Annotated in this window: 74 protein-coding genes, 2 tRNA genes, 1 rRNA gene and 1 pseudogene (1 of these 78 running past the window's edge); 31 read left to right on the top strand and 47 right to left on the bottom strand. The window is 73.5% G+C overall.

What is annotated here, in order from left to right; translation table 11 throughout:
* A 5S ribosomal RNA gene (gene rrf, locus ACYVAP_RS12900) occupies window positions 1-92 on the top strand; the annotation flags it as partial.
* A 741-nt stretch (window positions 93-833) separates the two neighbouring features.
* Here the strand turns inward: rrf and ACYVAP_RS12895 are convergent.
* A complete protein-coding gene (locus ACYVAP_RS12895; protein ID WP_498860932.1) occupies window positions 834-2,978 on the bottom strand; it encodes a hypothetical protein in 2,145 nt (714 codons plus the stop codon).
* Between the two features lie 159 nt (window positions 2,979-3,137).
* Between ACYVAP_RS12895 and pheA the strand changes: the two genes are divergently transcribed.
* Window positions 3,138-4,103, top strand: a complete 966-nt coding sequence (gene pheA, locus ACYVAP_RS12890; RefSeq protein ID WP_137771576.1) for a prephenate dehydratase — start codon at window positions 3,138-3,140, stop codon at window positions 4,101-4,103.
* A 52-nt stretch (window positions 4,104-4,155) separates the two neighbouring features.
* Here the strand turns inward: pheA and ACYVAP_RS12885 are convergent, their stop codons facing one another.
* Window positions 4,156-5,334, bottom strand: coding sequence for a diacylglycerol/lipid kinase family protein (locus ACYVAP_RS12885; RefSeq protein WP_498860931.1), 1,179 nt, complete (start codon window positions 5,332-5,334; stop codon window positions 4,156-4,158).
* A gap of 168 nt (window positions 5,335-5,502) precedes the next feature.
* On the opposite strand from ACYVAP_RS12885, the gene ACYVAP_RS12880 reads away from it, so the two are divergent.
* From ACYVAP_RS12880 to ACYVAP_RS12860, 5 genes are all read left to right on the top strand, one after another.
* On the top strand, window positions 5,503-6,456 hold the full coding sequence (locus tag ACYVAP_RS12880) for a hypothetical protein (RefSeq protein ID WP_498860930.1): 954 nt from the start codon (window positions 5,503-5,505) through the stop codon (window positions 6,454-6,456).
* Window positions 6,453-6,884 (top strand): GntR family transcriptional regulator, encoded by a 432-nt coding sequence (locus ACYVAP_RS12875; RefSeq protein ID WP_498860929.1) that lies wholly within the window; start codon window positions 6,453-6,455, stop codon window positions 6,882-6,884. Before ACYVAP_RS12880 ends, ACYVAP_RS12875 begins: the two co-directional genes overlap by 4 nt.
* Window positions 6,881-8,143, top strand: a complete 1,263-nt coding sequence (gene serS, locus ACYVAP_RS12870; RefSeq protein WP_498860928.1) for a serine--tRNA ligase — start codon at window positions 6,881-6,883, stop codon at window positions 8,141-8,143. The genes ACYVAP_RS12875 and serS overlap by 4 nt, the downstream gene beginning before the upstream one ends.
* 103 nt (window positions 8,144-8,246) lie before the next feature.
* Window positions 8,247-9,113, top strand: coding sequence for an HAD family hydrolase (locus ACYVAP_RS12865; protein WP_498860927.1), 867 nt, complete (start codon window positions 8,247-8,249; stop codon window positions 9,111-9,113).
* 170 nt (window positions 9,114-9,283) lie between these two features.
* The gene (locus ACYVAP_RS12860) at window positions 9,284-9,724 is read left to right on the top strand and encodes a YcxB family protein (RefSeq protein WP_498860926.1); all 441 of its coding nucleotides are present in this window, start codon (window positions 9,284-9,286) and stop codon (window positions 9,722-9,724) included.
* A gap of 46 nt (window positions 9,725-9,770) precedes the next feature.
* Here the strand turns inward: ACYVAP_RS12860 and ACYVAP_RS12855 are convergent, their stop codons facing one another.
* The 6 genes from ACYVAP_RS12855 to ACYVAP_RS12830 form a co-directional block, all read right to left on the bottom strand.
* Window positions 9,771-11,816, bottom strand: a complete 2,046-nt coding sequence (locus tag ACYVAP_RS12855; RefSeq protein ID WP_498860925.1) for a glycosyl hydrolase — start codon at window positions 11,814-11,816, stop codon at window positions 9,771-9,773.
* Window positions 11,813-12,550 carry an efflux RND transporter periplasmic adaptor subunit gene (locus tag ACYVAP_RS12850; protein WP_498860924.1) on the bottom strand — a complete coding sequence of 246 codons (738 nt, stop codon included), beginning with the start codon at window positions 12,548-12,550 and terminating at the stop codon, window positions 11,813-11,815. Before ACYVAP_RS12850 ends, ACYVAP_RS12855 begins: the two co-directional genes overlap by 4 nt.
* A 30-nt stretch (window positions 12,551-12,580) precedes the next feature.
* Window positions 12,581-14,338, bottom strand: a complete 1,758-nt coding sequence (locus tag ACYVAP_RS12845) for a glycosyltransferase family 2 protein (RefSeq protein WP_498860923.1) — start codon at window positions 14,336-14,338, stop codon at window positions 12,581-12,583.
* Window positions 14,339-14,640: 302 nt separating this feature from the next.
* Window positions 14,641-15,585 (bottom strand): NAD(P)H-quinone oxidoreductase, encoded by a 945-nt coding sequence (locus ACYVAP_RS12840; protein WP_498860922.1) that lies wholly within the window; start codon window positions 15,583-15,585, stop codon window positions 14,641-14,643.
* Between the two features lie 44 nt (window positions 15,586-15,629).
* On the bottom strand, window positions 15,630-16,700 hold the full coding sequence (locus tag ACYVAP_RS12835; protein ID WP_498860921.1) for an NAD(P)-dependent alcohol dehydrogenase: 1,071 nt from the start codon (window positions 16,698-16,700) through the stop codon (window positions 15,630-15,632).
* A 90-nt stretch (window positions 16,701-16,790) separates the two neighbouring features.
* On the bottom strand, window positions 16,791-17,222 hold the full coding sequence (locus ACYVAP_RS12830) for an acyltransferase (protein ID WP_498860920.1): 432 nt from the start codon (window positions 17,220-17,222) through the stop codon (window positions 16,791-16,793).
* A gap of 154 nt (window positions 17,223-17,376) precedes the next feature.
* On the opposite strand from ACYVAP_RS12830, the gene ACYVAP_RS12825 reads away from it, so the two are divergent.
* A tRNA-Ser gene (locus ACYVAP_RS12825) sits at window positions 17,377-17,464 on the top strand.
* Window positions 17,465-17,490: 26 nt separating this feature from the next.
* Here ACYVAP_RS12825 and ACYVAP_RS12820 read toward each other — a convergent pair.
* On the bottom strand, window positions 17,491-18,057 hold the full coding sequence (locus tag ACYVAP_RS12820; protein WP_498860919.1) for a TetR/AcrR family transcriptional regulator: 567 nt from the start codon (window positions 18,055-18,057) through the stop codon (window positions 17,491-17,493).
* 134 nt (window positions 18,058-18,191) lie between these two features.
* On the opposite strand from ACYVAP_RS12820, the gene ACYVAP_RS12815 reads away from it, so the two are divergent.
* Window positions 18,192-19,259, top strand: a complete 1,068-nt coding sequence (locus tag ACYVAP_RS12815) for an ABC transporter permease (RefSeq protein ID WP_498860918.1) — start codon at window positions 18,192-18,194, stop codon at window positions 19,257-19,259.
* 167 nt (window positions 19,260-19,426) lie between these two features.
* Window positions 19,427-21,145, top strand: a complete 1,719-nt coding sequence (gene ptsP / locus ACYVAP_RS12810) for a phosphoenolpyruvate--protein phosphotransferase (RefSeq protein WP_498860917.1) — start codon at window positions 19,427-19,429, stop codon at window positions 21,143-21,145.
* A 92-nt stretch (window positions 21,146-21,237) separates the two neighbouring features.
* Here ptsP and ACYVAP_RS12805 read toward each other — a convergent pair whose 3' ends face one another.
* Both ACYVAP_RS12805 and ACYVAP_RS12800 read right to left on the bottom strand, forming a co-directional pair.
* The gene (locus ACYVAP_RS12805; RefSeq protein WP_103384792.1) at window positions 21,238-21,897 is read right to left on the bottom strand and encodes a flavin reductase family protein; all 660 of its coding nucleotides are present in this window, start codon (window positions 21,895-21,897) and stop codon (window positions 21,238-21,240) included.
* Between the two features lie 68 nt (window positions 21,898-21,965).
* Window positions 21,966-23,384 (bottom strand): purine-cytosine permease family protein, encoded by a 1,419-nt coding sequence (locus tag ACYVAP_RS12800; protein ID WP_498860916.1) that lies wholly within the window; start codon window positions 23,382-23,384, stop codon window positions 21,966-21,968.
* 176 nt (window positions 23,385-23,560) lie between these two features.
* On the opposite strand from ACYVAP_RS12800, the gene ACYVAP_RS12795 reads away from it, so the two are divergent.
* On the top strand, window positions 23,561-24,244 hold the full coding sequence (locus ACYVAP_RS12795; protein ID WP_498860915.1) for a GntR family transcriptional regulator: 684 nt from the start codon (window positions 23,561-23,563) through the stop codon (window positions 24,242-24,244).
* A gap of 9 nt (window positions 24,245-24,253) precedes the next feature.
* Here ACYVAP_RS12795 and ACYVAP_RS12790 read toward each other — a convergent pair whose 3' ends face one another.
* The 6 genes from ACYVAP_RS12790 to ACYVAP_RS12765 all read right to left on the bottom strand — a co-directional run bounded on the left by ACYVAP_RS12790 (window position 24,254) and on the right by ACYVAP_RS12765 (window position 29,998).
* Window positions 24,254-24,526, bottom strand: coding sequence for an HPr family phosphocarrier protein (locus tag ACYVAP_RS12790; RefSeq protein WP_498860914.1), 273 nt, complete (start codon window positions 24,524-24,526; stop codon window positions 24,254-24,256).
* A 133-nt stretch (window positions 24,527-24,659) separates the two neighbouring features.
* Window positions 24,660-25,802, bottom strand: a complete 1,143-nt coding sequence (locus tag ACYVAP_RS12785; protein WP_137771560.1) for a mannitol-1-phosphate 5-dehydrogenase — start codon at window positions 25,800-25,802, stop codon at window positions 24,660-24,662.
* 7 nt (window positions 25,803-25,809) lie between these two features.
* Window positions 25,810-27,978, bottom strand: coding sequence for a PTS sugar transporter subunit IIA (locus tag ACYVAP_RS12780; protein WP_498860913.1), 2,169 nt, complete (start codon window positions 27,976-27,978; stop codon window positions 25,810-25,812).
* A gap of 154 nt (window positions 27,979-28,132) precedes the next feature.
* Window positions 28,133-28,888 carry a TVP38/TMEM64 family protein gene (locus tag ACYVAP_RS12775; protein WP_498860912.1) on the bottom strand — a complete coding sequence of 252 codons (756 nt, stop codon included), beginning with the start codon at window positions 28,886-28,888 and terminating at the stop codon, window positions 28,133-28,135.
* A gap of 7 nt (window positions 28,889-28,895) precedes the next feature.
* Entirely contained in the window at window positions 28,896-29,690 is a 795-nt protein-coding gene (locus ACYVAP_RS12770) for a DUF1684 domain-containing protein (protein WP_498860911.1), read from the bottom strand.
* On the bottom strand, window positions 29,687-29,998 hold the full coding sequence (locus tag ACYVAP_RS12765) for a putative quinol monooxygenase (RefSeq protein ID WP_264451388.1): 312 nt from the start codon (window positions 29,996-29,998) through the stop codon (window positions 29,687-29,689). The genes ACYVAP_RS12770 and ACYVAP_RS12765 overlap by 4 nt, the downstream gene beginning before the upstream one ends.
* Before the next feature lie 191 nt (window positions 29,999-30,189).
* On the opposite strand from ACYVAP_RS12765, the gene ACYVAP_RS12760 reads away from it, so the two are divergent.
* Window positions 30,190-31,122: a phosphotransferase gene (locus tag ACYVAP_RS12760; protein ID WP_240811165.1), complete on the top strand. Its 933-nt coding sequence runs from the start codon at window positions 30,190-30,192 to the stop codon at window positions 31,120-31,122.
* Window positions 31,123-31,166: 44 nt separating this feature from the next.
* Here ACYVAP_RS12760 and ACYVAP_RS12755 read toward each other — a convergent pair whose 3' ends face one another.
* Both ACYVAP_RS12755 and ACYVAP_RS12750 read right to left on the bottom strand, forming a co-directional pair.
* A complete protein-coding gene (locus ACYVAP_RS12755) occupies window positions 31,167-33,683 on the bottom strand; it encodes an excinuclease ABC subunit UvrA (RefSeq protein WP_498860910.1) in 2,517 nt (838 codons plus the stop codon).
* A 49-nt stretch (window positions 33,684-33,732) separates the two neighbouring features.
* Window positions 33,733-35,307: a SulP family inorganic anion transporter gene (locus tag ACYVAP_RS12750; protein ID WP_498860909.1), complete on the bottom strand. Its 1,575-nt coding sequence runs from the start codon at window positions 35,305-35,307 to the stop codon at window positions 33,733-33,735.
* Between the two features lie 148 nt (window positions 35,308-35,455).
* Between ACYVAP_RS12750 and ACYVAP_RS12745 the strand changes: the two genes are divergently transcribed.
* The 8 genes from ACYVAP_RS12745 (at window position 35,456) to ppc (ending at window position 44,277) form a co-directional block, all read left to right on the top strand.
* Window positions 35,456-36,175, top strand: a complete 720-nt coding sequence (locus ACYVAP_RS12745; RefSeq protein ID WP_343906527.1) for a M50 family metallopeptidase — start codon at window positions 35,456-35,458, stop codon at window positions 36,173-36,175.
* An 85-nt stretch (window positions 36,176-36,260) separates the two neighbouring features.
* Entirely contained in the window at window positions 36,261-36,887 is a 627-nt protein-coding gene (locus tag ACYVAP_RS12740; RefSeq protein WP_137771554.1) for a biotin transporter BioY, read from the top strand.
* The gene (locus ACYVAP_RS12735) at window positions 36,884-37,372 is read left to right on the top strand and encodes a DUF6328 family protein (protein WP_343906523.1); all 489 of its coding nucleotides are present in this window, start codon (window positions 36,884-36,886) and stop codon (window positions 37,370-37,372) included. The genes ACYVAP_RS12740 and ACYVAP_RS12735 overlap by 4 nt, the downstream gene beginning before the upstream one ends.
* Window positions 37,373-37,482: 110 nt before the next feature.
* A complete protein-coding gene (locus ACYVAP_RS12730) occupies window positions 37,483-39,213 on the top strand; it encodes a potassium channel family protein (protein WP_498860908.1) in 1,731 nt (576 codons plus the stop codon).
* A 64-nt stretch (window positions 39,214-39,277) separates the two neighbouring features.
* Window positions 39,278-40,222, top strand: coding sequence for an HAD-IIB family hydrolase (locus ACYVAP_RS12725; protein WP_498860907.1), 945 nt, complete (start codon window positions 39,278-39,280; stop codon window positions 40,220-40,222).
* Between the two features lie 60 nt (window positions 40,223-40,282).
* Window positions 40,283-40,759: a peroxiredoxin gene (locus ACYVAP_RS12720; RefSeq protein ID WP_498860906.1), complete on the top strand. Its 477-nt coding sequence runs from the start codon at window positions 40,283-40,285 to the stop codon at window positions 40,757-40,759.
* Between the two features lie 205 nt (window positions 40,760-40,964).
* Window positions 40,965-41,054 (top strand) — tRNA-Ser (locus ACYVAP_RS12715).
* 385 nt (window positions 41,055-41,439) lie between these two features.
* A complete protein-coding gene (gene ppc / locus ACYVAP_RS12710) occupies window positions 41,440-44,277 on the top strand; it encodes a phosphoenolpyruvate carboxylase family protein (RefSeq protein ID WP_498860905.1) in 2,838 nt (945 codons plus the stop codon).
* On the opposite strand, the pseudogene ACYVAP_RS12705 reads toward ppc, so the two are convergent.
* Window positions 44,240-44,443: pseudogene (locus ACYVAP_RS12705) on the bottom strand (hypothetical protein); the annotation flags it as partial. The gene ppc and the pseudogene ACYVAP_RS12705 overlap by 38 nt on opposite strands.
* A gap of 14 nt (window positions 44,444-44,457) precedes the next feature.
* Between ACYVAP_RS12705 and ACYVAP_RS12700 the strand changes: the two are divergent.
* From ACYVAP_RS12700 to ACYVAP_RS12690, 3 genes are all read left to right on the top strand, one after another.
* Window positions 44,458-44,691, top strand: a complete 234-nt coding sequence (locus ACYVAP_RS12700; protein ID WP_498860904.1) for a hypothetical protein — start codon at window positions 44,458-44,460, stop codon at window positions 44,689-44,691.
* A 70-nt stretch (window positions 44,692-44,761) separates the two neighbouring features.
* The gene (locus tag ACYVAP_RS12695; protein WP_498860903.1) at window positions 44,762-44,929 is read left to right on the top strand and encodes a hypothetical protein; all 168 of its coding nucleotides are present in this window, start codon (window positions 44,762-44,764) and stop codon (window positions 44,927-44,929) included.
* A gap of 9 nt (window positions 44,930-44,938) precedes the next feature.
* Window positions 44,939-46,114 carry an XdhC family protein gene (locus ACYVAP_RS12690; RefSeq protein ID WP_498860902.1) on the top strand — a complete coding sequence of 392 codons (1,176 nt, stop codon included), beginning with the start codon at window positions 44,939-44,941 and terminating at the stop codon, window positions 46,112-46,114.
* Window positions 46,115-46,118: 4 nt separating this feature from the next.
* Here ACYVAP_RS12690 and ACYVAP_RS12685 read toward each other — a convergent pair whose 3' ends face one another.
* The 8 genes from ACYVAP_RS12685 to ACYVAP_RS12650 all read right to left on the bottom strand — a co-directional run bounded on the left by ACYVAP_RS12685 (window position 46,119) and on the right by ACYVAP_RS12650 (window position 54,614).
* Complete coding sequence (locus tag ACYVAP_RS12685; RefSeq protein WP_498860901.1) at window positions 46,119-46,760, bottom strand: nucleotidyltransferase family protein; 642 nt, start codon at window positions 46,758-46,760, stop codon at window positions 46,119-46,121.
* Complete coding sequence (locus ACYVAP_RS12680; RefSeq protein ID WP_498860900.1) at window positions 46,757-48,829, bottom strand: xanthine dehydrogenase family protein molybdopterin-binding subunit; 2,073 nt, start codon at window positions 48,827-48,829, stop codon at window positions 46,757-46,759. The genes ACYVAP_RS12685 and ACYVAP_RS12680 overlap by 4 nt, the downstream gene beginning before the upstream one ends.
* Window positions 48,822-49,853: an FAD binding domain-containing protein gene (locus ACYVAP_RS12675; protein WP_498860899.1), complete on the bottom strand. Its 1,032-nt coding sequence runs from the start codon at window positions 49,851-49,853 to the stop codon at window positions 48,822-48,824. The genes ACYVAP_RS12680 and ACYVAP_RS12675 overlap by 8 nt, the downstream gene beginning before the upstream one ends.
* Complete coding sequence (locus tag ACYVAP_RS12670) at window positions 49,850-50,389, bottom strand: (2Fe-2S)-binding protein (protein WP_498860898.1); 540 nt, start codon at window positions 50,387-50,389, stop codon at window positions 49,850-49,852. Before ACYVAP_RS12670 ends, ACYVAP_RS12675 begins: the two co-directional genes overlap by 4 nt.
* Window positions 50,390-51,248: 859 nt before the next feature.
* Window positions 51,249-52,262, bottom strand: coding sequence for an aldo-keto reductase family protein (locus ACYVAP_RS12665; protein ID WP_498860897.1), 1,014 nt, complete (start codon window positions 52,260-52,262; stop codon window positions 51,249-51,251).
* A 117-nt stretch (window positions 52,263-52,379) separates the two neighbouring features.
* Entirely contained in the window at window positions 52,380-52,916 is a 537-nt protein-coding gene (locus ACYVAP_RS12660; RefSeq protein WP_498860896.1) for a GNAT family N-acetyltransferase, read from the bottom strand.
* Window positions 52,913-54,109 carry an App1 family protein phosphatidate phosphatase gene (locus ACYVAP_RS12655; RefSeq protein WP_498860895.1) on the bottom strand — a complete coding sequence of 399 codons (1,197 nt, stop codon included), beginning with the start codon at window positions 54,107-54,109 and terminating at the stop codon, window positions 52,913-52,915. The genes ACYVAP_RS12660 and ACYVAP_RS12655 overlap by 4 nt, the downstream gene beginning before the upstream one ends.
* A gap of 19 nt (window positions 54,110-54,128) precedes the next feature.
* Window positions 54,129-54,614 (bottom strand): GNAT family N-acetyltransferase, encoded by a 486-nt coding sequence (locus ACYVAP_RS12650; protein WP_462589877.1) that lies wholly within the window; start codon window positions 54,612-54,614, stop codon window positions 54,129-54,131.
* A 159-nt stretch (window positions 54,615-54,773) separates the two neighbouring features.
* Between ACYVAP_RS12650 and ACYVAP_RS12645 the strand changes: the two genes are divergently transcribed.
* On the top strand, window positions 54,774-55,295 hold the full coding sequence (locus tag ACYVAP_RS12645) for an arsenate reductase/protein-tyrosine-phosphatase family protein (RefSeq protein WP_264450449.1): 522 nt from the start codon (window positions 54,774-54,776) through the stop codon (window positions 55,293-55,295).
* A gap of 50 nt (window positions 55,296-55,345) precedes the next feature.
* On the opposite strand, the gene ACYVAP_RS12640 is transcribed toward ACYVAP_RS12645, so the two are convergent.
* From ACYVAP_RS12640 to ACYVAP_RS12615, 6 genes are all read right to left on the bottom strand, one after another.
* The gene (locus ACYVAP_RS12640; protein ID WP_498860894.1) at window positions 55,346-56,902 is read right to left on the bottom strand and encodes a hypothetical protein; all 1,557 of its coding nucleotides are present in this window, start codon (window positions 56,900-56,902) and stop codon (window positions 55,346-55,348) included.
* 274 nt (window positions 56,903-57,176) lie between these two features.
* A complete protein-coding gene (gene pgm, locus ACYVAP_RS12635; protein WP_498860893.1) occupies window positions 57,177-58,814 on the bottom strand; it encodes a phosphoglucomutase (alpha-D-glucose-1,6-bisphosphate-dependent) in 1,638 nt (545 codons plus the stop codon).
* A 123-nt stretch (window positions 58,815-58,937) separates the two neighbouring features.
* Entirely contained in the window at window positions 58,938-59,729 is a 792-nt protein-coding gene (locus ACYVAP_RS12630) for a hypothetical protein (protein WP_498860892.1), read from the bottom strand.
* A 57-nt stretch (window positions 59,730-59,786) separates the two neighbouring features.
* Complete coding sequence (locus tag ACYVAP_RS12625) at window positions 59,787-60,800, bottom strand: inorganic phosphate transporter (RefSeq protein ID WP_498860891.1); 1,014 nt, start codon at window positions 60,798-60,800, stop codon at window positions 59,787-59,789.
* Window position 60,801: 1 nt separating this feature from the next.
* A complete protein-coding gene (locus ACYVAP_RS12620) occupies window positions 60,802-61,425 on the bottom strand; it encodes a DUF47 domain-containing protein (RefSeq protein WP_498860890.1) in 624 nt (207 codons plus the stop codon).
* Window positions 61,426-61,721: 296 nt separating this feature from the next.
* The gene (locus ACYVAP_RS12615; protein WP_137771533.1) at window positions 61,722-62,339 is read right to left on the bottom strand and encodes a hypothetical protein; all 618 of its coding nucleotides are present in this window, start codon (window positions 62,337-62,339) and stop codon (window positions 61,722-61,724) included.
* An 89-nt stretch (window positions 62,340-62,428) separates the two neighbouring features.
* Between ACYVAP_RS12615 and ACYVAP_RS12610 the strand changes: the two genes are divergently transcribed.
* Complete coding sequence (locus tag ACYVAP_RS12610; protein ID WP_498860889.1) at window positions 62,429-63,130, top strand: PH domain-containing protein; 702 nt, start codon at window positions 62,429-62,431, stop codon at window positions 63,128-63,130.
* A 102-nt stretch (window positions 63,131-63,232) separates the two neighbouring features.
* Window positions 63,233-63,841, top strand: coding sequence for a DUF4126 domain-containing protein (locus ACYVAP_RS12605; RefSeq protein WP_498860888.1), 609 nt, complete (start codon window positions 63,233-63,235; stop codon window positions 63,839-63,841).
* 30 nt (window positions 63,842-63,871) lie between these two features.
* On the opposite strand, the gene ACYVAP_RS12600 is transcribed toward ACYVAP_RS12605, so the two are convergent.
* Both ACYVAP_RS12600 and ACYVAP_RS12595 read right to left on the bottom strand, forming a co-directional pair.
* On the bottom strand, window positions 63,872-64,555 hold the full coding sequence (locus ACYVAP_RS12600) for a hypothetical protein (protein WP_498860887.1): 684 nt from the start codon (window positions 64,553-64,555) through the stop codon (window positions 63,872-63,874).
* Window positions 64,556-64,649: 94 nt separating this feature from the next.
* The gene (locus tag ACYVAP_RS12595) at window positions 64,650-66,749 is read right to left on the bottom strand and encodes a M3 family metallopeptidase (RefSeq protein WP_498860886.1); all 2,100 of its coding nucleotides are present in this window, start codon (window positions 66,747-66,749) and stop codon (window positions 64,650-64,652) included.
* A gap of 58 nt (window positions 66,750-66,807) precedes the next feature.
* Here ACYVAP_RS12595 and ACYVAP_RS12590 point away from each other — a divergent pair, with 58 nt between their 5' ends.
* Complete coding sequence (locus ACYVAP_RS12590; protein ID WP_498860885.1) at window positions 66,808-67,968, top strand: ROK family protein; 1,161 nt, start codon at window positions 66,808-66,810, stop codon at window positions 67,966-67,968.
* Between the two features lie 58 nt (window positions 67,969-68,026).
* On the opposite strand, the gene ACYVAP_RS12585 is transcribed toward ACYVAP_RS12590, so the two are convergent.
* Genes ACYVAP_RS12585 through ACYVAP_RS12570 form a run of 4 tightly spaced genes read right to left on the bottom strand, consistent with a single transcriptional unit; the run spans window position 68,027 to window position 73,625 of the window.
* A complete protein-coding gene (locus ACYVAP_RS12585) occupies window positions 68,027-69,412 on the bottom strand; it encodes an ABC transporter substrate-binding protein (protein WP_498860884.1) in 1,386 nt (461 codons plus the stop codon).
* Between the two features lie 10 nt (window positions 69,413-69,422).
* Entirely contained in the window at window positions 69,423-70,370 is a 948-nt protein-coding gene (locus tag ACYVAP_RS12580; protein WP_498860883.1) for a carbohydrate ABC transporter permease, read from the bottom strand.
* A 12-nt stretch (window positions 70,371-70,382) separates the two neighbouring features.
* Window positions 70,383-71,315, bottom strand: a complete 933-nt coding sequence (locus ACYVAP_RS12575) for a carbohydrate ABC transporter permease (protein WP_498860882.1) — start codon at window positions 71,313-71,315, stop codon at window positions 70,383-70,385.
* 27 nt (window positions 71,316-71,342) lie between these two features.
* On the bottom strand, window positions 71,343-73,625 hold the full coding sequence (locus ACYVAP_RS12570; RefSeq protein WP_498860881.1) for an alpha-galactosidase: 2,283 nt from the start codon (window positions 73,623-73,625) through the stop codon (window positions 71,343-71,345).
* A 168-nt stretch (window positions 73,626-73,793) separates the two neighbouring features.
* On the opposite strand from ACYVAP_RS12570, the gene ACYVAP_RS12565 reads away from it, so the two are divergent.
* A complete protein-coding gene (locus ACYVAP_RS12565; RefSeq protein ID WP_498860880.1) occupies window positions 73,794-75,005 on the top strand; it encodes a pyridoxal phosphate-dependent aminotransferase in 1,212 nt (403 codons plus the stop codon).
* 85 nt (window positions 75,006-75,090) lie between these two features.
* On the opposite strand, the gene ACYVAP_RS12560 is transcribed toward ACYVAP_RS12565, so the two are convergent.
* Window positions 75,091-75,480 carry a DUF1304 family protein gene (locus tag ACYVAP_RS12560; protein WP_259360754.1) on the bottom strand — a complete coding sequence of 130 codons (390 nt, stop codon included), beginning with the start codon at window positions 75,478-75,480 and terminating at the stop codon, window positions 75,091-75,093.
* Between the two features lie 112 nt (window positions 75,481-75,592).
* Here ACYVAP_RS12560 and ACYVAP_RS12555 point away from each other — a divergent pair, with 112 nt between their 5' ends.
* Complete coding sequence (locus ACYVAP_RS12555) at window positions 75,593-76,183, top strand: TetR/AcrR family transcriptional regulator (protein ID WP_462589894.1); 591 nt, start codon at window positions 75,593-75,595, stop codon at window positions 76,181-76,183.
* Window positions 76,180-76,602: an organic hydroperoxide resistance protein gene (locus ACYVAP_RS12550; RefSeq protein ID WP_137771520.1), complete on the top strand. Its 423-nt coding sequence runs from the start codon at window positions 76,180-76,182 to the stop codon at window positions 76,600-76,602. Before ACYVAP_RS12555 ends, ACYVAP_RS12550 begins: the two co-directional genes overlap by 4 nt.
* 81 nt (window positions 76,603-76,683) lie before the next feature.
* On the opposite strand, the gene ACYVAP_RS12545 is transcribed toward ACYVAP_RS12550, so the two are convergent.
* The 6 genes from ACYVAP_RS12545 to ACYVAP_RS12520 form a co-directional block, all read right to left on the bottom strand.
* Entirely contained in the window at window positions 76,684-77,661 is a 978-nt protein-coding gene (locus ACYVAP_RS12545; RefSeq protein WP_498860879.1) for a zinc-binding dehydrogenase, read from the bottom strand.
* A gap of 168 nt (window positions 77,662-77,829) precedes the next feature.
* On the bottom strand, window positions 77,830-79,305 hold the full coding sequence (locus ACYVAP_RS12540; protein ID WP_498860878.1) for a ferredoxin--NADP reductase domain-containing protein: 1,476 nt from the start codon (window positions 79,303-79,305) through the stop codon (window positions 77,830-77,832).
* Between the two features lie 142 nt (window positions 79,306-79,447).
* Entirely contained in the window at window positions 79,448-80,398 is a 951-nt protein-coding gene (locus tag ACYVAP_RS12535; protein ID WP_498860877.1) for a formate transporter FocA, read from the bottom strand.
* Between the two features lie 48 nt (window positions 80,399-80,446).
* The gene (locus ACYVAP_RS12530) at window positions 80,447-81,463 is read right to left on the bottom strand and encodes a transglutaminase family protein (protein ID WP_498860876.1); all 1,017 of its coding nucleotides are present in this window, start codon (window positions 81,461-81,463) and stop codon (window positions 80,447-80,449) included.
* Window positions 81,456-83,738 carry a circularly permuted type 2 ATP-grasp protein gene (locus tag ACYVAP_RS12525; protein ID WP_498860875.1) on the bottom strand — a complete coding sequence of 761 codons (2,283 nt, stop codon included), beginning with the start codon at window positions 83,736-83,738 and terminating at the stop codon, window positions 81,456-81,458. Before ACYVAP_RS12525 ends, ACYVAP_RS12530 begins: the two co-directional genes overlap by 8 nt.
* Before the next feature lie 75 nt (window positions 83,739-83,813).
* On the bottom strand, window positions 83,814-84,491 hold the full coding sequence (locus ACYVAP_RS12520; protein ID WP_498860874.1) for an AIM24 family protein: 678 nt from the start codon (window positions 84,489-84,491) through the stop codon (window positions 83,814-83,816).
* Window positions 84,492-84,668: 177 nt separating this feature from the next.
* Between ACYVAP_RS12520 and ACYVAP_RS12515 the strand changes: the two genes are divergently transcribed.
* Window positions 84,669-85,646, top strand: the beginning of a protein-coding gene (locus tag ACYVAP_RS12515; protein ID WP_498860873.1) for a serine/threonine-protein kinase. 1,188 nt of this gene lie beyond the right edge of the window; the window shows 978 of its 2,166 coding nt (coding positions 1-978); its start codon is at window positions 84,669-84,671; its stop codon lies beyond the right edge, outside the window.

Below are 85,646 nucleotides of genomic sequence, written 5' to 3'. Positions count from 1 at the left end.
CGCCCGGTTCCATTCCGAACCCGGAAGCTAAGCTCGATTGCGCCGATGGTACTGCACTCGGGAGGGTGTGGGAGAGTAGGTCGCCGCCGGACATCTTCATCGGGAAGGGTGGAGGACGTCGCTGGGGCGCTCGTGAGAGTGTCTCGCCGTTCTCTGCCCTTCCCTTTTTTCATGTCCATTTTCCGGGCCGGCTCGGACGCCCGCGCGTGGTGATCCCACCGGACGTCCACGAGCACGGCGACAGTCACCATCGCCATCAGCTGCACGTCGCCGTTCGCTGCCCCATCGACAGCGCGCTGAGGCGCGCGAGCCCATCGCATCGGAGCACGCGGGTCCCATCCCCGTCCCGGGGCCCGTACAGGGCCCGGAGGCCAGGGCGCTGAGAGGTGCGGCTCGACGGGGAGAGAGCGGGCCGAGGCCATCGCTCCCTGAGGATCCCCGGAGACGGCGGCCCGCTGACGCACCGGCTCAACTGCTCTCTCGTCCTCCGGCACATGGCCTCGCCGCGTCATGGGCCTGAGGACGTGTCTGCTCCCTGGCACGTGGATTCCGTGGCTGTTCGGCTCGCTGCTGTCTCGTGCCCTTCCCACGTCGTCCCCCGGCGGGAGAAGGGGACGAGAGCGTGAGAGGCAGCGGGGCGGGGGACTGGGGCGGGCGCAGCGTCTGATGACGCATCAGGTGCGACAGCGGTCTCGGATTCGTGTTGGAGCGTTGTCCAGAGCTGGTCAGCGCTGGGGGTGAGGCGTTCCTGATGGGAGGCTCAGGCGGCCCGCCGCACGCGGTGCGGCCCCACGCATCGCCACCGGCATAGGATCCGCCGAGTGTGGCTCTTCTCAGCGTCCCTCGGTGCTCAGGCGGGCGTTCGTGCTGTCATCGGCTCCCGTGCCGGTGGCATGGGCCGTCGGCTCGTCGCCGGGTGAGGGGAGCGCCGGAGGGAGCAGCACGAGTGCGATCCCGAACATCGCCGCGACGAGCACCGGACCGGTGTCGTTCACCGCATAGCCCAGCCACCCGCCCGCGACCACCGCGATCATCGTGTGCAGGGCGTAGGGGTGCTCCTCGTACAGCGCTGCGAGTCTGGTGAGCCGAGCACGGCGGGGCATGAGCGCGGCCACCGAGCAGGCGAGCGCGAGGATCAGGAGCACCGTGAGCGCGGGATAGCCGAGCGTCATCCCCACGTTCTGCGCGAGCTTGCGGACCACGACCGCCACGAGCTCGCCCGAGAGCAGCTCGTCGATGAAGCGCCCCAGATGCGTGCGGTCCTCGGGCGGCCGCAGCCAGTCCAGGAAGGAGACCCCGAGCACGAGCACCGCGCCGCCGGCGAGCAGCGAGACCACGTGCCAGGGGCGGAGCCGGATCCCCGAGACGAGCAGCGCGAGCAGGCCGAACGTCGGAACCGTCGCGAGCATCGACCCGAAGTCCGCACCCATCGACGGCGTCACGCACACCACCGCGACCGCGACACCCACGCCGAGCGTCCACAGCACCCGTGCTCGCGCCGTGCGGAGCAGCGTGAACAGGCACAGCAGGGCGATCAGCGACGCCGCGAGGACGATCCCGAACAGGTGGTTGGACAGCCCGTAGAAGCGGCCGCCGGAGATGGGCTGCGCGCCCAGCGGGGAGCCCAGCTGCAGCCGGGAGCCCGTCGCGGACTCCAGCAGGACGATGCCGCCCACGAGCGCCGCGCTCACCGCGACCGAGCCGCGGGGGACCCGCCGCCAGGGACCCGCGAGCACCACGAGCGCGAGCAGCGCGGAGCCCGCCCAGACGACGCCCGTGAGCGCGAGCGCCGGATGCTCTGCGCGCCACCAGGGCACGAGCGAGGCCATGAGGCCCACCGGCAGGGCGAGCGGGGCGATCGTCGTCAGAGCCCGGCCGAGGGCTTGCAGCCGCGGGCGACGGCCGAGGGCCGGGACGAGCAACAGGACCAGCCCCATGACCCCGAGGGCGAGCCAGGAGCCCAGCGCCGGGATCGTCGCGTCGTCCACCTCGAGGGCGGCGAGCGAGCGGTCCTTGACGAGCTGCTGCGGGTCTGCGCTCTCCGTCCCCCGCAGGGGCTGGCCGTTGAGGAGACCCTCGGAGCTCGCCCCGTAGGACGCGAGGATCGTGGGCGCGACGTCCGTCAGCATGACCACGCCCGGCTGCTTCGTCGCCCCCGAGGTGAGGGCGCGGCCCGGGAGCGCGGAGTCCATCGCGACCTGCAGCCCCGCCGAGCGGGAGGCCATCGCCCCGGTGCGCTCCGAGGCGTCCGGATCCGCCGGGTCGATCGCCGCGACGGAGAGGGTGAGCGTGCGCGGCAGCGAGTCCGCGTCGCAGCCCCCGGCGGCGTCGATCACCTCGCCCGCCCGCGCGTCCAGGGCGGTGAGGGCGTCGGCACGCTCCGGGTCGGCGCGGTCCGGCAGACCGCCGAGGTCCACGAGGACGATCCCGTCCTCCGCGCCGAGGCCCTCGGAGATCTCGTCGGCGGCGCCGTCGGGCAGGGTCGCCGCGGTGGAGACCGCCGGGTCCGCGGGCTCGTCGTACCCGGCGGCGTCGTCGGAGCCGACGTCGTCCGGCCCGCCGCCTCCGTCGACCTCCGTCACGGGCACCCCGAGCTGCTCCCACTGGTCGACGGCCGGGTCCGGGATGCCGGCGGTGCGGGGGGCGTCCGCCGCGAGGCCGCGGTAGCCCGAGCGGATCGTCTCCATGCCCTGGCGCATCGTGGAGACTACGGAGACCGAGGTCGTGTTCATGGCGCCGAGGCCCGAGCGGTCCGCGAGGCACTGCAGGTGCGGCGTGAACTCGGGGGTGACGTCCCGCCAGTCCAGGCCCGCCGTCGCGATCACGAGGCGGACGGGCTCGTCCGCCGTGATCGCGCCCTCCCCGTCCGCGCCCGCGGCCCGCGCCGACGGGGCGCCCGCGAGGACCAGCGTCGCCGCACAGAACAGGGCGAGGAGCAGGGCCGGGAGCGCGGTGACGGGGCGGGGGAGGGACGGCATGGATCGATCGTACGGGCGCAGCCGTGCCCGCCCCTGGACCAGCGGTGACGACGCCGAGGAGGAGTGGGGGAGATCCCGGGACCGGACGACGCCCGCCGGCCGCGACCGGCCTGCGGTCGGGCACCGGCCCGGCCGCGGCGGACCGATACGCTCCAGGTCATGCGCTACGGATTCCTGGGCCCCGAGACCACCTTCACCCACCAGGCGCTGCTGCAGGCCTTCGAGGGCCCCACCCCGGTCGCTGACCCGGCCGAGGTGACGATGGTGCCCTTCTCCTCCGTCGCGACGGCGACCACCGACCTGCTCGCCGGGGACATCGACGCGCTCATGGCCCCCATCGAGAACTCCGTCGAGGGCGGGGTCTCCGGCACCCTCGACGTGCTCGCCGCGACGGACTCGATCACGATCGTCGCCGAGCAGGTGGTGCTCATCAGCTTCGTCCTCGCCGCGCGGGAGCCGATCGCGCTGGAGGAGCTCACGACGATCTCCTCCCATCCCCATGCGCAGGCGCAGGTGCAGGGCTGGCTGCGCACGCACGTCCCCGCCGCGCGCGTCGCGACCTCCTCCTCGACGGCCGCCGCCGCGCGCGACCTCGCCGAGGCGGCCCCGGAGCAGGCCCGCGGCCGCGCGGCCGTCTGCTCGCGCCTCGCGGCGGAGCACTTCGGCCTCGAGATCCTCGCCGACGGCATCGAGGACACCGCCGGCGCGCAGACCCGCTTCGTGCTCGTCACCCGTGAGGGCCGGATCCCCGCCCGCACCGGCGCGGACAAGACCACGATCGTCGTCCAGCTGCCCCACAACCGCTCCGGCGCGCTGCTCGAGGCGCTCGAGATGCTCAGCGCGAACGGCGTGAACATGTCCCGCATCGAGTCGCGGCCGATCGGCGACTTCCTGGGCCGGTACTCCTTCTCAATCGACCTCGAGGGCCACCTCGAGGACCGACGGGTCGCGGCCGCGCTGCGCTCGCTGCACCGCATGTGCCCCGTCGTCCACTACCTCGGCTCCTACCCGCGGGTGGACGGGGAGCGCACGGAGGTGCGGGAGGACTTCGCCGACGAGACCTACGACGAGGCCCACGAGTGGCTGGAGCGGCTCAGCGGGATGATCGCGGCGCCGCGCGGCTGAGGCGGGTGCGCCGACGGGCCCCCGCGAGCCTCCGGCCCCGGGGTGACCGGGATCAGCGGGCGCGGGAGCGCGAGCTGACCGGCACCCGCAGGCGCAGCACCCCGGGATCCACGCGCGCGATGAAGTGCGTGGCCTCGTCGTCCGTGTCCCCGTCGAGCTGCACCGGCTGCGGCGCCGCCGTGACGACCTGCACCGCGGGGGAGTGGTAGCGCTCCATCGTGGAGAGCCGGTTCGCGATGCGCGTGCGGCGGCTGGGCACGAGGCGCGGGTTCACGACCTCGGTGACGACCTGGCTGAAGCCGGCCGCGCCGCGCCAGCCGGCGACGACGATCTCGAGCCGGCCGTTGTCCACGGTCGCGCCGGGCATGAGCACGAAGCCGCCGGGGAGGCGACCGACGTTGCCGAGGAGCACGGTGCGGGCGCGGTGCGTGTGGCGGGTGCCGTCGGGCAGGTCGAGGACCACGTCGACGCTGCGGCCCATCACGGTGCGCACCCCGCCGAGCACGTAGGCGATCCAGCCGATCCGCTTCTTCATGCCGTCATCGGTGTGGCCGATCATCTCGGCGTCCGCCCCGAAGCCGGCGATGACGAGGAAGATCTGCGGGGAGGCGGCGGAGGCCTCGGCGATCGAGCCGCCCGTCTGCAGCCAGCCGACGTCGACGTGGCGGTCCTGGCCGGTGAGCGCGGCGGTCATCGCGGCGGCCGGGTCCTCGAGCGGGACGTCGACGTTGCGGGCGAGCAGGTTGCCGGTGCCCGAGGGGATGATGCCCATGCGCACATCCGTGCCGGCGAGCACGGAGGCGACCATGCGGACGGTCCCGTCCCCGCCCGCGGCCATGACGAGGTCCGCCCCCTCGGAGATCGCCTCGCGCGCCTGCCCCTGTCCCGGGTCCTCGACGGTCGTCTCGTAGAAGGCGATCTCCGCCTCCTCGACGCGCTCGACGACCTCGCGCAGGCGCGCGCGGAAGGCGTCGGCGTCCGCGAACTTCGAGGGGTTCAGGACGACGGCGACCTTCTTCAGCCGCGCGGGCGGGTCCTCCTGCGCCGTCGGCTCACCGCCGGCTCCCGCCTCGCCGCCGTCGACGACGGGGATCGCCCCGGTGGTCGCGGCGCGCAGCTCGGCGAGCTCGCGGCGGTGCCGGCCCAGGGAGCGCAGCACCAGGGCGAGCAGGACGATCGCGACGACCCCCACGACGAGGCCGATGATCGAGAGCACTGCACCGAGATCCATGGGCACAGCGTACGGTCCGCGAGGGCCCGCGGTCGGACCGCGCGGACGTCCGGGATCGGATCCCGATGGAGGGCTTGACACCGTGGTGCCGGACCGCGACCCTATGTGCCAATAGGGTGATACAAGATGCGGCCGATCGGTCGCCGGCCCCTGACGAAAGGTGTCGACATGTCCCTCGCCGGTCCCCTCCTGATCATTCTGCTCGGATTGCTCGCCCTCGCGGGTGTCGTCCTCCTCGCCCTCCTGCTCGTGCGCCCGGAGACGACCGGCCTGGACCGTGCCCAGCTGCGCGCCCGCCGCGTGGGCGTGATCGCCGGCGTCCTGATCGCCGCGGCGCTCCTCGCGGCCGTGCCGCTCCCCGGCAGGCTCGGCCTCGGCGCGCTCGCCGGCACCGCCCCGCTGCTCGGCACCGCCGCGCTCGTCCTCGCGGTGCTGATCGGGGAGGGGCGGCTCGCCGCCCCGATCGTCGGGGCGAGCCGCAGCGCCGACCTCGAGCCCCACGGCCTGCGGGAGGTGCTGCCCTGCGCGGCCTCGCTCGCCGCGGCCGCCGCCGTGCTCGGGCTCGGCGCGCTCATGGTGATGACGACGGTGCTGGCCTCCCCGGACGACGTCCTCCGACCCGGCCGGGTCCTCACCGGGAGCGGGACCGACGCGAGCGGGGTGACGATCGAGATCGGGATCGCGCCCTACCCCGGCTCCTGGTACACGATCCCCGCTGCGATCGCCCTGGTCCTGCTGGTCCTCCTCGCCGCCCTCGCCCTGCGCGCGGTCACCGCGCGCCGCCCCGGCGGCGTCGGAGGGGACCTGCTCGCCCGCCGCCGCTCCGCGGCCACCGTGATCGGAGCCGTCATGATCGGCACCGGTCTCCTCGGCGTCGTCCTCGGCGGCCTCGCCGCGACCCGCGCCCTGGGCGTCGCCGGCGGCCTCGGCGACATGGGGGCCGACGTCCCCACCGCCGTCGTCGTGAGCGGGGTGCTCGCCCTCCTCGCCGCGATCGGCGGGGTCGCCGTGACAGGATGGGGCGCCGTGCTCGTCCTCGCCCCCGCCCTCGCCGCCCGTCGCGACACCTCCCGACGCGCGCTGCGCCTGCCCGCCGCGCCGATGACCGGGACCGCCGGATGACCGACGACGCCCTCGTCGTGGACCTCGAGCACCCGCTGCCGCCCTTCGAGCAGATCCGCCGCGGCATCCTCGCCCAGCTCGCCACCGGCATCCTCCGCCCCGGGGACCGGCTCCCCGCGATCCGTGCGCTCGCCACGGACCTCGGTCTCGCCCCCGGCACCGTCGCCCGCGCCTACAAGGAGCTCGAGGCGGCGGAGGTGCTGCACACCGCCCGCGGCGCCGGCACCCGCATCGCGGACCCGCTGCCCGCCGGCGTCGCGGTCGCCCCCGCGGGGGACCTCGACCCCGGGCTCGCCCGGCTCCTCGCCGCCCCGATCGCGGAGGCCCGCGCCGCCGGGCACGGCCCCGAGGCCGTGCTCACCGCCGTGCGGACCCTGCTCACCTCCGCGGGCGGGGGACCCGCCGCCGCGGGTACCCTGGACGAATGATCGATCTGCGGCAGCTGCGCGAGAACCCCGACCTGGTCCGAGACGCACAGAGGGCGCGCCGGCGCGATGCCGGCGTGGTCGACTCCGTGCTCGCCGCGGACTCCTCCTGGCGCGAGGCCACCGCCGCCTTCGAATCCGCCCGCGCGGAGCAGAAGAGCTTCGGCAAGAAGGTCGCCCAGGCGAAGGGGGAGGAGAAGCAGGAGCTGCTCGCCCAGGTCAAGGGCCTCGCCGCGGACGTCAAGCGGCTCGAGGCCGAGGCCGGCGACGCGCTCGCCGAGCGCGACCGCCTGCTGCGCACGATCCCCAACCTCGCCGAGGGCGCCCCCGAGGGGCTCGAGGAGGACTTCGTGCTCCGCGAGACCGTCGGCGAGATCCCCTCCTTCGAGGCGCCCGTCAAGGACCACCTCGAGATCGCCGAGGGCCTGAGGGCGATCGACATGGCGCGCGGCGCGAAGGTCTCCGGCGCCCGCTTCTACTTCCTCACCGGCGTCGGCGCGCAGCTCGAGCTCGCGATCCTCAACGCCGCGATCGACCAGGCCACGCGCGCCGGCTTCACGCCGATGATCACCCCCACGCTCGTGCTGCCCGAGTCGATGGAGGGCACCGGCTTCCTCGGCGAGCACGCCGACGAGGTCTACCACCTCGACAAGGACGACGACCTCTACCTCGTGGGCACGAGCGAGGTGGCCCTCGCGAGCTACCACCGCGACGAGGTCCTCGACCTCTCCGACGGCCCGATCCGCTACGCCGGCTGGAGCGCCTGCTACCGCCGCGAGGCCGGCAGCTACGGCAAGGACACCCGTGGAATCATCCGCGTGCACCAGTTCCACAAGGTCGAGATGTTCTCCTACTGCCGCATCGAGGACTCCTACGCGGAGCACGAGCGGCTCCTGGACTGGGAGCGGGAGATGATGGCGAGGATCGACGTGCCCTACCGCATCATCGACACCGCCGCCGGCGACCTCGGCACCTCCGCCGCCCGCAAGTTCGACTGCGAGGCGTGGATGCCCTCGCAGGAGACCTACCGCGAGCTCACCTCCACCTCGAACACCACCCAGTTCCAGGCCCGGCGGCTGAACATCCGGGAGCGCACCGAGGACGGCCTGCGCCCCGTCGCGACCCTCAACGGCACCCTCGGCACCACCCGCTTCATCGCGGCGATCCTCGAGAACCACCAGCAGCCCGACGGCTCCGTGGTGGTCCCCGAGGGCCTGCGCCCGTTCCTCGGCGGCCGTGAGGTCTTCGAGGTCGTCGCCTGAGATGACGGGAGCGGAGCGGAAGGGCCTCGGCCGGCGGATCCTGGCGGCGCTGCGTCATCGCCGGTTCACCCGTTCGTCAGGCGGGGCTGGAACACTGGAGGGTATGAACCCCGCGCCCACGACGACCGACGTCGAGGCCACCCGCGCCCGCCTCGCCGATCACCTCGACCAGCTCGCCGGGGAGCACCTGCTCATCGGGCTCGACGTCGACGGCACCCTCGTGGACCACGACGGCGCGATGAGCGCCCCCATGCGCGAGGCGCTCCAGCGCGCCGCCCGCGGGTCCACCGTCGTCATCGCGACCGGCCGCTCCCTCGGGGCGACCGTGCCGATCGTCCGCGCCGCCGGCATCGAGCACGGCTACGCCGTCTGCTCCAACGGCGCCGTCACCCTCGAGATGGACCCGTCGGCCCCCGAGGGCTACCGCGTCATCGACACCCGCACCTTCCAGCCCGGTCAGGCCCTCGCCACGCTGCGCGAGGTCGCGCCGGACGCCCACTACGCCGTCGAGATGGCCAGCGGCGCCTTCCGCGCCACCCCCGGCTTCCAGGACGCGAGCTTCGGCGTCGAGGCGATCGAGAGCGACCTCGACCAGCTCATGGACCTCGAGGCCGTGCGCGTCGTCGTCCATGTCCCCGACCTCTCCCCGCAGGAGTTCAGCCGCGTGATCGCCGAGTCCGGCGTCCACGGCGTCGAGTACGCGATCGGCTGGACCGCCTGGCTCGACATGGCCGCCCCCGGCGTCTCCAAGGCGAGCGCCCTCGAGGTGGTGCGCGAGCGGCTCGACATCCCCCGCGAGCGCACCCTCACCGTGGGCGACGGCTTCAACGACGTCGAGATGCTCGACTGGGCGCAGGTGGGCGTCGCCATGGGACAGGCGCCGCAGGGCGTCAAGGACGTCGCGGACACCGTCACCCTCTCCGTCTACGAGGACGGCACCGTGCTGGTTCTGGAGCAGCTGCAGCGCTGAGGACGCGCGGAGCCGGCCGGGTGCCGGTGCTCTCGGGCGTCGGCACCTCGGTGAGCTCCGGATCGCCCTGAAAGGCGGCAGACGCGGAGAGATCGGGGGCGGAGGTGCGCGAGGAGATGAGGTACCGGGCGATCAGGACGGGGTGGGTTCGCGGCGTCCTCGGGTGCCTCATGGGGATTCCCCTGCTGTTCCTGCTCGGCACCGGGGCGATGCTGCTCACCCTGGACTCCGTCGCCGGTGTGCTAGGTGCGCTGCTGTGCCTGGTCACCGTACTGTTCTGCGTCACCCTCCTGGTGGTGGCCACCCGACGCCAGTTCGTCGTCGATGACGACGGCATCACGATCGTCAGGTCCTTCAGCACTCTCCGCATCCGGTGGGAGGAGATCGCGGTGATCGAGCAGGACAGCGGGTACTGGGCTACAGGTGCCGTGGTCGTCGTCCTGCAGCGCCCGCCGGGCACGCGGGTCACGGCGTGGCCCACCTCAGATCGGAGGGCACTGTTCCGAGGTGAGAACCCCGCCGCCCTCGGCGACCCCGCCACGGTTCTCCGCCCGCCCGCCAGGGCTGCGATCGAAGGGCACCGTCGGTGGCTCGCCCGCCGGTCCGGATAGGACCACCTCGGCTGTCGTCGCCGGCTGAGCGCCGTCCCCGCGCCCCTCAGCGGGACAGGATGAACGCCAGCAGGTAGCTGCGGGTGTCGCCGTCGTCGAGGTGCTCGTCCGCCAGCTCCCGCGCCGCCTCGAGCGCCGCCGCCCGGTCGTCCTCGCCGCCGAGCGCCGCGTACATCAGCAGCCAGTCCCCGTACTGCTGCGCGAATCCGCCGGAGGCCGTGGCCTCGGCGATGTTGCGCCGCACCCGCTCGGGGTCGTCGGCCAGGTGGTCGGAGCTCGGGGACATGGGCAGCGCGAGGATCGCGAGCGCCGCCGCGGGCTCGGGGGAGAACCAGGTGGCGTAGTCCCGCTTGCCGCCGAACTGCAGGGGCAGCACCGAGTGCTCGAATCCCTCGTACACCGGGTCCGCGAGGTCGAAGTCCGTCCAGTAGGCGCGGGCGGCGGCGGCCTCGTGCGCGAGCAGCCAGGCGGCACCCGCGGCGAGCTCCTCGTCCCCGCGCGCCCGGGCCCACAGCTCCAGCCCCGCCCACGCGGTCGTCGCCTCGGAGCTGGACTCCTGGTTGTTGCCGTCGGCGAAGGGGGAGGTGCCCGAGGCCCAGGAGTGCGAGGCGTAGGCGTCGAACACGCGCCGCACCGGCACCGCGTCGGTGGACGCGTCGCAGGCGATGTCCGCGGCGAGGGCGTCCATCACCGGGGCGAGCTCCGCGGCGAGGTCGCCGTCGTCCGCGGCGAGCGTGCCGGCGGCGTGGAGGAAGTAGCCGTAGTGGAAGTGGTGGTCGTTGAACTGCTCGGAGCCGAAGGACGGCGTGAGGCCGACGACCCCGCGGTTGGTCGCGTCGTAGGTGAAGCAGAAGGCGTCCCGCTCCTCCGCCCCGGCGACCTCCGTCCAGCGGCGGATCTGCGTGAGCACCCGCTCCTCGAGCCCGGCCGCGGCCTCGTCGGCCCCGACCTGCCGGGCGATCGCGAGCAGCTGCGCGTCCCGGTGCAGGGCCTTCCCGCCGAAGTACGTGTCCGCAGGGTAGTCGGGGAGGCCGGCGGCGTCGGCCACCACCTGCGCGGCGAGCTCCTCCCTCGCGTCGTCGTCGAGCCCCGAGAGGTCGAGCGCCGCGCGGACCGTGCGCCGCGGGGCGCTCCAGGTCAGGTCCGGGCCGGGCCGCAGCACGAGGGTGCCGTAGACGCTCGGATAGGTGCCGAGCACCTCCTCGGCCTCCGCGTCCGCCCCGTGGTGGGGCATGGCGGCGACGACCGTGGGGGAGGAGTCCGCGGTCTCGTAGGTGAGGGTCGCGCGGGCGGCGTCGTCGGACACGGAGCGGGTCAGGCTGGTCCCGCGCAGCGGCACGGCGGCGGGCGCGACGTCCGCGGCGGTGCCGCCGACGGGGACCGCGAAGACCGTCGCCCAGCCTTCGGCCTCCAGGGAGCAGCGGGCGCCGTCGAGCTCCCCGCCCTCCAGGCGCAGCCCGTACTCGTGCTCGCCCACCGTGAGCGTCGCCGGCTCCGCAGCGGTCGCTGCGCCGTTGAAGGCGGTGGAGAGGGTGAGGTCGAGGGCGGTGCGGGCCTGCAGGGCGACGCACGGCCAGCCCTCGGCGATCGTCACGGTGGCCAGCGCGGTCCCGTCTCCGCCGAGGAGGTCGAGCCGCACGGACGCCTCGTCGTAGGCGGAGACGATCCCGCTCCCCGCCCCCGCGACGGCGACCTCGACCTCGGGGACGTGAGCACCCATGATCGTGCGCGCCGAGGTGGTGACCGTCGGCAGACCGAGCGCGAACCCGCCGTCGACGAGGGCGAAGGACAGCGGCAGCGGGTGGACCGTCTGCGGCTCGTCGCCGAAGACGAGCCCGGAGAACCAGCGGTTCGTCGGCGGCACCAGGCCGTCGGCGAGCCGCACTGTCCGGAGGTCCGCGGGGGCGGGGAGCTCGGGCAGCGCGGACATCGACCCGCGGACCTCCTCGTCGGTGAACGCGGCCGCGGTGGGGAGGGCCGCGCTCGGCCCGGTGCCGCCGCCCGAGGAGCGATCGCCCGTGCAGGCGGCCGCGCCCAGGGCGATCACGCCCAGCGGCGCGCCGGCGAGGAGGGCGCGGCGCGGGGGCCTCATCGCAGACCCACCGAGCGCAGGGCGTCCATCAGGGCGTCCGTGGGGCCGGCGAGGACGCCGCTGTCGGTCAGCTCGACCGTCACCGACACCGGGGCGCCGTCGGTCGCGATGAGGTCGAGGTCCTGCGCCTCGAGATCAGGGCTCGTGATGAGCGTCCGGGTGATCGCCTGCCCGTTCTCGGTCACCACCGACGCGGAGCCGACGGTGCCCTCGATCGTGCGGTCGTCGGGCAGCAGGATCTGCGCGCGGGCTCCCTCCTCGAGACGGCCGTAGTCGCGGGGCGTGAGACGGAACTGCGCCTGCACGGTGCGCGGGGTGGACCGCACGATCGTCGCGACAGGCGCGCCGGCCCCGAGGTAGTTGCCGGACGTCGCGCTCAGCGCGGTGACGCGGCCGTCCGCGGTGGCGCGGTAGACGATCGTGCCCTGCTCGGGGTCGATCTCCATGGCGTCGTTGGAGCTGGCCTTGAGGCCGTGGACGGCGTCCTGCTGCAGCTCGACGCTGGTCATCGTGAACAGCACGTCCCCGGCGCGGACCTCGTCGCCGAGGGCCACCCCGATGTCGGTGACGACGCCGGGGGCGACGGCGGCGATCGCGTAGCGGGGCTGCTCGATCGCCGCGCTCACCGAGAGGCTCTGGCGCTGACGCTGGTTGAACACCAGGCACAGGGCCGCGGCGAGGGCGAGGACGAGGAGGAGGGAGAGGAGGAGACGGAGACGGCCGATCCAGGTCATGACGGGATCCTCTGGTCGTGGGGGCGGGGGTCAGGAGAGGGCGCGGACGCGGGAGACGCGCCGGCGACGAGGGGCGAGGCGGGCCGCGACCGTGTCCGCCGGGGTCGAGACGGGGACGGGCGCGGCGAGCGCCGCCGTGGTCGCCGCCGCCTTGGCGTGGTCGCCGCGGGCCTCGAGGGCGCCGGAGCGGCCGGCGCGGATCTCGCCGAGCGCGACGAGGACGAGCACGAGCAGCACGGCGGAGTTCACGCCGCACCACACCGTCGCGATCGAGGGGCGCCCGAGCATGAGGTCGCGCCAGACGCCCACCGCGGTGGTGCACAGCAGGAAGGCGAGCACGCACAGCTGCGGCCCCATGACGGTGAAGGGGGAGACCTTCCCGGTCGCGCCCGTCACCGACCATGCCTGGTCACGGCCCATGATCACGTTGGCCAGGGCCTTCGCGTAGATCGGGAACGAGCAGGCGGCCAGGATCAGCACCTCCCAGCGGAAGGAGCCGAGCGTGAAGAAGGCCAGCACGATCTGCAGCAGGTAGAAGCCCGCGTAGAAGAGCATCCACGTCGCCCAGCCCACGTCCATCGACACCGGGCGCAGGTCCAGGAACACCTCGAGCGCCGGCACCAGCAGGAGCAGGCCCGGGACGATCCCGGTGAGGTAGTGGGTGGCGGTGATGAAGTACATGAGGCGCTGGTCCAGGCTCAGCCGCCGCCCCGGGTGCAGCGGGTTGGCCTGGACGAGGATCTCGAAGCCGCCGGTCGCCCAGCGCAGCTGCTGCTTCGAGTAGGCGACGATCGTGTCCGGGGCGTCGCCGATCGCGAGGGTCGTGGGCAGGAAGATCGACCGCCAGCCGCGCTCGTGGAGCTTCAGCGAGGTCCACACGTCCTCGGACTTCGAGTCGGTGACCATGCCGCCCACGTCGTCGATCGCGCGCCGACGGAACACGACGTTCGTGCCCACGCAGAACGCGGCGTTGAACTGGTTCCGGCCCGGCTGCACGAAGCGGTAGAACATCGCCTGCATGTAGCCGGCGCCGCGCGAGATGACGTTGTGGAGGTTGCCGTAGGTCTGCGGGGTCTGCACGAAGGCGACGGTGTCGTTCGTGAAGAACGGCAGGGTCTCCTCGAGCAGGCCCGGCAGCGGCACGAAGTCCGCGTCGAGGATCACGAAGAACTCGGCCTTGGCCAGGGTGAGCGCGTAGTTCACGTTGCCGGCCTTGGCGCCGTTGCCGGTGCGGCGGCGCACGTAGCGGCAGCCGATGCCCGCGGCGAGGTCGCGGACCTCGTCGCTGCGGCCGTCGTCGAGGATCCACACCTCGTGGCGGCCGCGGATCGCGAGCGCCGCCTCCGCGGTCCGTCGGATCACCTCGATCGGCTCGCCGTACACCGTGATCAGCACGTCGACGTCGACCACGCGGCCGTCCAGCTGCACGGGCCAGAGCGTAGGGTCGTCGCGGCGGGGGAGCGCGGAGATGCGGGAGAGCGAGTACAGCTCGTCGCGCGCCCGCCAGTAGTCGTGGTCGCGCACGTCCCTCGTCCCGGCGAGCACGGTCCACATGGCGAAGAGCGCGTGGAACACGAGGATCGACTCGGACGTGATGACCAGGATCCAGGGCAGCAGGTCGCCCCGGTGGGAGGGCTGGAGGAGGAAGACCCCGTACGCCAGGCAGCCGGCCGTGGCGAGGATCGTCAGCACGATCATCACGGGGGAGAAGGGCGAGCTGGCCGCGGCGCGGCGGCTCACCGGGGTGAAGTGGTCGACCGATGCGAGGTCGTGGGGTTCTCGGGACATGAGGAGCTCCCTGGGCCGGCGGGCGATCGGGCCACGTGCCGTCGTGCGGTGCACGACGTCGAGGCCACGATGCCCGATCCGGACCGGGGTCCGTCCCGCGAGGTGGATGGGTACGGCCATCCTGGACGAAGCGGATGAATCCGAGAAGTCCGTTTCGCACTGTTCACCCGTTTGTTACATGGGGTGGTCAGGGGCTGCTCAGCGCCGGCTCACCGCCGTCGCAGCCCCCGCGGATCGCCGACTCCCTCCCGCGGTTCCGCTCCCGCAGGGGACGCGCCCACCGCGAATAGAAGTCGCCGGGCTCAGCCGGCCGCCACCTCGAGGACGACCTTGCCCAGGTGGCCGCCCTCGCGGAGCACGGCCTGCGCCTCCGCCGCGCGCTCGAGCGGGAAGCGGGCGTGCACGGGCACGCGCAGGGAGCCGTCCTCGAGCATCGGCCACACCAGCTCGTAGGTCGCCGCGAGGATCTCGCGCTTGCCCTCGGTGCTGCGCGAGCGCAGCGTCGTGCCGATGACCCGGGCGCGCTTGCCCATGAGCAGGCCTACCGGCAGCTCGCCGCTCGCCCCGCCGAGGGTGCCGATGATGACGAGGCGGCCGTGCTCGCGGAGCATGCCGACGTGGGCGGCGAGGGCCTCCCCGCCGCCCACCACGTCGAGGATCACGTCGGCCCCGCCGGCCTCACGGACGGCGGCAAGGAGGTCCGTGCTGCGGCGGTTCCAGGCCACGTCGGCGCCGAGCTCCCGTGCGCGGGCGACGGCGTCGTCGGAGCCGACGGTCGTGAGGACCCGCGCCCCGAGGCGCCGGGCGAGCTGGATCGCGGTCGTGCCGATGCCGCCCGTGCCACCCTCGATCAGCACCGTCTCGCCCTCCCGCAGCCCGCCCTCGACGACGAGGTTCGAGACCACGGTGGCCGTGACCTCGACGACCCCGGCGGCGTCGCGGAGGTCCATGCCGGCCGGGACCGGGAGCAGCTGACCCTCCGGCACGGCGACGACCTCGGCGTAGCCGCCGCCCGCGAGCAGGGCGACGACCTCCTCACCGGTGTCCCGGCGCCGGCCGGCGACCTCGAGGCCCGGCAGCTCGGAGGCCCCGGGCGGCGGCGGATAGTGCCCCGCGACCTGGGCAAGGTCGGCCCGGTTCACGCCCGCGGCGACGACGTCCACGAGCACCTCCCCGGGGCCGGGCACGGGCTCGGGCAGCTCCGCGAGCTCGAGCTGGTTCTCCGCGGTGATCGTCATGGCGCGCATGGCACCACCGTATGCCCGGACCCGTCCCGGCCCGCGGGGGTCGGTCAGCGGGAGACGACCACGATGGTCTTCAGCGAGCTCTCGCCCGGCACCTGCGTGAGGGCGGCCTCCGCCTCCTCGAGCGGGAACTCGGCGGTGACCAGCGCGTCGAGGTCCACGCCCGGCGCCTGGGCGGCCGCGATGACCTTGGGCCAGGTGTCGACGTAGCGGAAGATGCCCGTCAGCACGATCTCCTTGTTCATGACCTCCTGCACGGGGATCGGCATCTCCTCCGCGCCGAGCCCCACCATGACGGCGGTGCCGCCCGGACGCAGCGCCTTCAGCCCCGCGAGCAGGGCGGGGGTGGCGCCGGAGCACTCGATGAAGGCGTCCACGCCGAGCGCCGCCGGGTCGAAGCCCGGGTCCAGGGGATCCACCGCGGAGGTCGCGCCGAAGCCGAGGATCTGCTCGCGGCGCGAGGCGACCGGGTCCGAGACGATGATCTCGGTGGCGCCGTAGGAGCGGGCGGCGATCGCGGTGAGCGCCCCGATCGGCCCGGCGCCCGCGATGAGCACGCGGCTGCCCGGGGCGAGACCGGCCTTGCCCACGGCCCACATGCCCACGCTGAACGGCTCGAGCAGCGCGCCGGCGTGGTCGCTGATCGTCTCGGGGATCGGGAAGGCGAACTCCGCCGGGGCGGTGACGTAGTCGCAGAAGGTGCCGTCGATCGGCGGGGTCGCGTAGAACTTCATGTCCGGGCAGAGGTTCAGGTGACCCGTGGTGCACTGGCGGCAGGTGCGGCACGGCCGCTGCGGCTCGACGGCGACGCGCTCGCCGATGCGGGAGGGGTCCACGCCCTCGCCCACGCCCGCGATCACGCCGGACATCTCGTGGCCGAGGATCAGCGGCTCCTCGACGACGAAGTCCCCGATCCGCCCCTCCCTGTAGTAGTGGACGTCGGAGCCGCACACGCCCACCGAGCGCACGCGCACGAGCACCTCGCCCGGCGGCGGGGTGGGCACGGGTCGCTCCTGCATCTCGACCTCGCCCTGGCGCAGCAGGACCGAGGCGCGCATGGTCGCGGGGACGTCGTCGGCCAGCACGGGACCGGTGGTGGCAGGGGCGGTGGCGGACATGGATGCTCCTTCGGATCGCGGGTCGAGACCATTGTGCGGGACAGCGTGTTCCCGCGTCCCGGCGGGCCGATGGCCGGTCGCCCCGCCGGATCAGGCGCCCGGCTCCTCCGGGGTGATCTCGCGGACCACGCGGGCGGGGGAGCCCATGGCCAGGGTGCGCGGCGGCACGTCCCGGGTGACGACGGAGGCCGCCGCGACCACGGCCCCGTCGCCGATGCTCACGCCCGGCAGGATCGTCACGTTCGCGCCGATCCAGGCGTCCGCGCCGATGTGCACCGGGGCCGGATCCAGGTCGGCGCGGCGCGCCGGATCCATCGCGTGGTTCAGCGTCGCGATGACGACGTTGTGCCCGAGCAGCGCGCGGACCTGCCCGGGGGAGTGGTAGGCGCCGTTGAGCTCCGCGGTGATCCGCAGGGCCTGCTGCGAGGTCTCGAGCATGACCTCGTGCAGCGGGGAGCCGCCCGGGATCGTGCGGCCGGCGTCGAGCTCGGCGAGGAGGGAGGAGAGGTCGGTGGTGGTCATCGGGATCCTCCGGGGTGTGCTGGGCGGCAGTCACGGCTCGGACCAGCAGACCATCCCCGCGCCGGAGGACGGAGAGCCTGCTGGAGCACCCCGGCGTCGGCCACCACGGCGCGGGCGCCGCGCCGGTATGATCTCCGGGTGCCTCCGGGTACCGGGAGGGATGACAGAGCGGCCGAATGTGGTGGTCTTGAAAACCACTGTGCAGTGATCCTGTACCGCGGGTTCGAATCCCGCTCCCTCCGCCCTGCGGCCGGCCCGTCGGGGGCGTTCAGCCCTCGGCGCGCAGCCCCCGCAGGAGGACCTCGACCATCCAGCGCCGATGGTCCGGCACCAGCTCGGTGACCTGCGGCGGGAGCGGCCGCGAGAGGGTCGCGAGGGTGACCATGAACTGCTCCGGGCGCACGTCATCGCGCAGCAGTCCGGCGGTGCGCGCGGCGTCGAGGGCTCGGCTCAGCCGGGTGATCATCCGGTCCCGCCGCTCTCGGGTATGCGTCCCCAGCGCCGTGGACGCGACGGCGAGCGGGCCGATCTGGAAGGCGATCTCGCCGAATCCCAGGTCCGCGAGCGAGGTCACGAACCCTCGCCACACCTCTGCCGGGTCCTCGTCCCAGCGGGCGAGGTGGTCGTCGATGATCGCGGTCACGCGCTCGCCGAAGTCGTCGAGCAGACCGATCAGCAGGTCGTCGCGGGTGGGGAAGTGGCGGTAGAGGGTGCCGATGCCGACGCCGGCCTGCTCGGCGACGGTGCGCAGCGGCACGTCCGGGCCGCGCTCCGCCATGAGCGTCCACGTGGCCTCCAGCAGGGCCTGTCGCTTCGCCAGCGCGTCGGCTCTCATGTGATGCCTTCCACCTCTCCTCGACCGCCCTCCATCTTGCCGCACTGTAAGCGGAGGGTTACGCTCCACATCGTAACCGGAGCGGAATGCTCCGCCTAGTGCCGGTCAGCACCGGCCGCCCGTCGAGGAGTCCCATGAGCACGTCCACCCGAACCCCTACCGTCCCGACTGACACCACCGGCACCACGGAGCCCGCGGCGTCCGAGGGTCCCGACTCCGCCATCGGGCTGCGCCTGGTCGGGGTCGTCCTCGGCCTCGTCGGGGCGGTCTGCCTCATGGTGCTCGCCTTCCTGGCGCCGGCCATCAACGCGGGACCGCACGACCTCCCGATCGCCGTCTCCGGCCCCGAGCAGGCCGTCACCGCCGTCACCTCCGCTCTCGACGCCGCGGACCCGGACGCCTTCGACGTCACCGTGCACGACTCGACCGCCTCCGTCGAGGACGCGGTCCATGGCCGCGACGCCGTGGGCGGCATCAGCATCGAGGCCGACGGCAGCGTCACCATCACCACGGCCGGCGGCGCCGGCACCCCCTACGCCGCCCTGCTCGGGAGCGTCGGCGAGGGTCTCACCGCGCAGGGCATGACCGTCACGACGCACGACGTCGCCCCGCTCACGGAGGACGATCCCAACGGCACCGGTCTCAGCGCGCTCGCCATGCCCCTCGCCTTCGGCGGCATGATCTCCGCGGTGCTGCTGTCCACCGTGCTGAAGGGCCGCCCCGTCCTGCGGATCGTCGGCGCGGTCCTCGCCTCCCTCGCCGTCGGGTTCGCGGTCGTCGCGATCCTCCAGTTCGGCTTCGGCTCCGTGGACGGCAGCTACGTGAGGACCTCCCTCGCCCTCGCGCTCGGCACCTCCGCGATCTCCCTGTTCGTGCTCGGCATGGAGTCGCTGTTCGGGTTCGCGGGCCTCGGCATCGGCGGCGCGCTGATGATGTTCGTCGGCAACCCGCTGTCCGGCATGGCCACCGGCTGGCAGTGGCTGCCCAGCCCCTGGGGGTTCATCGGCCAGCTGCTCCCCATCGGCGCGTCCGGCACCCTCGTCCGCTCCGCAGCCTTCTTCGACGGCCAGGGCGCGGGCATGGAGATCATCGTGCTCAGCTGCTGGGCGGTCGGCGGTGCCGGCCTGCTCGGACTGTCCGTGCTCCGGTCCCGTCGCCGCGCCCACCGCGCCGCGGTCGCCGCGCACCCGCACGCCGCCTGATCCCCGGGGAGGCGGCCGCCGTGACGGGTCGCCTCCCCGGTCCTGCGGGCGGGACGAACGGCGCCGTCGCTGCGGGTCGCGCCGCGTAGCATGAGACCTGCTCGCGGACCCGGCGACCGGCCGATCTCCTCCGCGATGCCCGCAACGGTAGAGGGAGAGAACGAGCCATGGCCCAGTACACAGGCGTCCCCGTCAGCCCCGGCCGGGTGGTCGGCACCATCCGCACCATGGCCCCGCCGGTCGCCGAGCCCTCGGCCTCCGAGAAGGTCCCCGCCGGTACCTCGCCCGAGGCTGAGGCCGAGCGCATCCCCGCCGCCGCCACGGCCGTGCAGAAGGCGCTCACCCGCCTCGCCGAGCGCGCGAGCGGCGACGGCAAGGCGATCCTCGAGGCGACCGCCCAGATGGCCGCCGACCCGTCCCTCGCCACCACCGCCAAGGGCCTCGTCGTCACCGCCGGCAAGAGCGCCGAGCGGGCCGTCTGGGAGGCGGGCGACCAGGTCGCCGGCATGCTCGAGAACATCGGCGGCTACATGGCCGAGCGCGCCACCGACGTGCGCGACGTGCGCTCCCGCATCGTCGCCGAGCTGCGCGGCGAGCAGGCCCCGGGCATCCCCGACGTCGAGGAGCCCTTCGTGCTCACCGCGATCGACCTCGCCCCCGCGGACACCGCGACCCTCGACCCCTCGCGCGTGCTCGCCCTCGTCACCTCCGACGGCGGCCCCCAGTCGCACACCGCGATCCTCGCCCGGCAGCTGGGCCTGCCCGCGATCGTCGCCGCCCGCGACATCCACGAGTTCGCCGACGGCACCGAGGTCTTCGTCGACGCGGGCTTCGGCACGATCACCGACGAGGTCACCGAGGAGCACCACCGCTTCGCCGAGGCCTGGGCCGAGCTGCAGAAGAACCCGCTGACCTACGAGGGCGGCGGCGGTGTGCTCGCCGACGGCACCCGCGTGCAGCTGCTCGCCAACATCGGCGGCGCGAAGGACGCCGAGAAGGCCGTCGCCGCCCATGCCGACGGCGTGGGCCTGTTCCGCACTGAGTTCCTCTTCCTGGACCGGGAGGACGAGCCCTCCGTCGAGGAGCAGACCGCCGCCTACCGTGAGGTCTTCGCGCACTTCCCCGGCCAGAAGGTCGTGGTGCGCACGATCGACGCCGGCGCGGACAAGCCCCTCCCGTTCCTCACCGACGCCGACGAGCCGAACCCGGCCCTCGGCGTGCGCGCCTACCGCACCTCGTGGGAGAAGCGCTCGGTGCTCACCAACCAGCTCGACGCGATCGCCGCCGCGACCGAGGGGACCGAGGCGACCCCGTGGGTCATGGCGCCGATGATCTCCACCCTCGAGGACACCGAGGACTTCGCGGCCCTCTGCGCCGAGCGCGGCCTCGACCCCGCCGGCATCATGGTGGAGACCCCCTCCGCCGCGATCACCGCGGACCGCCAGCTCACGGCCTGCGACTTCGCCTCGATCGGCACGAACGACCTCACCCAGTACACGATGGCGGCGGACCGCATGCTCGGCTCCCTCGCCCATCTGAACAACCCGTGGCAGCCCGCCGTGCTCGCCCTCGTGAAGGCCACCTGCGACGGCGCCCGCACCGCCGGCGGCGACGCCGGCGCCTACGGCGAGAAGGCTGTGAAGCCCGTGGGCGTGTGCGGTGAGGCCGCGGGCGACCCGGGCCTCGCGGTGGTGCTCGTGGGCCTCGGCGTGAACTCGCTGTCGATGACGCCGCGCTCCCTGCCCGCCGTCGCGAAGGTGCTCTCCACGGTCTCCCTGGACCAGGCGAAGCAGCTCGCGGCCGCGGCCGTCTCGGCGCCCACGGCCGACAAGGCCCGCGACGCGGTGCGCGCCGGCCTCCCGATCCTCGGCGAGATCGGGCTCTGAGTCGGCCCACCCGGTCACCAGCGCGCGGGCCCCGGCGCTCACGATCATCGTGAGCGCCGGGGCCCGATGCGTTCCCGCGCGAGGAGCGCGGCTCAGCCCGCGCGACCCTGGAGCCCGGCCTCGGCCTCCGGGGTCGATCCCGGCACCTTCATCTCGAAGGTTTCGTTGACCACGGCGTAGTCGAAGTAGCCCATCCGGGCGATGGGCTGGATGCTGGGGATGTCCAGGCGCCCGTCGGGGGTGATCACCTCGTCGGCGACATGGATCTTCTCCACCTGGGCGTAGACGATGTCGATCGTGCCCACCGTGCTCGCGCCGGGCAGACGGTGCGTGCTCAGGTAGCGGCACTCGAAGTGCACCGGGCTCTCGGCGACCATCGGCACCGTCGGCGCGAGGTCGGCATAGCTCCTGGTCACTCCGGCGCGGTCGAACTCGCTCTCCTCGGGAGGGAGCACCATCGCGCTGATGTTCACGGCCTCGCGCAACGCGTAGGTCGCCATGTTCCAGACGAACCAGCCGGTTTTCTCGGCGTTGATCACGGTGTCCTTGCGGCGGCCGTCGGGGTACTGGTTCGCCGAGAACATCACCATCGGCGGGTCGAAGGTGAGGTTCTGCCACTGGCTGTAGGGGGCGAGGTTCTCGACGCCGTCCTCGCTGACGCTCGAGAGCCAGCCGATCGGCCGCGGCACCGTGCAGCTCTTGAACGGGGAGTACGGCAGGGGGTTCGCCTCGGTCGTGGGGGAGTACTTCATGGGGTGTCCTCTCGGTGGTGGTCGATCGGTCGGTTCTCGGCCGATGGGTGGTCTCGCGCCGACCCCGCTCAGGCGTCGGCCGGGGTCGGTGCCGCGGATGTGCGGGCCTCGGCACGGATCTCCTCGCCCACGGTGAGGCGGATGCGGCGGGTGAGCACGAAGTACAGCCCGCCGGAGATGATGATGCCGAGCAGCCAGGCGACCTCGGCGCCGCCCATGGCCTTCGCGATGGGCCCGGTGTACAGGTCGCTGCTGATGAAGGGGATCTGGCACAGCACGCCGAGCCCGTAGGCGAGGAAGGCGGGACCCGAGAACCGTCCGTAGGTCCCGGTCGGAGTGAAGAGGGAGTCGATGTCGTAGCGCTCCCGGCGCACCAGGTAGTAGTCGACCAGGTTGATCGCCGACCAGGGCGTCATGAAGTAGAGAAGGAACAGCAGGAAGTTCGTGAAGTTGGCGACGAAGTCCGCGCTGGCCGGCAGGGCGATCGCGAGGGCGGCGAGCGAGATGCAGCAGATCAGCAGGGCTCGCGCTCGAGGGGAGACGCGGTCGCGGCCGGTGAAGCTGGTCAGGATCGTTGCGACCGACATGTAGCCGCCATAGGAGCTGAGGGTGTTGCCCGTCAGCTTCCCGGCGAGCACGGCGATCAGCACGACGGTGGCGAAGGGGCCGCCCAGACCGGCGAGGTAGGCGACCTGGTGCTCGGAGAACGCGGTGCCGCCCATCTCCGCCACCAGGGCTCCCAGCACCATCGCGAGGCTGCCGCCGATGACGCTGCCCAGGAAGGTCCAGCCGAAGGTCTGCAGCTGCGGCGTGGTGGAGGGGAGGTAGCGCGAGTAGTCGGCGATGTAAGGGCCGAAGGTGAGCTGCCAGGACGCGGCGAGCGAGATCCCCAGGATGAAGGCCGGCAGGTCGAAGGAGGAGTCGGAGAACAGGGGGCCGCCGACGGGGCTGATGAGCACCCGCAGCAGCAGGCCGAGGATGGCGACGGCGCTGAGCACGGTCGCCAGGTGCGAGAAGCGGTGGATGTAGCGGTACCCGAAGACCGCCAGCACGGTGGAGAACACCGCGAAGATCACCGCGCCGGCCCCGTCCGACACGTGCAGCAGCGATCCCATCGCCTGGCCGCCCAGCACCAGGCCGGTGGCGTAGAAGCCGAGATAGATCAGGAGCGCCAGGAAGAGCGGCAGGGTCGCCCCGTGGAAGCCGAACTGGGCGCGGCTCTGGATCATCTGCGGGACGCCCAGTCGGGGGCCCTGGACCGAGTGCAGCGAGGTGACGAAGGCTCCCGCGATGTTCCCGAGGATCGCCGCGGGGATCGCCCACATCGCCGTGTTGCCCAGCAGGACGAACAGGGCGCCGGTGACGACCGCGGTGATCGAGGTGTTCGCGGCGAACCAGAGGAAGAACAGACTGCGGGCGGTTCCGTGACGCTCGGACTCGGGGATCCGATCGATGGAGCGTTGCTCCACGACGGGCGTGCGTGCCATGAGGAGGTCCTCCTTCGGAGTGCCGGGGGACGACCGTGCCCCGGAATCCTCATATACAACCAATATATTGGCGGGAGCACCAGAGGGGACCGGGATTTCCTCGCGCGCCGACGGTGGCATCCGTTGTCTGCTCTACTGGGCATCGGACCGCAGAGCGATCACGAGGCAAGGACGAGATGACAGCCAGAAGCATCGATGGTGAGCCGACGGCACGCACCAAGGCCGAGCAGGCCTACCTGCAGATCGAGGCCATGATCGTCGGCGAGCAGCTCCCGCCCTCTTCGATCATCTCGGAGTCACGGCTGATGGAGCTCACGGGCTTCGGTCGAACACCGGTGCGCGAGGCGCTCCAGCGGCTCGCCCGGGCACGGATGGTGGAGGTGCTGCCCCATCGCGGCGTGCTCATCCCCGCCATCTCGGTCGAGGAGCAGCTGCGGATGCTCGAGCTGCGTCGTGTGCTCGAGCCGCTGGCCGCGAGTCTGGCGGCCAGGCGGGCCGACGCGAGCGACCGGGCGCGACTGTCGGCGCTGCTCGAGGAGCTGCGGGGCGACGTCCAGGACGCGACGGCCTATGCGGAGACCCTGCGGCAGGTCCATGAGACGGTCGGGCGTGCGGCCCACAACGCCTATCTGGTCGACGCGATCACGGCCGTACAGGGCCTCTCGCGCCGGTTCTGGTTCGCCCATCTGCGCGATGCGTCGTCGGAGATCGCGCGGGGCTCGGCCCTCTACGGGCAGGGGATCGCCGCCGTCCTCGACGGCGACAGGGAGGGCGCCGAGCGCGCCCTGCTCGCCCTGAACGACTATCTGGTCGAGTTCACGAGAGCGACGTTGGACGAGCAGGGATCTGGGCTCGGCTGAGAGCGAGGATCAGGCGTCGGCGTCGAGGTCCTTCTCGAGCAGCGCGGCGAGGGCCGCGACGGACTCCTCGGCGCCCTCGCCCTCGGCGCGCAGGGTGACCTCGTCGCCGTTGCCGGCGCCGAGGGTCATGAGCATGAGCATGCTCGAGGCCTGGACGGGGCTGCCGCCGACCTTCTCGATGGTGACCTCGGCGGGCTGCTCCGCAGCGGCCTTGGAGAAGATGGTCGCCGGGCGGGCGTGCAGCCCGGAGGCGCTGGCGATCTTGACGGTGCGCTCTGCCATGGGAGTGCCTTTCGTTGGGGGCCGCGGCGCGGCCGGTCGCGGACGGGCCGCGGTGGAGGTGTACGGACAGGGACGATATCGGACGGGCCGGGGTGACGCCGGGGAACGCTCGCTCCCCGGCGCCGCCCCGAGGTCAGAGCTGCGCCTGGCGGGCCGCGACGCGGTCGCGGAGCGCAGGGGTCAGCGGATGCTCGGGGGCGAGCCCCGTGATCTCCGCGGTCGCGGCGTCGGCGTCCTTCGACGCGAGCAGCTCCTGGAGACGCGTGACCTCCTCGTCACCCTCGGGGGTGAAGGCGAGCGCGGCGGCGAAGGCGTCCTGCAGGGCGGAGGAGCCGAGCTCCCGCTCCGCGAGCTCCGCGGCCGGGCCGATGATGCGGTCCTCCCGGGAGAGCTTGCGCAGCGGGGAGCGGCCCACGCGCTCCACAGGATCGGGCAGGGACCGGTTCGCGAAGCGGCCCTGCACCTTGGTGCGGTAGGCCTCCATCTCCTCGGGTGCGAAGCCGTGCTTGGCGACCAGCAGCGCGGAGGTCTCCTCGAGCACGGCGGCGACCTGCGCGGCGACGGCGGGATCCGCGACGGACTCCGCGATCGTCTCGTGGCCGGCCGTGAAGCCGTGCCAGGCGGCCGTCGCGTGGCCCGTGTTGACGGTGAAGAGCTTCCGCTCGATGTACGGGCCGAGCTCCTCCACCCAGGTGATGCCGGGGACGTCGGGGACCGCGCCGCCGAAGGGGCCGCGCTCGACCGCCCACTCGTGGAAGTCCTCCACGGTGACGTCGAGGCCGGCGTCCGCGTCCTGCACGGGGACGATGCGGTCCACGGCGGTGTTCGCGAAGAACGCCTTCTCGTCGAGATCGTCGCCCTCGTAGGCCGCGCGGACCTCCTGCTCGAGGATGTCCGTCGCGTTGATCGCGTTCTCGCAGGCCATGACCGCGACGCGCGGCGCGCCCGCGGGCCTGGCCGCGATGCCGGCGGCGATGTTCGGCGCGACGAAGCGCAGGATGCGCGCGCCCACCGCGGTGGTGACCACGTCCGCGTCGGCGAGCTCCTCGGTGAGGACCTCGGGCTGCTGCTTCGAGTTGACGGCACGGAAGCCGGTCACGACCGTCTCGGTCGGGTGCTGGCCGACGGTCGCGACGGTGTAGCTGTCCGCCTGCTGCAGCTGGGCGATGAGGGCGTCGGCGACGTCGGCGAAGACGAGCTCGTAGCCGGCCTCGTGCAGGAGCAGGCCGACGAATCCGCGGCCGATGTTCCCTGCACCGAAATGGACTGCCTTCATGGGTGGATCACTCCTTGTCGGAACCGAAGATGTCGAGGATCTCGTCCGGGCTGGTCGCCTTCTCGAGGCGCTCGACCTGGGCGGGATCGGAGAAGGTCATGGCGACCTTCTGGAGCAGCTCGAGGTGCTCGTTGCCCTGGCCGGCGATGCCGACGACGAAGGTCACCGGGCTGCCGTTCCAGTCGATGCCGCCCGGGTAGCGGGTGAAGGTCATCGCCGAGCGGCGGATCGAGGACTTCGCCTCGTTCGTGCCGTGGGGGATGGCCAGGCCGTTGCCCATGAACGTCGAGACGGAGGCCTCGCGGTCGTGCATCGCGGAGACGTAGTCCTCGCCCACGGCGCCTGCGGCGACGAGCAGGGAGCCCGCCTCGTCGATCGCGGAGTCGGAGCCGGTCGCGGAGCCCTGCAGGACGATCGAGTCCCGGGAGAGGATCTGCGGCGCGGCGCCGGCCGGAGCGCCCTCTCCCGTCGCAGGGGCATCCGACGGGGCCTCCGCCGCGTGACGACCCCGGGTCGAGGATTCGGCCCCGGCCGCGGTGGCTGCCGCGCCCGCACCGGCATCGGCGGTGCCGGAGGCGTTCCCGCCGTCGGCCGTCGCGGCGGCGTCGGAGGCGTCCTCGCCGTTGTTGCGGCTGCGGACGAGGTCGACGACCTCGTCGTATCGCGGGGAGTTCATGAACTGGTCCACGCTCACGTGGATCGCGGAGCCCGTGCGCTGGCGGGCGCGGTCGGTGAGCTCCTTCTGGGTCACCACCACGTCCCACTCGTCGTTCAGCGAGGAGATCGCCTTGTTGGTGACCTCGACGTCGTCGAAACCGGCGCCGCGCACCTTCTTGCGCAGCACGGTCGCGCCCATGGCGGAGGAGCCCATGCCGGCGTCGCAGGCGAAGACGATCCGCTGGATCGGGCCGGTGTGAGCGGAGTCGTCGGCCGCGGAGGCGGCGCCCGCGCCCGCCGCGCCGGCGCCGGTGAGGGCACCCGCCACGGAGGACTTCTTGCCCTTCATCTGCTCCATCTTCGCGGTCGCGGAGGCGAGGTCGCCGTCGTCCTGCTTGCCGACCTTCAGGAGGAGCATGGCCAGCACGAAGCTGACTGCGGTCGCCCCGAGGACGGCGATGATGATGCCGAGGTACGAGTCAGGCGTCGCGGCGCCCAGGATCGCGATGATCGACCCCGGAGCGGCAGGGGAGCGCAGGCCCGTGTGGAACAGGACGTTGAGGAACACGCCGGTCATGCCGCCGCCGATCGCGGCGAGGATGAGGATCGGCTTCATGAGCACGTACGGGAAGTAGATCTCGTGGATGCCGCCGACGAACTGGATGAGGGCGGCACCGGGGGCGGAGGCGCGTGCGGCGCCGCGGCCGAAGATCGAGTAGGCGAGCAGGATGCCGAGGCCCGGGCCGGGGTTCGCCTCGAGCAGGAAGAGGATCGACTTGCCGTCCTGGGAGGCCTGCGCCAGGCCCAGGGGCGTGAGCACGCCGTGGTTGATGGCGTTGTTGAGGAAGAAGACCTTCGCGGGCTCGATGAGGATCGAGACGAGCGGCAGCAGGCCCAGGCCGATCAGGCCCTCGACGCCGGCGCTCAGCAGGCTCATGAACCCGTTGACGACCGGGGCGAGGCCGAAGAAGCCGACGACCGCCATGAGGAAGGCGAAGATGCCGGCGGAGAACATGTTCACGAGCATCTCGAAGCCCGCCGGGATGTGGTCCTGCCACAGGCGGTCGAGCTTCTTCATGAGCCAGGCGGCGAGCGGCGCCATGATCATGGCGCCGATGAACATGTGCACCTGGCCGATCTGCTCGTCCGCCGGCTGGGTGAGGTTCAGCTGCGCGATGAGCTCGTCGGATCCGGCGATGACGCCCATCGTCGCGACGACGCCGACGACCGCGCCGCGCGCCTCGTAGACCATCCGGCCACCCGTGTTCGCGATGAGCAGCGGCAGCAGGTAGTGGATCATCGGGCCGACGATCCCCGTGTGCGGGGTGCCCGCGGAGTCCGCGAACCCGCCCAGCGCCGGGACCGGCGTGAAGCCCTTCTCGATGAAGAAGGCGGTGAAGATGCCCCACGCGATGAGCGCGGGGATGTTCGGCATCACCATGTTCGACAGCGAGGTGCCGACCTTCTGGAGCGCCACCCGCGGGCTGAACCCGCGCGGCGCCTCGGTTGCTGTGGTCATCACGTGTCCTCGGGGACGGCCGGGGGACCGACGGCGGTGCCCCGGGGGACGGGCTTGGCGCGGCGGGTGCCGTGCTCCGGTCGCCGGGTGCCCTCGGAGGGCAGGGGAAGATCCCGGCGGCTGGACGCAGTCTAGTTCTCCGCGGATCCGCCGGTCAGGCCTCGCCGACCGCGATACCCGGGTCCTGTGACGCGTCGCCCTCCGCGGGTGCCTGGGCACGCGTGCCGCGCCAGCGCCGGAAGGCGAGGACGGTGAGGACGATCACGAGCGCCCACGAGCAGCCGAGCACGACCCCGTGCGGCACGTCCGGCGATCCCATGAAGGCGCCCACCGCGACGAGCGAGAGCTGGCCCGGCAGCGAGGCGAGGAGCGTCGCGACGAGGAAGTCACGGGCCGTCACGCCGAGGGCGCCGCTGCCGTAGTTCACGGGCCAGTAGGGGATGCCCGGCATGAGGCGCAGCGTGCAGACCGCGTAGAAACCGCCGCCGGCCAGCCGGTCCTCGACCACCGCGGCGTGGGAGCCGAGCAGGCGCATCACGGTGCGCTCCCCGAGCAGGCGGGCGATCCCGTAGCCGCCCAGGCAGCCGGTCACGACGCCGATCAGCGACAGCAGGGTCCCGAGCGGGACCCCGAAGATCATCCCGCCGGCCACGGCCATGATCGTCACCGGGATGGGGGTCGTCGCGACCGCCGCGTAGAGCAGCACGAAGACGATCGGGCCCCAGGCGCCGGCGGCGTCGACGTCGGCCCGGATCCCCGCGATCGAGGGCAGGCGGACGTTGAACGCGAGCCAGATCATGACCAGGACGACCGTGACGAGGGCGACGTTGCGCAGCACGGTGCCCCACGGCACGTGGCCGTGCGCGGGGGACGCGGCGTGCGTCTCCTCCGGGCCCTCCGTCGTGGTCACCGGGCCGTCAGCGCTCCGTCGGCTCGATGCGGCGCTCGCCGGCGCGCACCGGGATCGGCAGGTGGTTGCCCTCGGGCGGCCGCGGGCAGGTGCCGAAGGCGCTGAAGGCGGAGGGGAAGTTCAGGGCACGGTTGAGGTCCACGCGGGCGCGCTCGCCGTCGATCTCGACGGGGACCTGACGCCAGTCCGAGGTCTCCGTCCCGGAGGTCTCGTCGGTGAGGATCAGCGTGCCGTCACCCGTGACCCGCAGCTCGACCTGTTCACCGTCGACGTCGAGGACGACGACGCCGGGGGAGGGCAGCTGCTGGGTGAGCCACGGCAGCGCGGAGCCGACGGTCACCGTCGTCGGGTCCGCGCGGAAGCTCCCCTCGAGCACGGCCGACGGGTCGTGGGGGAAGACGGGGACGCCGGTGAAGCCGGCGCGGCGCGGGGTCGCCGGGTCCAGGGGGCGCAGCCCCGTGCGGTCGCCGCGGCGGACGACGTCGATCCGCACGCCCGCGTCGGTCACGCCGAGCTGCACGTCGCCCGGATCGAGCAGGGTGAGGGTGCGCTCTCCGCCCACCTCGATGACCTGCACCTGCGCGGGCTCGGCGAGGACGGTGAAGTCCGAGGGTGCGCCCCGGGAGACGAGCCGGCCGCCCTCGAGCGCCCAGGTGCCCGGCACGCCGGGGAAGCTCAGCTCCCCGGCGCCCTCCTCCACCCAGTGCAGGCCCACCTGGGCGAGCACGGAGTGCGGGGCGGCGAGGCCCGCGTCGCGACGTCGGCGGAACTCCTCCCAGTCCTGGGCGTCGGAGGCGGTCACAGCAGGCCCTGCTCCGGGGTGCCGGCGGCGATCGGGGTCATGCGGGTGACGACCGCGGGCTTCGCGACGAGATCCGCGACGTCGCCGCGGAGGATCTCGACGACGCTGCCGGAGCCGTGCGCGTCGAGGTCCTCGGCGCTCGTCCACTTCTCGATCATCGTGACGGTGCCGTCCTCGGCGGCGTGGATCGCGTACTTCTCGCAGCCCGCCTCCTCGTGCACGGCGGCGATGCCGCGCTGCATGGCCTGGGCGAGCTCCTGCTGCTTCCCCTCGGCGGGGAAGAACACGGCGGTGACGACGACGGTCATCGGGACTCCTTCGGGTCGGTGCCGCGACGGTATCAACGCGCCGTCACCAGGGGCGAGGGCGTTCCAGCGGCCGACCCCGGGCCGGCCCGGACCGCGGCCGGGGAGCGTGAGGGGACTACAGTGCCTGTGCCCGTGCCGCGCAGAGGAGGTCAGGTGGCCCGCACGAACCCCGCACCCCGGCCGGCCCGGCCATGAGCGCCGACGATGCCCTGCACGAGGGGCAGCACTCGCTGACCCGCGCCGTCGCCGAGCGGCTGCTGCGCGAGCAGGCGCCCGCGCACGTCGAGCTGCCCGCCGACGCCGAGATCCACCTGCTCACCGGAGCCGGCACCACGAGCCATGTGGTGCGGGTGGGGGAGGAGCTCGTCGCGCGATTCCCGCTCATCGGGGAGGACCCGCGCGCGGTGCGGGCGGCGCTCGGGCGGGAGCACGCCGCGATGGCCGAGCTCGCCGGAGCGATCCCCGTGCCCGCGCCGCGGCCGCTCATGATCGGCCGCGGCGGCCACGGCTACCCGCTCCCGTGGTCCCTGCAGACCTGGGTCCCCGGCGAGATCGCGACGCCCACCGGCGCGGCGGGATCCGTGCCCCTCGCCCTCGACCTCGCCCAGCTGCTGAAGGCGCTGCGGGCCGTGCCCACCCGCGGGCGGACCTTCTCCGGCACGGGTCGCGGCGGGGACCTGCGCGCGCACGACGCCTGGATCGCCGAGTGCCTCGCCCGCAGCGAGCACCTGCTGCCCGTCCCAGAGCTCAGCCGAGCCTGGGAGCGGTGGCGGGAGCTGCCGCGGGAGGACGTGGACGTCATGAGCCACCAGGACCTCATCCCCGCGAACCTGCTCCTGGACGGCGGGGCCGCGCCCCGGCTCGCAGGAGTGCTGGACAGCGGCGGCTTCGGCCCCGCGGATCCCGCCCTGGACCTCGTCGTCGCCTGGCACCTGCTGGACGCCGGCCCCCGTGCCCTGCTGCGCGAGCACCTCCGCGTGCCCGAGCTGACCTGGCGGCGCGGGGAGGCCTGGGCCTTCGCGCAGGCGATCGGGCTGGTCTGGTACTACGAGAGGACGTCGCCCGCGATGGCGGAGCTGGGACGCAGCACGCTCGTGCGGCTGCTGGCCGACGCGGGGAGTTGAGCGGCGGCGGGGGCCCGTCGGCCTGCTGCGACCAGGAGCGGTGCTCAGCCCTCCCCGGCGAGATGCGCCCTCAGGTGCCGGCCGGTCACGCTCGCCGGATCCGCGGCGACCTCCTCGGGGGTGCCGAGGGCGACCACGCGGCCACCGGCCTCGCCGCCGCCCGGGCCCATGTCGAGGACGTGGTCCGCATTGGCGATCATGTCGAGGTCGTGCTCGATGACGACCACGCTCGCGCCGTGCTCCACGAGCCGGTCGAGCACGGCGAGCAGGGTGCGGACGTCTTCGGGATGCAGGCCCACGCTCGGCTCGTCGAAGACGAACAGGGCGTCGTCCTGGCGGCGGTCGATCTGCCCGGCGAGCTTGAGCCGCTGCGCCTCCCCGCCGGAGAGCGCCGGGGTGTCCTCGCCGAGGGTCAGGTATCCCAGGCCCAGGTCGATGAGGGCCTGCAGCCGGCGGCGCACGGAGTGGAGGTCGTCGACGAGACCGATCGCCTCCCGCACGGAGAGGGACAGCAGGTGGGGAAGGGAGACGTCGCCGGGGCCGTCGGCCCGCGGGCGGAGGATCGCGTCGGCCTGCGGCCCGTAGCGGTGGCCGCCGCACTCGGGGCAGTCGATGTCGACGTCCGGCAGGAACTGCACGTCGAGGGAGACCTGCCCGGTGCCCTCGCAGCGCGGGCAGCGCAGGGAGCCGGTGTTGTAGGAGAAGTCGCTGAGCGTGAGCCCGCGCTCACGGGCGTCCTCGGTGCGGGCGAAGGCGCGGCGCAGCTCGTCCATGACGCCGGAGTAGGTCGCGACGGTGGAGCGGACGTTCACGCCGATCGGGCTCGCGTCGATCCGGTGCACGCGCCGGATGCCGGGCGCCTCGAGGGAGCGCACGTGGCCGGGCAGGGGGCGGTCGTCGATGAGGGCCTGCACCGCGGGGACGAGGGAGTCGAGCACGAGCGTCGTCTTCCCGGAGCCGGAGACCCCGGTGACGGCGGTGAGGCGGCCGCGGGGCAGCTCGACCTCGAGCGGGTGGACGGTGTGGATCGCGTCGGTGACCAGGCGCAGCGACTCCCCGTCGCCCGCGGCGCGCTCCCGCACGATCACCTCCTCGCGGCCGTCGAGGAAGCCGCCGAGGCGGGAGGCGGGCGCCGCGGCGATCTGCTCGACGGTGCCCTGCGCGATGACGGTGCCGCCCTCCGCGCCGGAGCCCGGACCGATCTCGACGAGGTGGTCCACGGCGCGCAGCACCTGCACGTCGTGGTCGACGAGGACCACGGAGTTGCCGTCGGCGAGGAGGTCCTCGACGAGCCCCAGCAGGCCCTCGATGTTCGAGGGGTGCAGGCCGATGCTCGGCTCGTCGAGCACGTAGAGCACCCCGGTGGTGCGGTTGCGGACGGCGCGGGCGAGCTGCACGCGCTGCAGCTCTCCCGTGGACAGGCTCGAGCCGGCCCGGTCCAGGGCGAGGTAGCCGAGGCCCAGCTCGGTGAGCCGCCCCGCCATCGACACGAGCTGCTCGACGAGCACCCGCGCCATGGGGTGCATGCTCTCCGGCAGGGGGTCGATGATCGTGGGCGCCCAGGCCAGGAGCGCGTCGAGGGTGAGGGCGGTGGCGTCGGCGAGGCCCAGGTCGCCGATCCGCGGCCCGCGGGCGCGCTGGGACAGCCGGGTGCCCTCGCAGTCCGGGCAGACGCTCTCGGTGAGGAAGCGGTCCACGCGGGCGAGCCGCTTCTCGGTGTCCGCGCGGCGCAGCTCCTCGGTGACGGTGAGGCGCGCGTTGCGGAAGGTGAAGTCCAGCTCGTGCAGCCCCTTCTTCGAGGTGACGGTGATGTGCTTCTTCTCCTCGGGACCGTCGAGGACGATCTGCCGCTCCCACTCCTCGAGGTCCTGCCAGGGCACGTCGATGCGCACGCCGAACTCGCGGGCGATCGCGGGCTGCACGTTGAAGCCGAACATCTGCCAGGGGACGACGGCGCCGTCCTCGAGGGTCCGCGTGGGATCGGGGACGAGGGACGCGTCGTCGACGGAGCGGATCGTGCCGACCCCGTCGCAGCGCGGGCAGGCGCCCTCGGCGTTGAAGGCGAGCTCCTCGGCGCCCGGGGCGATCACCTGCTCCCCGCACTCGGGGCAGGAGAAGGGGACCTCCGCGGCGACGTCGAGGGTGGGCGGGACCCGGTGGCCGTTCGGGCACAGGTGCGCGGCGAGCCGGGAGAAGATCAGCCGCAGCACGTTCAGCAGCTCGGTGGAGGTGCCGAAGGTGGAACGCACGCCGGGCACGGAGGGCCGCTGGCGCAGGGCGAGCGCGGCGGGCACGTGGGCGACCTCGTCGACGTCCGCCCGCGGCGCCTGCGAGAGCCGGCGGCGCGTGTAGGTGGACAGCGCCTCGATGTAGCGCCGTGAGCCCTCCGCGTAGAGCACGCCCATCGCGAGGGAGGACTTGCCGGAGCCGGAGACGCCGGCGATGCCGACGAGGGACTGCAGCGGGATGTCCACGTCGATCCCTTGCAGGTTGTGCACGCGCGCACCGCGCACGGCGATCGAGGTGGGGATCGGCGGGGGAGTGCTGCGGCGATCGGTCACGGGGCCGAGGCTACCCGCGGGGCCCGACGGACGGGATGGCGACGGGCGCTCAGGCGCCGAGCCGCCCGGAGAGCCGCTCCATGCGCCGTGCGCTCGCCCCGTCGAGACCCACGATCCGTGCCCGCTTGCCGCGCTCGGCGTACTTGGTGACCACCGCGTCCAGCGCGGCGACGGTCGAGGCGTCCCAGACCTCCGCCGCGGAGAGGTCCACGACGACCTCCTCCGGGTCGCCCGCGTAGTCGAACCGGTGGACGAGGTCGTTGCTCGAGGCGAAGAACAGCTGGCCGCGCACCCGGTAGCGGCGCACGGTGAGCGTGCCCCCGTCGGCCCCGTCGGCCCCGTCGGCCCCGTCGGCCGTGTCAGCCATGGTCGGCCCCTCCGGCTCCACGCGCACGAGGTGCGCGACCCGCCTCGCGAACAGCACGATCGCCGTGAGCACGCCGAGCACCACGCCGATCGCGAGGTTGTGCGTCCACACCGTCGCGACGACGGTCACCGCCATCACGACCGTCTCCGAGAGCGGCATCGCGCGCAGGGTCGAGGGGCGCAGGCTGTGCCAGTCCACGGTCGAGGCGCACACGGCGAGCATGACCCCGGCGAGGGCGACCATCGGCACCCGCCCCACGGCCTCGCTCAGCAGCAGCACGAGGATCAGCAGGAACACGCCCGCGCTGAAGGTCGACAGTCGCGTGCGGCCCCCGCCCTGCTTCACGTTGACCATGGTCTGGCCGATCATCGCGCAGCCGCCCATGCCGCCGAACGCGCCGGCCATGAGGTTCGCGACGCCCTGGCCCCAGGACTCGCGGGTCTTGTCGCTGCGGGTGTCCGTGATGTCGTCGACGAGCTTCGCGGTGAGCAGCGACTCCATGAGCCCCACGAGCGCCATCGCGAGCGCGTAGGGGGCGATGATCCGCAGCGTCCCGAGCGTGAGCGGCACGTGCGGCAGGCCCGGGACCGGCAGCGAGGAGGGCAGCTCGCCCTGGTCCGCGACGTCCGGCACCTGCCAGCCGGTGACGGCCACGAGCACCGTCACGACGACGATCGCGACGAGCGGGGCGGGGACGGCCGACGTCAGCCGCGGCACCACCACGAGCAGCACGAGGCAGAGGGCGAGCAGCGGGTACACGAGCCATGGGAGGTCCCGCCCCACGAGGTGCGGCAGCTGGGCGAGCAGGATCAGCACCGCGAGGGCGTTGACGAAGCCCGTCATGACCGAGCGCGGGATGAAGCGCATGAGCCGCGCGACGCCGAGCAGCGCGAGCAGGATCTGCATCAGCCCCGCGAGCAGCACCGCCGCGACGAGATAGTCGGTGCCGTGCGAGGCGACGAGCGGCGCGATCACCAGCGCCGTCGCCCCCGCGGCGGCGGAGACCATCGCCGGCCGCCCGCCCACGACCGCGATCGTGATCGCCATGATCACCGCGGTGAACAGGCCCACCTTCGGGTCCACGCCCGCGAGCACCGAGAAGGAGAGCACCTCGGGGATCATCGCGAGCGCGACGACGAGTCCGGAGAGCAGCTCGATCCGCAGCCGGCGCGGGGAGCGCAGCGCGGAGAGCACGGTGGGCGGCCGCTCCTGGGAATGGGCAGGGGCGTCCGCGGTCACGGCGGGGGAGGGGGTCATGACGTCCTCGGGGATCGGGGCGGGGCCGGAGCCGTCGCCGGGCGTCCCCGGCGCTCACCGCCGCATGCCAGGGTACGGCGGTGAGCCTCTCCGGCACCCGCCCGCCCGCTCCCAGGGCGCGCCGGGCCGGCCCTGGCACCATGGCCGGATGGACCTGCCCACGCTGCTCGGCGAGATCGGGGACCGCGCCGCGCCCGGACCGGCGCCGAGCGGGACCTGGTGGCCCCTCGTCTCCCTGTCCCTTGCCCTGGTCGCCGTGCTCGTCTCCCCGCTGTGGCGGCTGCTGCGCCCCGCCGTGACGATCGTCCACGAGCTCGGACACGCCGTGACGGGCATCCTCGCGGGCCGCCGCTTCACCGGCTTCGTCGTCTCCGCGGACATGTCCGGCCACGCGATCACCGTGGGCCGTCCGCGGGGGCCGGGCCGCGTGATCTCCGCCTGGTCCGGCTACCCCGCGCCCGCCCTCCTCGGGGCCGTGCTGATCCAGGTCGCGCTCGCCGGCGCCGCCGGGACCGCGCTCGCCGTCGCGCTGGCGGCGCTGCTCGTCTCCCTCGTCTTCACCCGTTCGGTGCACACGGTGCTCGCCGTGCTCGGCAGCGCCGCCGTCGTCGGCGCGGTGTGGTGGTGGGGGAGTCCCGCGCTCGTCGCCCTCGTGACCCTCGCCGTGGGCGCCTTCCTGCTGATGGGCGCCTGGAGGCACGTGCTCGTCGTCGCGAGCAGCGGCGGCCGCGGCGACGACCCCGCGCAGCTCGCCCGCCTCACCCCGCTGCCGGCCGCCGTCTGGATCGGCAGCTACCTGCTCGTGCTCGCCGCCTGCACGCTCTGGGCCCTCGCCGTGCTCGCACCGGGCCTGCGCGAGCTGCTCTGAGCGGCGCCGCGGTCACCGCGCGCGGCGCGCGTCGGCGCTGGTCTACCCTGGTCGCTCCCGTGCCCGCCCCTCCTCGAGGAGTCCGATGACCGCCCTGGCCCCCGCCGTCCCCACCCGCCGACCGGTGCTCGCCGACGCCCTGCTGCACCGCACCTCGTGGCTGCTCGACGCGGTCCTCGTGGCGGCCGGCGCCGCGGTCGTGGCGCTGCTCGCACAGGTCGAGATCCCGCTGCCGATCGTCCCGATCACGGGCCAGACCCTCGCCGTGCTCGTCGTCGGCTCCGCCCTCGGCGCGCGTCGCGGCGCAGCCGCCCTCGTGACCTACATGGTCGCCGGCCTCGCGGGCCTGCCCGTGTTCGCGGGCTTCTCCGGCTCGCTCGCCGCGATCATGACCCCGAGCTTCGGCTTCATCCTCGGCTTCGTGCCCGCGGCGTTCCTCGCCGGCTGGCTCGCCGAGCGCGCCTGGGACCGCCGCCCGTGGCTCGCCCTCGTGGGCTTCGTCGCCGCGAGCATCGTGCCCTTCCTCGTGGGCGTGCCCTACATGGCCTACATCCTGAACGTCGTCATGGGCGCGGGCTACGACCTCGCCGGCATCCTCGCCGTGGGCGTCACCCCGTTCCTCGCGGGCGGCCTCGTGAAGGCCGTCATCGCCGCGGTCCTCATCCCCGCCGCCTGGCGCGGCGTGCGGGCGATCGACGCGCACCGGCGGTGAGCGAGGAGCAGCAGGCCCCGCGCTACGAGCGCGAGGAGAGCCGCGCGGAGACCCTCGACCGCAACTGGAACGAGCTGCTGCAGGAGATCCGGGTCCTGCAGACGGGATCGCAGATCCTCGCGGCCTTCCTGGTCGTGCTGCCCTTCCAGGCGCGCTTCCCCGAGCTGGACGCCTTCCAGACCGCGCTCTACCTCGGGCTCCTGCTGCTCGCCCTCGTCATCGTCGCCCTGCTGCTCACCCCCGTGAGCCTGCACCGGCAGCTGTTCCGCCGGCGCCTCAAGGACCGGATGGTCCATACGGTCGGCGTGCTCGTGCAGGTCGCGCTGCTCCTGCTGGGCCTGCTGCTCGTCGCGGTCGCCGTGTTCGTGCTCGACGTCGTCGTCTCCCGCGGGGCGGCGCTGGCCGCCGGGGCGGGTCTCGCGGTGCTCCTGGTGGCGCTGCAGATCGCGCTCCCGCGCGGCCTGGCACCGCGCCGGGAGGGCTGAGCGACGGGCGCGCCGGGCCGCCGACGGCCGTCCGCGGGAGCCCCCGCGCTGGCCTACGCTGGCCCCGTCACAGCAGGGTCCGTCCAGGGGCCTCGAGGGGAGGAGCACTGATGGGCGACCCCATCGAACCGCGCCGCGGCCCGAGCCGCGCCGATCGCCGGACCGCACGGCGACGCCTGGGACCGGGGCTCGTGTTCCTCGTCGTGGGGCTCACGATGATCGGCGGCTACGCCACGATCTTCCACGCGCTGATGGCCCGCGAGGGCCGCGAGTACTCGTGGATCAGCGCCGTGTACTGGGCGATCACCACGATGACCACGCTCGGCTACGGCGACGTGACCTTCGAGTCGGACGCCGGGCGGCTGTTCTCCCTGCTCGTCCTGCTCAGCGGCGTCGTCTTCCTGCTCGTGCTGCTGCCCTTCTTCGTCATCAACTACATGGTCACGCCGTGGCTGGACATGCGGCACACTGCGCGCACACCCCGCAAGGTGAGCCCGCAGCTGCGCGACCACGTGATCCTCGTGGGCTCCAACGCGGTGACCCAGACCTTCATCGCCCGGGCCGAGCGCTCCGGCGCCCCGGCCGTCATGGTCGTCGAGGACCCGGTCGAGGCCGGCCGCCTTCACGACCTGGGCCTCCAGGTCGTCGTCGGCCCCCTCGACTCCGCCTACACGTACCGCAACGCCGGGGCGGACCGCGCGAAGCTCATCGCCTCGACCCTCTCCGACACCGCGAACACCAACGTCGCCTTCACCGTGCGGCAGGTCTCCGGCGAGGTGCCGATCGCGGTCACCGCGGAGAAATGGGCGAGCGTCGACGTGCTCGGCCTCGCCGGCGCGGACCACGTGCTCCAGCTCGGCGCGGAGCTCGGCACCGAGATGGCCGGCCGAGTGCTCGGATCGACCGGCCAGGTGCACCGGATCGGCAGCTTCGGCAGCACCGTCATCGCGGAGGCCGCCGCGCGCGGCACCTCCCTCGTGGGTCGCACCCTCGCGGAGGCGACCGCGGAGATCTCCTCCCGTGTGCGCATCCTCGCGATCATGCGCAAGGGCCGACTGCGCCCCCTCAAGCCCGAGCAGCGCATCACCGAGAACACGGTGCTCATCCTCGCGGGGGAGGTGGAGAACCTCGCCGTCTTCGACGCGGCCTTCCTCGCCGGGCAGCAGCTCGAGGCGCCCGTGGTGATCCTCGGCGGCGGCCGCGTGGGCCGCGCCGCCTCCCGCGCGCTCAGCGAGGACGGCGTGCCCAGCATGATCGTCGAGCAGATACCCGGCCGCGTCGAGGCCTCGACCGGCGCCCGCGAGGGCACCGCGAGCTATCAGGTGGTCCACGGCGACGCGGCGGACCAGCGCGTGCTGCGCGAGGCCGGACTGCAGGAGGCCTCCGGCGTGCTCGTCACCCCGCACGACGACGACCTCAACGTCTACCTCACCCTCTACTGCCGGCGCCTGCGCCCCGAGCTGCAGATCGTCTCCCGCGCGACCTACGAGCGGAACGTCGCGACGCTCTACCGCGCCGGCGCGGACAGCGTGCTCTCCTACGCGACGATCGGCGCGACGGACCTGTGGAACCATGCCGGGCTCAGCCACCGCGTGCTCATCGCGGAGGGCAACGAGCTGTTCCTCGTGCCGTGCCCGCGGGTGCTCGTGCGCCGCAGCGTGCGCAACTCCGAGGTGCATCGCCGCACCGGCTGCCACATCGTCGCGGTCGCAGGGGAGGACGGCACGCTCTCCTACGACTCGGAGTCGATCCCCTCCGGCGCGGTGAAGCTGCTGCTGCTCGGCGACCGGCACGCGGAGCGCATCTTCCGGGAGACCTACCTCCCGCTCGCCCGTCGCTGAGCGCCGCCCGCCGTGCCGCCGGGCCACAATGGGGGAGCACCCTCAGACCCCCGGAAGGGACCCCGTGACCCCCAGCCCCGCAGACCCGACCACCGTCGACGGCACTGCCGCTGTCACCACCGCCGACGCCGCCGCCGTCGGCCCCACGACCACCCCGGCGAGCTGGGAGACGATCCCCGCGGGCGCCGCGGACCTCCGCCTCGTGGTGAGCGACATGGACGGCAGCCTCCTCACCCCGAGCGGTGAGATCCCCGAGGGCTTCTGGGAGCTCATGGACCGCCTGCGCGAGCGCGGCGTCGCCTTCGTCCCCGCGAGCGGCCGCCAGCTCGCGACCCTGCAGGCGACCTTCGGCCCCGACGCCGCGACCGGCCGCGAGGGCGTCGCCAGCTACATCGCCGAGAACGGCACCCTCGTGGTGCACGAGGGCGAGGTCGTCGGCACCACCGTCGTCGCCGAGGCGACCGCGGAGGCGGTGCTCGCGCTGGTCCGCGAGCTCACGGCAGGCGGAGCGGCCCTGGGCCTCGTGCGGTGCGGCATCGAGGGCGCCTTCGTCGAGAGCACCGATCCGGCCTTCCTCGCCGAGGCCCGCAAGTACTACCGGAACCTCACCGTCGTCGGCGACCTCGCCGACGTCGAGGGTCCCGTCCTCAAGCTCGCCGTGCACGACGCGGTCGACGCCGAGGCCACCGCCCCCGCCTTCGCCCGCTTCGCGGAGACCGAGCAGGTCGTCGTCTCCGGTCAGCACTGGATCGACGTCATGAACCAGGAGGTCGACAAGGGGCAGGGTGTGCTCGCCCTCCAGGAGGCGCTCGGCGTGACCCGCGCGCAGACCGCCGTGTTCGGCGACTACCTCAACGACACGGGCCTGTACGCCGTCGCCGACTGGTCCTTCGCGATGGCGAACGCGCACCCCGGAATCCTCGCGCTCGCCCGCTACGTCGCCCCCTCCAACGCGGAGCGCGGCGTCGTCACCGTGGTCGAGCACCTGCTGGGCCCTGCCGAGCACTGACGCGCCCCGCCTCCCACCGAACCTCCCTCCCGCCCGATCCGCCCCCCGAGGAGCAGCCCCATGACCTCCGTCCCCGTCAAGCTCGCCGTCGGCGATGCCGCCCCCGCCCTGGACCTGCCCCTCGCGGGCGGCGGCCGCGTGACGCTCGAGGACCTCGCCGGCGCCCCCGCGCTGCTGTGGTTCTACCCCGCCGCGAACACCTCCCTGTGCACCAAGCAGGCCTGCGACCTGCGGGACAACCACCAGATGTTCGTCGACGCGGGCTACCGGGTCATCGGCGTCTCCCCGGATCCGGTGCCCGAGCTCGACCGCTTCATCGCCGAGCAGGACCTGCCCTACGACCTCGCCTCCGACGAGTCGCACGCCGTCATGGCCGCCTACGGCGCCTGGGGCGAGAAGAACATGTACGGCAAGCTCGTCGAGGGCGTCATCCGCTCGACCTTCGCGATCGACGCCGAGGGCAGGATCGAGTTCGCGAAGTACCGGGTGGGCACGCCCAAGCACATCGCGCTGCTGCAGGAGAAGCTCGGCCTCTGAGCGCGTCGTCGGCGGGGCACAGGACGGCGCCGATGGTGCCGACGACTCTCGCCGCAGGTGCGGGTCCCGCGACCGGGAGCCGCCCCCGTCGGCCGGTCGCAGGATTGTGACGTGATCGCCCTCCCGCCGCTTTGGTGCGCATGCTCGGGCTCCCGTATGCTGTCACGGCATGTCCTCACCCGGTGCTCTCACCGGACGGTCATGAGGAGACGTGGCAGAGCGGCCGAATGCGCTCCCCTGCTAAGGGAGTAGGTGGTGATAAACCGCCTCGGAGGTTCAAATCCTCTCGTCTCCGCCCTCGATCGACGGGCCCCGGTGCACAGCGCCGGGGCCCGTCGGCGTTCCCGGGCCGGCATGCGGCCCCCGCCCACCCGCCCACCCGCCCACCTGCCCACCCGCCGCCCCGTCGGCCCGCCCGCCCCCGCCCGCCGCGCCCCGCCCGCCGCGCCGCGCACTTGCGTGGCGATGGTCCGATTCCGTTCCGTATTGGGGCCTGGGATGGAACGGAATCGGACCGTCGCCGGTGTGATGGGCGTGGGCGGGCGGGTGTCCCGAGGAATGGCCCTCCCCATGGGCGCGGAACGGGCGCGCGGTAGTCTGGGCGGCGTTTCCCCGCGCCGTCGCGGTCGCTCGCACCGTCGGCGGCCGTGCTGCGGCGCCGCCGATCATCAGGAGGCCCCGTGCCAGAGACCGACGCGTTCCCTGTGCCCACGCTCACGAGCGAGTTCCCCGTCGTCGGGGACGACCCGCACATCGACGCCCCGCTGCGGGCGACGGTCAGGCGGCTGTCCACGCTCCTGGGCCGCACCCTCTCCGACCAGCACGGTCAGGAGCTGCTGGACCTCGTCGAGCAGGTGCGCCAGCAGACCAAGGAGGCCAAGTCCTCGGGCAGCACCGCCACCGCGCGCGACGTGCAGAAGCGGCTCGCCGAGCTGCCCCTGACCCAGGCCACGCCGCTCACCCGCGCCTTCACCCAGTACTTCCTGCTCGCGAACGCCGCCGAGCAGGTCTACCGCGTGCGCGCCCTGCAGGAGCGCCCCACCGCCGAGTCGTGGGTGCCCCGCGCCGTCCAGGGCGTCGTGGACAAGGTGGGCCCCGAGGGCCTGCAGGAGGCCGTCGACTCCCTCGATGTGCGCCTCGTCTTCACCGCGCACCCCACCGAGGCCTCCCGCCGCGCCGTGCTCACCAAGCTGCGTCGGATCTCCGACCTCCTCGGCACCGAGACCACGGAGGGCAGCGTCGAGCGCCGTCGCCAGGACCACGACCTCTCCGAGGCGATCGAGGGCCTGTGGCTGACCGACGAGCTGCGCCGTGACCGGCCCACCCCGCAGGACGAGGCGCGCAACGTCCTCTACTACCTGCGCCAGCTCTACCTCCAGACCCTGCCCGGGTTCCTCGACGACCTCCGCGAGGAGCTCCGCGCCAAGGGGGCGGAGCTCTCCGAGCGCCAGGTCCCGCTGCGCTTCGGCTCCTGGATCGGCGGCGACCGCGACGGCAATCCCTTCGTCACCGCGCAGGTCACCCGCGAGGTGCTCCAGCTCCAGGCCGAGGCCGCGATCGACATCGCGACCCAGGTCATCAACGACCTTATCTCCGATCTCTCGATCTCCTCCGTACTCACGGGCGACGACGAGGAGCTCCGCGAGAGCCTCCGCGCCGATCTCGCCTTCGAGTCCCAGGTCGACGAGAACCAGCAGCGCCTCTTCGAGCAGGAGCCCTACCGCCTCAAGCTCGGCGCGATGCGCGCCAAGCTCGCCGCGACCCGTGCACGGCTGCGCAGCGGCGACGCGCACGTGGACGGCAAGGACTACCGCGACGGCGAGGAGCTCCAGGCGGACTTCGAGGTGCTGCGTGCGGCGCTCTCCCGCCATGGCGCCCACAAGGTCGCCGACGGCACCGTCGCGATCGCTCAGCAGGTGCTCGCCGGCTCCGGTCTGAACCTCGCGACCCTCGACGTGCGCGAGCACTCCGAGAAGCACCACGAGGTCGCCGCCCGTCTGTTCGACCGCGTGGGCGAGCTGGACCGGCCCTATGCCGAGCTCTCCCGCGACGAGCGCACGGACGTGCTCTCCTCGGAGCTCTCGAGCCGCCGGCCGCTCGTGGGCGCCGCGATCTCCGAGGACGAGACCATCCTCGACGACGCCACGCGCACCACCTACGGCGTGTTCCGCGAGATCCGCGAGGCGCACCGCTCCTACGGCACCGCCGCGATCGAGACCTACATCATCTCGATGACGCACGGCGCCGACGACGTCCTCGCCGCGGCGCTGCTGGCGCGCGAGGCAGGGCTCATCACCCTCGCGGGCGGGCCGGGCAGTGACGAGAACCGGGCGGACATCGGCTTCGCGCCGCTGCTCGAGGAGGTCGCGGACCTCCGCAGCTCCGGCGAGATCCTCGAGCGCCTGTTCTCGGACCCCTCCTACCGCGAGATCGTGCGCCTGAACGGCGACCGCCAGGAGGTCATGCTCGGCTACTCCGACGGCAACAAGGACGCCGGCGTCATCACGAGCCAGTGGGAGATCCACCAGGCCCAGCGCTCGCTGCGCGACGCGGCGGCCCGCCACGGGGTCACCCTGCGCCTGTTCCACGGCCGGGGCGGGTCCGTCGGCCGCGGCGGCGGCCCCACCTACGACGCGATCCTGGCCCAGCCGTACGGCGTGCTCGAGGGCGAGATCAAGTTCACCGAGCAGGGCGAGGTCATCTCCGACAAGTACATGCTGCCCACGCTCGCGCGCGAGAACCTCGACCTCTCGCTCGCGGCCGTCATCGAGGGCTCCGCGCTGCACACCGCGCCGCGCACCACCCCCGAGCAGCTGGACCGTTTCGGCGAGGTCATGCAGCAGGTCTCCGACGCCGCCTTCACGCGGTACCGGACCCTCGCCGACGACCCCGACCTGCCCGAGTACTTCGTGACCTCCACCCCGGTGGAGCAGCTCGGCGATCTCAACATCGGCTCGCGTCCCTCCAAGCGCGCCACCTCGGACAAGGGGCTCGACGGCTTGCGCGCCATCCCGTGGGTGTTCGGCTGGACCCAGTCCCGCCAGATCGTCCCGGGCTGGTTCGGCGCCGGCTCCGGCCTCAAGGCCGCCCGCGAGGCGGGCCTCGAGCCGGATCTCCACGAGATGCTGAAGCACTGGCACTTCTTCCGCTCGCTCATCAGCAACGTCGAGATGACGCTCGCGAAGACCGACATGCAGATCGCCGCCCACTACGTGCACTCGCTGGTGCCGGAGCGGCTGTGGCCGCTGTTCGAGCGGATCCGTGAGGAGTACGAGCTCTCCGTCGCGGAGCTCGAGCGCCTCACCGGTGTGCTCGAGCTGCTGGACAACCAGCCCGTGCTCAAGCGCACCCTCGCTGTGCGCGACCGCTACCTCGACCCGATCTCCTACATGCAGGTCGCGATGCTGCAGCGCGTGCGCGCCGCCGCCGCGGCGGGCGAGGAGGTCGACCCCGAGCTCCAGCGGGCGCTGCTGACCACGATCAACGGTGTGGCCGCGGGCCTGAAGAACACGGGCTGATCCCCCGAGCCCTGCGCACGACGGCGGCCGTCCCCACCTCGGGGGGCGGCCGCCGTCGGTGGTGGGTCCGCTCGATCCAGGTGATGATCGCGATGCGCAGCTCTTCTCCGGTCCACCGGCGCTCGCGGTCCAGGACGTTCTCCTGCAGCAGCGCGGAGAAGGACTCCGTCGGGGGGCTCCGTGCCGAAGACCGGCTCCGGCGGGCGGATCTCGCTGAGCGCGAACGTCGTCGACCACACGGCGACGGCTCCTGTCGCCACCATCGTCCGGCAGACCTCCCCGCCCAGCGATCTGCCGGGCGGGGAGCGGGTTGTCATGGCCCACCAGGTGGGCGACGTGATCGAGATCGACGGCGTGCGCCCGGAGCTCACGGGGATCTGCGCGGGACGGGTCACCCTCGACGACGCCGGCTGAGACCCGGGGTTGCCGTCCGCGCCCGAGCCGGCCCGTCGCCGCACGGCTCGAGGGCGGTGACGCGGTCGGGATGTTCCTCGACAGCCCTGCCGAGCACCTCGGAGCGATCGAAGCGGTGGAGCGCAGGATCCACACCGTCGAGACGCCGACGGCCGCCACCAGCAGCACCGCCTCGGTGATCTGCACCCCGCCCGATCGAGAGGTCGGAACCGTCGCGTCGATCCGGGCCGCGGCATAGTCTGAGGAGGTGCTCGACATCCTCGACGGCGCCCGGGAGCGCCTCGCCCGCGCCTCCGATCCGGTCCCCTGCGCCGTCGCGACCATCGTCTCCGCCCAGGGCTCCGTGCCGCGGCCCGTGGGCACCTCGATGCTGGTGGGCGCCGATGGCGCACTGCACGGCTCGCTCTCCGGCGGCTGCGTCGAGGGAGCGGTGCTCGAGGCCTGCCGCGAAGCGCTCGAGACCGGGGGGAGCAGCCTCCGGAGCTTCGGGTTCAGCGACGAGGACGCCTTCGCCGTCGAACTGATGTGCGGAGGCTCGCTCGAGGTGCTGATCCAGCCGTTCGCTGCCCCGCCCCCGGGGGCGCGGAGCCCCCTCGGCACGGTCGACGACCCGTCCCCCGCCGCCTACGTGACCCGGTTGCCGCGAGATTCCGACGTACCACGAACGGTCGCTCCCGAGGGTGACGACTCCGACGGCCCGCGCGCCGTCCTGCTCGCGGGCGACGGGGCCGAGGAGGTCCGCGGCGCGCTCACGATGCTGCTCCCCCCGGAGTTGCTCGAGGCAGGGAGCGCCCAGGTCGCCGCCATGCTCCGCGAGGCTCGCACCGGCACCCTCCGCCTCCCTGCGGGCGCCTCGACGATCGACCTGTTCGTCGAGTCCCGTATCCGGCCCGCGCACCTGGTGGTGTGCGGGGCGAACGCCTTCGGGCAGGCGCTGGTGGAGGCGGCGCGGCCGCTCGGGCTGCGGATCACGCTGTGCGACCATCGGCCGGCGTTCACCGATCCCACGGCGTTCCCGGGTGCGGAGGTGGTGCGTGCCTGGCCGCACCGGTTCCTGGCTGCGGCCGCGGAGCGCGGGGATCTCGATGCCCGCAGCATGGTCTGCGTGCTCACGCACGATCCAAAGGTCGACGTGCCGGTGCTCGCCACCGCTCTGCGGCTGGACATCGCCTACGTCGGTGCGATGGGGTCCCGGCGCAGCGATCACGATCGGCGCACGGCGCTGAGGGAGGCCGGGGTGGACGAGGAGGCGCTGTCGCGGCTGCGCTCCCCGATCGGCCTCGACCTGGGGGCGGGGAGCCCGTCGGAGGTGGCGGTCGCGATCCTCGCGGAGATCCTGGCCGTGCGGGCCGAGCGCCGCACCGTCGAGCCGCTGCGGGACGGCAGCGGTCCGCTGCATGCGCGCACTGCTGCGAGCCGCTGAGAGGTCAGCCCCGCACGTCCAGCCGCCACAGGTCCTCGGGGAGGTCGAGGTCCGCACCGTCGTCGAGATCCGTGCAGTCCACGAGCTGCACGTGATCCCGTCGGGCGCGGAGCAGGTCGCGGGCGCCCACGTCCGCGTGCGCGGCCTCCGCGGCGGCGGTGGTCCAGGCGGCGTCGAGCAGCACCGGATGGCCCCGCCGGAGCTCGCCGGAGGCCTCCCGGTGGGCGGCGGCGGTGATCCCTCCAGGGCGGTGGGCGGCCAGCACCCGGGCCACCTCTGCCGCGCACGTCCCGGGGCGGTCCACCGGCGTGACCAGCACGTCGCGGCCCGGTCCGATCGCGGCCAGGCCGGTGCGCAGGGAGGTCCCCATCCCCTCGCGCCAGCGCGGGTTCTGCTCCGTGCGCGCCCACGGCATCCCGTCCATGACGGCGCCCACCCCCTCGGCGCCCGCGCCGGTGACGACCACGACCTCGGCGCAGCCGCCTTCGCGCAGGGCGCGAGCGACGTGCTCGACCAGCGGGACGCCGCGCAGGAGCAGCAGCGCCTTGGGCCCGCGGCCCAGTCGCCGTCCGGCGCCCGCGGCGAGGATCAGGCCGACGGGAGACGCGGCCGCCTGTCGAGGGCCCTCGAACGACGCGGCGCTCACCGTGCCAGGAGGTCGCTGCCGAACACGGGCAGGTCCCGCGCACGCACCCCTGTGGCATGGTGGACGGCGTTGGCGATCGCCGCGGCGGCGCCGACGGTGCCGATCTCGCCGATGCCGCGCGCGCCGAGCGGGCCGGCCTGAGGGTCCTCCTCGTCCAGCCAGTGCGCCTCGAGAGAGCGGATGTCGGCGTTGACGGGCACGTGGTACTCGGCGAGGTCGTGGTTGACGACGTGTCCGAAGCGAGGGTCGAGCTCGCCCTTCTCGTGCAGCGCCATCCCCACCCCCATGGTCATCCCGCCGAGGAGCTGCGAGCGGGCGGTGCGGGGGTTGATGATCCGCCCGACGGAGAACACCCCGAGCATGCGGTCCAGACGGATCTCGCCGGTCTCCTCCTGGACGCGGACCTGCGCGAACTGGGCGCCGTAGGAGTGCATGGCGAACTGCTTCTCGGCAGGGTTCTCCGCCGCCTCACCGATCGCTTCGACGCCATCGGCCGGGGCCGTGCCGTGCTCGCGGCGGAAGGCGTCCGCGGCGGCCAGCACAGCCGCGCTCCAGCTGGCGAGTCCGGTGGAGCTGCCGGCCACGGTCGCGTTCGGCAGCGCGGTGTCGCCGATCCGGAGCGCGATGCGGTCCGGGTCGACCTCGAGGGCGTCGGCGGAGACCTGGGTGAGAGCGGTCCAGGTGCCGGTGCCGAGGTCGGCGGCACCGATGCCCACCTCGTAGACCCCCGCCTCGTGACGGATCCGGGCCTTCGAACCGGGCTGCCGGGATGCGGGGTAGGTCGCCGAGGCGACGCCGGTGCCGATCAGCCACCCGCCCTCCCGGCGTGCGCGGGGCCGCGGGTCGCGGTCGGCCCAGCCGAAGCGGGTGGCGCCCTCGTGCAGGCAGTCGATCAGCCGGCGTCGGTTGAAGGGCTTCCCTGTGTCGGGGTCGTGCTCCGGCTCGTTGCGCACCCGCAGTTCGATCGGGTCCAGCCCGCAGGCCTCGGCGAGCTCGTCCATCATGATCTCCAGGCCCACCATCCCCGGTGCCTCGCCGGGAGCGCGCATCCAGGAGGGGACGGCGATGTCGAGCGGGAGCACGCGCTGGGTGATGCGACGGTGCTCCCCGGCGTACATCTGCCGGGAGGGTTTGATCGCCACCTCGGGGAACTCCTTGGTGTGCGACGAGCTGGAGACCGCCTCGAGCCCGAAGGCGGTGATCGTGCCGTCGGCCCGGGCGCCGATCCGGAAGCGTTGGGAGGTGGCGGGCCGGTACCCGGTCAGCGCGAACATGTGCTGGCGGGTGACGGCGTGCTTCACGGCGCGGCCGGGCACGGCGTGCGCGGCCAGCGCCGTGAGCATCATGTCCGCGTGGGGCAAGCCCTTGGAGCCGAAGCCGCCGCCGACGTGCGGGCTGATGATCCGCAGCTGCTCGGGGTCGATGCCCAGCATCGGGGCGAGGGTCTGTCGCGCGGGGTGCACGCCCTGGGTCGAGGTCCACAGCGTGAGCTGCTCGCCGTCCCAGCGCGCGATGGTGGTGTGCGGCTCCATCGGGTTGTTGTGCTCGAGCGGGGTGGAGTACCGCTGGTCCACCACGATCTCCGCGGCGGCGATCGCGGCCTCGAAGTCGCCGGTGTCGATGTCGTCACCGCCGCCCTCGGGTTCGCGCACTGCGGGGTGGTCGGGGCGGAAGACGGCGTCGTGCGGTTCGCCCTCTGCGGTGACCTCGACGAGGTCGGCGGCCTGGCGGGCCGCCTCCGGGGTCTCGGCGAGGACGGCGCCGAGGTACTGGCCGCGGAAGCCGATCCGGTCGTCCTGGAGGATCGCCAGCTCACCGTCCTCGGTATCGGCGAGCCGGAGGGCGTTCTCGTGGGTGATCACGTGCACCACACCGTCGAGTGCGAGCGCGGCCGTGGCGTCGATGGCGGTGACGCGGCCGAGCGCGATCGTGGAGCACAGCGGGAAGAGATGGAGCGGATCCTCGACCGGGTGCTCGTAGGCGTAGGGCGCGAGGCCGCGCACCTTGTCGGGCCCGTCCAGACGCACCCGTCCGGTGCCGATCGCGGAGGCTCGCAGGAGGTCACTCATCAGGGGAATCCTCGTTCTCCTCGCCCAGGCCGGCGAGCTCGGCGAGCACGCTCACCATCGCGCCCTGGGCCATCGTCACCTTGAACTCGTTGCCCGCGACCGGCCGGGCCCGCTCGAGCTCGGCCGCCGCGGCCCGGCGGAAGCTCTCGCGGGTGGCGGGGGCGCCGGCGAGGAGCTGCTCGGCGCGGCGAGCCCGCCAGGGGGCGTGGGCGACGCCTCCGAGGGCGATCCTCGCGGAGAGGATCGTGGGCCGCGCGGCGTCCGGGTCGAGCTCGAGCACCGCGGCGACCGAGACCAGGGCGAAGGCGTAGGAGGCGCGGTCGCGGATCTTGCGATACGTGGAACGGGTGCGGGCGGCGCGGTCCGGCGGGGGCAGCTCGACGGCGGTGATCAGGTCGCCGTGCTCGAGGATCGTGTCGCGCTCGGGCTCGTCCCCCGGAAGGCGGTGCAGCGCGGTGAGGGGCAGGCGCTTCTCGCCGTCGTCGCCCAGCACCACCACGGTCGCGTCCAGGGCGGCGAGGGCGACCGCCATGTCGGAGGGGTGGGTGGCGATGCACGCGTCGGAGGCGCCGAGGATCGCGTGGTAGCGGGTGTATCCCCCGAGCGCCGAGCAGCCGCTGCCCGGGGCACGCTTGTTGCAGGGGGTGGTGGGGTCCTGGAAGTAGACGCAACGGGTGCACTGCAGCAGGTTCCCGCCGGTGGTGGCGGCGTTGCGCAGCTGGCCCGAGGCGCCGGAGAGAAGGGCGCGGGAGAGCATCGGGTGGTCGCGACGCACGCGCGGGTCGGCGGCGAGATCGCTGTTGCGGACCATGGCGCCGACGCGCAGGCCGCCGTCCGGCAGCTCCTCGATGTCCGCGAGGTCGAGACGGCCGAGGTCGACCAGCAGATCGGGGGCGGTGATCCCGAGCTTGAGGTGGTCGACGAGGTTGGTGCCGCCGGCGAGGTAGGCCGCGTCGGGTCGTTCGGCCATCGCGGCGACGGCGCCGGCGGGGTCGTCCGCGCGCACGTAGTCGAAGGGTCTCATCGGGCCGTCCCCTCGCTCGCGGTGCTCGCCCCGGCCGCCTGCCGGACGGCGGCGACGATGTTGACGTAGGCGCCGCAGCGGCACAGGTTCCCGCTCATCCGCTCGCGGATCTCGTCCTCGGTGAGCTCGATCGGGTGGTCGTGGCCGTGGTCCTCGGTGACCACGCTGGGGTGCCCGTCGGCCGCCTCGCGGAGCACGCCGGTCGCGGAGCAGATCTGCCCGGGGGTGCAGTAGCCGCACTGGAACGCGTCCTGCTCGAGGAAAGCGGTGTGCAGGGCGGAGGGCTCGCCGTCCGGGGCGAGGCCGTCCGAGGTGAGCACCTCCGCGCCGTCGAGGGACACGGCCAGCAGCAGGCAGGAATTCAGCCGCCGCCCGTCGACCAGCACGGTGCAGGCGCCGCACTGGCCGTGGTCGCAGCCCTTCTTCGGGGACATGTTCCCGAGGTGGTCCCGCAGCGCGTCGAGCAGGGTGGTGCGCGGGTCGACGGTCAGGTCATGCGGCTGACCATCGATGATGAGGTGGACTGGATGGCCCATCGGGCGCCTCCGGATCAGGTCGGGATTCGACCGTAGCGGGCGCCCGGAGGCTCGGCAACCGGTTCCCGCGGACACCGACCGATCGTTCGCCTGCGCCGAGGCCCACGGTCTCCCCAGTGACCGGACCGGCGCGGCCGCAGCAAGGACGAGCTCTCGCTCGCGCTGGCGGGCGTCTTCTTCGTCGCAGGCGGGGGCTGGGCCGGCTCTGGAGCGGCCACGCCATCCCTCGCTGAGAAATAGTGGGCAGCTGTGGATCCGCGGAGGACGGAAGGCGACGGAAGGCCTCGTCTCCTGCGCCGCCCGTCCCCGCCGTGTCACCGGACCTGCCCGTGTCACCGGACCTGCCCGTGTCGCCGTGCTCCTCGTTGCCGGCCCGGCGGTGGGGATCGGTGCCGGGTACCGGCCACGTCCATCGGGCTCGGCGAGGAAGCTGATGCCGTCGTCCACCCACCAGGGCCGCGGCATCCCGTGGAACGCGGCGGCGGTCGTATGGCTGATGACCGCGTGAGGGAGGTCGCTCGTGTGCAGCACCGCGGTGATCCGATCGAGGCTCGCCGCGGCGCCCACGCCGCGCCGGCCACGCCGCGGTGGACCGGCGCGGAGGGGGAGGAACGACAGAGGCGGCCCGGGCACGGTGCACGTCAACTCCGCGGGAGGCTGCAGTCTGCTCCGCATCGATCGTCGGGGCGCGGGATCCTCAGAAGAATTGGCGCCTCAGAGAGCATGCTCGCGCGAAGACGCTCCCTGAGACGCCAGGAGTTCCCCGGCCGCCACATCTGAGGCCGGGCCGGCTCGCGGGGGCGGGGCGGGAGGCGCGTGGGGCTCGGACCCCTGACGACGCCGCGCCGGCGCCCAGGGGTCAGCGGGCGGTGCCGTCGACCGCGAACTCGTCGATCGCGGCGAGCTCGTCCTCGGTGAAGGTGAGGTTCTCGAGCGCGGAGATGTTCTGCTCGAGCTGCTGGACCGAGGAGGCGCCCACGAGGGCCGTCGCGACCTGCGGGTGGCGCAGCACCCAGGCGAGGGCGAGCTGGGCGAGGCTCTGGCCGCGGTCGTGGGCGATCGCGGAGAGGCCGCGCACACGCTCCTGGTAGAGCGGGTCGCTGATCTTCTCCTCGGAGAGCGAACCGCTGGTCCGGGCGCGCGAGCCCTGGGGGACGCCCTTCTGATAGCGGTTGGTGAGCAGGCCCTGCTGCAGCGGGGAGAAGACGGCGAGGCCCACACCGAGGTCCTCGACCGCGTCGAGCAGGCCGTTCTCGACGTGGCGGTTGAACATCGAGTACGACGGCTGGTGGATCAGCAGCGGCGTGCCGAGGTCGCCGAGGATCCGGGCGGCCTGGCGGGTCCGCTCGGGGGAGTAGTTGGAGATGCCCGCGTAGAGGGCGCGGCCGCTCTTCACGGCCTGGTCGAGGGCGCCCATGGTCTCCTCGAGGGGCGTCTCGGGATCCTCGCGGTGGTGGTAGAAGATGTCGACGTACTCGAGGTCCAGGCGCTCGAGCGACTGGTCGAGGGAGGACAGCAGGTACTTGCGGGAGCCCCAGTCGCCGTAGGGGCCGTCCCACATGGTGTAGCCGGCCTTCGTGGAGATGATCAGCTCGTCGCGGTGCCCGGAGAAGTCCTGGGCGAGGATCCGGCCGATGTTCTCCTCCGCGGACCCGGGCGGCGGGCCGTAGTTGTTCGCGAGGTCGAGGTGGGTGACGCCGAGGTCCACGGCGCGGCGCACGATCGAGCGCAGCAGCTCCGGGTCGCGGCCGGCGCCGAAGTTCTGCCACAGGCCCAGGGAGATGGGGGAGAGGCGGAGGCCGGAGCGGCCGACGCGGCGGTAGTCGGTGTGCGCGTAGCGCGTGGCGGCGGGGGTGTAGGCCTCGTTGCTCATGCCTCCAGCATAGTGCCGGGGCAGGGCCGACGGCAGGGGGAGATGCTGGTCAGCGCCCGGATCCTGGGAACGTCGGGCCTCTGCTCGACCGGTCGGTGCCCGGTCCCGCTGCGGAGCTCAGGACGCGGTGAGGTCCCGCTCCATGACGTCCATGCCGAGACCGGGGACCTTGAGGTCCTCGTCGCGGCCGGCGAAGGGGATGGTCTGCCCGGTCGGGACGAACCCGTGGCGCTCGTACCAGGCGTGCAGCTCGGGCCGCGACTGCAGCACGTGGATCTCGAGGACGCGCACGCCCCGCTCGGCGCAGCGCCGCACCTGCTCCTCGAGGAGCGCACGGCCGATGCCGCCGGACTGCGCGGCGGGATCGACGGCGAAGAGGCCGAACTCGGCGCGGTCCCCGTCGCGCGAGGTGTAGCAGCAGCCGACGACGGGGGCCTCGGGATCCTCGCCTGGGGCGGCGACGACGAGGTCGACGTCCGGGTCCCCGAGGAGCGCCTGCACCTCGCCGGCGTGGGTGCGGGTGCCGCCCACGAGGGAGCTCTCGGTGGTCCAGCCGCCCTCGCCGCGGTAGGCGGCCTCGACGATCTCGACGATCCGCGGCACGTCCTGCGGTCCCGCGGGACGGAGGGAGAGCGAGGTGGCGGTGCCGGTCACGAGGGGAGGACTCCGATCTTGCGCAGAGCGCGCAGCAGGCCGTGGCCGTCGGGGGCGGCGACGGAAGGGATGGGGCGGGTGGCGAGGACCTGGGCGTCGGCCTCCGCCGTGGTGGGCTCACCCGCCGGGGCGGAGGAGGCTCCGCCGACGGTGGCCGGGAGGGTGCCGGGCGGCGGGGCGACGCGCGGGGTGCCGCCGCCGAGCGGGCGCAGGGTGCCGTGGGAGAGCAGCTGCTCGGGCTCGGTCAGCTGGCGGATCGCGATGGCCTCGACCTGATCGGGCCGGGCGGCCGCGAAGTCGCCGTAGATCGCGGGGTCGTGCTGGCCGTCGTCGCCCACGAGGATCCAGCGGATGCCGGGGAACTCGCGGGCGAGGTGCTCGAGGGAGCGCTCCTTGTGGCGGCGCCCGGAGCGGAACATGCCCGTGTTCGTGGGCCCCCAGTCGGTGAGCAGCAGGGGGCCGTCGGGGTAGCCGTTCTTGTACAGGAACCGTCGCAGCACGGGGAACACGTTCCAGGCGCCCGTGGAGAGGTACAGGACCGGCATGCCGGGGTGGTCGCGCAGCAGCTGCTGGTAGAGCATCGGCATGCCGGGGACGACCTTGCGGGTGGACTGGTGGGCGACGAACGCGTTCCAGAAGGCGAGCATCGGCCGCGGCAGCCACGTGACCATGACCGTGTCGTCGATGTCGCTGACGAGGCCCACCTCCGCGTCCGGCGGGACGACGGTGACGTCTGCGGTGACGGCGTTGGACGGGGTGGTCCACAGGATCGCCTCGTGGTGCCCGGGCTCGAGCTCGACGTCGAGGCGCACGTCGACGATGCCGGCGCGGTCCGCGCGGGTCGTGATCTCCCGGTCGCCGATGCGCAGGTGCACGGTGCGGTGGGGCGCCACCTGGCCCGCGAAGTTCCGCCAGCCGCGCACCGCCATCCGCCGCATGTCCTCGACAGGCTGGTCGTGGTGGTCGGCGGGGGTGCGCGGCGAGGCGTAGCGGACCTTCGCGAGCACGCGCACGGAGCGGGTGCTGCCGTATCCGTGGAAGGGCTGCAGGCGGAGGTCCCAGCCCAGGCGCCGCAGCACCCGGCCGATGCCCACGTTCTTCGCGTCCTCCACGCGCGCCGCCCAGTGGGGCTGCGCGGTGTGCTCGGGCGCGCCGCGACCGTTCAGTCGCGGTGCGGGCAGCGGGGAGCGCACGGGCGGGACCGCCGGCGGCTCAGACGCCGCGGGCCATCTTCAGCCAGGCGCCGTCGGGATCGTCCTCGACGATCTGCCAGCGCTCGCCCGTGTCCTGGAAGCCGAGGGCCCGGTACAGGCCGGTCGCGCCGACGTTGCTGGGGCCGACGTAGAGCGTCACCGTGTCGGCGCCGTCCTCCGCGGCCCAGGCGAGGACCGCCTCGGCGAGGCGCTGGGCGAGACCGGTCTTGCGGGAGGTCGGGGTGACCCACATGGCCTGGAGCTCGCGCTCGTTCTCGGGGGAGTCCGCCTCGTGGCGGACGGCGACGACGGCGAGGGGCTGGCCGTCCTCGACCGCGAGGAACCATGCGGCGTCCTCGACGCGCTGGCGCCACACGGCGTCGTCGTACGTGGATTCCTTCTCCCAGCTCTGGCCGAAGGCCGCGGGATCGGTGCTGAGAGAGCGGAGCCGGATCTCACGCACGAGCGACCAGTCGTCGTCGTGGGCGCGGATGATGTCGGCCATGGCAGTCCTCCTGAGCCGTCGGTGCGGGGGATGGGCGATGACCACCGGGGGTGGACTCATGCCGTGCGGGGCACGGCCAGGGCCGGCGCCTCCGCCAGCATCATACGGGCCATGGACGAACGGCGCGCACCTGCCCGCAGGAGTTGCGACAATGGCGCGATGGAGCCCTTCCGCGTCCTCACCGTCTGCACCGGAAACGTCTGCCGTTCCCCGGCGGCGGCGATCATGCTGCGCGAGGCCGTGCGCCTGGACGGGCTCGCCGACCGCGTCGAGGTCGGCTCGGCGGGCACGAGCTGGGAGGCGGAGGGCCAGCCCATCGACGAGCGCACCGAGGTGGCCCTCGAGCGCGCGGGCTACGACCGCCCCTTCGAGCACACGGCCCGCTCGATCCATCTCACCGAGCTGCTGACCTGGGATCTCGTGCTGCCGATGACGGCCGAGCACGCACAGGTGCTGCGGCGCATGATCGATCAGGCGCCGGAGGGCTCCTCCGCGCCGGACGTCGTGCTGTGGCGGCAGTTCGACCCGACCGCGCCCGTGCAGGCCCGCGAGGCGGAGCTGAGCGTCAAGGATCCCTGGTACTACGGGCAGAAGGCGTTCGACCGGACGGTGCTGCAGATGCAGAAGTCCCTGCCCTCGCTGCTGCTGCACCTGCGTCTCGCCCTGCGCGACCGCGCCTGACGCGGCGGGCCGACGGCCGCCCGGCCCCTCCGAGGAGCGGGTGACCGCCCTCAGGAGCGGCGGCGGTGGCCGCGGGGCCCGGAGATCTGGCGGCTGCGGAGGGTCGCGCCGATGAACCCGGCGGCGGTGAGGAAGCCGATGCCGAGGGCCGCGACGAGCACCTGGCGCAGACGGCCGAAGCCGTTCCCGTCCTCCTGGGTGATCGCGCTGAGCAGCTGGACGATCGGGCCGCCGCTCGCGTTGGGGTCGTCCGGGGTGGTCGGCGGGGCCACGGGCTCCTCGGTGGCGGAGCCGTCGGCGCTGCCGGAGCTCGTGGAGCCGCCGGAGTCGGAGCCGCCGCTCGTGGTGGTGCTCTCCGTGGAAGCGCTGCCGGAGGTGCTCGCGGACTCCGAGGGCGACGCGGAATCGGTCGCGGTGAGCACGGGCTCCTCGACCGGGGCGGCGGGCTGCTCACTCGTGGGCTCCGGGTCCTGCGGCTGCTCGCTCCGCGGCGCCGTGGTGGTCGTGCTGGGGCTCTCGGAGGGCTGGGTGGTCTCGGAGGGCTCGGTGGTCTTCTCCGAGTCCGGCGAGGTGGAGGGTGTCGGGGCCTTCGTCGTGGACGGCTCCGTGGTCGACGTCCCCGGATCCTTCGTCGGGGTCTCCGACGGTGTCTCGGAGGGAGACTCCGACTCCGAGGGGGTTTCCGACGGGGTCTCCGGGGTGGAGGGCGTGCCGGTCCCGCCGCCGCCGTTGCTGCCGTTGCCGCCTGATCCGTTCCCGCCGCTGTCGCCGCCGCCGTCGGACGCGCAGCTGTCGCCGCCGGCGTCGGACGGGTCGGGAGTGCACTGCTCCTCGTCCCCGCCGCCGTCGCTCGCCGAGCTGCTCCCGGTCGGGGTGGTCGACGTGTTCTCAGAGCTCGTCAGGGTCCGCGAGGGGGTCGTCGTCGCCGGCTCGACGGGGGAGTCGGTGGGGTCCTCGGCCGTGGGCTCGGGGGTGGTGGTCGTCGGCGTGGGCTCAGGCTCGGTCGTCGACGACTCGGTCGTCACCGTGGTCGACGGCTCCGGACCCGAGGCCGTGGGCTCCGTCGTCGCGGGCTCGGTCGACTCCGGCTCGGTCGACGGCTTCGAGGTCTCGGCCTCGGTCGTCTCGGGCTCCGTGGTCTCCGGGGCCGACGTCGTCTCGGAGTCCGTCGACTCCGTGGGCGCGCTCGTCCCGGTCTTCGTCTCCTCGGCGTCCGGGGTCGTCCCGGACTCCGTGGTGCTCGTGGACTCCGTGGTGCCCTCGGACCCGTCCTCGTCCGCTGCGGGCGTCGACGCTAACGGCGACTCCTGGGGGGCGTCGGGCTCGTCCGTCGTCGCGTCCTCGAAGGGCGTGGTCCGCTCGGAGGGGGTGGCCGCCTCGGCAGGGGTGCTCCCGCCCTGGTCGTCCTCCTCGGCGGTGCCGAGGGTGACCTCGACGGTGACGTCGTCACCGGAGGTCGTCGCGCTCGACGGGACGGTCGCGGGCTGCTGGGTGGTGGTCGTGCCCGAGGAGTCCTGGTCCCCGCCCGCGGCGAGAGCCGGGGCGGCGGCGGGGAGGCCGAGGGCGAGCACCGCGGTGCCGGCGCACAGTCGTGAGCGCAGACGCATAGGCGGAACCCCCTTCTCCCTGTAGTCCTGTGGGCAGGCCGTTCGTGGCACGTGTGGCAGATCCAGCGGGGAAGCTTACCCTACCGAACCTTTACCTTCTCATTCATGATGTGCGGGGAACGGCGGTCGGGGCAAGGGCGTGTGCACGGTGCCACGAGCAGCCGGGGAGACCCCCGGGAGGTCCCCGCGAGGTTCCCGGGAGCCCGATGGTGACCGTGCGGTCATCCCGACAGGGACCGCCCGCGGCACCGATCGGCACCGCGGGCGGGGAGGGTCAGTCGGCGAGAGCGCCGTCGACCAGGGCCTTCGCCTCCTCCTGGACCTTCGCGAGATGCTCCTCGCCGCGGAACGACTCCGCATAGATCTTGTAGATGTCCTCCGTGCCGGAGGGGCGCGCGGCGAACCACGCGGACTCCGTGGAGACCTTCAGGCCGCCGATCGCCCCGCCGGCCGGGGCCTCGGTGATCGCCGCGGTGATCGGCTCGCCGGCGAGGTCCGTCGCCGTCACCTGCTGGGGGCTGAGCTTCTTGAGCTTCGCCTTCTGCTCGCGGTCCGCGGGGGCGTCCGTGCGAGCGTAGGCGCTCTCGCCGAAGCGCTCGACGAGCTCGCCGTGCAGGACGCTCGGGGAGCGGCCCGTCACCGCGAGGACCTCCGAGGCGAGCAGCGCGAGGATGATGCCGTCCTTGTCCGTGGTCCACACGGAGCCGTCGCGGCGCAGGAACGAGGCGCCCGCGCTCTCCTCGCCGCCGAAGCCCACGGAGGAGTCGATGAGACCGGGGACGAACCACTTGAAGCCCACGGGGACCTCGAACAGCTCGCGGCCCAGATCGGCGACGACCCGGTCGATGAGGCTCGAGGAAACCACCGTCTTGCCGACCTTCGCCCCCGCCGGCCAGCCCGGACGGTGCGCGAACAGGTAGGTGATCGCGACCGCGAGGTAGTGGTTGGGGTTCATGAGCCCCGCATCGGGCGTGACGATGCCGTGACGGTCGGAGTCCGCGTCGTTGCCGGTCGCGATGTCGTACTCGTCGCGGCGCTCGAGCAGGGAGGCCATCGACCACGGGCTCGAGCAGTCCATGCGGATCTTGCCGTCGCGGTCCAGGGTCATGAAGCCGAACTGCGGATCGACCTCCGGGTTCACGACCGTGAGGTCGAGGTCGTGGAGGTCGCTGATCATCGCCCAGTAGTCCACCGACGCGCCGCCGAGGGGATCGGCGCCGATGCGCACGCCCGCCTTGCGGATCGCGTCGATGTCCACGACGTTCGGCAGGTCGTGCACGTAGGTGTGGAGGTAGTCGTGGCGACCGGCCTCCTGCAGCGCCTTCTGGCGGCCTGCGCGGCGCACGCCCCGCAGGCCGGCCCCGAGCAGCTCGTTCGCGCGGTCGGCGATCCATCCGGTCGCGTCGGAGTCCGCGGGGCCGCCGTGGGGCGGGTTGTACTTGAAGCCGCCGTCGCGCGGCGGGTTGTGGCTCGGCGTGACGACGATGCCGTCCGCCCGCGAGGGGTCGGAGGCCGCCTTGCCGCGGTTGTGCACGAGGATCGCGTGCGAGACCGCCGGGGTCGGCGTGTAGCGATCGCCGGAGTCGATGAGCACGGCGACGTCGTTGCCGGCGAGCACCTCGAGGGCGGTGTCGAAGGCCGGGCGGGACAGCGCGTGGGTGTCGCGGCCGATGAAGAGGGGGCCGCGGATGCCCTGGCCCGCGCGGTACTCCACGATCGCCTGCGTGGTCGCGGCGATGTGGTCCTCGTTGAAGGCGGTGTCCAGGGAGGAGCCGCGGTGGCCGGAGGTGCCGAAGGCGACCTGCTGGTCCGGGTCGCGCGGGTCCGGGTGGAGGTCGTAGTACGCGTCGAGGAGCTCGTCGACGTCGACGAGATCCTCCGGGAGGGCCTTCTGGCCTGCGCGGGGATGCATGGTCACCACTCCGTTCCGGGGGTCGGGGTCACGCGGCCACTCTAGGTGCCCCCGGTCCCGACCGTGGCCCGCGCGGTCGATCCCTGAGACAGGAGGACCGCGCGGTCAGGATCCGGGCGGCGCTCAGCTCCGCCGGGACCGCACGAGCAGGACCGCACCCACGATCGCCAGGATCAGGCCGACGAGCCCGACGACGACGCCGATGATCGGCCCCAGGATGAGCGGCAGGGCGATGCCGAACACGTCGAGCGGCCCCATGTAGGCGGGCGCCTCGGTCCCCGTGCAGGTGATCGTGGCGGTCGTGTCCGCCGTCGCGACGACGCCGAGGCTCTGCTCGTAGGACGTGCCGTCGGGCGCGGTGATCGTGCCGGAGGTGGGGACGGTGGTGAGGTCCGACGGGCTCGCGCCCTCCACGGTGCAGGTGGCGCCGGCGTCCGCCGTCGGGACGTAGAGGATGAGCATCTCGCCCTCGCCCATCTCGACGGTGCCGCTCGTGCCCTGGACCACGGTGGGGCCGTCGGTCGCCTGCCCCATGACCCCGCTGAACCCCCAGATGATCCCGCCGACGGCGGCCGCGGGGCCCACGATGATCAGCAGCGCGAGGCCGACGATCAGCGGGACGAGCCCGCGGCGACGATGAGCGGGGGCCGGGGCCGACGGGCCGCCCGCGGGGGACGGGGCCGCGCCGTGCGAGGTCCAGGCGGCGGGCTCCTGCGGGGCCGGGCTGCCGAACTGCCCCTGGGGCGCCGGGCTGCTGTACTGACCCTGTGGCGCCGTGCTGCCGTACTGGCCCTGCGGTGCGGGGCTCCCGTACGCGCCCGGGGCGGCGGCGTCACCGGGCTGCGGGGTGGGGGCGGGCAGGCCGTAGGTGGGGCGCCGGCTCTGGCCGGGTGCCGTGGTGTCGCCGTCGGACATCAGGGGCTCCTTCGCGGGGGGACCCGGGAAGGATAGCGACGCCGCCTCCGAGAGGTCTCAGAGAGCCCCGAGCACGATCCGCATCCCCATCGCCGTGATCACACAGGTCACGATCGGGGTCGCGATCCAGAAGCCGACGATCTTCGCGGCGACCGTCCAGCGCACGTGCCGGGGCCCCATCGCCGCGCCCGCGCCGACCACGCTCGAGGCGAGCGTGTGGGAGCTCGAGATCGGCACCTGGAAGCCGACCACGGCGAGGGCCATGAGCAGCGCCGAGGTGCACTCCGCGACGAAGCCCTGCGCCGAGTTCAGCGACGTGAGCCGGCGCCCGATGGTGCGGATGATCCGGTGGCCGCCCATGAGGGTCCCCGCCGCGATCGCGACCGCGATCGGCGCGAGCAGCCACAGGGAGTCCGCGAGCGGGAGCCCGGCCGCCTGGCAGGCGAGGACCACGAGCGCATAGGGGAGACGGGAGTCGCTCAGACCGTGCCCCGTCGCGACCGCGCACGCGGAGACGGTCTGGGCGAAGCGGAGGTGCCCCACCCTCAGCCGCTCGGTGCGCCCCAGCGCGAGCAGGCCCCGCATGCCGGCCGTGCTGATGAGCGCGCCCATCAGGGGTCCCAGCAGCGTCGCGAGGGCGAGCAGGCCGATCACGGGCAGCCAGGCCTCGAAGGCGCCGAGGGCGGCGGAGGCCCCGAGGGCAGCGCCGAGGAACGCGTGCCAGGTCGAGGAGGGCGTCCCGTACCACCACGTGATGATCTCCCACGCGAGCGTCGCGAGCAGCATGAGCACGAGCGCGATGCCGATGAGGTCCGGGGTGTCGGCGCTCGCCTCGATGATCGGGCCCAGCCCCAGCAGGGAGACCGCCCAGCCCACGCTGAGCGGCACGATGAGCATCCCGATCAGGGCGCCCAGCAGGTTCAGGAGCGCCGCGAGGTTCAGCGCGGTGCTCTCTCGCAGCGAGCGGGTGGAGATGGTCGTGGAGACGGCGCTCGAGGCGTCGTGGAACCCGGTGTAGAACGCGGTGACGAAGGCGAGCAGCACCACGGCGACCAGGAGCGCGATCGTCACCTCAGGCGTCCTTGACGCGCAGCAGATCCGCGGTGCGCGCCGCCCGCTCCTGCAGCTCGACGATCGTGTCCACCGCGTCGATGACGTCCCGCTGGGGCAGCAGGTCGGTCCCGGAGCCGCCGCGGGCGTAGAGCTCCCCGAGCGCCTGGCGGGTGAGCCGACGGCCCTGCCGGGCGACCTTGCGCACCTGCGCGTAGTAGTCGCCGAGCTCCCGCACGGTGTCGAGCTTCCAGCTCGCGGTGACGGTCAGCTCGGCGCAGCGCTCGATGCCCTTGGCCGCCTCGAGCAGCGGCGTGGGCTGCGTGCCGCTGTGGAAGAGCACGAGCAGCTCGGCGCTGTGCTCCATCGCGGAGATCGAGTCCGCGACCGTGAGGGCGAGGGAGTAGAGCAGCTCCGCCTCGTAGGGCGTGATGAGGGAGTCCGCGAGCCGGTTCGCGATGCGGCGCACGAGCTCCTCGGCGCTCGTGGAGTGCTCGTGGAGGCGGGGGGCGATGCGCATCCGCTCGCGGTAGCCCGAGCCGAGGACGGTCGAGTGGGTGTCCGCGGCCTGCACCTGGATCTCGGCGAGCTCGGCGAACAGTCCGTACATGGGGCGCTCGAGCCGCCGGGGGAACAGCTGCACCATGGCCAGACGCCTCCTCGCGCCCGGTGGCGCAGCCCTCGCCCTCGGCACCCGGATCAGGGGTGCGGGGCCGTTCCAACGTCGACGCGCCGGACCGGGATGCGCCTGTCGGCGCGAAGGCCGCTCGAAGCGGCAAATGTTGGAGCCCGGGGCAACCGCGGCCCGACGCGCGAACCATCGTAGGGCACTCGCCCGGGCGATGTCAGCGGGGAGGCCCGTGGAGCGGCCGCGGGCGGGGGAGGAGTGAAGCATCTCGCACGGCGCCCCCCAGCACGCCCCGCCCAGGGGGCGCGGCGCCGTCAGTCCAGCGTGCCCGCCTCGGCGTGACGGCCGGCCGCGACGAGCTCCTCGCCCGTGCTCAGCAGCCGCTCCGCCTGCGCCGTGAGGCCCTCCTCGGGGGAGGAGTCGGCGAGGTGGGCGGTGCCGTGGGCGACGATCGTCGCGACCGCCCCGGCGCGGATCAGGGCCATGCCGAGGTCGCCGGTGAAGGCGCCGCGCAGGATGTCGTCCATCGTGCGGCGCACCTCGTCGACGTCCGGCGGCTCGGAGAGGCCGGAGAGGTAGCGCAGGCCGGGCACGGTGCGGGAGCCCTGGCGGTAGCGCAGCACCACGTCGTCGCCGGCCCGCTGCACCCACGTGTGCAGCACGTACAGACGCCAGAGCGCGCCCGGCAGGGTCGTCGCGGGGGCGCGGGACCACAGGGTCGCGAGGTCGCCGAGGCCCTCGCGCGCGGCGAGGGTCAGCACCCGCTGCACGACCTCGGGGTCCTCGCTGTGGAAGACGCCGTCCAGCAGCGCGCTCGCCGAGCTGTGGGCGAGGTCGCTCGCGGTGCCCGGGTCCGGGTCGCCGGGCAGCTGATCGGCGACGGAGGGGTACAGCGAGGCGGGACGGCGGAAGCGGGGGGAGGAGCCGGACATGCCCCGCACTGTACGACCGCTCCCTCCGCGCACGCACCTGGGGACCTCTCCCCATGGCGCGGCTCGCACGGCCGCCGTACGGTCGGGCCATGACCGTCCCTCGCTCGTCGGATCCCGGCACCGGCCCCCGGCCGCTGCCGGACTTCTCGCGCGGCGCCGCGACCGTCGAGCGCATGCTGCGCGCGGTCGAGGGTCTCCGTCCCGCACCCCGCGACGCCGCCGCACCGCGCGACGCCGCCGTGACCCGGCCGGGCGAGGGCAGGAGCGTCCCGGCCCCGCGCGTGCTGCTGCCCGCGCACGCCCTGCGACGCAGCGTGGTCGGCGCGGTCGTCGGCGCGGCGGGGCTCGCCGGGGCGACGGTCGCCGCCGGTGCCGGGGTGGTGCTCGCCCTGTCCCGCACCGGACCCGGGGCGCCCTCGCTCGGCCTCCTCGCCGCGGAGGCGGCGCTCGGCCTGCTCGTGCTGGTACTCGGCGGCCTGGGACTGCGGTGCGCGCTGTCCGGGCTCGCGGCGGCGCGGGCGAGCGTCGAGATCGGGGCCGAGGAGATCGTCAGCCGCGGCGCCCTGCGGGTGCGGCGGGTGCGCTGGGAGGACGTGGTCGGCGTCGAGGCGCGGGTCGTGCACCCGGTGCACTGGCTCACGGTCGCGCTGCGCCTGCGCGGAGGACGGCGCGTGGTGCTGCCGGCGCTGGACCGCCCGGTGCGCGAGCACGGCCGGCCGAGCGCCGAGGGGGTCCGGGTCCTGCGGCGCGAGCTGCACCGGCGACGCCGCCGGGGCCCTGGCCACCGCTGAGGGCGGGCCGGTTCGCGCGGGGGCCTGCGCGGGGAGCGGATCCGGGGCACCATGGGCGCACGGCGCCCGCGCGAGGGTCGGGCGCGCGGCAGGGGAGGCGACATGGAAGCGCTCGTGATGACGCTCGGCTCGGGATGGGTGAGCGGGGTGCGGCCCTACTTCATGGTCTTCCTGCTGGGGCTCGCCGGCCGCGTCCTGGGGCTCGAGCAGGTGCCCGAGGTGCTGCAGCGCACCGATCTCCTCGTCATCACCGGGATCCTGCTGCTCGTGGACCTCGCGGCGGACAAGATCGCCTTCCTCGACTCCTTCTGGGACCAGCTGCACCTGATAGTGCGCCCTGTGGCGGGCGGCGCGATCGGCTACCTGCTGGGCGGGGAGACCGACACGACCACCGCGATCGTCATGGCGGTGATCGGCGCCGCGACGGCCTTCGGCTCCCACGCCGTCAAGAGCACGACGCGCGCCGCCGTGAACATCTCCCCGGAGCCGGTCTCCAACGTCGTCGTCTCGACGGGGGAGGATCTCGCCGCCGTGGTGATGGGTGTGCTGACCGTGCTGCTGCCGGCCCTCGCGGCGGTGATCGCCGTGCTCCTGCTGGCCTGCGGGATCTGGGTCGTGGTGCGGCTGCACCGCCGGTACCGCCATCTGCGCGCCCGGGCCCGGGAGGCCCGGGAGGCGCGGAGCGCGCGCGGCGCGGACCCTCTCGCCTGACGCACCGCGGCGGGGCGGGCGCAGCAGGTCTCAGGCGGAGGGGGCGGCGCTGACGCCGTCCTCCCAGAGGGCGCGGACGGCGTCGCCCACCTGGGCGCGGTCGATCGGGGAGACCGAGAGGACCCCCTCCTCGTCGAGCGGGAGGTGGCCGGCGCGCCAGGAGCCGTCGGCCTCGACGTGGAGCATGAACGGGGTCTGCTCCTGCGCCGTCCCGAGCTCCGTGCGGCGCAGGGAGACGGTGCGCCCGGCGCCGACCTCGAGGAAGGCGGTGACGATGTCCGTCACCGAGCGCGGCACCTGGGCGGGGTCCGGCAGGGCGGAGACGATGAAGGAGTCCAGCTCGTCCTGGGTGAGCATGAGCACCGCGTCCCCTGCGGCGACGACGAACGCCATGCGCATCGCCTCCCCCTCGGAGAGCGCGAGCCCCAGCCAGCGGTCCGCGGAGGTGAGCGTCCCCGCCACGACCTGCCCCTCCTCGCCGAGCAGCCACTGGCCGTCCTCCGAGCGCTCGACCTTGCCGCGGGCGCGCAGGCCCGAGGTGACGGCGGCGGTGACGAACTCGCGGGCCTCCTCGGGGGCGCTGCGCAGCCCCACCTGCTCGCGGGTGACCGCGGCGTTCTCGGTGGGGCGCAGGGAGATCATGAAGTCGATCTCGTAGGCGGTGTAGATCGTCGGCTCGTCGTCCGCCGCGGTCGTGGCGCTGGTCTGGCTCATCGGGGCTCCTCCTCCGGCGGCCCCTGGCCGCCGCTCGATCGCTGGGGGAAGCATGGCAGATGCCCGGCGGCCCCCTCCAGCCGGGCGCCGGGGCTCAGACCAGGCCGCGCCGCTCGAGCAGCGGCGCGACCTCCCGGTCGCGGCCGCGCAGTCCGCGGTAGGCGGCGAGGAGATCGGCGGAGCCGCCGATCGCGAGGATCGCCCGCGCGAACTCCTCGCCCACCTCCCGCACGGGCCGGCCGGCGGCGAGCTGCTCCTCGAACCACGCGACGGAGTCCGCGTCGAACACCTCCGCCCACAGGTAGGAGTAGTACCCGGCCGCGTACTCGCCGGAGAAGGTGTGCTGGAAGTAGCCGGTGCGGTAGCGCGGGGCGACGAGCGGGTGGGCGAGGCCCGCCTGCTCGAGCTGCTCCGCCTCGAACGCCCGCGGGTCCTCGACCCTCGTCCCGGCGGGCAGGCGGTGCCAGCGCCAGTCGAGCACGGCGGCCGCGAGGTACTCGGCGGTCGCGAAGCCCTCGCCCCACAGCGCCGCGGAGCGCACCCGCTCGAGCTGCTCGGCGGGCACCGGCTCCCCGGTGTCGACGTGGCGCGCGTAGTGCTCGACGATCCCGGGCCGCAGCGCCCACATCTCGTTGACCTGCGAGGGGAACTCGACCACGTCCCGCGGCACGGCCGTGCCCGAGGCGGAGGCGTGCTCGACGTCGGAGAGCAGCGCGTGCAGCGCATGGCCGAACTCGTGGAACAGGGTGCGCACCTCGTCGAGGGTGACGGAGGCGGGCTCGCCCGCGGCGGGGCGGGAGATGTTCAGCGTGTTCATGACGATCGGCCGGGTGCCCTCGGCGCGGGAGCGCACGGAGAGCACGTTCATCCAGGCCCCGCCGCGCTTCGCGTCCCGGGTGAAGTAGTCGCCGATGAACAGGCCCACCTCCTCGCCGTCCTCGCGGCGCACCTCCCAGACGAGCGCCTGCGGGTGCGGGCCGGTGAGGTCGTCGCGGCGCGTGAAGGCGAGGCCGTAGACCTCACCGGCGGCGCGCAGCACGCCGTCCTCGATCACCCGCTCGAGCACGAAGTAGGGCTGCAGGGCGGCCTCGTCCACCGCATGCTCCTCGGCGCGCACGCGCGCCTCGTAGAAGGCCCAGTCCCAGGGGGCGAGGTCCTCGACGCCGTCGCGGGCGGCGCGCGCCGCGATCCGGGCGGCCTCGCCCTCGACGTTGCGCATCGCGGGGCCGACGGTCGCCGCGAACAGCTCCTCGACGGCCTCCGGCACGGCGGCCGTGCGATCGGCGACGGCGAGGGAGGCGAAGTCCGCGAAGCCCAGCAGGGCGGCCTTGCGGGAGCGCAGCTCGGCGATCTGCGCGGCGAGGTCCCAGGTCTCCGTGCCGCGCTCGGTCGAGGCGCGGTAGAGGCGCTCGCGCACCGAGCGGTCCTCGAGGGAGGGGAGCAGCTTCTGGACGGTGGGCAGGACGAGCGTGAGCAGCCAGCCGTCGAGCCCCGCGTCGATCGCGGCCTCGCGCGCGGCCGAGCGCTGCCCCGCGTCGAGGCCCGCGAGGTGGGCCTCGTCGGTGAGGTGCACGGAAGCGGCCTTGAGATCGGCCCGTGCCTGCTGGGTGAAGCGGGTCTCGAGCCGGGAGATCTCCTGGTTCAGCGCGGCCAGGGTCTCCTTCTGCTCGGGGCCGAGCCGCGCACCGCGCAGCACGAAGCGCTGGTGCAGCCGCTCGAGCAGGTGCCGCTCCTCGTCGCTCATCGCGGCGACGGCGGCGGCGTCCCCGTGCAGGGCGTCGACCCGCGCGAAGAGCCGCGGGTCCAGGAACACGGCGTCGGAGAGCGCCGTCAGCCAGGGCGTGACCTCCGCCTCGACGGCCTGCATCTCGGGGGTGCCGTCGGTCGCGACGAGGTGGAAGAACACGCGGGAGACCCGGCGCAGCAGGGGGTCGCCGTCCTCGAGGGGCAGCACGACGGAGGCGAAGGCGGGCGGCGCGGTCGAGGTCGCGACCTGCTCGAGGAGCTCACGCTGGGCGGCGACGCCGGCCCGGAAGGCGGGGAGGAAGTGCTCGGTGCGCAGCGCCGCGAAGTCCGGGAGGCCGTAGGGGAGGCCCGAGGGCTCAGCGAGGGGGTTGCCCCGGAGATCCGGCGCCTCCTGCCCGTGCTCGTCGGTGCGGGAGGGGGACGAGGGGCCGGTGGGCGCGGAGGTCATGCCGATCATCCTAGTGTCCCTGCTCACGTGGGACGGGGCGCCGCCTACTCTGGTGCCCATGACCGCCGCCGCGACCGATCTCCCCGCCGCCCCGGGGTCGCCCTCCGCCGCGGCCGTCTACGAGCACCTCGTGCGCCGCGGGCCGCACGCCCGCACGGACCTCGCCGCCGTGCTCGGCCTGTCCCATCCGACCCTCACCCGCCTCGCCCGGGAGCTGCTCGAGAACGGCCTGCTGCGGGAGCTCCCGCCGCGTCCCCAGGCGAAGGGCCGGCCGCAGCTGCCGCTCGACGTCGCCGAGGAGCACGTGCGGCTGATCGGCGTGAAGATCACCGCGACGGCCGTGCACACGTCGGTCGTCACCGTGCGCGGACAGTCCCTCGAGGAGCTCGCCGCCCCGCTGCCCCGCATGGACCCGGACGCCGTGATCGCGACGGTCACGGAGCTGTGCGAGGTGCTGCGCTCCTCGCACCCGCGGATCGCGGGGGTGGGGATCGGCCTCGGGGGCAGGGTCGACGACGACGGCGTGGTCGCCCCGGCCGAGCTGCTCGGCTGGGAGGGCCCGGTGCCGCTGCGGGAGCGGCTCGAGCAGGCGCTGGGCCTGCCGGTGAGCGTCCGCAACGACATCCACGCCCTGCTCGAGGGGCTCGCCTGGTTCGGCGCGGGCCGCCGCCACGACTCCTTCGTCGCGATCACCGTGGGCGCCGGGGTCGCGGTCGGCACGGTCGAGGGCGGCGTCGTGCGCCGCGGCGCCGGGCACACGGCCGGGCTCACCGGTGCCCTCACCACGGTCACCCGCGACGGCCGCGGTGTGCGGCTCATGGACGTGGCCTGCAACGACGCCGTCATCGAGGCGGGCCGGGAGCGGGGTGTGCCGGGAGCCGGCACGGGCACGCCGGAGCAGCGGCTGCAGGCGGTGCTCGACGCGGTGCGCGCCGGCGACCCCGCCGCCCGCGAGCTCGCCGCGGAGGTGGGCCACGCGGTCGCCGTCTCCGCCGCCGGGGTGCTCGGCGTGCTGGACCCCGAGGCGCTGCTGCTGGGCGGCGAGAGCGTGGGGCTGCTGCGCGACGACCCCGCCTTCGCCGAGACCCTGCGCTCCCTGCTCCCCGCGCAGCAGCAGGACGTCGTGGTGCGCTACCTGCCCGACGACTTCGAGGACTGGGCGCGCGGCGCCGCCGTCATCGCGGCCCGCCGCTTCATCACGGGCACCGACCCCGTCTGAGCACGGGAGGGGCCCGGGCCGTGTCCCGGCCCGGGCCCCTCGCCCTCTCCCGCGCGCGTCAGGTGAACAGGGCGTTGACCTTCTCGTTGTACGCGGTCAGCGAGGACGCGTCCGTCTTGCGCAGCCAGAGGTCGTCGAGCGCCGGCTGCATGATCGACTGGATCTGGGCCGCGTTCTCGACGAGCGGGTAGAGCCCCGTCTCGCCGTTCTCGACGCGGTCCGTGTACGGGGAGGCGCCGAGCCCGCGCTCCTCGTAGGCGGCGATCGCCGCCGCCGTCCCGGCATCGGTCGCGGGGAACACGACGCCGCGCCGTCCGATGATCTCCTGCGAGGCGTCCGAGCCGAGGAAGGCGACGAGCCGCGCCGCCTCCTCGGGGTGCTCGGACTGCGCCGAGATCGAGTCGCCGAGCCCGTTGAACATCGACATGGGATGGCCGATCGGGCCCGAGGGCAGCGGCGCGATCCCCAGCGAGAGCCCCTCGAGGTTCGCGTAGGTGCCGATCATCCAGGAGCCCGCGAGCGTGAGCGACGCCTTGCGCGACTGCAGCTGGGTCTGGGCAGGGCTCGAGTCGCCGAACATGCCGAAGGGCGGCAGGATCCCCTTGTCGACGAGGCCGAAGTACCAGTCGAGCGTCTGCTGCAGCTCGGGCTCGTCGTACCGGAAGCGCGTGCCCCAGGTGTCCTTGTCGGTGAACGCCCAGCCGGTGGAGAAGGCGAAGGGCGACCACGTGGACTGCCCGACGTAGTCGATCCCGGCGTCCGCCCCGAGCCCGTAGGTCGCGATGCTGCCGGCGTCGAAGCCGTCCTCGTCGCCGCGCTTCCCGTTCGTGTCTACGGTCAGGTGCAGCAGCATCTGCTCGAAGCTGCCGCCGTCGGCCGGGTTCCAGTCCAGGGACGCGAGGTCCTCGGGGGTCACCCCGGCCTCCTCGAGCACCGTCGTGTCGTACATGATCGCGATGGTGTCGTAGTCCTTGGGCAGGCCGTACTTCTTCCCGTCCTGGCCGGTCCAGAGGTCCTGCAGGCCCGGCTGGAACCGGTCCCCGGGGATCTCCGCGATCGGGGCGAAGTCGTCGAGCGGGACGATCACGCCGAGGGAGAGCATCTCCGGGTACCGGCCCAGGTGGTCGGTGAAGACGTCGGGCCCGGCGCCGGCGACGAAGCTCGCGGTGAGCTTGGTCCAGTAGTCGTCCCAGCCCATCTGGGTGATCCGCACCGTGATGTCCGGGTTCTGCTCCATGAACAGGTCGATCGCCTCGGAGTACCCGGGCAGCTGGCTCGCGTCCCACAGCCAGTAGTCGAGCTCGACGCCGTCGCCCGCGGCGGCGGAGGAGCCGCAGCCGGCGAGGGCCGTCGTGCCGGCCGCCGCACCGAGGGCGGCGGCCCCGCCGAGCAGGCGTCGGCGGCTGAGGGGGTGCTGGCGGTGGTGGGGATGGTGGTTGGTCATCGTCGGTCCCTCACTTGATCCCGCTGAAGCCGATGGAGTTCACGATCCGCTTCGCGAAGACCGCGAAGAGGATCAGCATGGGCAGGGCCGCGACGAGCGTCGCCGCCATGAGCCCGGCCCAGTCGGTGCCCGTGTTCGGGGACTGCGCGCGGAACACCGCGAGCGCGACGGTCAGGACCCGCGAGGAGTCCGAGTAGGAGACCATCAGTGACCAGAAGTACTCGTTCCACGCGGTCATGTAGGTCAGCAGCCCGAGAGTCGCGAGCGGCGCCGAGGACATCGGCAGGACGAGCGTGAAGAACACGCGCACCTTGCTCGCCCCGTCGATGAGCGCGGCCTCCTCCACCTCGCGGGAGATGTTGTTGAAGAACTGCCGCAGGAAGAAGATCGCGAACGGGGAGATGAACAGGCTGGGCAGCATGATCCCGAGCAGCGTGTCCACGAGGTGCAGGTTCTTGATGAGCACGAAGTTGGGCAGCAGGGTGAAGATCTGCGGGATCATCATCGCCGCGAGGAACACGAGGAACACCGTCTCGCGGCCCCGCCAGCGCAGGCGGGAGAAGGCGTAGGCGGCCATCGCGCAGGAGAAGGTCTGGACGACGGTGATGCTCGTCGCGACGACCACCGTGTTCAGCAGGTAGCGCCAGAAGGTGATCGAGGCGCCGGAGCCGCCCTGGGAGACGGCGGTGTCGACGTCCTGGAGGCCGAAGACCCGTGCGAAGCCGCCCAGCGAGAAGCCCACGGGGAGCAGGCTGCTGGGGTCGGTCGCGAGCGCGGTGTTCGAGGAGAGCGCGGTGCGCAGCATCCAGTAGAAGGGGAAGAGCGTGATCAGCAGGATCACGATCATCACGGCCCAGGCGGCGAGGCGGCCGGGGGAGAGGCGACGGCGCGGCCGCGCGGAGGGCGCGGGAGCCGCCGTGCGGGCGGTGGTCGTGACGGGGGCGTCGGTGGTGGTCATCGATGGGTCCTCTCAGTCCAGGTCCGACTCGCCGGCACGGCTCAGGAAGTACTGGGCGAAGGTGAAGATCACGAGGATCACCAGCAGCGCCACGGAGAGCGCGGAGGCGTACCCGAACTGGTACTGCGCGAAGGCGTTCTCGTAGATGTACATCTGCAGCACCTTGGAGGCGTCCGACGGCCCGCCCTGGGTGGTCACGGAGATCGTGTCGAACACCTGGAAGCTACCGATGATCGACATGATCAGCACGAGCGCGAGGATCGGCCGCAGCAGCGGCAGGGTGATCCGGCGGAACAGCTGCCACTCGCCGGCGCCCTCCGTGCGGGCCGCCTCGTAGAGCTGCTCGGGGATGGACTGGAGGCCCGCGAAGAGGAGCAGGGCCGTGTAGCCCATGTGGCGCCACACGTTCACGAGCGCGACGGTGGGGATCACCCAGGTCTCGCTCGCCCAGAAGGAGACGGGGTCGAAGCCGATCGCCTGCAGCGCGATGTTGACGATGCCGAGCTGGCTGTCGAGCATCCACAGGAACACGATCGCGGCGACGACGTTGGAGACGAGGTACGGGGCGAGCACGATCGAGCGCAGCCAGGTGGACTGCGTGAGGCGCTGCATGAGCACCGCGATGAGCAGCGCGACGACCGTCTGCACGCCGATGTTGATGAGTACGTACAGCACGGTCACCCGCAGCGACTTCCAGAACACCGGGTCGGTGAGCATCGTGCGGTAGTTCTCGAGCCCCACCCACTGGGCGGGGGTGAGGATCGCGTACTCGGTGAAGGAGTAGTACAGGCCCGTGATCAGCGGCCAGACGAGGAACACGAGCAGGCCGACGCTCGCGGGCAGGATGAACAGCAGGGCCAGGCGGGTGTCGTCCCGGTGGCGGCGGCGGGGAGGCGCCGGGCGCGCGCCCGGCGTCCTCGTCGCCTCGGGGGTGGTGGTGGACATCGTCGTCCTCTCTCCGATGGTCAGGGGTCAGGGTCGGTCCGCGAGCGCGGTGACCTCGAGCAGGAACGCCGTCTCCGGCGCCATGACGGGGGCGGCGAGGCCCGTGCGCAGCAGCACCGCGCCGGGCACGTCGAGGTGGTCGACGAGCGCGGGCGGGCCGTAGCCGGCGCCCTTCGCGTCCGTGGCCGGGTCCGCGCCCTCGCGGGCCCAGGCGGGCCACACGCAGCCGGTGGGCTGGGGGCCGAGCACGAGCGGGCGCACGCGGTAGCGGCGCTCCGGGTCGAGGCCGGGCAGGCGGAGGGCGCCGACGGGGGCGATGTCCGGGGTATCGACGGCGGTGACCGTGTACAGGGCCCGGTCGCGCTCGGGGGAGAGCACGCCGGTGATCCAGACGGTGTCCTGGCCGCGGTCCGCACGGACGAGGTCACCGGTGAACAGCAGCTCACGGTGCTCCTTGTACAGGGCGATCCAGGTGCGCAGCTCGGCGAGCTCCTCCTCGGTCGCGCGGCGCAGGTCCCACTCGATGCCGAGGTGGCCCAGGATCGCGCTCGCGGCGCGGAAGGAGAGGGAGTGCAGACGGCCGGTGGTGTGGGAGCCGCCGGAGGCGATGTGGCTGCCCATGAGCTCGAGCGGCACGAGCTGGGAGGTCCAGCGGTTCATGGTCGCCCGCTCGAGGGGGTCGATGCAGTCGGAGACCCAGATCCTGTCCGCCCGCTCGAGGATGCCGAGGTCCACGCGGGCCCCGCCGGAGGAGCAGGACTCGATCTCGAGGCCGGGGTGCGCGGCCTTGAGGCTGTCCCAGAGCCGGTACACGGCGAGGGTCTGCTCGTGGACGGCGGCGGCGCCGGTCGCGCGGGTCGCGGCCTCGACGAGGTCGCGGTTGTGGTCCCACTTGATGTAAGCGATGTCGTGCTCGGTCAGGAGCGCGTCGATCGCGTCGTGGACGTGCTGCCAGGCCTCGGGGATCGTGAGGTTGAGGACCTGCTGGTGGCGGGCGGGCAGCGGCATGCGGTCCGGGCCGGGGGCCATGATCCACTCCGGGTGCGCGCGGGCGAGGTCGGAGTCCTCGTTGATCATCTCGGGCTCGAACCAGAGGCCGAACTGCATGCCGTGGCCGGTGACGCGGTCGACGAGCGGGGCGAGGCCGCCGGGCCAGGCCTCCTCCGAGACGGTCCAGTCGCCGAGGCCCGAGGAGTCGTCGCGGCGGGAGCCGAACCAGCCGTCGTCCAGCACGAAGCGCTCGACGCCGAGCTCCGCGGCGCGGTCGGCGAGCTCGGAGAGCACGGCGAGGTCGTGGTCGAAGTAGACGGCCTCCCACACGTTGAGGGTGACGGGGCGGTCGGTGCCCGGGTAGGGGAGGCCGCCGTGCGTCTCGCGGTCGCGCAGGTGGGCGTGGAAGCGGCGGGCGATCGTGTCGAGCCCGGCGGCGGAGTGGGCGCCGTAGAGCCAGGGGGAGGCGATCGCGGCGCCGGGGGCGAGGCGGCCCTCGCCGGGCAGCAGCAGCTCGCCGCCGCCGATCACCTGGACGCCCGCGGAGAGCCGCTCGGCGTGGTGGGTGTGGTTGCCGGAGAAGGCGGTGTGCACGGCCCAGATCTCGCCGGTGGAGAAGTCGAAGCCGGAGGTGCCCAGGTGCAGCAGGTGCGCGGCGTCGGCGCCGGTGCGGCCGCGCCGGTTCTCGCGCAGGTGGGTGCCGGTGACCATGGCGCGGCGCTGCGGGGTGCGCTCCTTGGTCCAGCGGCCGCCGAAGTCGAGCAGCTCGTCGGCGTCGAGGGGGACCGGCAGGGCGGGGGTGAGCTGGTGGACGGTGTAGGCCGTGTCGCCGGTGTTCGTGACCTCGGCGCGCACGCGCACGAGGCCGGAGGGGAGCAGCTCGACGTCGAGGCGCACGGCGAGGCCGAGGAGCTCGTCGGCGAGGTCGAGCATGACGAGGGCGGGGCCGGTCTCGAGGTCGGTCCCCTCGCCGGCGGGGAGCGCGCGCTCGGTGCCCTGCTCGGTGATCCGGACGCCGGTCACGGCGAGCCGCGGGGCGGTGCCAGAGCCGTCGTCGCGGGAGCCGGTGAGGCCGGGGCGGCCCAGCCAGCCGTCGGCGCTCTGGGGGAGGATCCCCGTGCGCAGCGGGACGTCGGGGCCGTTGCTCGAGATCGCGGGGGTGACGGCGGCGAGGAGCGTGGCGAGGTCCGTCCCGGTGAGCGGGCCGAGGTCCGCGCCCCAGTGGAGGATCGCGGGGACGCGCCCGCCGGTCGTGTCGAGCACGAGGGAGACGCCGGCCGCGCGGAGGTGCAGGCGCCGGGTCGTGGGATCGGTGGGCATCGTCGCTCTTCCTGATCGGTGGCGGGCGTCCTCGCCCGGTAATTACTTACGACCCGAAAATAAGGGGTGCGGGACGGGCCGTCAAGGGCCTCCCGCGGGCACCCCTCCGCCCGTGCCGCGCACGGCGCTACCCTGAGCTCTCCCCTCCGACCCGACAGGAGCCGACTGATGATCTTCACCCAGTCCTCGAAGCTGCGCGACGTCTGCTACGAGATCCGAGGTCCGGTCCCGGCAGAGGCAGCACGCATGGAGGCCGAGGGGCACAAGATCATCAAGCTCAACATCGGCAACCCCGCGCCCTTCGGCTTCGAGGCGCCGGACGAGATCCTCGTGGACATGATCCGGTCGCTGCCCACCGCGCAGGGCTACTCCGACTCCAAAGGCCTGGTCTCCGCCCGCCGCGCGGTCGCGCAGTACTACCAGACCAAGGGCATGCCCGGCATGGAGCTGGACGACATCTACCTCGGCAACGGGGTCTCCGAGCTCATCCAGATGACCTGCCAGGCGCTCGTGGACGACGGCGACGAGGTGCTCGTGCCCGCTCCGGACTACCCGCTGTGGACCGCCTCGATCGCGCTCGCCGGCGGCCGCGCCGTGCACTACCGCTGCGACGAGGAGCAGCAGTGGTGGCCCGACGTCTCCGACCTCGCGGACAAGGTCACCGAGCGCACCAAGGCGATCGTCGTCATCAACCCCAACAACCCCACGGGCGCGGTCTACCCCGAGCACGTGCTCAGGGAGATCGTCGAGGTCGCCCGCAAGCACGGGCTGATGATCCTGGCGGACGAGATCTACGACAAGATCCTCTACGATGACGCGGTCCACCACCACATCGCGAAGCTCGCCCCGGAGCTCCTGACCATCACCTTCGACGGGCTCTCCAAGGCGTACCGGGTCGCGGGCTTCCGCGCCGGGTGGATGGCGCTCTACGGCCCCAAGGACCACGCGACGAGCTTCATCGAGGGCCTCGACGTGCTCTCGAACATGCGGCTGTGCCCCAACGTCCCGGCCCAGCACGTGGTCGCGACGGCGCTCGGCGGCCATCAGTCGATCCACGAGCTCCTGCTCCCGGGCGGCCGGCTCAAGGAGCAGCGCGACGTGGCCTACGAGGGGCTCAGCGCGATCGACGGGGTCGACGTCGTCAAGGCCCAGGGCGCTCTCTACATGTTCCCGCGCGTGGATCGCGAGATGTACCGGATCGACGACGACGAGCAGTTCGCCTTCGAGCTGCTGCGCTCCAAGAAGCTCCTGGTCACGCAGGGGACGGGCTTCAACTATCCGACGCCGGACCACTTCCGGCTCGTGACGCTCCCACCCGTGGACCTGCTCGAGGACGCCGTGGACCGCATCGCCGACCACCTGGCCTCGATCCGGCGCTGATCCCGGCCCCCGGGGTCGACGCGGACGGGGCGCCCGCCTCCGCCATCCGGCGGGAGCGGGCGCCCCTTCTGCGTGCGCGGGTGTCTCAGATCGCGAGGCCGATCACGAGGGCGAGCACGGCCAGCAGCGGCAGCGTGCCCTGCTTGATCGCCGCGGCGCGGTGCGCGGGGGAGGCGAGCAGCAGCACGAGCGCGGCGGCGAGCATGCTGCCGGTGCCCGCGAGGGCGAGCGCGCCGCCCACGGCGGTGGAGCCGGCGAGCAGCAGGATCGCGCCGAGCGCCGCGAGCACGGCGAGGAAGAGGTTGTAGAAGCCCTGGTTGAGGGCCATGAGCTTCGTCGTCTCGATCTCCTCGGGCGACTGCTCCCCGAACACCGCCTGCGAGCGGGGCGTGCCCCAGAGCAGGGACTCGAGCGCGAAGATCAGGACGTGCAGGGCCGCCGCCGCGAGGGCGAGCACGGATCCGAGGATGATCACAGGAACCTCCGGGGTTCTATTGAAGTAGTCATTCCACTATAGTGGGGGAGCGGCGCCGGCACCAGGGATCGGCGCCGGCACCCCGGGACGGATCACGGAAGGAGGAGCACGCATGGGACGGCCCCTCACCTTCGATCGCGCCGAGGCGGTGCGCGCCGCGCGCGACGTCTTCTGGCACGAGGGCTACGAAGGGGCGTCCATGGCGACGCTCCAGCAGGCCACGGCGCTGAACGCGAGCAGCATCTACCATGCGTTCGGCTCCAAGCGCGGCCTGTTCGACGCCGCGGTCGAGGACTACCTCGACCAGGTCGTCCGTCCCGGTCTCACCCCGCTGCGCGGAACGGACGTCGAGCCCGGCGCCCTCGCGCGCTACTTCCGCTCCGCCCGCGAGATCTTCGCGGACCCGTCCGGACGCACCCTCCCCGACGGCTGCCTCCTGGTGAACACCGCCTGCTCGGGCCTCGCCCGGGACGACGGGATCGCCGAGGTGGTGCGCGTCTACCGCGCCGAGCTCCACGCCGCGTTCCTGCGCGGCGTCGGGGCCCGGCATCCTGGCCTCCCGCTCGCCGATCGCGAGCGCCTGGCCGAGACCCTCGTCGCGCTGCTCGTCAGCGCACTGGTCATGACCCGGGTGGACACGGGGGCGGCGCTCGCCTCCCTCGACGCCGCCCTCAACTCCTTGGAAGGGAACCCGACATCATGAAGCCCCTGTACACCACCGAGGCCCTCGCGACCGGCGCCGGCCGTGACGGCCACGTCGACGTCGTCGACTCCGACCTCGCCCTCGACCTCGCCGTCCCCACCGCCATGGGCGGCACCGGCAAGGGCGCGAACCCCGAGCAGCTCTTCGCCGCCGGCTACTCCGCGTGCTTCCACTCCGCGCTCCAGCTCGTCGCCCGCGAGCGCAAGGTGAAGATCGACGGCTCGAGCGTCGGCGCGCGCGTGAGCATCGGCTCCGAGGAGAGCGGCGGCTTCTCGCTCGCCGTCGAGCTCGAGGTCGTCATCCCCGAGCTGGACCAGGAGACCGCGCAGGCCCTCGCGGACGCCGCCCACCAGGTGTGCCCGTACTCGAACGCGACCCGCGGCAACATCCCCGTCACGGTCACCGTCTCCGACGACTGATCCTCCCGCGTCCCCGGCGCGGATGCGGAGGGGCCCCGGCAGGAGATTCCTGCCGGGGCCCCTCGTCGTGGTGGGCCGGGATCAGGGGCGCAGCAGGACCTTGCCTTGGCGGCCGTCGGTCAGGGTCGCCGCGACGGCGTCCGCGACCTCGTCCAGGCCGAAGGTGCCGGCGACCGGCAGGGTCGCCTCGCCCGAGAGCAGGCGCGCGATGATCTCGCCGATCAGGCGGCGGCGCTGCTCGTCGCTCATGTCGGCGGAGATCTGGGCACCCCAGAAGCCCTCGACCTTCAGGTCCTTGAAGATGATCGGCCCGGAGGGGAGCGCCATGGTCGTCGCGCCCATCGCGCCGAAGACGACGAGGCGGCCGCCGCGGCCCAGCAGCGAGAGCACCTGGCCGGCGGCCTCGCCGCCCACCGAGTCGAGGCCTGCGGCCACGTGGGCGTCGCCGATGAGGGCGCGGGCCTGCTCCTGCCAGTCGTCCTGGTCGGTCGCGACGACGTCGCCGATGCCCTGCGCGGCGAGCTCCTCCACGCCGCTGCTGCGGCGCACGAGGCTGATCACGCGCAGGCCGCGGGCGCGGGCGAACTGGGCGACGAGGCGGCCCACGGCGCCGGTCGCGGCGTTCTGGACGAGCACCTCGCCCTCGGCGAGGCCGAGGTGCTCGAGGAGCGACAGGGCGCTGAAGGGCATGGCGACGAGCTGGGCGGCGGCTTCGTCGGGCAGCTCGGCCGGCAGCGGGACGAGCGAGCCGGCGGGGGCGGTGAACAGCTCCGACCAGGTGCCGGGGGTCGCGGTGGCGGCGACGCGGTCGCCGACGGCCACGGAGTCCACGCCCTCGCCGAGGGCCTCGACGACGGCGACGGCCTCGCTGCCGGGCACGGCCGGGAGCTCGGGGCGCACGCCGTAGGTGCCGCGGATCGTCCACAGATCATGGTGGTGGATGGGGCTGAGGACCAGCCGCAGCAGCACCTCGCCGGCGGCGGGCGCGGGGGCCTCCGCCTCGCGGGTGGTGAGGACGTCGGCGGGCTCGCCGAACTGCTCGTAGGACACGGTGCGCATGGGACCTCCTAGTAGTGGAATGACTATTCCACTATAGGTCCGCAGCGCCGGGCGCGCACCGCCCCGACGGGCGAGCTCCCTCACGTGGACGCACGACGGGCGCCGTCCGAGGAGGACGGCGCCCGTGGCGCTGCGACCCGGCACACCCGGGCAGCGAGAGGGGGAGGATCAGGCCGGGGTGCTGACCGAGATCGTGGTCATGCCGTCGCGGGAGACGCGCACCATCTCCTCGCGCTCGACGACCTTCACGCGGGCACGCGGCTCGCCCTCGGCGTCGACCTCCGCCGCGCCGAGCGACTTCTCGTGCTCGTCGAGGGCGCGCCAGCCCTCCCACGTCGTGTACTCCACGCCGCGCTCGTCGAAGGTGCGCAGGATCGCGTCCGGGTCGCGCTCCGGCGCCGGGGTCAGGGCGCCCGCGTCGATGTCCTCGAGCAGCGAGGAGATCGTCTCGATCGCATCGGACTTCGTGGCACCGATCAGGCCCACCGGGCCGCGCTTGATCCAGCCGTTGGCGTAGACGCCCGGGATGACGGTGCCGTCGGCCTTCGTCACGCGGCCGGCGGCGTTGTGGATCACGCCGCGGCTCTCGTCGTAGGGGACGCCGGGCAGCTCCGAGCCGAAGTAGCCCACCGCGCGGTACACGGCGCCGAGCTCGTAGTCCACGAGCTCGCCCGTGCCCACGAGGGAGCCGTCCTCCTCGAGGCGGGTGCGCTCGAAGCGCATGCCCGTGACCTTGCCGTCCTCGCCGAGCACCTCGACGGGGCGGTGCCAGAAGTGCAGGTGCAGGCGGCGCTGCACGGGGCCGCCGTGGGCGTCCGTGGGCTCCTCGCCGGCCGCCTCGCGGCGCTTCTGCTCCTCGAGCCAGCCCTCGAAGGTCGAGACGATCTGGTCGGTGCGCTTGTCCGCGCGGATCGCCTCCCACTCCGCCTCGGTGATCTGCTCGAGGTCGCGGCCCTCGAGGACGACCTGGACGCCCTTGGGGTGCGCGAGCTCGCGGGTCTCGAGCGGGGAGAACTTCGACTGCGCCGGGCCGCGACGGCCGAACACGTGCACGTCGGTCGTCGCCGCGGCGGCGAGGCCCGCGTGGACGTTCGCCGGGATCTCCGTGCGCAGCAGCTCGTCCGCGCTCTTGGCGAGCACGCGCGCCACGTCGAGCGCGACGTTGCCGTTGCCGATCACGGCCACGGACTCCTGGTCCAGCGCCCACTCGCGCGGGTAGTCGGGGTTGCCGTCGTACCAGGCCACGAAGTCCGCGGCGCCGAACGATCCCTCGAGGTCGATCCCCGGGATGTCGAGGTCCGCGTCCTTGAGCGCGCCGGTCGCGAAGATCGCCGCGTCGTAGTGGGTGTGGAGGTCCTCGATCGTGAGGTCCGTGCCGAACTCGACGTCGCCGAGGAAGCGGATGTCGCCGCGGTCCAGGATCCGGTGCAGCGCCGTGATGATGCCCTTGATGCGCGGGTGGTCCGGCGCGACGCCGTAGCGGATCAGGCCGAAGGGCGTGGGGAGCTGGTCGTACAGGTCGATCTCGACCGCCAGCTCACCGCTCTTCACGGGCGCGGAGCGCAGCAGGGTCTCGGCGGCGTACACGCCGGCGGGGCCGGAGCCGATCACTGCCAGGCGGAAGGGCTGCGTGGAGGAGGACATCTCACCTCGGTCTCGTGGCGCGCGGGGGCGCCGGGTCGCTGAGAATTCCGCGCCATCCTATATGCGGAAATGCCGGCGGCCGAGGAGTGTGAACCATTGCTCCCCCGCGTGACACGGGGCTGCCGAGGGAACCCGTCAGGGCTCAGGAGGCGCGGCCCCGGGGGCTCGTCGACGCCTGATCGGTCGCGGCTGCGGCGGCGGTCCCGGCGGCGGTCACCTCGTCACGGCGGTAGGCCGCCCAGAAGTACGCCGCGACGAGCACCGCGCCGCCCACGATGTTGCCCAGCAGCACCGGCACGAGGTTGTCCCACAGCGCATGACCCGCCGTGATCGCCGCGAAGTCGGCCTTCGTGACCCCCGCCGCGGTGATCGCCTCGCCCTGCCAGAAGCCGGCGCCCTCCGCGTTCTTCACGAGCAGGCCCAGCGGCAGCATGAACATGTTCGCGACGGAGTGCTCGAAGCCCGTCGCGACGAACAGCGCGATCGGGCCGGCGACGGCGAGGACCTTGTCCGCGACCGTCTTCCCGGCGATCGAGACCCAGACCGCGAGGCACACGGCGAGGTTCGCGAGGATCCCGAGCACGAAGGACTGCCCCCAGCTGTGGGTCACCTTCGCCTCCGTCGTGGTGAGGACGACGAGCCCCCAGGCGGAGCCGTTCGTGGACGGGGTCCCGGCGAGGAAGATCAGCAGCGCGACCGTCAGCGAGCCCACGAGGTTCCCGGCGATGCTGATGCCCCAGTGGACCAGCATCTGCCCGGTCGTGATGCGGCGCGAGAGCCACGGCATGGCCGTCATGGTGGTGCCCGTGAAGAGGTCCGAGCCGCTGACCACGACGAGGCCGAGTCCCACCGAGAAGGCCACGCCGCCGATGACCTTCGCGATGCCGATCGGCCAGGCGCCCATGCCCTGCTGCGAGGTCACCATGAACACGAAGCCGAGCGCGATGTAGGCGCCGCCCGTGAGGGACAGCAGGAACATGCGCCCGCGCGGCATGGTCGCCTTCGCGAGCATGCCCTCCTCGAGGGTGCGGGCGAGGGCGGCGGGTGCGGGGATGGCCGTGCTCGCCGGGGCAGGGGTGGAGGGGGTGCTCATGGGTCTCCGTCCGGCAGGGGAGGGGATGGCGGGAAATGCGCCCTCAGGCTATTCCCCCTGACCCCCGCGGGAGGCGGTTTCCCCCGTATCCGGCCCGGCCGGACGGTCGGCGGCGGGCTGCGGGACCACGCCGACGGCGACCCGGAGCGTGCTGCTCGCCCCCGGCGGGCCCACGACGATGCCCTTCAGCGGAGGGACGTCCGCGTAGTCGCGGCCCCAGGCCGTCGTGACGAAGCGCTGGTCCACGAAGGTGTTGTTCGTGGGGTCGATGTCCACCCAGCCGGTGCCCGGCACGAGCACGCTCAGCCACGCGTGGGAGGCGGCGGAGCCGATCATCTCGCCCGCCGGCTCCGTGACGAGGGCGCCGTCCGCCGCGGGGGCCGTGCGCAGGTAGCCCGAGACGTAGCGCGCCGCGAGGCCCGCGGCGCGCGCCGCGGCGACCCCGGCGTGCGCGAAGTCCTGGCACACGCCGTGCCGCGCCTGGAGCACCTCCTCGAGCGTCGAGGTGACGGTCGTGGCGGCGGAGTCGTAGGTGAACTCCCGGAAGATCATCCCGGTCAGCGCCGCGAGCGCCTCCCCGATCGGGCGCTCGGGCGTGAGCACCTCCTGGGCGAGCTCCTGCGCGGCGGCGAGCGCGGGCACACGCGGCGAGGGGTGGGTGAAGTCGATGCTCTCCGCCGGCATGAGCGGGCCCCAGTGCTCCGGGGTGCACTGCTCCCAGGGCCGCTGGAGGGTCTCCGCGGGATAGCGGCGCTCCGCGACGGAGACCACGGCCCGGGAGTGCACGTCGAGGTGCTCGTGCGGCTCGTCCACGAGCAGGTAGGTCGAGGAGTTGCCGAAGAAGTCGGTGTGCGCGGTGAGGCGGGCGGGCGCCGGGTCCACGGTCACCTCGTGGGAGAGCACCCGCTGGTGCGGGGTCGCGCGGGGCTCCACGTGGGCGCGGCCGTAGTTGCGGGAGACCGCCTTCGCGTAGCGGTACGCGGTGAGATGGTGGACGCGGTAATCGATCGCCGGGGCGTCGGGGCTCTCATCGCGCAGGGGGATGCGGGGCAGCTTCTCAGACATCGTCGAACCCCCAGGGGGAGGTGGACTCGGAGGCGCGGAAGAACCGGTTCTCCAGGGCGGTGGACAGCTCGCGCACGGACTCCATGGCGGCGCCCGCCTCGGCGACGAGCCCGGTGGGGGAGCCGGGCTCCTCGTCGCGGGGCGTGAGCAGCTCGCGCGGCTGCCAGGCGCCCACGCGGCTGCGCAGCGCCGCGAGCGGGGCGCGGAGCTCGACGGCGGGGGTCCGCTCCGGGAGGCGGTCGAGCACGGCGCCGAGCCGGTCGAGCTGGAAGGCGAGGGAGCGGGGGAGCGTCGCGTCGCCGATCAGCAGCTCGAGCAGCAGCTCGGGCTGGACCGCCGCGTGGTACGTGCGGCGGTAGGTCGCGCCGGACTCCGTGATCGCGACGACGGCGGCCGTGACCCGGGCCTCCGCGGCGGCGCTGCGGCGACCACCGAGGGCGGCCTTGAGCAGGGCGAGCAGGGCGGAGGTCCGCTCGATCCTCCGGCCCGTCTCGGTGAGGTCCCAGCCGAGGTCGCGGGGCATGGAGTCCGCGACCGCGCCGGAGAGCGCGAGGCAGCCGTCGACCATGTCGGTGAGGCCCTGCTCGAGGGGCTCGTCGGCCCCGCCGAGCGCACGGATGCGGCCGCGCATGCGGGAGATCGAGGGCCAGACGCTGTCCGAGACGAGGTCCCGCAGTCCGCGCGTGGTGTGGGCGAGCGCGGCGAAGGACTGCGCGAGCGAGCCGGGGCGGCCCGTGTCGTGGAGCAGGCTGCGGATCTCGTCGCGCACAGCGCCGGTGTCGTGCACGTCGATCGTGTGGAAGCCGGGGAAGGTCGTGGTGACGTCGGTCGTCGCCTCGAGCAGCACGGCGAGCGCGGTGCGCGGGGCCCGGCCGGTCTCCGCCGAGAGGTCGTTCGTGGAGTCCAGGACCGTGCGCAGCAGTCGCGCGGTCGAGTCGACCCGCTCGAGGTAGCGGCCGAACCAGAAGAGGTCCGAGCCCACCGAGCGGGTCATCGCCGGGTAGGGCGAGAGGCCCGTGGGGGCGTCGTCCGCGCCCGGGGCGTGGACCGCGCCGGTCGCATCGTGCGGGTCCGCGCCCGCGGAGGAGCTCGGCGGGACGGCGACCCAGACGTCCTTGAGCGTCTCGGGGGCGGCGTCCGCGGTGCGGGCGATCCCGCCGGGCATGACCTCGAAGCCGTCGGCCCCCGCCATGACGAGGAGCTGGAGCCGCACCGGGCGCTCGACGAGCGCGTCGCCGCCCGCGGGGTCCAGGGACGGCGCGGTCGAGGGCGCCGTGGTCGCGGGGGCCGCCCCGGGTTCAGACGGTCCGTCCTCCGCGGGGCGCAGAAGCAGGTCCTCGTGGAGCAGCTGCCGGCACAGGTCCGGCAGGGCGCGCGCGAGCGCGGGGTTCTCGAGGATCCCCGCCCCCAGCGGGTTGAGGATCTCCACGTCCCCGCAGCGGGCGGCTTCGACGAGCCCCGTCACGCCGCCCAGCGGGGTGGGCCCGAGGTCCAGCGGGTCCAGGAGGGAGGAGGGCACGAGCCGCACGAGCGCGTCGATGCCGTCCCCGGGGTCGGGGTCGGCGCCCGGGAGCCGCAGCGAGAGCGAGCCGGAGCCGGTGCGGAGGTCCGTCACGGAGACGACGGGCGCTCCGAGCAGGTTCGCGAACCAGTGGTGGTCGAAGGCGCGCAGCGGATCGGTGCTGTCCGTGAGCACCACGGCGCGGCCGGCGCGGCCCTCGGCCCGGCTGCGCTGGTGGAGCGCGGAGCGCATGCCGTCCATGAAGGGGTGCAGGCGCCGCAGTGCGGTCGAGGAGTACAGCTCGGGGGCGCTGCGGGAGAGGGCGCGGCGCAGCTCGAGGGCGAGGCCGGCGCCGTCGGGCACGTCCGTGTGGTCGGCGAGGACCTGCCATCCGCCGTCGGCGGCGCGCTGCACCGTGCAGCCGAGCGCGAGCAGGTGGGTGCCGCCGCGGGAGGGGATCGAGGTGGCGGTGCGCAGGTACGCGGGGTCGGCGAGCAGCGCGGCGGCCGGGGCGACGTCGCTGCCGAGCACGGTGCGAGGCCCGTAGAGATCGGCGTGCAGCGCGTCCAGCAGCCGGGCCCGCTGGACGAGGCCCGCGGAGAGCTCCTCCCACTCCTCCGGCCCGAGCACCACCGGCACCGGGTCCAGGGCGGGGGAGGGGACGGAGACGTCGGAGGCGAACAGCGAGCCGGCCGCCGCCGCGGCGCGACGCCGGCCGGCGGGGCCGAGGGCGTCGAGCGCGCGAGCGGGCGCGGTCGGGATCGCGATGGTCACGGCGTCATCGTAGGCGGGCCGCCCGGGAGCGGGGCGCATGCCCACCCCCGGGTGGCCGTCGCCGGTCCCGGCAGGTCAGGACGTCGAGACGACCGGGGCGCCCTCGGATGGCTGGACGACGACGAAGCCCGGTCCGTGGAAGCCCAGCTGGAAGGACTCGCCGGAGCCGCGGCCGATGAGCGAGCCCATCTTGAAGTCGTTCTTGATCTGCGGCTGCAGGTTCGCGGACCAGCAGACGGCCGCCTGCGGGTCGACGTAGGTGGGCTGCTGCGAGCAGTCCAGGAGCATCGGCGGGCCGTCGGAGGTCACCGCGACCATGCCCTGTCCCTGGAGGAAGAGGTTGAACAGCCCGCCCGCCATGAAGCCGCCGGCGCCCAGGGAACGGATGTCCCACTGGATCGAGGAGTCGAAGGCGAGGAGGTTCTTCGTGTTCAGCGTGATCGCGTCGCCCTCGAGCTGGAGCAGGAAGATCTCCTCGGCGTTCTTCGCGAAGAACACCTCGCCCTGGCCGCGCACGTGCATGAGGTTGCCGCCCTCGCCGGTCGCGAGCTTCTTCAGGAGCTTCATGCCGCCGCCGGAGCCCTGGTAGGCGAAGTCCATCTGACCCTGGTAGGCGACCATCGCGCCCGCGGCGGCGATGATCTCCGGGGACTGCGGCTGCAGCGCGCAGCGCAGCATCTTCGAGGACTGCAGCGCCCAGCGGTCCGTCGTCTGGCGCTCCTGGTTCGTGGCGTCGAAGAGGTTCGAGCGCATGGGACCCACCCTTCCGCGCCCGGGGGTCGGCTCCGGCCGCACGGCCGCTCCCGCGCGGCCGTGCGCATCGTCCCACAGCCGGGACCGCCCCGCACCCTGTGCGGAGCCTGCGTGCGCCTCGTGAAGGTCCGCCCCGGATGCACGTCGCCGCGCGGCCCGTTCCGTAGCATGGCGCGCATGGAGGAGACCCGACGCCAGCGCACGCCCCGCCGCGATCCCCGGCTCGGCGCGCTCGCCGAGGAGTCCGGCTACCGGATCGAGGAGCGCATCGGCGCGGGCGGCATGGGCATCGTCTACCGCGCCCACGACGCCGACGGCCGCGAGGTCGCGATCAAGCTGCTGCGCCACGACATCGCCGACGATCCCCGCGCCCGCGAGCGCCTCGCCCGCGAGGTCGCCGCCCAGAAGCTCGTGCGCAGCGAGTCGATCGTGAGGATCCTCGACGCGGAGCTCGACTCGCCGGACGCCTTCGTGGTCACCGAGTTCGTCCCCGGCCCCACCCTCGAGGACGCCGTGCGCGAGCGGGGCGGGCTGCACCCCGAGGCCGTGCGGGAGGTGGGGCTCGTGCTCGGCGACGCCCTGCGCGTCATCCACGCCGCCGGGGTCATCCACCGCGACCTCAAGCCCTCCAACGTGCTGCTGCGCGGCGCCCGCCCGCGGGACCTCGACGGCTTCGACCCCGAGGGCGACCGCCTGGACCCCGTGATCATCGACTTCGGGATCGCGATCGCCGCGGAGGAGTCCCGGCTGACCTCGACCGGGCTCGTCATGGGCACCGCCGCCTACCTCGACCCCGAGGTGGTGCGCACCAACCACACCGCGGAGGCGGGGGACTGGTGGTCCCTCGCGGCGATGCTCGCCTATGCGGCGACGGGCCGCGAGCCCTATGGCAGCGGCCGCGCGGATCTGGTGTTCCTGCGCGCGGACCGCGGGGAGATCGACGTCGACGGGCTGCCCGTCGAGCTCGCCGCCTGGCTGCGGGAGGCGCTGCAGGCGGATCCCGCGCGGCGTCCCGACCCGGCGACGCACCTCGCGAAGCTCGCGGATCTCGACCTGACCCGTTTCGAGGACGCGGGGGAGACCGAGGCCTTCGGGGCCGACGGCCGCACCGCCGTGCTCCCCGCCGGCGCGGCCGCTGCCGGCGCCGCCGCGGCG

It is taken from the genome of Brachybacterium horti (assembly GCF_054777615.1).
Note: the sequence above shows the minus strand (reverse complement) of the source record. Positions and strands in the feature narration are given on the sequence as shown.

Coding starts and splice junctions, on each gene's coding strand:
- ACYVAP_RS12895 (WP_498860932.1), bottom strand. CDS start 2,978: ATGCCGTCCCTCCCCCGCCCCGTCACCGCGCTCCCGGCCCTGCTCCTC.
- pheA (WP_137771576.1), top strand. CDS start 3,138: ATGCGCTACGGATTCCTGGGCCCCGAGACCACCTTCACCCACCAGGCG.
- ACYVAP_RS12885 (WP_498860931.1), bottom strand. CDS start 5,334: ATGGATCTCGGTGCAGTGCTCTCGATCATCGGCCTCGTCGTGGGGGTC.
- ACYVAP_RS12880 (WP_498860930.1), top strand. CDS start 5,503: ATGTCCCTCGCCGGTCCCCTCCTGATCATTCTGCTCGGATTGCTCGCC.
- ACYVAP_RS12875 (WP_498860929.1), top strand. CDS start 6,453: ATGACCGACGACGCCCTCGTCGTGGACCTCGAGCACCCGCTGCCGCCC.
- serS (WP_498860928.1), top strand. CDS start 6,881: ATGATCGATCTGCGGCAGCTGCGCGAGAACCCCGACCTGGTCCGAGAC.
- ACYVAP_RS12865 (WP_498860927.1), top strand. CDS start 8,247: ATGAACCCCGCGCCCACGACGACCGACGTCGAGGCCACCCGCGCCCGC.
- ACYVAP_RS12860 (WP_498860926.1), top strand. CDS start 9,284: ATGGGGATTCCCCTGCTGTTCCTGCTCGGCACCGGGGCGATGCTGCTC.
- ACYVAP_RS12855 (WP_498860925.1), bottom strand. CDS start 11,816: ATGAGGCCCCCGCGCCGCGCCCTCCTCGCCGGCGCGCCGCTGGGCGTG.
- ACYVAP_RS12850 (WP_498860924.1), bottom strand. CDS start 12,550: ATGACCTGGATCGGCCGTCTCCGTCTCCTCCTCTCCCTCCTCCTCGTC.
- ACYVAP_RS12845 (WP_498860923.1), bottom strand. CDS start 14,338: ATGTCCCGAGAACCCCACGACCTCGCATCGGTCGACCACTTCACCCCG.
- ACYVAP_RS12840 (WP_498860922.1), bottom strand. CDS start 15,585: ATGCGCGCCATGACGATCACCGCGGAGAACCAGCTCGAGCTCGCGGAG.
- ACYVAP_RS12835 (WP_498860921.1), bottom strand. CDS start 16,700: ATGTCCGCCACCGCCCCTGCCACCACCGGTCCCGTGCTGGCCGACGAC.
- ACYVAP_RS12830 (WP_498860920.1), bottom strand. CDS start 17,222: ATGACCACCACCGACCTCTCCTCCCTCCTCGCCGAGCTCGACGCCGGC.
- ACYVAP_RS12820 (WP_498860919.1), bottom strand. CDS start 18,057: ATGAGAGCCGACGCGCTGGCGAAGCGACAGGCCCTGCTGGAGGCCACG.
- ACYVAP_RS12815 (WP_498860918.1), top strand. CDS start 18,192: ATGAGCACGTCCACCCGAACCCCTACCGTCCCGACTGACACCACCGGC.
- ptsP (WP_498860917.1), top strand. CDS start 19,427: ATGGCCCAGTACACAGGCGTCCCCGTCAGCCCCGGCCGGGTGGTCGGC.
- ACYVAP_RS12805 (WP_103384792.1), bottom strand. CDS start 21,897: ATGAAGTACTCCCCCACGACCGAGGCGAACCCCCTGCCGTACTCCCCG.
- ACYVAP_RS12800 (WP_498860916.1), bottom strand. CDS start 23,384: ATGGCACGCACGCCCGTCGTGGAGCAACGCTCCATCGATCGGATCCCC.
- ACYVAP_RS12795 (WP_498860915.1), top strand. CDS start 23,561: ATGACAGCCAGAAGCATCGATGGTGAGCCGACGGCACGCACCAAGGCC.
- ACYVAP_RS12790 (WP_498860914.1), bottom strand. CDS start 24,526: ATGGCAGAGCGCACCGTCAAGATCGCCAGCGCCTCCGGGCTGCACGCC.
- ACYVAP_RS12785 (WP_137771560.1), bottom strand. CDS start 25,802: ATGAAGGCAGTCCATTTCGGTGCAGGGAACATCGGCCGCGGATTCGTC.
- ACYVAP_RS12780 (WP_498860913.1), bottom strand. CDS start 27,978: ATGACCACAGCAACCGAGGCGCCGCGCGGGTTCAGCCCGCGGGTGGCG.
- ACYVAP_RS12765 (WP_264451388.1), bottom strand. CDS start 29,998: ATGACCGTCGTCGTCACCGCCGTGTTCTTCCCCGCCGAGGGGAAGCAG.
- ACYVAP_RS12760 (WP_240811165.1), top strand. CDS start 30,190: ATGAGCGCCGACGATGCCCTGCACGAGGGGCAGCACTCGCTGACCCGC.
- ACYVAP_RS12750 (WP_498860909.1), bottom strand. CDS start 35,307: ATGACCCCCTCCCCCGCCGTGACCGCGGACGCCCCTGCCCATTCCCAG.
- ACYVAP_RS12745 (WP_343906527.1), top strand. CDS start 35,456: ATGGACCTGCCCACGCTGCTCGGCGAGATCGGGGACCGCGCCGCGCCC.
- ACYVAP_RS12740 (WP_137771554.1), top strand. CDS start 36,261: ATGACCGCCCTGGCCCCCGCCGTCCCCACCCGCCGACCGGTGCTCGCC.
- ACYVAP_RS12730 (WP_498860908.1), top strand. CDS start 37,483: ATGGGCGACCCCATCGAACCGCGCCGCGGCCCGAGCCGCGCCGATCGC.
- ACYVAP_RS12720 (WP_498860906.1), top strand. CDS start 40,283: ATGACCTCCGTCCCCGTCAAGCTCGCCGTCGGCGATGCCGCCCCCGCC.
- ACYVAP_RS12695 (WP_498860903.1), top strand. CDS start 44,762: ATGTTCCTCGACAGCCCTGCCGAGCACCTCGGAGCGATCGAAGCGGTG.
- ACYVAP_RS12680 (WP_498860900.1), bottom strand. CDS start 48,829: ATGAGTGACCTCCTGCGAGCCTCCGCGATCGGCACCGGACGGGTGCGT.
- ACYVAP_RS12675 (WP_498860899.1), bottom strand. CDS start 49,853: ATGAGACCCTTCGACTACGTGCGCGCGGACGACCCCGCCGGCGCCGTC.
- ACYVAP_RS12670 (WP_498860898.1), bottom strand. CDS start 50,389: ATGGGCCATCCAGTCCACCTCATCATCGATGGTCAGCCGCATGACCTG.
- ACYVAP_RS12665 (WP_498860897.1), bottom strand. CDS start 52,262: ATGAGCAACGAGGCCTACACCCCCGCCGCCACGCGCTACGCGCACACC.
- ACYVAP_RS12650 (WP_462589877.1), bottom strand. CDS start 54,614: ATGGCCGACATCATCCGCGCCCACGACGACGACTGGTCGCTCGTGCGT.
- ACYVAP_RS12645 (WP_264450449.1), top strand. CDS start 54,774: ATGGAGCCCTTCCGCGTCCTCACCGTCTGCACCGGAAACGTCTGCCGT.
- ACYVAP_RS12640 (WP_498860894.1), bottom strand. CDS start 56,902: ATGCGTCTGCGCTCACGACTGTGCGCCGGCACCGCGGTGCTCGCCCTC.
- pgm (WP_498860893.1), bottom strand. CDS start 58,814: ATGCATCCCCGCGCAGGCCAGAAGGCCCTCCCGGAGGATCTCGTCGAC.
- ACYVAP_RS12630 (WP_498860892.1), bottom strand. CDS start 59,729: ATGTCCGACGGCGACACCACGGCACCCGGCCAGAGCCGGCGCCCCACC.
- ACYVAP_RS12620 (WP_498860890.1), bottom strand. CDS start 61,425: ATGGTGCAGCTGTTCCCCCGGCGGCTCGAGCGCCCCATGTACGGACTG.
- ACYVAP_RS12615 (WP_137771533.1), bottom strand. CDS start 62,339: ATGTCCGGCTCCTCCCCCCGCTTCCGCCGTCCCGCCTCGCTGTACCCC.
- ACYVAP_RS12610 (WP_498860889.1), top strand. CDS start 62,429: ATGACCGTCCCTCGCTCGTCGGATCCCGGCACCGGCCCCCGGCCGCTG.
- ACYVAP_RS12605 (WP_498860888.1), top strand. CDS start 63,233: ATGGAAGCGCTCGTGATGACGCTCGGCTCGGGATGGGTGAGCGGGGTG.
- ACYVAP_RS12600 (WP_498860887.1), bottom strand. CDS start 64,555: ATGAGCCAGACCAGCGCCACGACCGCGGCGGACGACGAGCCGACGATC.
- ACYVAP_RS12595 (WP_498860886.1), bottom strand. CDS start 66,749: ATGACCTCCGCGCCCACCGGCCCCTCGTCCCCCTCCCGCACCGACGAG.
- ACYVAP_RS12590 (WP_498860885.1), top strand. CDS start 66,808: ATGACCGCCGCCGCGACCGATCTCCCCGCCGCCCCGGGGTCGCCCTCC.
- ACYVAP_RS12585 (WP_498860884.1), bottom strand. CDS start 69,412: ATGACCAACCACCATCCCCACCACCGCCAGCACCCCCTCAGCCGCCGA.
- ACYVAP_RS12580 (WP_498860883.1), bottom strand. CDS start 70,370: ATGACCACCACCGACGCCCCCGTCACGACCACCGCCCGCACGGCGGCT.
- ACYVAP_RS12575 (WP_498860882.1), bottom strand. CDS start 71,315: ATGTCCACCACCACCCCCGAGGCGACGAGGACGCCGGGCGCGCGCCCG.
- ACYVAP_RS12570 (WP_498860881.1), bottom strand. CDS start 73,625: ATGCCCACCGATCCCACGACCCGGCGCCTGCACCTCCGCGCGGCCGGC.
- ACYVAP_RS12565 (WP_498860880.1), top strand. CDS start 73,794: ATGATCTTCACCCAGTCCTCGAAGCTGCGCGACGTCTGCTACGAGATC.
- ACYVAP_RS12555 (WP_462589894.1), top strand. CDS start 75,593: ATGGGACGGCCCCTCACCTTCGATCGCGCCGAGGCGGTGCGCGCCGCG.
- ACYVAP_RS12550 (WP_137771520.1), top strand. CDS start 76,180: ATGAAGCCCCTGTACACCACCGAGGCCCTCGCGACCGGCGCCGGCCGT.
- ACYVAP_RS12545 (WP_498860879.1), bottom strand. CDS start 77,661: ATGCGCACCGTGTCCTACGAGCAGTTCGGCGAGCCCGCCGACGTCCTC.
- ACYVAP_RS12540 (WP_498860878.1), bottom strand. CDS start 79,305: ATGTCCTCCTCCACGCAGCCCTTCCGCCTGGCAGTGATCGGCTCCGGC.
- ACYVAP_RS12535 (WP_498860877.1), bottom strand. CDS start 80,398: ATGAGCACCCCCTCCACCCCTGCCCCGGCGAGCACGGCCATCCCCGCA.
- ACYVAP_RS12530 (WP_498860876.1), bottom strand. CDS start 81,463: ATGTCTGAGAAGCTGCCCCGCATCCCCCTGCGCGATGAGAGCCCCGAC.
- ACYVAP_RS12520 (WP_498860874.1), bottom strand. CDS start 84,491: ATGCGCTCGAACCTCTTCGACGCCACGAACCAGGAGCGCCAGACGACG.